The sequence below is a fragment of the Citrobacter amalonaticus genome, assembly GCF_001559075.2.
In the GTDB taxonomy this organism is placed as follows: Bacteria; Pseudomonadota; Gammaproteobacteria; order Enterobacterales; family Enterobacteriaceae; genus Citrobacter_A; species Citrobacter_A amalonaticus_F.
In genome coordinates this window covers 2,187,150-2,302,492 of the sequence record NZ_CP014015.2, presented here as the reverse complement: position 1 = coordinate 2,302,492, position 115,343 = coordinate 2,187,150, and the positions used below count along the sequence as shown (strand labels likewise).

Here is a 115,343-nt window from a genome sequence, read left to right as displayed (position 1 = left end):
CTTCACCACCGATGTAGGAAGTCACTTCGAAACCGTTAGTCAGACGAACACGGCATACTTTACGCAGTGCGGAGTTCGGTTTTTTAGGAGTGGTAGTATATACACGAGTACATACACCACGTTTTTGCGGGCATGCTTCCAGCGCAGGCACGTTGCTTTTTGCAACTTTGCGAGCGCGTGGTTTGCGTACCAGCTGGTTAACTGTTGCCATTAAATAGCTCCTGGTTTTAGCTTTTGCTTCGTAAACACGTAATAAAACGACCTCATACAATATGAGGACGCCGAATTTTAGGGCGGTGTCGAAAAGGTGTCAAGAAATATACAACGATCACACAATCACCAGGCCATCTGGCTGGCGTGCTTAACCGTAAGTCTGACGAAGTCAGTATAGTCAACCCTGACGACACTGTCTGAAATTTGACCACCCAAACCACGAGCGTCAATGTCTTCTTTCAGTGCATATACCGTTATGGGGATGTTTTGCAGGCTTTCAAGGAAGCGGCTGCCTTCTACTGCAGCGGTAATACCATCCTGGAGCAACAAAAGTTCATCGCCTTCTGCGAGCAGACGCAGGATTGCAGAGAAATCAGAGAGCCACGCGGAGCGGTGTAAAGTATGCAGCATGAAAACCTCAGAATCTCAGGATGACATCGTAGTTGCCCAGCTCGCGACGCAGCGCGTCTGGCTCCAGCGGCGTCGCCTCGACGACAAAACTGGCCCCTTCTTCGAGTCCACGCTCGCGCAGCGAGGCGGCGCATAACCAGCACTGTTCGATATCGTACAGCCCCAGCAGTTTGAAGGTCGCAATATAGTCGCGAGCCAGAATGACATCCGGCTTTTGTCCCTGAAGGATCTGAAAGACGCCATCGCCTATAAAGAAGACGCCGATCTCTTCAGTTAGCGCCGACGTCGCCAACAGCGCGTCCAGCCCTTCACGACCCGATGCGCTACCGTGCGGCATTGTGGAAAAGACAAAGGCAATACGTTTCATCAGAACTGTACCACGCGATCGCAGGTCAGTGAGGCTTGTGCCAGCGCGCCCAGTCCGCTGAGAGAAAAACCCGGCTGCAGATTGGCGGACGCCAGCCCCAGTCTGCCCGCTTCTGTTTCATCGACCACACCGCGGCGCAACGCCGCCGCCACACAAATGTTCAGCTCAACGCCATGCTGTGTATTCATTTGTTGCCAGGCCCGAACCAGATCAAATTCATCACTGGCCGGAGAGGTCAACTGGTTGGCGTTATACACCCCTTCCCGATAGAAAAAGACGCTGCTTAACGTATGACCTTCTTCAATCAGCGCCTGAGCAAACTGCAATGCGCTGCTCGCCTGCTGGGTACCATACGCCGGACCGGTAACCACAATGGCAAAACGCATTACTTATCTTGCCCCTGGAAGTCGCCGCTCTTGAACTGGCGAATATAGAGGTACACGGTGTGCTTGGAGATGTTCAGACGATCGGCAACCTGGTTGATGGCGTCCTTAATATCGAAGATACCTTTCTCATAGAGATTCAGGACGATCTGGCGGTTCTTGGCATTATTGGAGACATTACGATCGGCGTTCACCTCTTCAATGGTGAACTCCAGCGTCTGCGTCACCAGATCTTCCACGGAAGAGGCGAAGTTAACAGACGATCCCACTTCCGGGGTCTCCGGGGGAATAAAGGTATTCATGATCTGCGAGAACGGGACATCAAGGTTCATGTTAATGCACAGCAGACCAATCACGCGATGCTCGCGATTGCGAATGGCAATCGTCACTGACTTCATCAGAACGCCGCTTTTCGCACGGGTAAAGTAGCATTTGGAAACGCTGCTATCTGCACCGGTCATATCGTGCAGCATCCGTAACGCAAGGTCAGTAATCGGCGAACCGATTTTGCGTCCCGTATGTTCGCCGTTGGCAATGCGAATGGCGGAACATTTCAAATCCTGCAAAGAGTGCAATACGATTTCACAGTGGGAACCAATGAGCATCGCTAACCCGTCCACCACCGCTTCGTAGGATTTCAGAATATCAAAGTCGGTTTGATCGAAAGGACGTTGATCCAGTAAATCAAGCTCACTGGTTTCGTTGGTTAATAGCGACCTGGACATGAAAAAAAACACTCCTTTTCAGGAGCCTGTCGTTATGTTTTCAGGGCAGGCTCATTAATTTTGTGGATGATTAAATTAATACAGTGGTGGTTCCACTTTCCACTATTAATTATATCCGGCCTGCACAAAAAAAACCGCCGCTCTGTTCGGCGGCGGTTCTCAGTTTTTATTTTTTAGCGGCATCTGCTGCTTTTGCATCAGCTTCTGCTGCTGCTTCTGGCTTGTCATCCGCCTTCGGTGCTGGCTTGATATCCAGCAGTTCTACGTCGAATACCAGCGTGGAGTTAGCCGGGATCCCCGGAACGCCGGTTTTGCCGTAAGCCAGCTCCGGTGGGATAACCAACTGAATCTTCCCGCCTTTCTTAATGTTCTTCAGACCTTCAGTCCAGCCAGGGATAACACCATCCAGACGGAAAGAGAGCGGTTCGCCACGGGTGTAGGAGTTATCAAACTCTTTACCGTCGATCAGCGTACCTTTGTAGTTCACCACCACAGTGTCGCTGTCTTTCGGCGCTTCGCCGGTACCGGCTTTCTCAACTTTGTAGAGCAAGCCAGTCGAAGAGGTCTTCACATCTTTCCCTTTCGCAAACTTGGTGCGGAACGCTTTTCCTTTGGCTTCGTTGTCAGCCGCGTCTTTTTCCATCTTCGCCTGAGCGGAAGCTTTCACGCGTGCTTCAAAAGCCTGCAGAGTCTGCTCGATTTCCTGGTCAGACAGTTTGCTCTTATCAGCAAACGCATCCTGAACGCCGGCGATCAGCTGGTCTTTGTCCAGTTTGATGCCCAGTTTTTCCTGTTCTTTCAGGGAGTTTTCCATATAGCGGCCCAGCGATGCGCCCAGTGCATAAGCCGATTTCTGGTCGTCATTTTTGAACGCAGCTTTGCTGTCAGCGGCGGCGGCCGGTTTTGCGGCGTCCGCTGCGAAGGTGATCGGGGCGTGCAGAGCAACGGCCATCGTGGTCGCCAGCAGAGTGACTTTAAACAGTGATTTCATCCATATCTCCAGGGCCGGGGCATCTCACCCCATGGTTAACTTTACTATGAGAAGCGTACTATAAAGCGTTGTCGAACAAATCAACATACGGACATGCCTGATTATCGCTACTTTTGAGACTCTTTTTGTTTAAATTAGTTTCGATAAGACTGAATCAGGGCTGTGTATTCAGACAAAGTTAAGTAGAATCCGCCGCGACCAGAGACAATCGATGAGGTGAATCATGCAGGATACAACGATGGAAACCCGGCTGGCCGAGCTGGAAAGTCGGCTGGCTTTTCAGGAAATCACCATTGAAGAGCTCAACGTAACGGTAACCGCTCACGAGATGGAAATGGCCAAATTGCGCGATCATCTGCGACTGCTGACGGAAAAGCTCAAGGCGAGCCAGCCTTCCCACATCGCCTCCCAGGCCGAGGAGACACCGCCTCCTCATTATTGAGACGTAAAAAAAGCGGGTTTAACCCGCTTTTTTTGTATCCGACGGCACCAACGCTTATCGGACAGTCTCATAAATACCCAAAGGATTTCGAGTCACAGCAAGGCGGCAAGCTTGAGCAAGCCCCGGGAGCATAGAAAACTATGTGACCGGGGTTCGAAAGCGCAGCCAACGCTGCTGTGGCTTGAAAGACGACGGGTATTAGTGGCAACCGCAGCCGCCGTTGCCTTTACCACCGCCACCGCAGCAGCCTTCGCCGCCGTGCTCGTGACCGTGGTCATGGCCGTGACCGCCGCAGCAGCCGTCGTGATCGTGGTCATGGTCGTGACCGTGCGCACCGTGAACGTGGCCATGAGCCAGTTCTTCTTCGGTCGCTTCGCGGATCGCCACAACTTCAACGTTGAACTTCAGATTCTGACCCGCCAGCATGTGGTTGCCGTCAACCACAACGTGGTCGTCTTCCACTTCGGTAATTTCTACCGGTACCGGACCCTGGTCAGTTTCAGCCAGGAAACGCATACCAACCTGCAGCTCGTCAACACCCATGAAGACGTCTTTAGGAACGCGCTGCACCAGGTTTTCATCATACTGACCGTAAGCGTCGTTCGCGCCTACCGCAACATCGAATTTGTCGCCAACATCATGACCTTCCAGCGCTGTTTCCAGGCCAGAGATCAGGGAACCGTGACCATGCAGGTAGTCCAGCGGCGCACTCACCGGAGACTCATCAACCAACACACCGTCTTCTGTACGTACCTGATAGGCCAGGCTGACCACCAGGTCTTTTGCTACTTTCATGATATCTCCTGAGCGTGGGAAAATTGCTGGCGCAGATTGTAGCGGAAATCTGCACCTGTGTACCCCTTAGCTTAAAAAATCTCGGGCCATATCGCTAGTCTGGATGAAATATCCCGATCACTTGCTCTTCTTTGCGAACGTGGTCGCGGGCTTCTTTATCCGCTTCCCGCATCTGATGCCCGCACTTAACACATTCAACAATATCAATATTATTCTCGCGCCACATCGCCAGAGAATCCTGCGCCTGGCAGGAAGGGCATTTCGCCCCTGCAATAAAACGTTTACGGATTGCCATACTTATCCTCTATTCGAATTCATCCCAGCCATCCAGTTGGCGTCGTTCTTGTTGCATCTCGCGCTGGAAAATCTCCTCCAGTTCCCGTCTGGCTTCTCTGGCGCGAGAGATTTGTACCGTATCGGCATGCATCGGGATGAGTTCCCTCAGCATCCGCATATCCAGCCGGCGGAAATGCAGTTGCGCCCGCTGCGCCTGATGAGGATGCATTCCCAACGACACCAGCGTTTTGCGTCCCAACTCCAGCGCACTGGAAAAGGTCTCACGGGAAAACTGCGCGACCCCCGCCTGTAATAACTCATGCGCTTCGACGCGTCCGCGCGCTCGCGCAAGAATATGCAAATGCGGGAAATGCTGCTGGCAGATCTCCACCAGCTTCATCGTATCTTCCGGTTCATTACAGGTAATGACGATAGATTCTGCCGCCTCGGCGCCCGCGGAACGCAGCAGATCTACCTGCGTGGCATCGCCGTAATAGACCTTATAGCCATATTTACGCATCAGGTTCACCGCGCTGATGTCCCGCTCCAGCACGGTAATGCGCATCTTATTCGCCATCAGCAAACGACCGATAACCTGACCAAAACGGCCAAAGCCCACCACGATGACCTGCGGCTTATCATCCTCAACCCACGGCATTTCATCTTCTTCATCCGGGCCGTTAAGCTGGCGGGACAGCCATTTATCGATAAGCTTCATCAGCATCGGCGTGGTCATCATCGACAGCGTGACGGTCACCAGCAAAAGCGCCATCTGATCGCCCTGAAACAACCGCTGCGACGACGCGGTCGAGAACAGCACAAAAGCGAACTCTCCGCCCTGGCTCAACACGCCAGCAAACTGCATTCTTTCAGAACTGCGCAGGCCGTACAGTCGCGCCAGCAGATAAAGCACCAACGTTTTGACCGCCACCAGCACCACCACGCTTGCCACAACCCACAGCAAGTGGGTATACAGCACGCCCAGATTGAGTGACATCCCGACAGAAATAAAGAAGAGCCCCAGCAGCAGTCCTTTAAACGGATCGATCGCGGTTTCCAGCTCGTGCCGGTATTCACTTTCCGCTAACAGCACCCCGGCGATAAACGTGCCGAGCGCCATCGACAGCCCCAGCGCATCCATAAACAGTGCCGATCCCAGCACCAGCAGCAGCGTGGCGGCGGTAAACACTTCGCGCACGCCGGAGGCGGCAATAAAGCGAAACACCGGACGCAGCAGATAGCGTCCGCCAATCAGCATGCCAGCAAACGCCAGCACCTTCATGCCGATCTTCATCCAGTCAAAGTCTTCATCGGCCGAACCGGCTAACAGCGGCACCAGCGCGAGCGCCGGGATCACCGCCAGATCCTGGAACAGCAAAACCGAAAAGCCCAGTTGTCCGGATTCGCTGCGGTTCATCCCCTTTTCGCGCATCAACTGTAGCGCCATCGCGGTTGACGACATCGCGAGCCCTATCCCGCCGACAACTGCCGCCTGCCATGAGAAATCGGTCAACATCAACAGTCCGGCCAACAGCGCCGCACTCAGCAGAACCTGTGCCGCCCCGACACCAAAGATAGAACGCCGGAGCTGCCAGAGCTTCGACGGGTTCAGCTCCAGCCCGATGATAAACATCAGAAACACGACGCCGAGTTCAGAGAAGTGGAGAATCTCATCCACGTCGCTGATGAACCCCAGCCCCCACGGGCCAATGGCAATTCCCGCAAGCAAATAGCCCAACACGGCGCCAATACCCAGCCGCGATGCCAAAGGCACCGCAGCCACCGCCGCGAAGAGAAACAGCACTCCCGCAGTCAATAAATCGGAACCTTCCATCAGCGGCCTCCCACAGGAACAGGATGGGCAAGCCAGTCGCCATACGCTTTTGCATGGCTTTCCAGCTCCTGCGCGCTTTGTCGTCTGGCCCAGTAGATAATAATGGGACTCAGCCAGTGCATCCGGCACATCCCTGCCGTCAGTTCGAATGGCCGCAGTACATCGCTCATCGGATAGCGATTCAACGCGTCATAGCGATAGGCGCTCTCCGGTTCACCCGTTGTGATCACGCTCCGCCAGTACTTTCCCGCCAACTGATTTCCCCCGGGGCCGCTGGCAAAGCCACGGCTCAATACGCGGTCCAGCCACTCTTTCAGCAACGCCGGACAGCTATAGGTGTACAGCGGGTGCTGAAACACGATCACGTCATGCTCACGCAGTAGCGCCTGCTCATGCGGGATATCAATAAAAAAATCAGGATAGTGCGCGTAGAGATCGTGCACCGTAACGTTGCTGAGCTGCGTGGCCGGCTTAAGCAGTACCCGGTTAGCCACCGAGTCCTGAGATTCCGGATGGGCATACAGCAGCAAGACCTTTGCTGGCTGAGACATCATCCCCCTCCCGGTTTGTTTCTGTTTTTGTGTATAGTCGTCGTTTTGGGCTACCATTGCGGCCCGGTGCGGAAAATGGCCCACACCTTACATTATCATAATGATAAATTAACATAGTCTGAACATACGGCGCCTTATGATTGTTTTCTCCTCGTTACAAATTCGTCGCGGCGTGCGCGTCTTACTGGACAATGCCACTGCCACCATCAATCCGGGCCAGAAAGTCGGTCTGGTGGGTAAGAACGGCTGCGGGAAATCTACCCTGCTGGCATTGCTGAAAAATGAAATCAGCGCAGATGCCGGCGGTTTTACCTTTCCTGGTAGCTGGCAGTTGGCGTGGGTGAATCAGGAAACACCAGCCCTGCCCCAGCCCGCGCTGGAATATGTCATTGACGGCGACCGCGAATATCGTCAACTGGAAGCCCAGTTGCATGACGCTAACGAACGTAACGATGGACACGCCATTGCCACCGTCCACGGCAAGCTGGATGCCATCGACGCCTGGACCGTACGCTCCCGCGCTGCCAGCCTGTTGCATGGTCTCGGTTTTTCTAATGAACAACTGGAACGTCCGGTCAGCGACTTTTCCGGCGGCTGGCGTATGCGTCTCAACCTGGCCCAGGCGCTGATTTGTCGCTCCGATCTCCTCCTGCTCGATGAACCGACCAACCACCTCGATCTGGATGCGGTTATCTGGCTGGAAAAATGGCTGAAGAGCTATCAGGGCACTCTGATTCTGATCTCTCACGACCGTGACTTCCTCGATCCGGTGGTGGATAAAATCATTCATATCGAACAGCAAACGATGTTCGAGTACACCGGCAACTACAGCGCGTTTGAAATTCAGCGCGCCACGCGTCTGGCCCAACAGCAGGCAATGTATGAAAGCCAGCAGGAGCGCGTGGCGCATCTGCAAAGCTATATCGATCGCTTCCGCGCCAAAGCCACGAAAGCAAAGCAGGCGCAGAGCCGTATCAAGATGCTGGAACGCATGGAGCTGATTGCCCCGGCGCATGTCGATAACCCATTCCATTTCAGCTTCCGCGCGCCGGAGAGCCTGCCGAATCCGCTGCTGAAAATGGAGAAAGTGAGTGCCGGTTATGACGAACGCATCATCCTGGACTCCATCAAACTGAACCTGGTGCCGGGATCGCGTATTGGTCTGCTGGGACGTAACGGCGCCGGTAAATCCACGCTCATCAAACTGTTGGCGGGTGAGCTGTCCCCTGTCAGTGGTGAAATCGGCCTGGCGAAAGGCATCAAGCTCGGTTACTTCGCCCAGCACCAGCTCGAGTATTTGCGGGCGGATGAGTCGCCGTTGCAGCATCTGGCGCGACTGGCGCCACAAGAGCTGGAACAGAAGCTACGCGACTACCTGGGCGGCTTCGGCTTCCAGGGCGATAAAGTCAGTGAAGAGACGCGTCGTTTCTCCGGCGGCGAAAAAGCGCGACTGGTGCTGGCGCTGATCGTCTGGCAGCGCCCAAACCTGCTGCTGCTCGATGAACCGACTAACCACCTTGATCTCGACATGCGTCAGGCATTAACCGAAGCGCTGATTGAATTTGAAGGCGCGCTGGTGGTGGTTTCGCACGACCGCCATTTGCTGCGATCCACAACCGACGACCTGTACCTGGTGCATGACCGCAAGGTCGAGCCGTTCGATGGCGATCTGGAAGATTATCAGCAGTGGCTGAGCGATGTGCAGAAGCAGGAAAGCCAGTCTGATGAGACACCAAAAGAGAACATCAACAGCGCGCAAGCGCGTAAAGATCAGAAGCGTCGAGAAGCCGAACTGCGGACGCAAACCCAACCGCTGCGTAAAGAGATCGCCCGTCTGGAAAAAGAGATGGAGACGCTGAACGCACAGCTGGCGCAGACGGAAGAGAAGCTGGGTGACAGCGAACTTTACGACCAGAGCCGCAAAGCCGAGCTGACGGAATGCCTGCAACAGCAGGCCAGCGCTAAAGCCGGGCTGGAAGCGTGCGAAATGGCCTGGCTGGACGCGCAGGAACAGCTCGAGCAGATGCTGAGCGAGTAACGGCGATGACACACGTAATCCTTCACGACCCTGAAATGCCAAACGGCAGCAGTGACGAATTTCGCCCGATGCGCGGTATCAGTAACTGCCACCTACAGACTATGTTGCCGCGTTTGATCCGCCGAAAGGTGAATTTCGACGCCCACTGGCAGCGTCTGGAATTGCCCGACGGCGACTTTGTCGATCTGGCATGGAGTGAAGATCCGCATCAGGCGAAGCACAAGCCGCGCCTGGTGGTCTTTCATGGTCTGGAAGGCAGCCTGAACAGTCCGTACGCGCATGGGCTGATTGAGGCGGCAAAGAACCGTGGCTGGCTTGGTGTGGTGATGCACTTTCGCGGTTGCAGCGGCGAACCGAATCGCCTGAACCGCATTTATCACTCCGGTGAAACCGAAGACGGAACCTGGTTCTTAGGCTGGTTGCAGCGGGAATTTGGCCATGCGCCGACGGCCGCCGTAGGCTACTCGCTCGGCGGAAATGTGCTGGCGTGCCTGCTGGCTAAAGAAGGGAAAAACATCCCGCTTGATGCGGCGGTCATTGTCTCAGCTCCTTTTGTACTGGAAGCCTGTAGCTACCATATGGATAAAGGCTTTTCCCGTGTTTATCAGCGCTATCTGCTCAACCTGCTGAAGGCTAACGCGTCGCGCAAGCTGGCGGCCTATCCGGGCTCGTTGCCGGTGAGTCTGGCGCAGTTGAAATCCCTGCGCCGGATCCGCGAGTTTGACGATCTGATCACCGCTAAAATTCACGGCTTCGCCGACGCTATCGACTACTATCGTCAGTGCAGTGCAATGCCCTTACTCAGCGACATCGCCATTCCGACGCTGATCATCCACGCGAAAGACGACCCGTTTATGGATCATCATGTGATCCCCAAAGCGGAAGATTTGCCGCCGCAGGTGGAATATCAGTTAACCGAACATGGCGGGCACGTTGGATTTATCGGCGGGACGCTACGTCGGCCAGAAATGTGGCTGGAATCGCGTATCCCTGACTGGCTGACACCGTATCTGGAGGCCTAATCATGCAGATCCCCTGGCAGGACCTTTCCCCCGAGACGCTGGACAATCTGATCGAAAGCTTTGTGTTGCGCGAAGGTACCGATTATGGTGAACATGAACGTACCCTTGAGCAAAAAGTCGCCGACGTCAAACGCCAGTTACAGTGTGGAGAAGCGGTGCTGGTGTGGTCTGAGTTGCACGAAACCGTCAACATCATGCCGCGCAAGCAATTTCGCGAATAACCCGCACGCTATCGGCCGACTATAATAAAAAATCAATTTATTGATGGAGTTAACATGTCTGCCAAACATCCGGTGATTGCGGTAACAGGATCCAGCGGCGCGGGGACCACCACCACCAGCCTCGCGTTCCGTAAAATTTTTGCGCAGCTCAACCTGTGCGCCGCCGAGGTGGAAGGCGATAGTTTTCACCGCTATACCCGTCCAGAAATGGATATGGCGATCCGCAAAGCACGCGACGCCGGACGCCACATCAGCTATTTTGGCCCCGAAGCCAATGACTTCGGTCTGCTGGAACAGACGTTTATTGAGTACGGTCAGACGGGCAAAGGCCAGTCGCGTAAATATCTGCATACCTACGATGAAGCCGTCCCGTGGAATCAGGTGCCGGGGACGTTTACCCCGTGGCAACCCCTGCCGGAACCCACCGATGTGCTGTTCTATGAAGGCCTGCACGGCGGCGTCGTCACGCCCCAGCATGAGGTTGCAAGCCATGTTGATCTACTGGTCGGCGTGGTCCCCATCGTTAACCTGGAGTGGATCCAGAAGCTTACCCGCGATACCAGCGAACGAGGCCATTCTCGTGAAGCAGTGATGGATTCGGTGGTGCGTTCGATGGACGACTATATCAACTACATCACGCCGCAGTTCTCCCGCACCCACATCAACTTCCAGCGCGTTCCCACCGTAGATACCTCAAACCCGTTCGCGGCCAAAGGCATCCCGTCACTGGATGAGAGCTTTGTCGTGATCCATTTCCGTAATCTGGAAGGGATCGATTTCCCCTGGCTGCTGGCGATGCTGCAGGGTTCATTCATTTCCCACATCAATACATTGGTGGTACCTGGCGGCAAAATGGGGCTGGCAATGGAACTCATCATGTTGCCGCTGGTACAGCGACTGATGGAAGGCAAGAAGATCGAATAAACGATGGGAAGTGCCCGATGGCTCTACGCTTATCGGGCCTACAAATCAGGAATCTGTAGGCCGGACCAGACGCTGGCCGCCATCCAGCGACATGAAAAATTACGCCGCAATCACTTCATACGAATGGGTAATGTTGACCGCTTTTCCCAGCATCAGCGCCACAGAGCAGTACTTCTCCGCCGACAGATCGACCGCACGCGAAACAGCGGCATCCTTCAGGTCATTTCCCGTGACAATAAAGTGCAGATTGATGTGGGTGAACAGGCGTGGCGCCTCTTCGCGACGTTCCGACGTCAGTTTCACTTCGCAGTTCGTTACATCCTGACGGCCTTTTTGCAGGATAGAAACCACGTCAATTGCGCTGCAGCCGCCCGCGGCCATCAGCACCATTTCCATCGGGCTCGGCGCTTTATCGCCAGAGTTACCGTCCATCAAAATCTGGTGTCCGGAAGCCGACTCACCCAGGAAGGTTAACCCCTCAACCCATTTAACACGCGCTTGCATATTTTTTAACTCCAGTGCGTCAATTTTCCTGACAGATTACGCGTACATAACAATTCTCGCAACGGAAGGCGACCTCCGTCATGCTGAAGCGAGACACCAGGAGACACACGGCTAAAGCTATGCTAAAACAGTCAGGATGCTACAGTAATACATTGATGTACTGCATGTATGCAGAGGACTTCACATTAAAGGCTGCAGTTTGTTTTTGACAGCCTCTTCCCAGGACGCGGGAAGCACATTTTTGCAACCCCAGAGACAGCGGCATTTTTTGGCTCTGGAGACAGCTTATAACAGAGGATAATCGCGCATGGTGCTTGGCAAACCGCAAACAGACCCGACACTTGAATGGTTCTTGTCTCATTGCCACATTCATAAGTACCCGTCCAAGAGCACGCTGATTCACCAGGGTGAAAAAGCAGAAACGTTGTACTACATCGTTAAGGGCTCAGTGGCAGTGTTGATTAAGGATGAGGAAGGGAAAGAAATGATCCTTTCTTATCTGAATCAGGGTGATTTTATTGGCGAACTGGGCCTGTTTGAAGAAGGCCAGGAACGTAGCGCATGGGTTCGAGCGAAAACAGCGTGTGAAGTGGCTGAAATTTCCTACAAGAAATTCCGTCAGTTGATCCAGGTGAACCCGGATATTCTGATGCGCCTCTCTTCCCAAATGGCTCGCCGCCTGCAAGTCACTTCAGAGAAAGTCGGTAACCTGGCCTTCCTCGACGTGACCGGTCGTATCGCCCAGACTCTGCTGAATCTGGCGAAACAACCTGATGCGATGACTCACCCGGACGGTATGCAGATCAAAATCACTCGCCAGGAGATTGGTCAGATCGTTGGCTGCTCTCGCGAAACCGTTGGTCGTATTCTGAAGATGCTGGAAGATCAGAACCTGATCTCCGCTCACGGTAAAACGATCGTCGTTTACGGCACTCGTTAATCTCATCGGAAATGACGCGCTACCCGGTAGTGCGTCATTTTTGTTTTGCCAATGTGGCGCAGACTGATTTATCACCCAGAAATCAACTATGCACTACGTCAAACGCTGGTGCTCTGTTTGCCCGTGGCCGTCGGCCTGATCATCGGGCAGTTACATCTGGGCCTGCTCTTCTCTCTGGTTCCCGCCTGCTGCAACATTGCCGGGCTTGATACTCCGCACAAACGCTTTTTCAAACGCCTGATTATCGGTGCATCGCTGTTTGCCGGCTGTAGCCTGATCATGCAGCTGCTGCTGGCGCAGGCGGTGCCGTTACCCCTGATCCTGACCGGCCTGACGCTCACGCTCGGCGTCACCGCTGAATTGAGCTCCCTCCACGCGCGTTTGCTTCCGGCCTCGCTGATTGCGGCGATTTTCACACTGAGCCTCGCGGGAAATATGCCGGTCTGGGAGCCGCTGCTGATCTACGCGCTGGGCACATTATGGTATGGATTATTTAACTGGTTCTGGTTTTGGCTCTGGCGCGAACAGCCGCTGCGCGAGTCGCTGAGTCTGTTATACCGGGAACTGGCGGATTACTGCGAAGCCAAATACAGCATGTTGACCCAGCACACCGACCCGGAAAAAGCCCTGCCGCCGCTTCTGGTGCGCCAGCAGAAAGCCGTCGACCTCATCACTCAGTGCTATCAGCAGATGCACATGCTGTCGGCACATCACAATAATGACTATAAACGGATGCTGCGCGCCTTTCAGGAAGCGCTGGATCTGCAGGAACATATCTCCGTCAGTCTGCATCAGCCGGAAGAAGTGCAAAAGCTGGTCGAGCGCAGCCACGCGGAACAGGTGATTCGCTGGAATGCGCAAACGGTCGCCGCTCGCCTGCGCGTACTGGCGGATGACATTCTGTATCACCGGCTGCCGACGCGGTTCACTATGCAAAAGCAGATTGGCGCGCTGGAAAAAATTGCTCATCAGCATCCGGATAACCCCGTCGGGCAGTTCTGTTACTGGCACTTCAGCCGTATCGCCCGCGTGCTTCGCACCCAGCGCCCGTTGTACGCCCGCGATCTGATGGCCGATAAGCAGCGTCGGCTACCGCTGCTGCCGGCGTTGAAAAACTACCTCTCGCTGAAATCTCCGGCGCTACGTAGCGCCGGGCGGATCAGCGTCATGCTCAGCATCGCCAGTCTGATGGGAACCGCGCTGCATCTGCCGAAGCCTTACTGGATCCTGATGACGGTGCTGTTTGTGACGCAAAACGGTTACGGCGCCACCCGCGTGCGTATTCTGCACCGTTCAGCGGGAACGCTGGTGGGGCTGATTATCGCAGGCGTGACGCTGCACTTTCATATTCCCGAGGGATATACGCTGGCCCTGATGCTGATAATAACCCTGGTCAGTTATCTGACCATCCGCAAAAACTACGGCTGGGCGACGGTTGGATTTACCGTCACAGCGGTGTATACCCTGCAACTGCTGACACTGGACGGCGAACAGTTCATCATTCCACGATTTGTCGATACGGTAATAGGCTGCCTGATTGCGTTTGGCGGCACCGTCTGGCTGTGGCCGCAGTGGCAGAGTGGTCTGTTGCGTAAAAACGCCCATGATGCGCTGGAGGCCGATCAGGAAGCCATTCGTCTGATTCTGAGCGACGATCCGCAACCCACGCCGCTCGCCTGGCAACGTATGCGGGTCAACCAGGCGCACAATACGTTGTTCAACTCGCTCAATCAGGCGATGCAGGAACCCGGCTTTAACAGCCATTATCTGGAAGATATGAAGCTGTGGGTGACGCACAGTCAGTTTATCGTCGAACATATCAACGCCATGACCACGCTGGCGCGTGAGCATACGATGCTGACGCCGGACCTGGCGCAGCGGTATCTGCAATCGTGTGAAATAGCGCTGCAACGCTGTCAGCAGCGACTGGAGTATGACGGGCCCGGCAGCTCAGGGGATGTGAATATTCTGGAAGCGCCAGAAATGCTGTCCCACGGTCCGTTAAGTACCCTGGAACAGCATCTGCAGCGCGTTATTGGTCACCTTAACACCATGCACACCATCTCGTCTGTGGCATGGCGTCAGCGGCCGCACCACGGAATCTGGCTCAGCCGTCGCTTGCGGGATATGCGGGGTTAACACGGATTACCGGATAGCGGCATAACGCCTTATCCGGCCTGCACGGATCGTGTTATCGACACCAGGCCTGATAAGTACAGCGCCATCAGGCCTGGTGTTAACCGACAACCTTCGCAACAGCCTGTGCAAAACGCTGCATCCCTTCGTCGATATCCGCCTCTTCCACCACCAGCGATGGGGCAAAGCGCATCACGTCAGGACCGGCATTCAACACCATCACGCCAGCCTCCGCCGCCGCATAGAGGAAATCACGCGCGCGTCCTTTGTATTGTGGTTTCAGCTCGGCACCAATCAACAGGCCCATACCACGAATATCGCTGAACACGTGGTACTGCTCATCAATCTGCTGCAGATGTTGAACGAATCTCTGCCGCTTCACCTGTACGCCACCCAGCACGTCCGGCGTGTTGATGATGTCGAATGCCGCTTCCGCCACGGCGCAGGCCAGCGGGTTACCGCCGTAGGTCGAGCCATGAGAGCCGACGTGAAACGCTGAAGCAATCTCCTGCGTCGTCAATACCGCGCTCACCGGGAAGCCGCCGCCCAGCGCTTTCGCACTGGTGAGAATATCCGGCGTCACGCCATAGTGCATATAGGCAAACAGATCGCCGGTACGCCCCATCCCGCTTTGTACTTCATCAAACACCAGCAGTGCCTGATGCTGATCGCAGAGCTCGCGCAGACCTTTCAGGAACGCTGGCGTCGCGGCCAGAACGCCCCCCTCACCCTGTACCGGCTCAACCACGACAGCACAGGTATGGTCATCCATCACCGCTTTCACTGCGTGAAGATCGTTAAACGGAACGTGGACGATATCCGCCGGTTTTGGCCCGAAACCATCGGAATACTTCGGCTGACCGCCGACAGTGACGGTAAACAGCGAACGACCGTGGAACGCATTATGAAAGGCAATAATTTTGGTTTTGAACGGGCTATGGCGCACGCAGGCATAATGACGCGCCAGCTTGAACGCCGTTTCGTTGGCTTCTGTCCCGGAGTTCATGAACAGCACGCGCTCGGCAAAGGTGGCATCGATTATTTTTCGTCCCAGACGCAGTGCGGGTTCGTTGGTAAAGACGTTACTGGTATGCCAGAGCGTTTCACCCTGGGTTTTCAGGGCCGCCACCAACGCCGGATGGCAATGCCCCAGCGCGGTCACCGCAATTCCGCCCGCGAAATCAACATAGTCTTTGCCCTGCTGATCCCAGACCCGGCTGCCTTTCCCTTTTACCGGAATAAATTCCGCCGGTGCATAAATCGGCAGAATGACTTCATCGAAAGTTGCCCGGGTTACTGCCGTTTGTTCAGTTGCCATCTCATGCCCATCCAGTTATGCAAAAATGAATGTGAAAATATAATCACAAAATATGCATAAAAAATCATCGGATAGCAACCACAAATCACCGATTAAGGAAATTTGCCAGCAGCTGATGCCCCTGTTCGCTGAGAATACTTTCCGGGTGAAACTGCACGCCTTCCAGATCCCACGTCGTATGGCGGATCCCCATAATCTCCTGCGTTTCGCTCCAGGCAGTCACCTCAAAGCCGTCGGGGAGTGTGGCGGGGTCGATGACGAGCGAGTGATAGCGGGTGACGGTAAGCGGGTTAGTTAACCCCTGAAACACGCCCTGTCCCGTGTGGTGGATAGGCGACGTTTTTCCGTGCATCACTTTTTCGGCGCGTACGATCGTTGCGCCAAAAGCCTGCGCCATCGCCTGATGCCCCAGACAGACGCCCAGTATCGGCAACCGTCCGGCATAATGGCGAATCACCTCCAGCGAAATTCCGGCATCATCCGGGGTGCAGGGGCCGGGCGAGATGACGATTTTTTGCGGCTGTAGCGCATCGATCTGCGACAGCGTCAACTCATCATTGCGCTTAACCTGCACGTCAGCGCCCAGCTCACAAAAATACTGATAAAGGTTCCAAGTGAAAGAATCGTAGTTGTCGATAAGCAGGATCATGGCGGCTCCGGTCGAGGAAAACCGCGCTATTCTACTCAGTTTCCTCAGCTTCGCTTACCCCTTTACGAAATATCGCCTGCAATGCGCTAAGGTCGCCCATCGCCCCTTCCTGATTCGCCCGACTCCATTCCGCCACCGGCACATCAGCCCAGCGAAGAAGATAGCCAGCATGAATAGCCAGTTGTTCGAAGAAAATCCGCTGTGCCATGCCGCTGCCAAGACGAAACGGATGTAGCACGTTGATCTCACAGTAATAATGCGCAAGGCGGCTGACGAACTTCTCTTTCGGCAGCCCCATCAGGTAGCCCTCTTCCTCCAGATCCTGCATCAGGGCATTCCCCTCTTTTTCGATGTAAGCGAAATGACAGAAACGGGTATCACCCTGATAGATATCCACTTCACGCAGATGACCCGCCCAGTCAAAGACGTCCTGGTAAAGCTGACGATGAATCGCACACAGATGAGGCAACCCGCGCTTCGACGGGCCCAGTTCGATGGTCGCTGCACGCAATGCGGTCAGTTCGTAAGCGGCCTGCTCCAGACGCCCGATCTGGTGGATCCCCAGACGGTTACGCATCACATTCAGTCCGGGGTAGAGATACGGATCGCGGTCGTCGCCGATTTTATCGCTCATAGTGCCTCCGGAGTTCTTCCAGACGCGCCAGCGCCTCTGCGGCATTAAGCGTGACTAACGGACTTTCGACGCCCTCAAGACGGCGGCTGGCCTGAAAATTCACGTTGCGCTGCTGTTCCCAGAGCCGGGATTTTTGCCTGTCGGTGAGTTTTTTCACTGTACGCCTCCCTGATTGATCCGTGTTTGCCACAAGTATAAGCAGCAAAACGCGGTTACGCAGGGAGGATAAAACGACGCGGGCTTGCAACACCCGCGCGGGGAAGGATTACGGCAGCACTTTTGCGGAGAGGATAACCACCGGTTTTGACGGCACATTCTGGTAAGGGCCGACATCATGGGTCGGCACCTGGGAAATCTTATCGGCCACGTCCATCCCTTTCACAACTTTACCAAATACGGCATAGCCGAAGTCACGCTGGCCGTGATCGAGGAAAGCATTATCCGCCACGTTGATAAAGAACTGGCTGGTCGCGCTGTCTTTATCGGCAGTACGCGCCATCGCGATGGTGCCGCGCGTGTTACGCAGGCCGTTATCGGCTTCGTTTTTAATCGGAGGATTAGGTTTCTTCTGCTGCATCTGCTCGGTGAAGCCGCCGCCCTGGACCATAAAGCCCGGAATGACACGGTGAAACGTGGTGTTGTTATAGAAACCATTGTTCACATAATCGACAAAGTTTTGCACTGAAACAGGCGCTTTCTGGCTATTCAGTTCCAGTTCAATATTACCTGCAGAGGTTGTCAGCAAAACGTGCGGATCCCCTTTTGCTGCCAGCGCTGCGGGAGAGAGAGCAGAAAGGGCGAAAACAGCTGCAACAGCCGCCAGGGTCGATTTGAGCATGAGATTTCCTTTAGGAGAGCGGTAACAAAAGCCAGTGGTTTGATTCTAAAGAGCCTTCAGGGACAAGGCCATCCCTTTACCTAATTTTACGTACCTGAAACATATGTAACTTCATCAATACCTTAATTATTGTGATTTATATCACTTTTAAATATGTAACAGACTCTGTAATTTCCGATAAAAGTTTAAATACATCACTAAAACGCCTAAAATCCGCCCGTTCCCGGCGCCGTCAATGCGCTTTACTTCCATTTACAGGCCAGTCATGACTAACAGCAATCGTATCAAGCTCACATGGATTAGCTTTCTCTCCTACGCCCTCACCGGTGCGTTGGTTATTGTCACCGGGATGGTGATGGGAAACATCGCAGAATATTTCCAGTTGCCGGTTTCCAGTATGAGTAACACTTTCACCTTCCTGAACGCCGGTATCTTGATCTCCATTTTCCTTAATGCCTGGTTGATGGAAATTGTTCCGCTGAAAACGCAACTGCGCTTTGGCTTTATCCTGATGGTGCTGGCCGTTGCCGGTCTGATGTTCAGCCATAGTCTGGCTCTGTTCTCTGCCGCAATGTTTGTGCTGGGGCTGGTCAGCGGGATCACCATGTCGATTGGTACGTTCCTGATTACGCAGATGTATGAAGGTCGTCAGCGCGGCTCCCGTCTGCTGTTTACTGACTCCTTCTTCAGCATGGCTGGGATGGTTTTCCCGATGGTCGCCGCGTTCCTGTTGGCGCGCAGCATCGAGTGGTACTGGGTGTACGCCTGCATCGGCCTGGTCTATGTCGCTATTTTTCTTCTGACCTTCGGCTGTGAATTCCCGCCGCTGGGCAAACACGCGCCGCAAAGCGATACGCCAGTCGTGAAAGAGAAATGGGGCATCGGCGTCCTGTTTCTGTCTGTCGCTGCGCTGTGTTACATCCTCGGTCAGCTGGGCTTTATCTCCTGGGTACCCGAGTACGCGAAAGGGTTGGGGATGAGCCTGAACGATGCCGGTACGCTGGTCAGCAACTTCTGGATGTCGTACATGTTCGGGATGTGGGCCTTCAGTTTCATTCTGCGTTTCTTCGACTTACAGCGCATTCTGACCGTCCTGGCGGCACTGGCCACCGTGCTGATGTACCTGTTCATCACCGGGACGCCTGAACATATGCCGTGGTTTATTCTGGCTCTCGGCTTTTTCTCCAGCGCCATCTATACCACTATCATCACCCTGGGTTCGCAGCAGACCCGCGTAGCCTCGCCAAAACTGGTTAACTTCGTCCTGACCTGCGGCACCATCGGCACCATGCTGACGTTTGTCGTCACCGGTCCTATCGTGGCGCACAGCGGTCCTCAGGCGGCTTTGCTCACCGCGAATGGCCTGTACGCCATCGTCTTCGTCATGTGTTTTATCCTCGGTTTTGTGACCCGTCATCGCCAGCATGACGCCCCGGCAGCACAGTAACGTTATTTGCCGGATAGTGATCCTCTTTGTAGGCCGGATAAGGCGCTGCCGCCATCCGGCCTTTTCACGTTTCTCTCCCCTTCCTCGAACGATGTAGGCCAGCCAATCTTTAGTGGTAGCCTTCCTCTGCTAAAAACCCCTTGTTTTGTACGTTATTTGTACGATCGCGAAAAGTCTGATATTTCCACAACTTAAGAAAATGCTGTCAAATCAGCAATATACTCCTTAAGAGGTATATAAAGGTGAATTTGATTTGCATCAATAAGTGGGGGTGCTGAATCGTTAAGGTAGGCAGTAATAGAAAAGAAATCGAGGCAAAAATGAGCAAAGTCAGACTCGCTATTATCGGTAATGGTATGGTCGGCCATCGCTTTATTGAGGACCTTCTTGATAAATCCGACGCTGCCAATTTTGATATTACTGTTTTCTGCGAAGAACCCCGCAAGGCATATGACCGTGTGCACCTGTCATCCTACTTCTCACATCACACCGCTGAAGAACTGTCTCTGGTCCGTGAAGGATTTTACGAGAAGCACGGTGTTAACGTGCTGGTCGGCGAACGTGCGATTACCATCAACCGCCAGGAAAAAGTGATTCACTCCAGTGCGGGCCGTACGGTTTACTATGACAAGCTGATTATGGCGACCGGTTCTTATCCGTGGATCCCGCCGATTAAAGGTTCCGAAACCCAGGACTGCTTCGTTTATCGCACCATCGAAGACCTCAACGCGATTGAATCCTGCGCTCGTCGCAGCAAGCGTGGTGCGGTCGTCGGCGGCGGTCTGTTAGGTCTGGAAGCGGCAGGCGCGCTGAAAAATCTTGGCGTGGAAACCCACGTGATTGAATTCGCCCCGATGCTGATGGCCGAACAGCTTGACCATATGGGCGGCGAACAGTTGCGTCGCAAGATTGAAAGCATGGGCGTGCGCGTGCACACCAGCAAAAACACCCTGGAGATCGTTCAGCAAGGCACCGAAGCCCGTAAAACGATGCGTTTTGCCGACGGTAGCGAGCTGGAAGTGGACTTTATCGTCTTCTCCACCGGTATTCGCCCACGCGACAAACTGGCGACCCAGTGTGGTCTGGAGGTCGCGCCGCGCGGCGGGATTGTGATCAACGATGCCTGCCAGACGTCCGATCCGGATATCTACGCCATCGGCGAATGTGCCAGTTGGAACAACCGGGTGTACGGTCTGGTCGCACCGGGCTACAAAATGGCGCAGGTCGCCGTTGACCATATCCTCGAGAACGAAAACGCCTTCGAAGGCGCAGATTTAAGCGCCAAGCTGAAACTGCTGGGCGTTGACGTTGGCGGTATTGGCGACGCACATGGTCGTACGCCGGGTGCCCGTAGTTACGTTTACCTCGACGAAAGCAAAGAGGTCTACAAACGCCTTATCGTAAGCCCAGATAACAAAACCCTGCTCGGCGCGGTACTGGTGGGGGATACCAGTGATTATGGCAACCTGCTGCAACTGGTTCTGAACGCTATCGAACTGCCGGAAAACCCGGACTCGCTGATCCTGCCCGCCCATGCCGGCAGTGGTAAGCCGTCTATCGGCGTGGATAAACTGCCGGACAGCGCGCAGATTTGCTCCTGTTTCGACGTCACCAAAGGTATGCTGGTCGCCGCCATCAACAAAGGCTGCCACACCGTTGCCGCGCTGAAAGCCGAAACCAAAGCCGGTACCGGCTGCGGCGGCTGTATCCCGCTGGTTACCCAGGTGCTGAATGCCGAACTGGCGAAACAGGGTATCGAAGTGAACAACAACCTGTGCGAGCACTTTGCTTACTCGCGCCAGGAACTGTTCCACCTGATTCGTGTGGAAGGCATCAAAACTTTCGAGGAACTGCTGGCAAAACACGGTAAAGGTTATGGCTGCGAAGTGTGTAAACCGACCGTGGGCTCTCTGCTGGCCTCCTGCTGGAATGAGTACATCCTGAAACCGCAGCACACTCCGCTGCAGGATACCAACGACAACTTCCTGGCGAACATCCAGAAAGACGGGACCTACTCCGTGATCCCGCGCTCTGCTGGCGGTGAAATCACGCCGGAAGGTCTGGTTGCCGTAGGTCGTATCGCCCGTGAATTTAACCTGTACACCAAAATCACCGGTTCTCAGCGTATCGGCCTGTTCGGCGCGCAAAAAGACGACCTGCCGGAAATCTGGCGCCAACTGATTGAAGCTGGCTTCGAAACCGGTCATGCCTACGCCAAAGCGCTGCGCATGGCGAAAACCTGTGTGGGCAGCACCTGGTGCCGTTACGGCGTGGGTGACAGCGTGGGCTTCGGCGTTGAGCTGGAAAACCGCTACAAAGGCATTCGTACCCCGCACAAGATGAAGTTCGGCGTTTCCGGCTGTACCCGTGAATGTGCCGAAGCCCAGGGCAAAGACGTCGGTATCATCGCGACCGAGAAAGGCTGGAACCTGTACGTCTGCGGTAATGGCGGGATGAAGCCGCGTCATGCGGATCTACTGGCAGCGGATATCGATCGTGAAACTCTGCTCAAATATCTCGACCGTTTCATGATGTTCTACATCCGTACGGCGGACAAACTGACCCGTACCGCCCCGTGGTTAGACAACCTGGAAGGCGGCATTGAGTATCTGCGTTCCGTCATCATCGACGACAAACTGGGTCTGAACGAACATCTGGAAGAAGAGATGGCTCGTCTGCGCGAAGCCGTGGTCTGCGAGTGGACGGAAACCGTCAACACGCCGTCTGCCCAGACGCGTTTCAGACACTTCATCAACAGCGATAAACGCGATCCGAACGTCCAGGTGATGCCTGAACGTGAACAGCACCGTCCGGCCACGCCGTATGAACGCATCCCGGTCACTCTGGTGGAGGAAAACGCATGAGCCAGTGGAAAAACATCTGCCACATTGATGACATCCTGCCCGCAACCGGCGTCTGCGCGTTGTTAGGTGAGGAACAGGTCGCTATTTTTCGTCCGTATCACAGCGACCAGGTGTTTGCGATCAGCAACATCGACCCGTTCTTTGAATCCAGCGTGCTGTCCCGCGGACTGATTGCGGAACATCAGGGCGAATTGTGGGTCGCCAGCCCGTTGAAAAAACAACGCTTCCGCCTGAGCGACGGCCTGTGCATGGAGGATGAAAGTCATTCCGTGGCGCATTACGACGCGCGGGTGAAAGACGGCGTCGTGCAGTTGCGCGGTTAATGAATTTTAGGGAGGCGCAACGCCTCCCTTTTTTAACGTATTAGTAGTTCTGTTTTTTCGCAGGACTGATAAGCGTAGCGCCATCAGGCAAATTGCATCAGCGCATTGCCTGATGGCGGCATAAATGCTTATCCGGCCTACGGTTACGTTTTTATTTTTTTCATTTCAAGGATAATCATGTTCACAGATACGATTAACAAATGTGCGGCTAACGCTGCCCGCATCGCACGCCTGTCGGCAAATAATCCTCTCGGTTTTTGGGTCAGTTCTGCGATGGCCGGTGCTTACGTTGGTCTCGGTATTATCCTGATTTTCACTCTCGGTAACTTACTCGATCCGTCCGTGCGTCCACTGGTGATGGGCGCAACCTTTGGGATCGCCTTAACGCTGGTGATTATTGCTGGTTCCGAACTGTTTACCGGTCACACGATGTTCCTGACGCTTGGCGTCAAAGCGGGCACCATCAGTCAGGGGCAAATGTGGGCGATTTTGCCGCAGACCTGGTTGGGTAATCTGGTGGGTTCTGTGTTCGTCGCACTGCTGTACAGCTGGGGTGGCGGTAGCCTGCTACCGGTCGATACCAGCATCGTACACTCGGTCGCGCTGGCGAAAACCACGGCTCCGGCAACGGTACTGTTCTTCAAAGGCGCGCTGTGTAACTGGCTGGTTTGTCTGGCAATCTGGATGGCAATCCGTACCGAAGGCGCCGCGAAATTTATCGCTATCTGGTGGTGTCTGCTGGCGTTTATTGCATCCGGCTATGAGCACTCGGTTGCCAACATGACGCTGTTCGCCCTCTCCTGGTTCGGTCACCACAGCGAAGCCTATACCCTGGCGGGGATTGGTCATAACTTACTGTGGGTAACACTCGGCAATACTTTGTCCGGTGTCGTGTTCATGGGGTTAGGTTATTGGTATGCTACGCCAAAATCGGAGCGACCGGCTCCGGCAAAAATCAACCAAACTGAGGCTACAGCCAATAATTAAGGGGTAATGTCGTGGATCATTTGCCTATATTTTGTCAACTACGTGACCGCGACTGTCTGATTGTCGGCGGTGGTGATGTCGCAGAACGCAAAGCACGGTTACTGCTGGAAGCAGGCGCTCGTTTAACGGTTAATGCGCTGGCGTTTATTCCGCAGTTCACCGTATGGGCAAATGAAAACATGTTGACGCTGGTGGAAGGACCGTTTGATGAAGCCCTTCTCGATCCGTGCTGGCTGGCAATTGCCGCGACCGATGATGATGCGGTGAATCAGCGCGTCAGCGATGCCGCAGAATCCCGTCGCATCTTCTGTAACGTCGTGGATGCGCCAAAAGCCGCCAGTTTCATCATGCCCTCAATTATCGACCGTTCACCGCTAATGGTGGCGGTCTCCTCCGGCGGCACCTCACCGGTGCTGGCCCGTCTGCTGCGTGAAAAACTGGAATCCGTTTTACCTCAACATTTGGGTCAGGTTGCACACTACGCCGGGCAGCTTCGTCCCCGGGTGAAAAAACAGTTTGCCACGATGGGCGAACGTCGCCGCTTCTGGGAAAAGCTGTTTGTTAACGACAGGCTGGCGCAGTCGCTGGCGAATGCCGACCATAAAGCGGTAGAAGACACTACCGAGCAGATGCTCAGCGAGCCGTTGGATCATCGCGGTGAAGTGGTGCTGGTAGGCGCAGGGCCTGGCGATGCCGGACTTCTGACACTAAAAGGGTTGCAGCAGATCCAGCAGGCCGATGTGGTGGTCTATGACCGTCTGGTTTCTGACGATATCATGAACCTGGTGCGTCGCGACGCCGACCGCGTATTTGTGGGTAAACGCGCAGGCTACCACTGCGTTCCGCAGGAAGAAATTAACCAAATCCTGCTGCGAGAAGCGCAACAGGGCAAACGCGTCGTCCGTCTGAAAGGCGGCGATCCGTTTATCTTTGGTCGTGGCGGCGAAGAGCTGGAAACGCTGTGCTACGCTGGCATTCCATTCTCCGTGATACCGGGAATTACGGCAGCGTCCGGTTGTTCCGCCTACTCCGGCATTCCGCTGACTCACCGTGACTACGCCCAGAGCGTACGTCTGGTTACCGGACACCTGAAGACTGGCGGCGAGCTGGACTGGGAAAACCTGGCAGCAGAAAAACAGACGCTGGTGTTCTATATGGGGCTGAATCAGGCGGCCACTATCCAGCAAAAACTGATCGAATTTGGCATGCAGGCCGATATGCCGGTCGCACTGGTTGAGAATGGCACCTCGGTGAAACAGCGGGTTGTGAACGGCGAACTGGCACAACTGGGCGAACTGGCGCAACAAGTCGCCAGCCCGGCGCTGATTATTGTCGGCCGCGTGGTTGGGCTGCGTGATAAGCTAAATTGGTTCTCAAATCATTAAAGCCAGGTCGTTAATTGTGAAGGCCGGACTTATCCGGCCTTTTTATTTTCTTCCTAATAATAAGTCCGAAAATGGACTAATTGTTAATCAATACATTACAACAAGTTAAGCCTATTCCCTGTTTTCTTATTCAGGTAACTACTGACGCCAAAATAATATTCCGATATCGTTAACATGAGCAGTGGCGAATTATATTCGCTTCTTCAATCGGTAAATTATATATATATTTAACACATAGGGAATGTAGATGAATAAGTTTATTAAAATGGCACTGGTAGGTGCTGCACTGGCAACACTGACAGCATGTACCGGCCATATCGAAAACCGTGATAAGACCTGCTCTTATGATTACCTGCTGCATCCGGCTATTTCTATTTCCAAAATGATTGGCGGTTGCGGGCCAGTCGCTCCGGTAGAGAAGTAATCGTTTCAAATCCAGAATAGGCAGAGTTAAAAAACCGGGAACATTTTCCCGGTTATTTGCATTTATAGATTCAACGCTCATTCACAGGTTATCGCACTCACGCTCTCGCGCAAAATACGCAGCACGGTCTGTTCTCCACTTCGGTTGGGATTAATACGAATTGCATATTCACCCAGCGACGGATTCGCTTCGCGAAACGTCCCCGAAAGGCGATAGAACAGCGGAGGGATCTCATACTTCGACTCAGCGCCCACCGGGTATGGCAGCGCGCCTCTCTCTTGCGCCGCTTTCAGCACGCGGGCGGCAATCGGCTGGTGAAACTCCACGATCAGCACCTTCGACTGGGCATTGGCGATGACGGCCTTTTTCACCTCGGGTAGCGCACCGCTATTAAGCATCGTCAGCAACCGTTCGGAAACACCAGCCTGTACCGCATGCATCACCGGAGCGAAAACCAGGCCACGAAGCACCTCCAGCGCCTGCGCCCCCTGAATCTGGCTGCCGCCGGAATAAAGCGTCGCGCGGATTCTAGCGATAGCCTCCGCCTTGCCAACCACCGCCCCTACTCCCTCCGGGCCGAAGAGCTTAAAGCAGGAAAAAGTAGACAGCGTCGCCCCGTATTCGCAGCCGATACCGTCAACTTTCATCACCGCGTAGTTATCATCGGTTAACGTCGGTACGCCGCACCGCACGATTTCCGCCAACACCTCGGCTAACACGTAACGATCCTGCGGTTGCTGACGCGTATGCTGCACCAGCGCGGCGTCAGGACGATGCTGCGTAATCGCCTGCGTGATTGACGGGGGACAGTTGAAATCCGCCCTGACCAGGGTAATACCCATCTGCTCGACGAGCACCTGCGTTGTAGGATACACGGGCGCATCGTGAACCAACAGTCGCTGGCCGGGTTTGAGCAGCGCAGCCAGCCCGGCGCGAATAGCCCCGGTGCCTGCGCCCTGAACCAGCGCGGCGGCCTCAGCATGAAACGCCTCGGCCAGCACCTTTTCCACGCGTTGCGTTACCCGCGGCTGATTCAGCCCCGGAGCCAGTCCCATATCACCACCGGCCAGAAAATCAGCACCAGGAAAGTGGCGGCAGAGCGTGTCCACCAGCACAAACTGCTTTTGCTGCGCTTGCGCGAGCGTCAGGCTTTGCAAAGGGAACGTCTTCATGCTTTAACCTCCTCAGGCCGGAACAAACAGACCAAACCAGTAGAGAATATTCAGCACAATACCGGTGATCATCACCGCTACGACCGGGGCCGCCATCTTCTGAACCGGACGCCCTATCGATTCGTTGAGGAAGTAGATAGCTACCGCAATCGAGAAGCCGGTGTAGCCAGCCATCTTGATGGCGGCAAATATCGAGCCTACCAGCAGCGCCATTTCCATCAGCATATTCATCGCATTACGAATATTGTCCGATGCGTTACGCACAGACGGATAACGCCCCAGCCATTTGCCAATAGAGCGCAGCAGCAGCACTTCCGCTGAAATCACGATAGCGCCAAGGATTGCCGCAATCCACGGGTTGGGTGCCAGGTAGCCAACGGAGTACACGAAGGTGAAACCCGCTACCGCGTAAACGCCCGTCGCCAGCGCCGTTGTCGCAATCATCGGAACAAAACCCAGCCCGCGCATAAACTCCGCCAACGCCGCCTGGTTCACCAGCGTCTGCGACTGCTCCGGCGTAATCCCTGCCGAATACGCTTTTTCCAGCGTAAAAATTGAAACTTCGCTGCCGGCGAAAATCTTCATACTGGCGACGGCGGCAATCAACGCGCCAACTATGGCGATGTACGGCAGATTTTTAATAATCCGCGAGGTTCGCTCCTCAAAAACCGATAACCCGCTGGCATCCATCTCGTCATCGCCACGGTGGCGAATATCATGAGTAATGGCGATCGCCAGCAGCATCATCATCCCCACAAAAATCTCGATCGATTCCGGGTTCAGATGCGGGAAGTAACGCACCACCACCACGCGGGTCATCAGTACCACCACCGCCGCGATAATGCTGTGCTTCCAGCCGAACTGGTAGAAAATCGCCACCAGCGGGAAGAGTGCGAATGCGGAAACCACCGGAGAACTCAGCTCACCGAGGCTACCCAGTACATCAACCGGCAGCGCCGTGAGCAGATGGTTGACCGGCAGCAGGCAGGTCAGAATCAAAACGCCCCAGATAGCGCCCAGACCGAACGCCAGCAGGCTGTTCATCGCCAGCACACCGAGAATATCCGTCGGCAGAAACAGCAGCCAGGCGTTGAGTAAGCCGGTTTTCAGGGTAAAGGAGATCCCCACCGACGCCACAAAGCCGATACTTAGACCAAACGCGATACTTCCCGCCTCACGGCGATTCATGTATCCCTCGATCAGTTGCGGCAGAATCGGGCGGATGCCGTCATGAAAGACGGCCGCCGAGCGATGTGCCAAAAGTGACGTCATGCCGGTCAGGCAGGCCACCACCACAATCTGAATGTACAGATCCATAGTCATGCCTTTTATTTCAGATGGTTAACCAGCATCGGAATCGCATGTTCAACATGTTCGACGGAGAGACCAAAAGCTACTTTCCCTTCCGCAACCATTTTTGCGATATGTTCGTCTTTCGCCTTAATACCCGGCCTGGCGATAGTGCAGCTTTTGTTGTAGCCAATCACCGCGATGGCAATCGACAGCGCTGCGCCCGCGCCGGTGTTACAAGCGCCAATGTAGTAATCCAGCTGTCCGGATTTCACCTTCATTGCCGCGTCCATATCGTTATGAATGGAGACTTCAAAGCAGCCCGGAGCTGCGGTTTCGATGGTCTTTTTAATCTGCTCACGCTGTAAGCCAGCAACGCCAATTTTTTTCATGATTCTGTCCTTATTGGAAAAATTGTGAGGGGTTATCACGTAACATCGTGTCCACATCGGCCTGACTGAATCCTGACTGGCGCAACTGTGGGATAAAAGTGGTCAACAGATAGTCGTAGCCATTGCCGCCATTGGCTTTTAAATGCGAACGGCGGGTAATGTCCATGGAGAGCATCACGCGATTAAGCAGCCCGCGATTGCGTAGCGCGTGCAGCATGCCAATGCGTTTCTCGTCCGGGTAATAATTGTTTTTACCAATGGTATCGAACTGCACATACGCGCCGAGATCGATCATGCGTAAGATATTGTCGAGATTATCTTTCAGATCGCAGTGACCAACGGTTACGCGGGAAAGGTCGACGCCGTGCGCCTGCAGCAACGCCAACTGTTCCAGGCCCATGGTGCTAAAAGAGGTGTGGGTCGAGATGGGGCGTCCGGTTTCGATGTGCGCCCGCGCCGCGGCGATAAACACCTTCTCTTCAAGCGGCGTAATCACCCCTTCGCTGGAGCCAATTTCCGCGATAATTCCGGCCTTAAGTTCAGTGCCATCAATACCGATGACTATCTCATCGACCATCTCTTGCGCGAGCTGTTCCACGCTGCGAGCCGCGACATGTTCAGGGAAAAACGCATCCTGGTAATAGCCCGTGCAGGCCACGACGTTGATTCCGGTATCGCGCATCAGGTCGAGCATGAATTGCGGATTTCGCCCCATATAGCGGTTGGTCATCTCAATAATGTTGCTGACGCCTAACGCCCGGAGAACCTTCATCTCCTGACATATCAGATCGTACTGATCTAATCGGCAGTCGAGGTTATTCTTGAATCCGGAGAGATCGATATGCAGATGTTCGTGGACCCAGGTGTAGCCCGTCGGATCAAAATTCATAAGGTGTCTCCTGTAAGGCGCAATGCCGAGAGAAAAGAGCTGCCGTTTTGTGGCGCCGCCGCGCCGAAAAATTCACACACCGTAGCGCCAACGTCGGATAACGTCGTCCGGATACCTAATTGCGCAGGCTCCAGCCCCTGTTGATACACCAGTACCGGCACAACTTCCCGGGTATGATGGCTGTGACCAATGGTCGGATCGTTGCCGTGATCGGCCATGACCACCAGACAGTCATTTGGATCCATAGCGGCCAGAAGGCGCGAAAGATTAAGATCGACAAGCTGCAGCCGTTCGGCATACCGCGCTACGTCTTCAGCGTGCCCGGCAAGATCGGTTTCCTGAATGTTGGTACAGATAAATACCGTCGACTCAGCGTTAAATTCGTTAAGCGTGATATCCATGATCTGCTGGCTATCCACCAGGTTTTGCCAACTGCGCCCGTGCGGATTGCCAACGATGTCCGCCACTTTACCGACCAGCACGGTAGGGATTCCTGCGTCATGCAGTTTTTGCGGCACCTGTGCCTGCTCATCTACGCCAAAACCCATGTGCCTGACCTGGAAGCCGTTTTCATAGGCGCCGGAGCGTGGAGCGTTAATGCCGATAAAGCGTCCCTCTTTGGTCTCGGCTACATCCAGAATGCGCTGGCTGTCTGCCAGTTGACCGCCAAACGCGATCACGCGCCCGACCTGAACCTGCTCACGCACCACGCGGCCTATCTTTAGCACCTCATCAAACGGGATAACGGCAAGATTGGCTGTGATGTTGTAGACCTGACCTAAATCCGCTTCGAGGTTATCGCCCACCGCGATCGCATCGTTGACCCAAAGAAACGCCAGGTCGCCGCCGCGGCGTTCCACCTGCCAGCCTGCTGCTTTCAGCGCTTGCTCAACGCTATCGATGACCTCGCTAAATGGCATCCGCAGCGGAGCCTGAGGCCGTGTACCTAATATCTCCTGATGGCCCATAAAGGTATCTCCCCCTTCATGCTGCAGTTCCGCTACGCCCCAAACCGCCGATGCTGAAGGTTTCATCACGCCCGGCGCATAGCCCAGAGCGTTAATCAGCCCCAACTTTTCAAGCGTTGGCAACCGTAACTGAGGGAGTTCCCCCAGGATATGGCCACAGGTATTCGCTCCCGCATCCTGCGGCCTGACCAGCGTGACGTCTTTCATTGCGCCAACGCCAAAACTGTCGATCACCAACACTACGAATCGGGCCATTAGTCCTCCAGAATATTGCCGAGACTGTCGTAACGCGCGACGATTTCAGCCGCGCCGCGCTGAATACCCGACACCAACACCACGTCGCTACGCGTCACGAAGATCTGGGTGCGAAAACAGAAGATCACCGCGCTGCTCACCGGAAATTCACCGGCTACAGGCAAGTAGTAGTCAATACTGCTGTCGTCCACGGGTTTAAGCTTCGCGGCTATTGGGGCGTCATTTTCCGGCGTAAAGACCAGCGCGTTTTGCGCATGACCACGACGGTAATAGCCCCCGCCGTAGCAATAACTGTCCCCGCGAAACGTGTGCGAAACCTCGCTTAGCCACAGTATCGCAATGCGTTCCGGTTGGTCGCCTTTTTGGTTACAAGGAATGGTCCCGGTCAGCGCATGACCCGGCTCAGCATGGGTGACGCCATATTCCGCCAACAGGGGGAGTGACGAGCAGCTACTGGCTGACGGCGCATTAAGCTGCTCAATGGCAATCCCGGCTTCTGCCAACTGACGTCGGGCGCTCACCAACGTGTGCAGGTTAGGCGTCGGCATCGTCTGCGCTGAGTTTTCATCCCATAACAGGCAGGGAAAATGGGTTAACCCGCTCAAACGCAGGCCCGGAAGCCTGCGGATTTCATTGACCACATCTGTCAGATACCTCAGCGGAAACCCGCTTTCTTGCCCCGGATAGAGGAAATCATCCTTGTCATACACCTTCAGCATCACGTTCTGTTCACAGCCGGACTTCACCGCCGCAGCCGAGACCTCGCGCGCTTTCTCCAGCGAGAACAATGTGATGACCTCAGTGCCGTGTGCCACTGCCTCATTGACCAGCCGCGACGGGATCTGCACCAGATGTCCCTGATGCGCAATCGGTAACCCGGCACGGCGCATGACGCGGCTCTCCTTGTAATCGACAACCACGATGCCGTCATAGCCAAGCTGCAACAGTTTGTCTGCCAGCCACGGGTTACGTCCTACTTGTTTGGTCATCAGATACAGCGAGATGCCATGTTGCCTGGCGACATCCAGCAGGCGTTTGCCATTTTCAATGACCTGGTCAACATCAATGACCCAACTGTCAGGCACGATCTTCCCTTGCTGCCACAACGCGACAGCGGCCGAGATAAGTGCGGGGTTCTGGCGTTTCAATGCGTCTATAAACATTTCTCTGCCTCGGTTCTAATCCTTCAGCTAAATATTCATTTTTTTGAATATTTAGGATGCAATAAACTAATTGCCCATTGATTTCAGACGCCTTCGTTCGCCGCCATCCACAATCCGTACAAATTAGCCAACATATAGCCTTCTTCATTCGCGTGCGGCGTCACCGTGAACTCTTTCAGCAGCGCCTGATGTACCAAAAAAATAGTTGGCCAGAGATGAGATTGCGCCAGCTCCTCCAACAGCTCACCATCCAGCGCTTCAATCACTTCACCCTGGCGACTGCGCATTAACGCGCTCGCCATATGGGTCATCGCCATGGCTCCTTGCTCGCTATATACCGGCAAACGCCACTCTTCATCCAGCCGCCTGACCACCTGTAGCATGCCGCTACAAATATCCTTGTCGATAACGCCCGCCTCACACAGCAGGTTAAGCCTGTTTTCCATGTCGTTCGCCTTCACTTAATAACTGGGTTCCTGTTCACCGTTCGCCACACGCTGTTGGTGGGCAAGCAGCGCCTCTTTATTGACGACCGCCCGTAGAAGCTGTTGCATCGGATAATCCTCCGCCCGGGTCAGCACCACCGCCTCTGTGGCCTGCAGAAATCGCGGATCATTAGTTAGCGGCGTGGCTTCTAATCCCAGTACCGCCAGCTCGGCCTCTGCAACCACGTTCCAGATAACCGCATCCACATCCCCTTTCGCGATGCGCTGCAAGCTCTCGTGATAAGGCATATCGATCAATTCAACGTCACGGTCGCCAAAACAGGCCTCGGTCATGATTTTCTGATCCGCCGAACGGTTATCAAGCCCGACACGTTTTACATCTGCAGATTCGCCCTTGCGACAAATCAGCTGATGCTCGCCAACATAGGTATGCGGCCCCAGCGCCAACGTAATGCGCAATCCATCCTGGGCAAGGTAACTTTCCGCCGCCAGACGGGAAACGACTGCCATGTCATAGACGCCGTTCAGCAGGCATTCCACGCGAATATCCGCGCCACGCATGTGCGCGTAATAAAACGGGATCCCATCGAACTGCGCCTTAAGCCCACTCGCCAGCCCTTCATATAAACGGGTGTAGGGCAGCGGCATCGCACAGACCACGTTATTAATATCCACATGCTTTAGCAGCGTACGGTTATCCATCTCCACCAGATAGCTACCGTTACGCCCGCGGCGCTCAATACGGATCGCCCCGGAGGATTCCAGCGTTTTCAACGCGGCCTGGGTTAACCCTACCGATGAGTGACACTCAGCTGCCAGTTCATCAATAGTTTTCAGTCTGTTACCGCACTTCTCACCGAGCAGGTAACGGGCCAGGGTTGTCAGCACAACCCCCTCTTTCTTAATAAATGTCCGATGCATTTTATATTTTCGGTAAATTGAATATTTATATCTTCATTAAAGTGAAGATATGATGCAACGAGGAAATATGCAAACGGCGAGGCGCTTCACATTTTTTGAGGTTCACAAACGAACAGGCGAAAAAAAACCGGGCGTAACCCGGTTTCTTCAACAACGCAGAGCGCATTACGGCTTGGCAACAAAACCAATCGCTTCATAAACCGCTTTCAGCGTAGCTGATGCACGCGCACCCGCTTTTTCCGCGCCATCTTTCATCACCTGCTGCAGGAAGGCTTCGTCGTTGCGGAAACGATGATAACGTTCCTGCAACTCGGTCAGCATGCCGGAAACGGCATCAGCGACGTCGCCTTTCAGGTGACCATACATCTTGCCTTCAAACTGTTTTTCCAGTTCCGGAATGCTCTGTCCGGTCACGGCAGAGAGAATATCCAGCAGGTTAGAAACGCCCGCTTTGTTCTGCACGTCGTAGCGCACCACCGGCGGCTCTTCGGAATCTGTTACCGCACGTTTGATCTTCTTGACCACCGATTTCGGATCTTCCAGCAGACCAATCACGTTGTTGCGGTTGTCGTCTGACTTGGACATCTTTTTCGTCGGCTCCAGCAGAGACATCACGCGGGCGCCTGATTTAGGAATAAACGGCTCAGGAACTTTGAAGATGTCGCCATACAGCGCGTTGAAACGCTGAGCGATATCGCGGCTCAGTTCCAGATGCTGTTTCTGGTCTTCACCCACCGGCACCAGGTTGGTCTGATACAGCAGGATATCTGCCGCCATCAGTACCGGATAGTCAAACAGACCGGCGTTGATGTTCTCAGCGTAGCGCGCTGACTTATCTTTGAACTGGGTCATACGGCTCAGTTCGCCAAAGTAGGTGTAGCAGTTCAGCGCCCAGCTCAGTTGCGCATGTTCAGGCACATGAGACTGAACGAAAATGGTGCTTTTCTCAGGATCGATACCGCACGCGAGGTAGAGCGCCAGCGTATCCAGCGTCGCTTTACGCAGTTGCTGGGCATCCTGACGAACGGTGATAGCATGCTGGTCAACGATGCAATAGATGCAATGATAATCATCCTGCATGTTCACCCACTGACGCAGTGCACCCATGTAGTTACCAATGGTCAATTCACCTGAGGGCTGTGCGCCACTAAAAACGATGGGCTTAGTCATTTTTCGATTCCTGATTTTCACTATGCGGAAGCCCGAGAGCGGGCAGTAGTTCATTAATGCGGTCGTACATGACGTCTGGCTGGCTCAGCGCGATCGGTTCACCGTAGTTGTAGCCGTAGGTGAGGCCAACGGACGGGCAGCCAGCGGCTTTTGCCGCCTGAATATCATTACGCGAATCCCCAACGAAGAGCAATTGCTCTGGCGCAATGCCGAGCTTTCTTGCCACCAGTAGCAGCGGATCCGGATGTGGTTTTTTGTTCTGGACGTCGTCACCGCCAATAACGACGCTGAAATATTTACTGATATCCAGCGCATCGAGCAATGGCGCAACAAACGGCGTCGGCTTGTTGGTCACCAGACCGAGCGGCAGCCCTTTGGCGTGCAGTGCGCCCAGCGTATCGGCGACATCAGGGAACAGAAACGTCCCTTCTTCTGCAACATCTCCGTAGTAACGGTCAAACAGCTTACGCAGAATACGGACCTGTTCCTCGACGGGAATATCTTCATCGACCGGCGGTTTGCCCATCGTCTTACGAAGTGTGGCGCGCTCCTGACGAGACCAGGTTAACGCACGCTCCATCAATACATCAGCACCGTTACCAATCCAGGTAATGACGCGCTCTTCACCGGCAACCGGCAGCTCCAGCGCATACAGCGCCATGTCCACTGCGGCGCTCAATCCCGGCGCGCTGTCCACCAGCGTTCCGTCGAGGTCGAAGGCGACGCCCCGAATATCCTGCAATTTATCCATGAGTTACCTTTGCCAGTTCGCTGCGCATGTCATCAATGACTTTTTTGTAGTCTGGCTGATCGAAAACGGCGGAACCGGCGACAAACATGTCGGCTCCCGCAGCGGCGATTTCAGCAATGTTGCTCACCTTCACGCCGCCATCCACTTCGAGGCGAATGTCGTAACCCGACTCGTCAATGCGACGGCGGACTTCGCGCAGTTTGTCCAGCGTTTGCGGAATGAAGGACTGACCGCCAAAGCCTGGGTTAACGGACATCAACAGGATCACGTCCAGCTTGTCCATCACATAGTCCAGATAGCTCAGCGGCGTCGCCGGATTGAAGACCAGCCCTGCTTTACAGCCGTGCTCTTTAATCAGTTGCAGCGAGCGGTCAACGTGTTCGGAGGCTTCCGGGTGAAAGGTAATGATGCTGGCGCCGGCGGCGGCGAAATCCGGGATGATTCGATCGACCGGTTTCACCATCAGATGCACATCGATGGGAGCCGTAATGCCATATTTACGCAGGGATTTCAGTACCATCGGACCCATGGTCAGATTCGGTACATAGTGGTTGTCCATGACGTCAAAATGCACGACGTCACCACCGGCAGCCAGAGCTTTCGCGGTGTCCTCACCCAGGCGAGCAAAATCAGCCGACAGGATTGAGGGGGCAATCAAATACTGTTTCATCCGCTTCTCCTTGAGAATTATTTATTCGCGGGTGAAACGACTCCTGGTTTGTACAGAGCCAGCAGTTCGTCCACCTTTTTACGTGTGCCGCCGTTGCTGCTTATACTGCGCCGCACTTTGACCTGAAAATGTTCCGCCGCTTTATACCATTCGCGGGTATCCGGCGTATCATGGTTCGAAATTAACACCGGGATCTGCTTACTGACCAGCTTTTCGGCCATTTTCGCCAGATGGGCCTGCTCTTTCGGGCTGAAGCTGTTGGTATGATACGCGGTGAAATTCGCCGTTGCTGACAGCGGGGCGTAGGGCGGATCGCAATAGACAACCGAGTTCGCATCCGCTTGCTCCATGCACTCATCATATGAGAGGCAGTGGAATTCCGCATTCTGCGCTTTTTCCGCAAAGTGATACAACTCAGCTTCCGGGAAGTAAGGCTTTTTGTAACGTCCAAACGGCACGTTAAACTCACCGCGCAGATTATACCGGCACAGGCCGTTGTAACCATATCGGTTCAGATACAGGAACAGGACCGCGCGACGGAAAGGATCCTGGCTGGCGTTGAACTCTTCCCGGAACTGATAGTAGACCTCAGCCTGATTGCTTTCTGGGTTAAACAGTTCACGGGAAGCCTTCACGTACTCGTCGGTACGGGTCTTCACGATCTTATAGAGACTGATAAGATCGCTGTTGATATCGGCAAGAATATAACGAGAAAAGTCGGTGTTAAGAAACACCGACCCTGCACCCACAAAGGGTTCGACCAGGCATTCACCCTGCGGTAAATGCCGTTTGATGTCGTCAAGCAGGGGATATTTTCCCCCTGCCCACTTCAGAAAAGCGCGATTTTTTTTCATGCTGACTAACTAATTACACCTTCTCCGGCTGTGGAGAAAGCTCCGACAGCATCCTGCGCTTTAACATTATTTCAGATCGGCCTGTACCTGATGCAACGGTTTGGCCCACGGATTTTTTGCCTGCACATCGGCTGGCAGCGTGGAAACCGCGCGTTTCGCATCTTCTTTCGAGGCATACACGCCAGACACCAGAACATACCACGGTTGACCGTTACGCGTCGTCTGATACACCACATAGTTTTTCAGATTCTCTTTCTTCGCCCAACCATTCAGGTTGTCGTAGTTAGAAGAACTGCTGAGCTGCAGGGTGTAATGACTGGACGGTGCGGACTTCAGCGATCCGACGTTACCGGCGCTTTTAGCGCCAGCTGCGCTACCCGCCGTTGCCGCTGGTGCGGTCTGAGCAGGTGCTGCCGATTGTGCGGGTGCTGCTGTCTGTGCCGGCGCGGTACTGGCCGTCGCTTTCGGCGCCGTCGTGGCCGTAGGCGCTGCGGGTTCAGTCCGTTTAGGCTGAGCTGCCGGTTTCGGCGCTACAGGCGTCGTTTTCGCGGTGGTCTGTGGTTTCTTCGGTTCGATCACAACTTGCTTACGTTCCGGACGCGTGGTGGCCGGACGCTCGCTGCCAGGTACACTCGCCGTCTGGCTCGACGTACTACCATTACGCACGGGCGCAACGGTCGCCGGTTCTGTTGGCAGCGTAGAGTTCGCCACCACATTGTTCACCTGTTCCTGGCCCTGCGGTTGCGTCAGTGCATTGTTCAGATCGCCCTGCACTTCTACACGCTGTTGACCTTCTGTGGTCGCAGGCGTTTGGCCCTGCGTTGGCGTGGAAGAGATTGGCGGCAAAGAAACATCCTGCTGCGTGTTGCCCGCAGTCTGTTCAGCGGAAGTGCTTCCCGGAGCCGGTTGGGAACCGTTTGCCTGGTCAGCGGCATTGCCGGTGAGATCGATATTCTTCTCGCCAGACGCCGTTTGTTCACTTGAAGACGGGGTGGACGGCGCTTTCAGCGCGGAGCCAATACCGATGATCAGCAGCAGCAGAACCAGCACGCCCACGCCCATCATCATGTACTGGCGGGAAGCGGGTTTACCGGCGGCTTTTTTACGCTTACGCGGACGACGCTCGACGCGTTCTTCATCCACGAACTCTTCATCATCGGATTCGTAATCCTCTTCCCTCTCTTGCTCATCAAGGCGTTCTTTACGCCCGCGCGCAGGACGGCGATCGTCAGCGTCCAGATCAACATCATCAAAGTTGATCTGCGGTTCACCGCGTTCTGAAGATTGACGAGAACGACCAGTACGACGATCGCTGGGATCGGGTTTCAGCTCGTCTTCTGGTTTGAATTCATCCATTTAACACCCCACTCAAAGGCTAATGCTTACGACGTTGCAACTAACCTGAATCTAAATGGCCGATACGTGAGCCGTATCAGTCCGCCTTTCTTGTTGTTACGCCTGCTGGCAATCAGCAATAGCGTTAAGAACCACCTCATGCGACACGCCGCCGCGTACTTCACTTTTCCCTATTGCCAGCGGAAGGACTAAACGCATTTCTCCCGCCAACACTTTTTTATCACGCAACATGTGCGGCAGGTAAGCCTGCGCGGACATCTCGCGCGGTCCGTGGACCGGCAAGCCAGCACGTTTAAGTAACGTGATGATGCGCTGCGTATCTTCTGGTGCAAACTGCCCCAGGCGTTCCGACGTCCGCGCAGCCATTACCATACCTGCTGCGACCGCTTCACCATGTAACCAATTGCCATAACCCATTTCAGCTTCAATGGCATGACCGTACGTGTGCCCAAGATTCAGTAAAGCACGTAAGCCGGTTTCGCGCTCGTCTGCGGCAACAACTTCGGCTTTCAGCTCACAACAACGACGAATACACCAGGCCATTGCCGGTCCGTCCAGACGCAGTAACGCATCCAGATTCTCTTCCAGCCAGCTAAAGAATTCGCCATCAAGGATAATGCCGTACTTGATCACTTCCGCCAGACCGGACGCCAGTTCACGGGCAGGGAGCGTTTTCAGACAGTCGAGATCCACCACCACGGAGGCCGGCTGGTAAAACGCGCCGATCATGTTTTTGCCGAGGGGATGGTTTACGGCGGTTTTACCGCCAACGGAGGAGTCGACCTGCGACAAAAGCGTCGTCGGGACCTGGATGAAGCGCACGCCGCGCTGATAGCTGGCAGCGGCAAAACCGGTCAGGTCGCCAATGACGCCGCCGCCCAGTGCGACCAGCGTCGTATCACGACCATGCGGTTTTTGCAGCAAGGCGGTGAATACCGTATCCAGCACCGTCAGGCTTTTGTACTGCTCGCCGTCAGGCAGGATGACGCTATCAACGTTCACACCCGCTTGTTCAAGTACGCTGCGAATCTTATCAAGATAAAGGGGAGCCAGGGTTTCGTTGGTGACCAACATAACCTGATCGCCCGATTTCAGCGGTAAGAATGAAGCTGGTTCGTTAAACAAACCAGCCGCGATGGTGATAGGGTAACTACGTTCCCCGAGAGTGACGGTAATCCTCTCCATGACGCGACATCCACCTTAATGACTTATACCCGCTTACCGAGTGTGTATTAAGCCAGAATCAGTTGCTTTCCAGCATATGAATAATCTGGTTTGCAACGACTTTGGCGCTCTGATCATCGGTACGAATGGTTACGTCGGCAATCTCTTCATACAGCGGATTGCGTTCGTCGGCCAACGCTTCCAGAACTTCACGAGGCGGCGCTTCTACCTGCAACAGCGGACGTTTTTTATCGCGCTGCGTACGCGCAAGTTGTTTTTCGATGGTCGTTTCGAGATAGACCACGACGCCACGCGCGGAAAGACGATTACGGGTTTCACGCGATTTTACAGAGCCACCACCGGTAGCCAGCACAATACCCTGTTTTTCCGTCAATTCGTTGATGACTTTCTCTTCACGATCGCGGAAGCCGTCTTCACCTTCTACGTCGAAGACCCAGCCCACATCAGCTCCGGTTCGTTTCTCAATCTCTTGATCAGAATCGTAAAATTCCATATTGAGTTGTTGAGCTAACTGGCGCCCAATAGTGCTTTTTCCGGCACCCATAGGCCCAACCAGAAAGATATTGCGTTTCTCTGCCATTTTTTCGGTACTACTAAGACTATTCGTTAATGATAAACCCGCGTCGCAGACACTGAGCGCAGCAGGACATGAACTGAAACCTCATAAGATATTGCGAGAGTCAGACTGAAAATTATCTCAATACTCAAGCAGGTTTGGCAACTGAATAAATCATCAAACCAGATTGTAGACAACCCGAGTCGGCGTTGCCGGACGGCGATGAGAAGTACCGACTCTCAAATCGGTACTCCTTGTATGCTAAATAGCTGCGCACGTCAAATCCCTGAAACGAGTTAAGTGCAAAAACAACGGTGTTTCATGCATAAATCATTCTGTCGAGACCAATCTGGGCGTAATAAATACCACCAGCTCACGACGTTCGTTTTCTTTCCCATCGTGGCGAAAGAGTTGTCCAAACCAAGGGATATCGCCTAACAGCGGAATACTGTCCTTCCCGGTTTTATTCTTGTTTGAAAAAATGCCGCCCAGCGCCAGCGTCTCTCCGCTTTTTACCTCGACCTGCGTTTCAATTTCCTGCTTATCGATGGCCAGTACCTCGCCGTCTGCCTGTTGCAGCACCTGCCCCGGCATGTTCTGGCTAATGCGCAGCTTCAGGCGAATTCGCCCCTTCGGTAAAACCGTTGGGGTAACTTCCATCCCAAGCACGGCCTCTTTAAATTCCACCGACGTCGCGCCGCTTTCGCCGCTGGAAACCTGATAGGGGATCTCGCTCCCCTGCTTGATGCTGGCGGGCTGCAGATGAGAAGCCAGCAGTCGCGGACTGGCGATAATATCGAGCTGCTGCTGTTGCTCCAGCGCGGACAGCTCCAGATCCAGCAACCGCCCATTAATACGACCAATATTGAACCCGACACGAGTGGTGGCATTTGCGACCGAAAGATCGCTGGCTATCGTCGTCACTTGCCCCACGGCACCGGCTTTCTCGGCCTCTGCCAGCGTCCATTTCACCCCCAGCTCACGCAGGCTTTTTTCATTAATGGTGACGATATGCGCCGCCAGTTCGACCTGTTCTATCGGGAGATCCATTTGCGCCACCCACTGTTCCACCAGCGCCAGCGTCGGCGAGTTATCCCTGACCAGCAGTCGATTGGTGCGCTTATCCACCGTGAGGCTGCCTTTGGCACTCAGCAGTTTATCCCCCGCTTTCGCCAGTTCAGTGGCATCGGCGTAATGCAGGGCAATATGCCGATTCTCCAGCGGTAAGTTCGCCTGGCGTCTTGCGACTTCCGCCTCCTGTCGCGCCGCCTCTTCACTCTGCCAGCTCTCGGAATGCACATGTAAAATCGCCCCTTCCTGACGTAACACCAGTCCGGCGCTTTTCACTACCGTCTGGAGCGCCTGTTTCCACGGGACATCCGTCAGATGCAACGACACCACGCCGCTGACATCCGGCGATACCACAAGGTTTTTTCGCTCCTGTTCAGCTAGCGCCTGAAGAACCTGCGTGACGGGAACATCATCCACCACCAGCGTCACGTTCTGGGTTTTTCCGGCCTGAACCGGCTGCAGGATGGCGATCAACACCACCAGTATCCATTGCTTCATTACCCTCTCCTTGTCGTTGCCACTGCCACCGGGGCGGGTCACACTCTTTACCTGTGCTCACCGTCAGCGTCTGTGCCGTGAGTTGCACGATAGTCCAGCCGTTATCCAGAACCTCATGTTGCTCGACACGGCGCCAGTGATGCTGCCCGTCCTGAAGCAGTCCAATATTTCGTTCCCCCCGGCTCACCATCCCCTGGAACCGCCATTGCGCCAGCTCAGCACCATGGCAATGATCTTCAGGCTGGCGGAACGGATCGCGCATGCCGGTCAGCATCGACAATGAAAGAGCCACCAACACCGCGTCCCTACCCTTCATGGAGAGGCTCCAGCCTGAGCGTTAACACTCGCTCGTCGTTTTCCGCTTTCAATGAGAATCCACTCACGGACATGCCGCGCGCCGCCAGATAACCAAACAATGACACCATTGCCTCCCACGGCGCCTTCACCGCAAGTTCTCCGCCCTGCGTCGATGGGCGCCAGTACAGTAACTGCACATTCGGCACCTGAAGCGTGAGCGGTGAAAACACCGGCGTTTGCGATGCCGATGAAATCTGTGCCTCTGTCTGCGCGCCAAAGAGGTGATACAACGTTGAACTGAGCTGACGGTTTGCCACCCGTTGCTGGTTAAGCGCGTCATCATCACGCATTCCCGGTAAGAACAGAAAAAACAGCGCGATCGTACTTAGCGCGGCCACCCAACTTACCCAACAGATAATGCGGGTACGCGGCGAAAAGGCGCACCAGGCGTCAAAGAGGGCGATCATGCGCTTCTCTCCATATCACCCGGTACTGGAACTGCCAGTATCCCTGCGCATCCCGTAGGGTGGCGCCGGTATGGCTTATCTCAAACATCGGCGAGTCTCGCAGGGCGGCTTCCAGTGTGCTGAGCGCAGAAAAGGTAAGCGCTTTTCCACTGAGCTCCAGCGAGCTCTGCTGGTAGTCCATGCTGGTCAGCCAGGCCTGTGCCGGCAAACTCAACGCAAGGTTTTCCAGCGCGGGCTGCCAGCGGCGGGTCTGCTCGCGCAATCTGTCTCGTTGAATGGCTTGCTGCGCCTGACGTTGGCGCGCCTCCAGCCGGGGTTTCACTGTTGTCAGTGCCGTGGCAAGTTGCTGCTCCGCCTGCAGTAAAACCACATTTGCCTGCCCGCTCGTGGCGCGGGTGAGATATCCGAGCAGCGTTAGTACCAGCACGATCGCCGCTGATGCGCCGAATAGCCCACCCCACATACGCAGACAGGCGTTACGCCGCTGTTGTCGCCAGGGCAAAAAATTGACGGGAGGATGCATCAACGCATTTCTCCCAGCGCCAGTCCAAGCGCAACGGCGAATGCATGACCTTCCCTGGGCACGGGAGGCTGACGGATTGAAACCGCCTGCCAGGGGTCAAAATCCTCTTCTGCGCAGAGCGCCACCTCTTCGGGTCTGAGGGAAAGCCCGGCAGCCAGGTCGTGAAGATGAGCGATCTCTGCCCGCGATTTGCGCCCCCAGGCGTTGCGCGTTGCCCACAGCCACTGCGTATCATCACGCCACGCCAGGCAGGTCTGTTCCGGGGAAAGAAAAGGCAGCAGACGCTGCAATGCGCAGGCATCCGGCGTGATCGCCGTGACGTTTACACCGAGTGTTTTCGCCAGCGTTAACAGACCCGAAATCTCTTTGTCCTGCGCGGCAGTGACCGTATAGGCCGGGGCGAGCGCATCTTCGCTATAGTCAAAGCGCAGCGCCGCCGATTCCATGTCCAACTCACGTGCCATCGAACCTGTCAGCCAGGCAGTTTGTTCACGCTCGCGAAGCGACATTGAGGGGCGTGGAAAGCGCTTTTGCCGCGTCCGACTCGCAGGAAAAGAGAGGTGAATATGATGGCGTTGCGGCAGCTCGCGACTCCACGGTTGTAACACCGCAACAAGCTGTTCGGCGTCGTGGAAATGTCCGTCGTTGATGGTGTGTTGCACCAGCGGCAGACGCCACCAGCGCTGTAGATACCACCCCGACGCGCCGCGAACGACGGCAACCGCCAGGGCTTCGTGTGGCTGAATGTGTAAGCCGACTTGCCAGAATCTGAAAGCCATTGCTGATGATCTCCTTATCACCCGTCGCTCTCGCGGGTATATCAATGCGTCTGGCTTGCCTTTATACTACCGCGCGGTTGTTTATAAACTGCCCAAATGAAACTAAATGGGAAATCTCCGGTGAAGTTCGTAAAGTATTTATTGATCCTTGCAGTATGTTGCATCCTGCTGGGAGCAGGCTCGATTTATGGCCTCTATCGCTATATTGAGCCACAGTTACCTGACGTCGCGACGCTTAAAGATGTGCGTTTGCAGATCCCGATGCAGGTTTACAGCGCAGATGGCGAGCTCATTGCGCAATATGGTGAAAAACGTCGTATTCCGGTGACGCTCAATCAGATCCCGCCGGAAATGGTCAAAGCTTTTATCGCCACAGAAGACAGTCGTTTCTATGAGCACCACGGCGTTGACCCGGTGGGGATTTTCCGTGCGGCCAGCGTTGCACTGTTCTCCGGTCACGCCTCTCAGGGGGCGAGTACCATCACGCAGCAGCTCGCAAGAAATTTTTTCCTCAGTCCTGAACGCACGCTGATGCGTAAGATTAAGGAAGTGTTCCTGGCGATCCGCATTGAGCAATTGCTGAGTAAAGATGAGATCCTCGAACTCTATCTGAACAAGATCTACCTCGGTTACCGCGCTTATGGCGTCGGGGCCGCGGCGCAGGTCTATTTCGGTAAATCAGTCGACCAGTTGGATCTGGGTGAGATCGCGGTGATTGCCGGTCTGCCGAAAGCGCCATCTACCTTTAACCCGCTTTATTCGATGGACCGCGCGACCGCACGTCGTAACGTGGTGTTGTCGCGTATGCTGAGCGAAGGGTACATCACTCAGGCACAGTACGATCAGGCGCGTAATGAGCCGATTGACGCCAACTATCATGCGCCGGAAATCGCTTTCTCCGCCCCGTACCTGTCAGAAATGGTGCGTCAGGAGATGTACAACCGTTACGGCGAAAACGCCTATGAAGACGGTTACCGTATTTACACCACGATCACCCGCAAGGTGCAGCAGGCCGCGCAACAGGCGGTACGTAATAACGTGCTGGACTATGACATGCGCCACGGCTATCGCGGTCCGGCCAACGTGCTGTGGAAAGTGGGTGAAACCGCATGGGACAGTAAAAAAATCACCGATACGCTGAAAGCGCTGCCAACTTACGGACCGTTGCTGCCGGCGGTGATCACCAGTGCAAACCCGCAGGAAGCGACGGCGACTCTGGCAGATGGCACCTCGGTCTCGCTGCGGATGGAGGGCATTCGTTGGGCGCGTCCTTATCGTTCGGACACTCAGCAGGGCCCGACGCCGCGTAAAGTCACTGACGCGGTGCAGACCGGCCAGCAGATCTGGGTGCGGAAGATGGGCGAAGCCTGGTGGCTGGCGCAGGTCCCGGATGTGAACTCCGCGCTGGTCTCTATCAATCCGAAAAACGGGGCTGTGCTGGCGCTGGTCGGCGGCTTTGACTTTAACCAGAGCAAGTTCAACCGTGCTACTCAGGCGCTGCGTCAGGTCGGTTCGAACATTAAGCCGTTCCTCTACACTGCCGCGATGGACAAAGGTCTGACCCTGGCGAGCATGCTGAACGACGTCCCAATCTCTCGCTGGGATGCGGGTGCCGGTTCCGACTGGCGTCCGAAAAACTCACCACCGCAGTACGCAGGCCCGATTCGTTTACGTCAGGGGCTGGGTGAATCGAAAAACGTGGTGATGGTACGCGCCATGCGGGCAATGGGCGTGGACTACGCAGCGGAATATTTGCAGCGTTTCGGCTTCCCGGCACAAAACATCGTGCATACCGAATCCCTGGCGCTGGGCTCCGCGTCATTTACCCCGCTACAGGTGGCGCGTGGTTATGCAGTCATGTCGAACGGCGGCTTCCTGGTTGATCCGTATTTCATCAGCAAGATCGAAACGGACCAGAACGGTGTGATTTTCGAAGCGAAGCCGAAAATTGCCTGCCCGGAGTGTGATATCCCGGTGATTTACGGTGATACACAGAAATCCAACGTTCTGGAAAACAACAATGTGGAAGATGTCGCCATCTCTGGCGAGCAGCAGAATGCCGCCGTGCCAATGCCCAAACTGGAGCAGGCAAATCAGGCGTTAGTGGCACAGACCGGGGCGCAAGAGTACGCACCACATGTGATCAACACGCCACTGGCTTTCCTGATTAAGAGCGCGCTGAATACCAACATCTTCGGCGAACCCGGCTGGATGGGCACCGGCTGGCGTGCAGGTCGCGATCTGAATCGCCACGATATCGGCGGTAAAACCGGGACCACCAACAGCTCGAAAGACGCCTGGTTCTCCGGTTACGGTCCGGGGGTGGTCACCTCCGTGTGGATTGGATTTGACGATCACCGTCGTGACCTGGGGCGCACCACTGCCTCTGGCGCGATCAAAGATCAAATCTCCGGCTACGAAGGCGGCGCGAAGAGTGCGCAACCCGCGTGGGATGCTTACATGAAGGCGGTGCTGGAAGGGGTTCCTGAGGAGCCGCTGACGCCGCCACCGGGCATCGTCACGGTCAATATCGACCGCAGTACCGGACAACTGGCAAACGGCGGTAACAGCCGGGCAGAATATTTCATCGAAGGCACGCAGCCGACACAGCAGGCGGTGCATGAGGTGGGAACCACCATCACTGATGGTGGTGAAACACACGAACTGTTCTAAACAAAAAAGGCGCTGCGGCGCCTTTTTTCATTCCTACAAGAAATCCCGTTTACAGCCGCCCCTGCCCTTTCAGCCATTCGCGAACAAGGAACAACGCGCTCACGTTTCGTGCTTCGGTGAAGTCGGGGTCTTCCAGCAGATCCATCAGATGCGCCAGCGGCCAGCGCACCTGCGGCAACGGTTCGGGTTCATCGCCTTCCAGTGACTCGGGATAAAGGTCTTCCGCCACCACGATATTCATCTTGCTGGAGAAGTAAGATGGCGCCATGCTGAGTTTTTTCAAAAAAGTCAGATCGTTTGCCCCAAAACCGACCTCTTCTTTCAGTTCCCGGTTCGCCGCTTCAAACACGCTTTCACCGGGGTCAATCAACCCTTTGGAAAAGCCCAGTTCATAGGACTCCGTTCCCACCGCGTATTCACGAATCAGGATCAGATGATCGTCAACGATCGGGACAATCATTACCGCTTCACGGGTAGAGGGACGCATCCGTTCATAGACGCGACGCACGCCGTTGCTGAATTCGAGGTCCACGCTTTCAACGCTAAATAGCCGCGACTGCGCGACAGTTTCGACGTTCAGAATGGTGGGTTTTTGTAATGATTTGCTCATCGTGAGAATCTATGCCGTGAAATCAGTCGTTATTGTGCGATACGCAACACGGTTTCGGCAATGCGAATTGCCGGTTATTTACATTTATGTAACCTAATAAAAATATAATTCCTGGTTCAAATTAAAAGTCAATAGGTTGAAATAGGTCCAGGAATTTGCTGATATTCCGCTTTTGTAGGTTTTGCTATCATCAGCATTCACTGGGATGCGCTGAAAAATGCTCAAGTTCAACTCCATGCTTGCCGATAGCCAACCACGGGATCACGTTTATTGTGACAGGGTGCGACTGACCACGCCTGACAGATTAAGTAAGATGGGGAAAGCATGAGCACCATTCTGATTTTTTTAGCGGCGTTGCTGGCCTGTGCATTGCTGGCCTGGTGGCGACTTAACGTTCGTGCCAGACGGCGTAAGCTGCCATGGACGAATGCGTTCTCAGAGGCGGCAACGCGCAAACTCACGCCTGAAGAACGCAGCGCCGTTGAAAATTATCTTGATAGCCTGAGCCAAATCCAGCAGGTACCCGGTCCGACAGGCGCCAGCGCGGCCCCGGTTTCCCTGACGCTGAATGCTGAAAGCAATAGCGTCATCATTCTGACCCATTCCATCACCCGCTACGGCATCACGACGGACGATCCGAATAAGTGGCGCTACTACCTCGATTCCGTTGAAGTCCATCTGCCGCCCTTCTGGGAACAGTATATTAATGATGAAAACAGCGTTGAACTGATCCACACCGATACGCTGCCGCTGGTGATCTCGCTAAATGGTCATTCCCTGCAAGAGTATATGCAGGAAGCGCGTGGTTACGCGCTGCAACCGACCACGTCCACACAGGCGTCAATTCGCGGCGAAGAGAGCGAGCAAATTGAGCTGCTGAACATTCGTCAGGAGACGCATGAAGAGTACGCGCTTAGCCGCCCGGCCGGTTTCCGCGAAGCGTTGTTAATTGTTGCCGCCTTCCTGCTGTTCTTTTTCTGTCTGGTAACGCCGGACGTCTTTGTGCCGTGGATGGTGGGCGGAGCCGTGCTGTTGCTGGCGGCAGGATTGTGGGGCTTATTCGCTCCGCCGTCGAAAACCGCGCTACGCGAAATTCACTGCCTGCGGGGAACGCCGCGCCGCTGGGGACTGTTTGGCGAAAATGACCAGGAGCAGATTAACAATATCTCGCTGGGGATTATCGACCTGGTTTATCCGACTCACTGGCAGCCTTACATTGCGCAGGATCTCGGCCAGCAAACAGATATTGATATTTATCTCGATCGCCACGTCGTGCGTCAGGGGCGGTTTTTATCCCTGCATGACGAGGTCAAAAACTTCCCGTTGCAGCACTGGGTACGCAGCACGATCATCGCGGGTGGTTCGCTGCTGGTATTGCTCATGCTGCTGTTCTGGATCCCGCTCGATATGCCGATTAAGTTCACACTATCGTGGATGAAGGGCGCGCAAACCATCGAAGCAACCAGCGTAAAACAGCTTGAACAGTCAGGCGTGCGCGTCGGCGACACGTTGAATCTTCGCGGTACCGGCATGTGTAATATTCATGCGCAGGGCACCTGGAGCGCACAAACCAGCTCGCCGTTTATGCCGTTTGACTGCTCGCAGATCATCTGGAATGACGCCCCAGCGCTGCCGTTGCCAGAATCCGATCTGGTGAACAAAGCCACTGCGCTCTCGCAGGCCGTTAACCGCCAGTTGCACCCCAAACCGGAAGATGACTCTCGCGTCAGCGCGGCCTTGCGTTCCGCTATTCAGAAATCGGGCATGGTGCTGCTGGATGATTTTGGCGATATCGTCCTGAAAACCGCCGAACTGTGCGCAGCAGAAGATGAGTGTGTGCGCCTCAAAAATGCGCTGGTTAACCTGGGGAACAGTAAAGACTGGAACGCGCTGGTGAAACGTGCCAACGCAGGCAAACTGGACGGGGTCAATGTTCTGCTGCGTCCCGTCAGCGCCGAATCGCTCGACAATCTGGTCACCACCTCCACCGCGCCCTTTATTACCCGCGAGACCGCCCGCGCCGCCCAGTCGCTGAACAGCCCTGCCCCTGGCGGATTCCTGATCGTCAGTGATGAAGGCAGCGATCTGGTCGATCAGCCCTGGCCGACCGTATCGCTGTACGACTACCCGGCGCAGGAACAGTGGAGCGCCTTCCAGCGACTGGCGCAAATGCTGATGAACACGCCGTTTAGCGCCGAAGGGATCGTCACCAATATTTATACTGATGCCAATGGCACGCAGCACATTGGCCTGCACCGCATTCCCGATCGTTCCGGTTTGTGGCGTTATCTCGGCACCACGCTGCTGATGCTGACGATGTTAGCCTGCACACTCTATAATGGCGTGCAGGCATTCCGCCGCTATCAGCGCCATCGCACCCGCATGATGGAGATTCAGCAGTACTATGAAAGCTGTCTGAATCCGAAGCTCATCAGCGCTCCGGAAAGCCTCATCTGATAACATGTCTGCGGCGCCGGGTGTGCTACCCTGTGCCGCATCGCGTTTTCTTCTGGAGAGTTCCCATGCATATTGATATTGCCTGGCAGAACGTGGATACCGTTCTGTTAGACATGGATGGCACGCTGCTCGACCTGGCGTTTGATAACTACTTCTGGCAAAAGCTGGTGCCTGAAACCTACGGGGCGCAGAACGGGATCTCGCCACAAGAGGCGCAGGAACGCATCCGTCAGGAATATCATGCCGTGCAGCATACGCTAAACTGGTACTGTCTTGATTACTGGAGCGACCGTCTGGGTCTGGATATCTGCGCGATGACCACCGCGATGGGGCCGCGAGCCGTATTGCGTGACGATACGGTCCCCTTTTTAGATGCGCTCAAAGCCTGCGGTAAACGACGGATTTTGCTGACCAACGCGCATCCGCATAATCTGGCCGTGAAGCTGGAGCATACCGGTCTGGCCTCACACCTTGATTTATTACTTTCTACCCACACATTTGGATATCCCAAAGAGGATCAGCGGTTATGGCGCGCCGTGGCGGAAGAAACGGGAATGAGTGCAGAGAAAACGCTGTTTATCGACGATAGCGAACCTATTCTCGATGCGGCGGCGAAGTTTGGTATTCGTTATTGCCTCGGTGTAACTAACCCCGACTCTGGCATTGCGGAAAAAGAATATACGCGCCATCCGTCACTGAATGACTACCGCCGACTGATCCCCTCACTGATGTGAAGGAGACGCCATGAAAGAGAAGCCCCCGGTTGAGGTCAGACTGGATAAATGGCTATGGGCTGCGCGGTTTTATAAAACCCGCGCACTGGCCCGTGAAATGGTGGACGGCGGGAAAGTTCACTATAACGGACAGCGCAGTAAGCCGAGCAAGATCGTCGAACTGAACGCTACGCTGACGCTGCGTCAGGGCAATGATGAGCGCACCGTGGTGATCAAAGCGATTACCGAGCAGCGTCGTCCGGCCAGCGAAGCCGTCACACTGTACGAAGAGACGACGGAAAGCGTAGAGAAACGCGAAAAAATGGCGCTGGCGCGTAAGCTTAACGCTCTGACCATGCCGCACCCGGACAGGCGACCGGACAAAAAAGAACGCCGCGACCTGTTACGATTTAAACACGGCGACAGTGAATAACTGTCGCCCGCAAGAGAGATGATTATGCCGCAACATGACCAATTACACCGCTATCTGTTTGAAAACTTTGCCGTGCGCGGCGAACTGGTAACCGTATCGGAAACCCTGCAACAGATCCTCGAAAACCATACCTATCCGCAGCCGGTGAAAACCGTGCTGGCTGAGTTACTGGTCGCCACCAGTCTGCTCACGGCGACGCTGAAGTTCGCCGGTGATATCACCGTTCAGCTCCAGGGTGATGGTCCGCTGAGCCTCGCGGTGATCAACGGCAACAATAATCAGCAGATGCGCGGCGTCGCGCGTGTCCAGGGCGAGATCCCGGATGATGCAGACCTGAAAACGCTGGTCGGCAATGGTTATCTGGTCATTACCATTACCCCGGAAGAAGGCGAGCGTTATCAGGGCGTTGTCGGTCTGGAAGGCGATACTCTGGCGGCATGTCTGGAAGATTACTTCCTGCGTTCTGAGCAGTTGCCAACCCGTCTGTTCATTCGTACCGGTGATGTTGACGGGAAAGCCGCTGCCGGCGGAATGCTGCTGCAGGTGATGCCAGCCCAGGATGCGCAAGCAGATGACTTCAACCATCTGGCCACGCTGACCGAAACCATCAAAGCGGACGAGTTACTGACCCTGCCCGCTAATGAGGTGCTGTGGCGTCTGTATCATGAAGAAGAGGTCACCCTTTACGATCCGCAGGACGTTGAGTTCAAATGCACCTGCTCTCGCGAACGCTGTGCTGGCGCACTGAAAACGCTGCCGGACGAAGAGGTGGATAGCATTCTGGCGGAAGAAGGCGAAATCGATATGCATTGCGACTATTGCGGGAGTCACTACCTGTTCAATGCTATGGATATTGCCGAGATCCGTAATAACGCCTCCCCTGCCGATCCGCAGGTTCACTGATCAATATCCTGAACCGGTCGGACGACGCGAAGCGTCTCCGACCGTCTGCAATTTATTCCGCACTTTTTGCTAAAATTTTCTTTCGTGGTGAATCGATATTTTGTATGTAAGTGGTTTGTTAATTTCCAGCATGAATGCGATTACACTCACAACATTCCCGTGAAAAATACTAATCTTTAACCTTTTAGGAACATTTTCCACAACTAAAAAGTCATTCCTGCCATAATAAGCCCCGCTTCGTGACTGGAGTCACAGCGTTTTCAGTCAATCGTGATTTTGTCCAGATAAGTAAATCTATGAGCCTTGTCGCGGTTAACACCCCCAAAAAAACCTTACTATTCCAGGTAATACATATTGGCTAAGGAGCAGTGATATGCGCGTGAAACGATTAACCCCGCAAGATCTCAAGGCTTATGGTATCAGCGACGTTCAGGATATTGTTTACAACCCGAGCTATGAAACCCTTTACCAGGAAGAGCTAGACCCAAGCCTGGAAGGTTACGAGCGTGGTGTGTTGACAAACCTGGGTGCCGTTGCAGTTGATACCGGTATTTTCACCGGACGTTCGCCGAAGGATAAGTACATTGTTCGTGATGACACCACGCGTGACACGCTGTGGTGGTCCGACAAAGGAAAAGGCAAGAACGACAACAAACCGCTGTCCCAGGAAACCTGGCAGCACCTGAAAGGATTAGTCACCAAACAACTTTCCGGTAAACGTCTGTTTATCGTTGATGCGTTCTGTGGCGCAAACGCCGACACCCGCCTCTCTGTCCGCTTCATTACTGAAGTAGCGTGGCAGGCGCATTTCGTGAAGAACATGTTTATTCGCCCGAGCGATGACGAACTGGAAGGCTTTGAGCCTGACTTTATCGTGATGAACGGCGCGAAATGCACAAACCCACAGTGGAAAGAGCAGGGTCTGAACTCCGAGAACTTTGTCGCCTTCAACCTGACCGAACGTATCCAGCTGATTGGTGGTACCTGGTACGGCGGCGAAATGAAGAAAGGCATGTTCTCGGTGATGAACTACCTGCTGCCGTTGAAAGGCATTGCATCAATGCACTGTTCCGCCAACGTGGGCGAGAAAGGCGACGTTGCCGTGTTCTTCGGTCTTTCCGGCACCGGGAAAACGACTCTCTCCACCGACCCGAAACGTCGTCTGATCGGCGATGACGAGCACGGCTGGGACGACGATGGCGTGTTCAACTTTGAAGGCGGTTGCTACGCAAAAACAATCAAGCTGTCGAAAGAAGCGGAACCGGAAATCTACAACGCTATCCGCCGTGATGCGCTGTTAGAAAACGTCACCGTGCGCGACGATGGGACTATTGATTTTGACGACGGTTCGAAAACCGAGAACACTCGCGTTTCCTATCCGATCTACCACATCGAAAACATCGTTAAGCCGGTTTCCAAAGCCGGTCATGCCACGAAGGTAATCTTCCTGACCGCTGACGCTTTTGGCGTGCTGCCACCGGTTTCCCGCCTGACCGCCAACCAGACGCAGTACCACTTCCTGTCTGGCTTCACGGCTAAACTGGCAGGGACTGAGCGCGGTGTCACCGAGCCGACGCCAACCTTCTCAGCCTGCTTCGGCGCAGCATTCCTGTCGCTGCACCCGACGCAGTATGCTGAAGTGCTGGTGAAACGCATGCAGGCCGCTGGCGCGCAGGCTTACCTGGTCAACACCGGCTGGAACGGTACGGGCAAACGTATCTCTATCAAAGATACCCGCGCGATTATCGACGCCATCCTGAATGGTTCTCTGGACGATGCGGAAACCTTCAACCTGCCGATGTTTGATCTGGCGATCCCGACTGAGTTGCCAGGTGTAGATACTCGTATTCTCGACCCGCGTAATACCTACGGGTCTCCGGAGCAGTGGCAGGAAAAAGCGACTGCGCTGGCGAAACTGTTCATCGAGAACTTCGAGAAATACACCGATACGCCAGCAGGCGAAGCGCTGGTCAGCGCCGGACCGAAGCTGTAAGCCAGCAGATCGGATAAAGCAAAAATAACAAGGGAGGCATTTCGCCTCCCTTTTTTACGTCTCTTTGGTCGTCCCCTGGACGCGGGCCACAGGAACCGGTAACCAGGCGCGGATAGAAAGTCCGCCCCGCTCACTGGTACCAATTTCCAGCATACCGTTATGGTTATCGATGATTCGCTGCACGATCGCCAGCCCTAACCCGGTACCGCTGGTGCTACGCGCACTGTCGCCACGCACAAAGGGCTGGAACAGGTGTTTACGCTGTTCGGGCTTAATGCCGGGGCCGTCATCTTCCACCTGGAACCAGGTGCGATGAGGTTCCGTCCCGCTGCTGACTTTGATCCATCCGTTGCCGTAACGTGCGGCGTTAACCACCATATTAGCCACTGCCCGTTTGATAGACAGCGGGTGCATTTTCACCTGAATGCTGCCCGGCTGTAGCGCGGTCTCAATTTCACGCTCATAGCCACTTTCTGCCGCCACTACTTCGCCCAGCACGGCGTTAAGATCGGCCATCTCCATCGGCATCTCCTGCCCGGTACGCAGATAGTCGATGAACTGCTCAATGATCGCGTTGCACTCTTCGATATCTTTGTTGATGGACTCCGCCAGATAACCATCCTGCTCGCTCATCATCTCTGTCGCCAGGCGAATACGCGTCAGCGGCGTACGGAGATCGTGACTGACCCCCGCCATCAACAGCGTTCGGTCATCCGCTAACTGCTTCACCCCCGCCGCCATATGGTTGAACGCACGGGTCACCGAGCGCACCTCGGACGCGCCATACTCGCGCAGCGGTGGTGGAATAATGCCTTTCCCTACCTGCAGCGCGGCATGTTCGAGATCCACAAGGGGTCGGTTTTGTATACGAATAAACAGCCACGCCCCCCCTATCGCCAGCAACATGATGGCCAGCGTATAGCGAAACAGCGGGGAGAAATCGCCCTGATGAATTTCCGTTAACGGCACGCGCACCCAGATATTGGGCGACAGCCAGGTTTTCAGCCAGACAACCGGTGAACTTTTGTTGACCTCAACGCGCACTTCCGTCGGCCCGCCCAGCTGCTGCGCCATCTGATGGCTTAAAAATTCATAGTGTTGCGCCCAACGCAGTCCCGCCTCTTCGGCGGCTTCATTGGAGTAGAGAGAAATCCCCAGCTCACGGTAAATTTCCCGGCGAAAAGCGGGAGGCACCACCAGTTGCGTGCCGTCCTCCAGTTGCAGTTTATCGGTCATCAGCATACGCACTTCGTAGGCCAGGACCTTATTAAACTGCTGGAGACTCGGCAGAATCGCAAAGTTCAGCACCACCAGATAGGTCGTCACCAGGCTGACAAACAGCAGGGTGACGATGAGCAACAGCGTGCGGGCAAATGAACTTCGTGGCGAGAAGCGCATTCGCCTCATGCTTTAGAACCGTCCGGCACGAAAACGTAGCCCAGGCCCCACACGGTCTGGATATAACGCGGATGAGCGGGATCCTCTTCGACCATACGACGCAGACGAGAAATCTGTACGTCGATGGAACGTTCCATTGCAGAATACTCACGGCCACGCGCCAGGTTCATCAGTTTGTCACGGGACAGCGGCTCACGCGGGTGGCTCACCAGCGCTTTCAGTACCGCAAATTCACCACTGGTGAGCGGCATCGGCTCGTCTTCGCGGAACATTTCGCGGGTTCCCAGGTTCAGCTTGAACTTACCAAAGGCAATGACCGCTTCTTCCTGAGAAGGCGCGCCAGGCAGTTCGTTCGCCTGACGACGCAGCACCGCGCGAATACGCGCCAGCAGTTCGCGTGGGTTAAACGGTTTCGGGATATAGTCATCGGCGCCGATTTCCAGCCCGACAATGCGGTCAACTTCTTCCCCTTTCGCCGTGACCATGATGATCGGCATCGGGTTACTCTGGCTGCGCAGACGGCGGCAAATAGACAGTCCATCTTCACCCGGCAGCATCAGATCCAGTACCATAAGGTGGAAAGATTCGCGGGTTAGCAGACGATCCATTTGCTCGGCGTTAGCGACGCTTCGAACCTGGAAGCCCTGCTCGGTCAGATAACGCTCCAGCAGCGCGCGCAGGCGCATGTCGTCATCGACCACCAGAATTTTATAGTTCTCTTGCATTGTTTGTACTCCCAAAGGTTCGCAACAATTGAAGGTATGTATTCTTAAAAAAGCTTACGTTCGCCACCAGCGAATTCTGGTATGAATTCCAGGCTAAATTGTTACAAAGCATATTTAACAGCAGCTTAAGTATACAATGAAACGCGCAGCACATTATTTATTCTGTTAGCAGGGTGACGTAATACGAATTGTGCGCTTCGTCACAGACTTAAAGGTAATCAACAAGATGAAAACGCCTCTGATCACCCGGGAAGGGTACGAAAAACTCAAAAGCGAGCTCAATTACCTCTGGCGTGAAGAACGCCCGGAAGTCACCAAGAAGGTGACCTGGGCGGCGAGTCTGGGTGACCGCAGCGAGAATGCCGACTACCAGTATAATAAAAAGCGGCTACGTGAGATCGACCGACGCGTCCGCTACCTGACCAAATGCCTGGAGAATTTGAAGATCGTCGATTACTCCCCGCAGCAGGAAGGCAAAGTGTTTTTCGGCGCCTGGGTCGAGATCGAAAATGACGATGGCGACACCCGTCGCTTTCGGATTGTCGGCTACGATGAAATTTTCGGCCGCAAAGATTACATCTCCATCGACTCGCCGATGGCGCGCGCGCTGCTGAAAAAAGAGGTCGGCGATCTCGCGGTGGTCAACACGCCTGGCGGGGAAGCAAGCTGGTACGTGAATGCGATCGAATACGTAAAATGAGCAGGAACAATCCGAAGCCCCGCGCTATGGCTGGCGTTTTTGCCCATCAATCCGTATAACTGTTCCCTGATTTTTTACTCAGTAGATGAAGCCAATCCATGATGAATGATTCTTTCTGCCGCATTATTGCGGGTGAAATTCAGGCCCGGGCCGACCAGGTCACCGCTGCCGTTCGCCTGCTTGACGAAGGGAACACCGTGCCGTTTATCGCACGTTACCGTAAGGAAATCACCGGCGGCCTGGATGATACGCAACTGCGTAATCTGGAGACCCGACTGGGCTATTTGCGTGAACTGGAAGAGCGCCGTCAGGCCATTCTCAAGTCCATTTCCGAGCAAGGCAAACTGACCGATGATCTGGCTAATGCCATCAACGGCACGTTAAGTAAGACCGAACTCGAAGACCTTTACCTCCCGTATAAACCCAAACGCCGCACCCGCGGACAGATAGCGATTGAAGCCGGTCTGGAGCCACTGGCCGACCTGTTGTGGAACGACCCGTCACACGATCCGGACACCGAAGCGGCGAAATATATCGATGCAGAGAAAGGGGTTGCCGACAGCAAAGCCGCGCTTGATGGTGCACGCTATATCCTGATGGAACGCTTTGCCGAAGACGCTGCGCTGCTGGCGAAGGTACGTGATTATCTGTGGAAAAATGCTCATCTGGTTGCCAGCGTAGTCAACGGCAAAGAAGAGGAAGGCGCAAAATTCCGCGACTATTTCGATCATCACGAGCCGATCGCCTCCGTGCCTTCTCACCGTGCGCTGGCGATGTTCCGTGGCCGGAATGAAGGCGTGTTGCAGCTTTCGCTGAATGCCGATCCGCAGTTCGATGAGCCGCCGAAAGAGAGCCACTGCGAGCAAATCATTATGGATCACCTCGGCCTGCGTCTGAACAACGCACCGGCAGACAGCTGGCGCAAAGGCGTGGTGAGCTGGACGTGGCGTATCAAGGTGCTGATGCACCTCGAAACCGAACTGATGGGGACCGTCCGCGAGCGCGCGGAAGACGAAGCGATCAACGTATTCGCCCGCAACCTGCACGACCTGCTGATGGCGGCACCGGCGGGTCTGCGCGCCACCATGGGTCTCGATCCGGGTCTGCGTACCGGGGTAAAAGTCGCCGTGGTGGATGGCACCGGTAAGCTGGTCGCCACCGATACCATCTATCCTCACACCGGTCAGGCGGCGAAAGCTGCCGTAGTGGTGGCTGCGCTGTGTGAAAAGTACAATGTGGAACTGGTGGCGATTGGTAACGGCACCGCCTCGCGTGAAACCGAACGCTTCTTCCTCGACGTACAGAAACAGTTCCCGAAAGTGACGGCGCAAAAAGTGATTGTCAGCGAAGCCGGAGCGTCAGTCTATTCCGCGTCAGAACTGGCGGCCCAGGAGTTCCCGGATCTCGACGTTTCACTGCGCGGCGCGGTCTCCATTGCGCGCCGTCTGCAGGATCCGCTCGCTGAGCTGGTGAAAATCGATCCGAAATCGATCGGCGTCGGTCAGTATCAGCATGACGTCAGCCAGACACAGTTAGCCCGTAAGCTGGATGCGGTGGTGGAAGACTGTGTGAACGCCGTCGGCGTTGATTTGAACACGGCATCGGTTCCGCTGTTAACCCGTGTAGCCGGTCTGACCCGCATGATGGCGCAGAATATCGTGGCCTGGCGCGATGAGAACGGGCAGTTCCAGAATCGTCAGCAACTGCTGAAAGTCAGCCGTCTGGGGCCGAAAGCCTTCGAACAGTGCGCAGGCTTCCTGCGTATTAACCACGGTGATAACCCGCTGGATGCTTCCACCGTTCACCCGGAAGCCTATCCGGTCGTGGAACGTATTCTGGCGGTAACCCAACAGGCGCTGAAAGACCTGATGGGCAACAGCAGCGAACTGCGCAATCTGAAAGCCGTCGATTTCACCGACGACAAGTTTGGTGTCCCGACCGTCAGCGACATCATCAAAGAGCTGGAGAAACCGGGTCGCGATCCGCGTCCGGAGTTCAAAACCGCGCAGTTTGCCGATGGCGTTGAAACCATGAACGATCTGCTGCCGGGGATGATTCTCGAGGGCGCCGTCACCAACGTCACCAACTTTGGCGCGTTTGTGGATATCGGCGTTCACCAGGATGGACTGGTCCACATCTCATCGCTGTCGAACAAGTTTGTCGACGATCCACACACGGTGGTGAAAGCAGGTGACATCGTGAAGGTGAAAGTGCTGGAAGTTGACCTACAGCGTAAGCGTATTGCCCTGACAATGCGCCTGGACGAACAGCCGGGTGAAACCAATGCCCGTCGCGGCGGCGGCAATGACCGTCCGGCAGCGAAAGCGGCAAAACCACGTACTCGTGAAGCGCAACCCGCCGGCAACAGCGCGATGATGGATGCGCTGGCGGCAGCAATGGGTAAAAAACGTTAAGTTTGGATCATGTGCCGGATGGCGGCGGAATCGCCCTATCCGGCCCGTTAACGCATTCATCTTCTCCATCACGTTATATTTATCACGCCATTAACAGATGAAACCTTAATTAAACATTAACAACGTTAATTTATTAAGAATTCAAATCATTTTACCTGCTGGTTATTATTTTTGAGCCATATCAAAAATGACGCAGATTATTATTCAAACCAACATTCCGTCACATTTAATCGGTTGAAGATAAAAACCATTCTCATTATCATTGTATTGTAGAATATTTAGTCTTTCCTTCGTTGGCTAATCATCTGGTCTCATGCCGCGCCCCTTTGCCCCATGAGGTAAACATCCAGTTAGCGAGAAATAAGTAGGCTCTTATGCAATTTACTCCAGATACTGCGTGGAAAATTACCGGTTTTGCCCGTGAAATAAGTCCTGCATACCGTCAGAAACTGCTTTCCCTCGGCATGCTCCCGGGTTCCTCATTTAACGTGGTGCGCGTCGCCCCCTTAGGCGATCCTGTTCATATTGAAACGCGTCGCGTTAGTCTGGTATTGCGTAAAAAAGACCTGGCATTATTAGAAGTGGAAGCGGTTTCCTGTTAATACAGTGAGTCAATAACGATGAAAAAATTAACCATTGGTTTAATTGGTAATCCAAATTCCGGCAAGACGACCCTATTTAACCAACTGACCGGTGCGCGCCAGCGCGTAGGCAACTGGGCCGGGGTCACCGTAGAACGTAAAGAGGGACAATTCACGACCACGGATCATCAGGTCACGCTGGTCGATCTGCCCGGCACGTATTCGCTCACTACCATCTCTTCGCAAACCTCTCTGGATGAGCAGATTGCCTGCCACTATATTCTGAGCGGCGACGCCGACCTGTTAATTAACGTGGTAGATGCCTCAAATCTTGAGCGTAACCTCTATCTGACGCTGCAACTGCTTGAGCTGGGCATTCCGTGCATTGTCGCGCTCAACATGCTCGACATTGCGGAAAAACAGAAAATCCGTATTGATATCGACGCCCTTTCAACCCGCCTTGGCTGCCCGGTCGTCCCGCTGGTTTCCACTCGTGGACGCGGTATCGAAGCGCTGAAGCTGGCGATTGACCGCCACAGCAAGAATGAAAACGTCGAACTGGTGCATTACGCCCAGCCGCTGCTGCGTGAGGCCGATAAACTGGCAAACGCAATGGCAAAAGAAATGCCGGTACAACAACGCCGCTGGCTCGGCCTGCAAATGCTGGAAGGGGATATCTACAGCCGGGCATACGCTGGTGACGCCGCTGCGCAGCTGGAGATTTCACTGGCGCATCTGAGCGACGAGATGGACGATCCGGCACTGCATATCGCCGATGCGCGTTACCAGTGCATTGCGGCGATCTGCGACGTGGTGAGCAACACCCTGACGGCAGAGCCCAGCCGCTTTACAACAGCGGTGGATAAAATCATCCTCAACCGTTTTCTCGGTCTGCCGATCTTCCTGTTTGTGATGTACCTGATGTTCCTGCTCGCCATTAACATTGGCGGCGCGCTGGCCCCGATTTTTGATGCTGGCTCTGTGGCGATCTTTATTCACGGTATCCAGTGGATCGGCTATACCCTTAACTTCCCGGACTGGCTGACCATCTTCCTCGCACAAGGGCTTGGCGGCGGGATTAACACTGTTCTGCCGCTGGTTCCGCAGATCGGCATGATGTACCTGTTCCTCTCGTTCCTCGAAGACTCCGGTTACATGGCGCGCGCAGCGTTTGTGATGGACCGTCTGATGCAGGCGCTGGGACTGCCGGGCAAATCATTCGTCCCGCTGATTGTCGGCTTTGGCTGCAACGTACCGTCGGTGATGGGGGCCCGTACCCTGGATGCGCCACGCGAGCGTCTGATGACCATCATGATGGCACCGTTCATGTCCTGTGGGGCGCGACTGGCGATTTTCGCCGTGTTTGCTGCGGCTTTCTTCGGGCAGAACGGCGCGCTGGCGGTGTTCTCCCTGTATGTGCTGGGCATTGTGATGGCAGTACTGACCGGTCTGATGCTCAAACACACGATCATGCGTGGCGAAGCCTCTCCGTTTGTTATGGAGCTTCCGGTTTATCACGTCCCGCATATCAAGAGCCTGATCATCCAGACCTGGCAGCGGCTGAAAGGATTTGTGCTGCGCGCCGGTAAAGTGATCGTCATTGTCAGCATCTTCCTGAGCGCGTTTAACAGCTTTTCGCTCAGCGGCAAGATTGTCGATAACATCAACGATTCGGCGCTGGCCTCCGTCAGTCGCGTCATCACCCCCATCTTCAAACCGATTGGCGTTCACGAAGACAACTGGCAGGCAACGGTCGGGCTGTTCACGGGCGCGATGGCGAAAGAAGTAGTGGTTGGTACGCTCAACACGCTCTATACCGCAGAAAACATTCAGGATGAGGAATTTAATCCGGCTGAATTTCATCTTGGCGATGAGTTGCTGAGCGCGCTGGATGAAACCTGGCAGAGCCTGAAAGACACCTTCAGCCTGAGCGTACTGGCGAACCCTATTGAAGCCAGCAAAGGCGACGGAGAAATGGCGACCGGCGCTATGGGCGTCATGGATGCGAAATTTGGCAGCGCGGCGGCTGCCTACAGTTACCTGATTTTCGTCCTGCTGTACGTTCCGTGCATCTCGGTAATGGGGGCAATTGCCCGTGAATCGAGCCGCGGCTGGATGGGCTTCTCCATTCTGTGGGGCCTGAACATTGCCTACTCGTTGTCAACCCTGTTCTACCAGGTTGCCAGCTACAGTGAGCATCCACGCTACAGTCTGGTCTGCATCCTGGCCGTGATCCTGTTTAACGTTGTGGTGCTGGGACTGCTACGTCGGGCGCGTAGCCGGGTGGATGTCAATCTGCTGGCCACGCGGAAAAACGCCAGCGACTGCTGCGCCAGTACAACCACCGGCGATTGCCACTAAGGTGTCACGATGGCTTCGCTAATCCAGGTTCGCGATTTACTGGCCCTGCGGGGGCGCATGGAGGCCGCGCAAATTAGCCATACATTGCATACGCCGCAGCCGATGATCGACGCCATGCTCAATCAACTGGAAATGATGGGTAAAGCCATGCGAATTCAGGAAGAGCCTGACGGCTGTCTCTCCGGAAGCTGCAAAAGTTGCCCGGAAGGCAAAGCCTGCCTGCGTGAATGGTGGGCGTTACGCTAGGTTGATACCGGATGGTGGGATAAACGCCGCCATCCGGTATTTTGCGTGCCCGGTTCCACAACACTCAATCACTTTCTGCAAGGCCACGATTTCCTCCCGCCCTCTTCGCACCGTTAACAACAGGGAGATGCTTTCCCGCCTCCTGCCCGCTAAAGTCACGCCATCTTTTATTCCGGTGAGGGATCGCCATGAGTACAGCCTCCAGCGCGACACCGCATGGCACTCCTCGAACTGGTGCAAAAGCATATCCGCAAGCGGGATCTACTGGGGTTAGTGGAAAAACTGGCGACCCTGCTTATTACAGGACACGCTAATGACAACCAACTAAAAGCTCTGTTTAATTATCTGTTGCAGGCGGGCGACACCGATCGCTTTCGCGATTTTATTCATGGCATGGCCGACCGATTACCCAAGCACAAGGAGAGATTGATGACTATCGCCGAAAGATTACGTCAGGAAGGGCATCACCGTGGTCTTCAGGAGGGCCATGTCAGTGGATTACAGGAAGGACTGGAAAGGGGTAAGGAAGAGGGGATGGAAAAGGGTTTGCAGCAGGGTAAACGTGAGGAAGCACTGCGCATCGCCGCCAGCATGCTGGCTGACGGCATTGACCGCCAGACCATCCTCAGAATCACCGGGCTTACCGCCGATGACGTCATCACGCTAAACCATTAATCTCAGGCCCGGAAGGTTCTTTCCCCTTCCCGGGCGCTTCTTTTCGCGTTACAGCCTCTGCTTCAGCGCCACCAGCGCCTGACAAAACGCATCAGGATGCGAAATAAACGGGGCATGCGCCGCCCTGGCAAAGATCAGCGATTCGCTCTCTGGCCATAGTGCATCAAGCAGTGGCACCACCTTGCGGGGAACCAACCCGTCCAGATAGCCATACAAACGCAGGAACGGTAATGTTAACGATGACAGTGACTCACGCAGATCAACCGTCCTGAGGATCTCCAGCCCACCGTTAAGCACATCTACCGGCGGCATCGGCAGCGCCAGCACGGTTTTCTTCAGCGCGCGGGCATCCTGACGCGCTGTTTCCGTCCCCATCGTTTGCAATGCCAGAAAGCGCTCCACCGTCCGCTGGAAGTCTTCGCTGAGCTGCTGTTGGAATCCCGCCAGGACATCTGGCTTAATCCCCGGCCATGCGTCATGTGCGCTGAAACAGGGTGATGACGCCACGGTTACCAGCGCCTGAACGCGTTCGGGATGGGTTAATGCCACCTGACTTGCTACCAATCCGCCAAGACTCCAGCCGAGCCAGATAGCGTTCTCTGGCGCCTGTTGCAACACGCGCTCCGCCATTTCCTCAAGTGCCATAGCCCCAAAACCCTGGCTGCGACCAAAGCCTGGTAAATCGACCAGATGCAGCGTGAAATGCGAGCTCAGTTCCTCGCTAATGCAATTCCACACTTCGGCGTTAAGTCCCCATCCGTGCAGCAGCACAAGATGACAATTTCCCTCTCCACGGGTCTGCCACCAGATGTCATTCATCAGTTACTGTTCTCTTTTCGCCAACAAGGATGAACCTATGCTAACAGTACCGGGATTATGCTGGCTATGCCGAATGCCGCTGACGCTGAGTCGTTGGGGGATCTGTTCTGTCTGCGAACGCGCTACGCGTCGGCACGTATCGCTCTGTCCACGATGCGGACTCCCCTCCGCGCATCCCACAATGGCCTGCGGTCGCTGCCTGCAAAAACCGCCGCCCTGGCAGCGACTGATTGCCGTCAGCGATTATGCCCCGCCGCTCAGCACGCTTATTCATCAACTTAAGTTTTCCCGGCGCAGCGACATCGCCCCCGCGCTGTCGCGCGTTTTGCTGCTGGAGGTGTTGCAGGCACATCGTCAGACCGGACTGACCCTGCCGGACAGGCTGATTAGCGTTCCTCTCTGGCAGCGCCGCCATTGGCGCAGAGGGTTTAATCAGAGCGATCTGTTATGCCAGTCGCTGTCCCGTTGGCTGCGCTGTCCCTGGGACAGTCGAAGCGTTACGCGCATTCGCCCTACCGCCACTCAGCACCATCTCAGCGCCCGATTGCGCAAGCGTAACCTGAAAAATGCCTTTCGCCTTGAATTGCCGGTAAAGGGACTCCATATGGTTGTTGTGGATGATGTCATCACGACCGGGAGTACCGTCGCGGAGATCGCGCAGTTGCTTTTACGCAACGGCGCGGCGACTGTCCAGGTATGGTGCCTGTGTCGAACCTTGTAGAGCCTCGATGATGGGCGTATTATAACCAACTAAAATAGTCAACTATTAGGCCATTACTATGATCCGTATTTCCGATGCTGCTCAAGCGCACTTTGCCAAACTGCTGGCAAATCAGGAAGAAGGGACACAAATCCGTGTATTTGTGATTAATCCCGGTACGCCTAACGCTGAATGTGGCGTTTCTTATTGTCCGCCGGACGCCGTGGAAGCAACCGACACCGCCCTGAAATTTGACCTGCTGACCGCTTATGTTGATGAGCTGAGCGCGCCCTATCTGGAAGACGCTGAGATCGATTTCGTGACCGATCAACTGGGTTCCCAACTGACGCTGAAAGCGCCGAACGCGAAAATGCGTAAAGTGGCTGACGATGCGCCGCTGATGGAGCGCGTGGAGTATATGCTCCAGTCGCAAATCAACCCGCAGCTTGCCGGTCACGGTGGTCGTGTCTCTCTGATGGAGATCACCGACGAAGGCTACGCCATTCTGCAGTTTGGCGGCGGTTGTAACGGCTGTTCCATGGTCGATGTAACCCTGAAAGAAGGGATCGAGAAGCAGCTGCTGAACGAGTTCCCGGAACTGAAAGGCGTTCGCGACCTGACCGAACACCAGCGCGGCGAACACTCCTACTACTAAGTTCGCTGCTCGAGTAATGCCCGATGGCGTTTGCGCTTATCGGGCACACCGCCCCCTCTTTGCGTCTTCTGCAACATCCTCTTCGATAATTTGACCTGCCTCGCATAATTTAAATTTTGCCTGCCGGGGTGATTCTCAATCACCCTATGTTACCCGTATCATTCATATGGGCACCAAACACACACATCACATCCGACTAAACTAGATAGTTTTAAGGGTAATCCGTCGAGGTGCCGTTACGTCTCTGTTCCCGGTTGGGACAAACGTAGTTTGTCGTCAAAACGTTGACGTTACCCATAACAAATTGAAAGGCCAGGTAAATCATGCCATTAGTCATCGTTGCTATCGGTGTAATTTTGTTATTACTCCTGATGATCCGCTTCAAAATGAACGGCTTCATCGCCCTCGTCCTGGTGGCGCTTGCGGTTGGATTGATGCAAGGAATGCCGCTGGATAAAGTCATTGGTTCCATCAAAGCTGGCGTCGGCGGCACCCTGGGAAGTCTTGCCCTGATCATGGGCTTTGGCGCCATGCTCGGCAAAATGCTGGCAGACTGCGGGGGTGCGCAACGTATCGCCACCACGCTGATTGCGAAATTTGGTAAAAAACACATTCAGTGGGCCGTGGTATTAACCGGTTTCACCGTCGGTTTTGCTCTGTTCTATGAAGTGGGCTTTGTGCTGATGCTGCCGCTGGTGTTCACCATTGCCGCCGCGGCTAACATCCCGCTGCTGTATGTCGGTGTTCCAATGGCTGCGGCGCTCTCCGTAACGCACGGCTTCCTGCCGCCGCACCCGGGCCCGACCGCTATCGCCACCATTTTCCATGCTGACATGGGTAAAACCCTGCTGTTCGGTACGATTCTGGCAATCCCGACCGTCATTCTGGCGGGTCCGGTCTTCGCTCGCTGCCTGAAAGGCATTGATAAGCCGATCCCGGAAGGTCTGTACAGCGCAAAAACCTTCACGGAAGAAGAGATGCCGAGCTTTGGCGTCAGCGTCTGGACCTCACTGGTTCCGGTGGTGCTGATGGCGATGCGCGCCATTGCAGAGATGATCCTGCCCAAAGGCCATGCCTTCCTGCCTGTTGCCGAGTTCTTTGGTGATCCGGTGATGGCAACCCTGATTGCAGTACTGATCGCCCTGTTCACCTTCGGTCTGAACCGTGGCCGTTCAATGGATCAGATTAACGATACGCTGACCTCTTCCATCAAAATTATCGCGATGATGCTGTTGATCATCGGCGGTGGCGGTGCGTTCAAGCAGGTGTTGGTCGACAGCGGCGTGGACAAATACATTGCGTCCATGATGCACGAAACCAATATCTCTCCGCTGCTGATGGCATGGTCGATCGCCGCCGTTCTGCGTATCGCGCTGGGTTCTGCTACCGTTGCCGCTATTACGGCGGGTGGGATTGTCGCTCCGCTGATCGCGACCACCGGCGTCAGCCCTGAGCTGATGGTTATCGCCGTCGGTTCCGGTAGCGTCATCTTCTCTCACGTGAACGATCCGGGCTTCTGGCTGTTCAAAGAGTACTTTAACCTGACCATCGGCGAGACCATCAAGTCCTGGTCAATGCTGGAAACCATTATCTCTGTCTGCGGCCTGATTGGCTGTCTGCTACTGGGAACGGTGGTTTAATGCGAAAAAAGAACCCGCCAGCTGGCGGGTTCTTTATTTTCACGTCTTCTTCGCTGCCGCTTTTCGCCGCTTATCCAGATCCTTAATCAGCTTGTTCACCCTTTCATCGGCAAACATCGCTTCAAGGGTCGTGGAGAGCTTACGACGCCAGTTTTTATACTGTGAACTGGTCCCCGGAATGTTGACCGGTTCCGCCATATCCAGCCAGTCTTCCGGCTGTAATCCTAATAACGCACTGTTGCTGTCGGCGATATAACGCTGCATCGCGCGATTAAGCGTCGGCGTCATCGCCATCAGCGAGGCCTTATGCCCGGCACGTTTTGGCAGGCAACCGTACTTGTGCAGCGCATCTAATAGCCCCTGTTTCGCCCGTTCACGATCCTGATACAGTCCGCGCAAGACCACTTCATCAGGATACAGTCCCAGCGCTTTGCCGAGCGTCAGGTCGCCGCTGTCCCAATAGCCTTTGAGCGTAGGAAGATCATGCGTCGTCGCGACAGCCATTGATTGTTCCGGATACGCTTTCGGCGCACGGTAGTTTTTCTCATGGTCGTTCTCGAAATAGAGTACTTTGTAAGAGTACACGCCGCTGGTTCGCAGCTTGCCGACAATCTCCACCGGAACGGTCCCCAGGTCTTCACCAATCACCATGCAATGATGACGCTGACTTTCCAGCGCCAGAATCGACAACAGGTCATCGACCGGATAGTGAACATAGGCGCCGTGGTCGGCGGTTTCACCGTAGGGGATCCACCACAAACGCAGCATCGACATGACATGATCGATACGCAGCGCGCCGCAGTTTTGCATATTCGCCCGCAGGAGTTCGATAAACGGCTCGTAGGCGCGCGCCGTAATGATATGCGGATCCATCGGCGGCAGGCCCCAGTTCTGTCCAAGCGGGCCGAGGATATCCGGCGGTGCGCCAACAGAGGCTTTCAGGCAATACAGCTCGCGATCGCACCAGGTTTCCGACCCACCTTCCGCCACGCCCACCGCCAGATCGCGATACAGGCCAATTGGCATCGTAAAGCCCTGACTGGTCTCCCAGCAGGCGGCAAACTGGGTATATGCCAGCCACTGCAGCCAGAGCCAGAAATCCACCTCATCACGATGTTCATGACAGAATGTTTTCACCGCGGATGAATCGATCGACTGGTAAGCTTTTGGCCAGACTGGCCAACCCCAGCGCAGTTCGTCCTCTTTCACCTGATGGGCATGCAGCGCATCAAACGCCGCCTGCCAGTACAGACTATCGCCTTCCTGAGCCACGAACGCCCGGAACGCCGCCATCTGTTCATCGTCGCGCGCGGCAAATCCTTTCCACGCCATGCGCAGCGCCGTCATTTTCAGCGCGGTAACGGTGGTATAATCAACCCATTCTGCGTCGCGCGCCTGTTGCAGCGCCTTTTGCGTGGCGGGCTTCTGCCACCAGGCCTGCGCCTCTTTACTCAGGCGAAAATCATCTACCGCGTTCACGTCGATATAAATGACGTTCAGCCAGCGGCGCGAAGACGGGCTGTATGGGCTGGCGCTCTCCGGGTTTGCCGGATAGAGCGCGTGGATCGGGTTGAGGCCGATAAACGCGCCCCCACGTTTCGCCACATCCACCAGCATCGATTTCAGATCGCCAAAGTCACCAATCCCCCAGTTACGCGCTGAACGCAGCGTATACAGCTGCACGCAGGCGCCCCAGAGTTTCTGCCCATTCAGCAGCGCCTGCGGCTCGTAGCAGCGTTTTGGCGCTACGATGATGCGGCAATGGTGGCGCTGTTCATCCTGCGTCAGGGTCAACGTGTGATAACCCAGCGGCAGCTTTGTCGGCAGAGTAAAGGATTTTCCGCCGGTGGCGTGCCCCTTAAACTGCGCCCCCTCTTCGGTGGTCAACAGCCAGTTGAATTCACCGTGTCCCTCTACCGCCAGCGACATCTTTTTGCCTGCGGTGTAGACCATCACATTCGGCACCGCCGTGACCGCCACCTTTGCGGCGGCAGCGGTACGGTGCATAGCATCCAACAAACGTCGCTTGGTTTCGGCACCAATTGACTGCGGCTTGCCGTGGGCATTGATATAATCGGGACTGATCCCCGCCGCCAGCGCGGCATTATCCAGACGTTTGTTATCCATCGCGCTTCCTTAGCGTTTCGCCTGCCAGATTCGGGTCTGATAATCGCGAATGGAGCGATCCGAGCTGAACATGCCGCAGCGCGCGGAGTTCAGGATCGCCGCACGCGTCCAGGCCTCCTGGTCACGATACAACACATCCACCTGTTTCTGCGCCTCAACGTAGGCCGCAAAGTCCGCCATCACCAGATACGGATCGCCACCCTGTTTGCCTATGCTGTGCAGCATCTGATCAAAAGCATGCTTATCGCCTGCGCTTAACTTCCCGCTCTCCAGCTCTTTCAGCACGGCATCGAGCACTTTATCCTTTTTGCGCCATTTCAGCGGATCGTAGCCTTTGGCTTTCAGCGCCTTCACCTGTTCCACGGTATGGCCAAAGATAAAGATATTCTCGTCACCCACTTTCTCGGCGATTTCCACGTTCGCGCCGTCCAGGGTGCCGACCGTCAGTGCGCCGTTTAACGCCAGCTTCATGTTGCCGGTTCCGGAAGCCTCTTTCCCCGCCGTGGAGATCTGCTCGGAGATATCCGCCGCCGGAATCAGCATTTCTGCCGCTGACACGCAGTAATCCGGCAGGAACACCACTTTCAGCTTGTCGCCAACCTTCGGGTCGTTGTTGATGGTTTCCGCCACCTTGTTAATGGCAAAGATGATGTTTTTCGCCAGGTAGTAACCCGGTGCCGCCTTCGCGCCAAACAGGAACACGCGCGGTACGCGGTCTGCCTGCGGGTTTTCGCGAATCTCTTTATACAACGCCAGGATATGCAGCAGGTTCAGGTGCTGACGTTTGTATTCGTGCAGACGCTTAATCTGAATATCGAAAATCGCCTGCGGGTTAATCTCAATTCCGGTACGAACCTTCACAAACTCAGCCAGGCGCACCTTATTTGCCTGCTTGATATCACGCCAGGTCTTGCGGAATTTGGCATCGTCGGCGTACTTCTCAAGGTTGATCAACCGATCGAGATCGTTCGCCCACTCTTTCTTCAGCGTTTTATCAAACAATGCGGCCAGTTCCGGGTTGCACTGCTTGATCCAGCGACGCGGCGTGATGCCATTGGTCACGTTATGGAACTTGTTCGGCCACAGTTGGTGATATTCCGGGAACAGATCTTTCACCACCAGGTCGGAGTGCAGCGCGGCAACGCCGTTAACCGCAAAGCCACTGACCACACACATGTTCGCCATGCGCACCTGTTTGTCGTGAACCACCGCCAGCTTTGCCCAAACCTGCTTGTCGCCAGGCCAGGTTTTATCGACCAGCGTCTTAAAGCGATCGTTAATCTCTTTGATGAGCTGCATATGACGCGGCAGTAGCGCTTTCACCAGCTTCTCATCCCAGCACTCCAGCGCTTCAGGCATCAGGGTATGGTTGGTATAGGCGAAGGTTTTACTGGTGATCGCCCAGGCGTCGTCCCAGCTCATCTGATGCTCGTCAAGCAGCACACGCAGCAGTTCCGGAATCGCAATTGTCGGATGGGTATCGTTCAGTTGAATGACTTCGTAATCCGCCAGCTCATGCAGTTTGCGGCCAGCCAGATGATGACGACGCAGAATATCGGCCACTGAACAGGCGCACTGGAAGTATTGCTGCATCAGACGCAGCTTCTTACCCGCCGTGTGGTTGTCGTTCGGGTAAAGCACTTTGGTCAGTTTATCGGCGTCAATCCCCTGCTGTTCTGCACGCAGGAAATCGCCGTCATTAAATTTGGTCAGGTTAAACGGATGAGCATGCGTGGCCTGCCACAGACGCAGCGGTTGCGCCACGCCGTTACGGTAGCCCAGCACCGGCAGATCCCACGCCTGCCCGGTAATCACAAAGCCGGGTTCCCAGTGACCGTCTTTTGTCACCTTACCGCCAATCCCTACCTGCACGTCAAGCTGCTCGTTATGACGGAACCACGGGTAGCTACCACGATGCCAGTCATCCGGCGCTTCCCTTTGCTGACCGTCGGCAAAGGACTGACGGAACAGACCGTACTGATAATTCAGACCATAACCGGTGGCAGATTGCCCCACGGTCGCCATTGAGTCCAGGAAGCAGGCGGCAAGACGACCTAATCCGCCGTTGCCCAACGCCGGGTCGGTCTCTTCTTCCAGCAGATCGGTCAGGTTGATGCTGTGCGCTTTCAGCGCATCACTCACTGCCTGATACCAGCCCAGGTTAAGCAGGTTATTCCCCGTAAGACGACCAATCAGGAACTCCATAGAGATGTAGTTCACATGGCGCTGATTTTTCGCCGGTTTCGCCACAGGTTGTGCACTGAGGAGTTCCGCCAGCGCGCCGCTGACGGCGTGCCACCATTGACGGGACGTCATCTCGTGAGCTGACAGTAAACCGAAACGCTGCCACTGACGTGTCAGGGCTGCCTGAAATTGCTCTTGATTGAAGGTAGGCTGTGACATAGGAATTCCGGGTCCTTTGGTAAAAAACAACGTTATCGCTAGTTTGCCAGGCTCAATGTTGACCTTCCTCATCCCACTCTGGATTAGGCGGGGAGGAGTAGTGGGGATGAGCGTAAAAGTGTGATCGCCGCCACTTAAAGGTAGCGTACAGGATGAGGATTGGTGGCAAATTCACCACGCTGAAGACAAGGGTAGCGCCGGACAATGACAAAAATTCAGAAGGCACTCATCAGGTATATGTTAATTGAGAAACCGTTTCTAACCTGAAATATCAAAAGGCGGTCGGAATAATCGCATTGAAATTAAGTTTCTGTCACGTTAGAGGGCCAGTTTCGCTAATAAAAGCAAAGACCATCGGGATAAAATGGCCATATTTCACACTGTAGAATTTCCCCGCCAACCCAGTCAGTTTGCGCCTTGCGCGTGATTGAAAGCGGTTTCTGTCATAGTTATAAAGATTTGTGACAGAGTGCAAATTCAGAAACACAAAACGGCCTCTTAACTTGCAATAAGGTGCTTTCTGGCCGACCTTATATCTATTAATTACGAAGCGCAAAAAAAATCGCAGTCCCCCATTTTCCACAGTGAAGTGTTAACTATGTTGATTCCGTCTAAACTAAGTCGTCCGGTTCGACTCGACCATACGGTGGTTCGTGAGCGCCTGTTGGCTAAACTTTCCGGCGCGAACAATTACAGACTGGCCCTGATCACAAGTCCTGCAGGTTATGGGAAGACGACGCTCATTTCACAATGGGCCGCCGGAAAAAGTGAACTCGGCTGGTACTCACTGGATGAGGGCGACAACCAGCAGGAGCGTTTTGCCAGCTATCTGATTGCCGCAGTACAGCAGGCCACCAACGGTCATTGCGCCACCAGCGAAGTGATGGTGCAAAAACGGCAGTATGTCAGCCTGACCTCGCTTTTCGCGCAGCTCTTTATTGAACTGGCGGAATGGCATCGCCCGCTGTATCTGGTCATCGACGATTACCATCTGATCACCAATCCGGTGATTCATGAGTCCATGCGCTTCTTCCTGCGTCACCAGCCTGAAAATCTCACGCTGGTGGTGCTGTCGCGTAACCTACCGCAGCTCGGAATTGCCAATCTGCGCGTGCGCGACCAGCTTCTGGAGATAGGCAGTCAGCAACTGGCCTTTAATCACCAGGAAGCCAAACAGTTTTTTGACCGCCGCTTGTCCTCCCCCATCGAAGCTGCCGAAAGCAGTCGGATGTGTGACGATGTGGCGGGCTGGGCGACCGCATTGCAGCTCATCGCCCTTTCTGCGCGGCAAAACAACCACTCTGCTCATCAGTCGGCTCGCCGTCTGGCGGGAATTAACGCCAGCCATCTCTCGGATTATCTGGTCGATGAAGTGCTGGACAGCGTCGATGTCAGCACCCGTCTCTTCCTGCTGAAAAGTGCGGTTTTACGTTCGATGAACGATGCGCTGATTGTGCGTGTGACCGGCGAAGAAAACGGTCAGATGCGACTGGAAGAGATCGAGCGGCAGGGACTTTTCCTGCAGCGGATGGATGATACTGGCGAGTGGTTCAGCTATCACCCGCTGTTTGGCAGCTTCCTGCGTCAGCGCTGTCAGTGGGAACTGGCGACCGAGTTACCCGATATCCATCGTGCCGCCGCAGAGAGCTGGATGGCACAGGGATTTCCCAGCGAAGCCATCCACCATGCACTGGCGGCGGGTGATGCGCATATGCTGCGCGATATTTTGCTTAACCACGCATGGGGATTGTTCAACCACAGCGAACTGGCGCTACTGGAAGAGTCGTTAAAAGCGCTGCCGTGGGAAAGCCTGCTGGAGAACCCGCGTCTGGTGCTGTTGCAGGCCTGGCTGATGCAGAGCCAGCATCGCTACAGCGAAGTAAACACCCTGCTGGCCCGTGCTGAACAAGAGATTCAGGGCGTGATGGACAGCACGCTGCACGCCGAGTTTAACGCGCTCCGCGCTCAGGTGGCAATCAACGACGGGAATCCCGATGAAGCCGAACATCTGGCAAAACTGGCGCTGGATGAATTGCCCATTGCCTTGTATTACAGCCGTATTGTGGCGACCTCGGTACACGGCGAAGTGCTGCACTGTAAGGGCGATCTCTCTCGCTCCTTAACGCTGATGCAGCAGACCGAACAGATGGCGCGTCATCATGATGTCTGGCACTACGCGCTCTGGAGCTTGATCCAGCAGAGTGAAATCCTCTTTGCCCAGGGATTCTTGCAGGCCGCCTGGGAAACCCAGGAGAAAGCGTTCCAGTTGATTAAAGATCAGCATCTGGAACAGTTGCCCATGCATGAATTTCTGGTGCGCATTCGTGCCCAACTGCTATGGGCGTGGGCACGACTGGACGAATCAGAAGCTTCTGCACGTAGCGGTATCGAAGTACTCTCAGCCTTTCAGCCGCAGCAGCAGCTACAGTGCCTGGCGTTGCTGGTACAGTGCTCGCTGGCCCGTGGCGATCTGGACAATGCCCGTAGCCATCTCAACCGCCTGGAAAATCTGCTGGGCAACGGTCACTACCATAGCGACTGGATCTCAAACGCCGATAAAGTTCGGGTAATCTACTGGCAAATGGTCGGCGATAAAAAGTCGGCCGCCAACTGGCTGCGCCAGACGCCGAAACCGGAGTTTGCCAATAACCACTTCCTGCAAGGCCAGTGGCGTAATATCGCCAGAGCGCAAATTCTGCTGGGCGAATTTGAACCTGCTGAAATCGTACTCGAAGAGCTGAATGAAAATGCGCGCAGCCTGCGCCTGATGAGCGATCTGAACCGTAACCTGCTGCTGCTCAACCAACTTTACTGGCAGGCCGGGCGCAAAAATGACGCGCAGCGCGTGCTGCTTGATGCCCTGCAATTAGCCAACCGCACCGGATTCATCAGCCATTTCGTGATTGAAGGCGAGTCGATGGCGCAACAGCTACGCCAGCTTATTCAACTGAATACGCTGCCGGAACTGGACCAGCACCGCGCGCAGCGCATTCTGCGTGAGATCAACCAACATCACCGCCACAAGTACGCCCACTTTGACGAAGGCTTTGTTGAACGTCTGCTGAACCACCCGGAGGTCCCGGAGCTGATCCGCACCAGCCCGCTGACGCAGCGCGAATGGCAGGTGCTGGGGCTAATCTACTCCGGCTACAGCAACGAGCAAATCGCTGGCGAACTGGCGGTGGCGGCGACCACCATCAAGACGCATATCCGCAATTTGTATCAGAAACTGGGCGTGGCGCACCGTCAGGATGCGGTACAACACGCACAGCGGCTGCTGAAAATGATGGGTTATGGCGTGTAATGTTGCCCGGTTGCACCCACGCTGACCGGGCGGTCTCTTCATTAACGGTTTAGCACAGTTCCAGTTGAATATGGTTATCGGTAATCACCTGGAGTACGCCCGCCGGCGGCAGAACGTCGGTATATACCGCATCCACCAGGCTGATACTGCCCATATTCACCATCGCATTACGGCCAAACTTCGAATGATCCACCACTAACATAACGTGGCGGGAATTCTCGATAATCGCGCGCTTGGTGCGCACCTCATGATAGTCGAACTCCAGCAGCGAGCCGTCGCTGTCGATGCCGCTGATCCCCAGAATGCCGAAATCCAGACGGAACTGGGAAATAAAGTCGAGCGTCGCTTCACCAATGATGCCGCCGTCACGGCTGCGAAGTTCGCCGCCCGCAAGAATAATGCGAAAATCTTCTTTTACCATCAGCGTGTTCGCCACGTTGAGGTTGTTGGTCACGATACGCAAATTGCTGTGGCTGAGCAGCGCGTGCGCCACGGCCTCTGGCGTGGTCCCGATATCAATAAACAGCGTTGAACCGTTGGGGATCTGCGTGGCGACCTTGCGCGCAATGCGCTCTTTTTCCGCCGTCTGCGTGGCTTTACGATCGTGCCACGGCGTGTTGACCGAACTGGACGGCAGCGCCGCCCCGCCGTGATGGCGCAGAATCATGTTTTGATCGGCCAGGTCGTTGAGATCCCGGCGAATCGTTTGTGGGCTGACGGAGAAATGCTCCACCAACTCTTCAGTACTGACGTATCCCTGTTTTTTTACCAGCTCAATGATTGCATCATGTCGTTGTGTTTGTTTCATTGTTATTCCCTGGAACTATGTTCGTTTTCGCGCATTTATCGTATCCGCGAACGCCATTGCCAACCCAACTGCCAGCCCGGCGATATGTGCGCCATTGGCCATCGACATCCCAAACAAATCAAACCATCCGGCGACGATCCAAATCAGCGCGAAAATAATCAACCCCCGCTGCAGGTAGATCCCACTTTGCGGATCGCGCTCGCCACGCAGCCAGACGTAGCCCATCAGCGCATAAACGACGCCGGAAAGCCCGCCGAACCACGGGCCGCTAAACTTATGCTGTACATATCCGCTCAGCAGGGCGCTGATGACCGTAATCACAATCAGTTTGCCGCTGCCTAAACGTTTTTCAACCGCACCGCCAAGATACCACCACCACAGCAGGTTGAAGAGGATATGCATCAGCGAAAAGTGCATGAAGGCGTGAGTGAAGTAGCGCCAGACGTCAAACTGTAATGACGGGTCAAACGGCCAGGCCAGCCACACCATCACGGTTTGATCGCCAACGATATTCATGACGATAAACACCAGAATGCAGGCCGCCATAATCAGCCAGGTGACCGGGCCGGCACGCTCACGCAGTGTGGCAATAAACGGGAAGCGGCGATAATGAAGTCCACTGCCGGTATGACCGGACTGCCAGCTGGCCGCGAGATAGCGCGGATCGCCGGGATTCTCCAGAAAACGCGCCAGCTCCGCATGCACACGTTCGGCCTGCGTTTCATCCGCCAGCCAGACATCGCTTTGATGATGTTGTTGAATGGTCAGGATAACGCCCTGCGTCGCCATGTAATCAACAAAGGCCTGCGCCACGCGGGGGTTAGCAAAAGAGGTAATCATCAACATGGTTGCTGTCGCTTAATCCATACAAAAGAGGACAGTATATATACCCTTCTTATTTCAAGCTGCATCTTTGTTGGCTACAAAGACGAACCGTATGTCACTTCTGCAGGGAAATGGCGATGCCAGGCGTCAAATCCGCCGTCTACGCTGTAGACCGCGTCATAGCCTTGCTGGAGCAAATATTGCGCCGCGCCTTTGCTGCTGTTGCCGTGGTAGCACATGACTATAACCGCCGTATCGAAATCATGATCGCGCATAAACGAGCCCAGCGTGTCGTTCGTCAGGTGAAATGCCTGGGGAGCATGACCCATCGCAAAACTTTGTGGATCGCGAATATCCACCAGTACCGCCGCGCCCTGATGCAGCTTCTGGTGCGCTTCTTCAACATTAATACATTCAAACTGATCCATACATTCTCTTCTTTATATCGTGCAGGTGAAACGTTTTCGGCATTTTACCCGTTAGTGTACGTCCCCATGGGAGTGAAACGCCATAATGTTATATGTATCACTGTAAATTGTTTATTCGATGTTACCAATGACACGTTTCTTTGCTATTATGCTCGATAACGAACATTTATGAGCTATAACGAAAGTGCAAGAGGGCAGCATGGAAACCAAAGATCTGATTGTGATAGGGGGAGGCATCAACGGTGCCGGTATCGCGGCAGATGCCGCTGGACGCGGTTTATCCGTGCTGATGCTGGAAGCGCAAGATCTTGCGTGTGCGACCTCCTCTGCCAGTTCTAAACTCATCCACGGTGGCTTGCGCTACCTGGAACACTACGAATTCCGGCTGGTGAGCGAAGCGCTGGCTGAACGCGAAGTGCTGCTGAAAATGGCACCGCATATCGCTTTCCCGATGCGCTTTCGTCTGCCGCATCGCCCGCACCTGCGTCCGGCATGGATGATTCGCATTGGTCTGTTTATGTACGATCATTTGGGCAAACGCACCAGCCTGCCGGGTTCTGCCGGTTTGCGTTTTGGCGCAGAGTCTGTACTGAAACCGGAAATTGTGCGCGGTTTCGAATATTCCGATTGCTGGGTAGACGATGCGCGTCTGGTACTGGCCAATGCCCAGATGGTGGTGCGTAAAGGGGGGGAAGTGCTAACCCGTACTCGCGCAACCTCTGCGCGTCGCGAAAACGGTCTGTGGATCGTCGAAGCCGAAGATATCGATACCGGTAAGACATTCACCTGGCAGGCGCGTGGGCTGGTCAACGCCACGGGTCCGTGGGTAAAAGAATTTTTCGACGAAGGCATGCATCTGCCTTCGCCATACGGTATTCGCCTGATCAAAGGCAGCCACATCGTGGTGCCGCGCGTCCATACCCAGAAACAGGCTTATATCCTGCAAAACGAAGATAAACGCATTGTGTTTGTTATTCCGTGGATGGATGAATTCTCAATCATCGGCACCACCGACGTCGAATACAAAGGCGACCCAAAAGCGGTAAAAATCGACGAAAGCGAAATCAATTACCTGTTGAAAGTGTACAACGCGCACTTCAAGAAACAGCTTGGTCGCGACGATATCGTCTGGACCTATTCTGGTGTGCGTCCGCTTTGCGACGACGAGTCGGATTCACCGCAGGCCATCACCCGCGATTACACGCTGGATATTCATGATGAAAACGGTAAAGCGCCGCTGCTTTCTGTCTTCGGCGGTAAGTTAACCACCTACCGTAAGCTCGCCGAGCACGCGATGGAGAAACTGTCGTCGTACTATCAGGGCATTGGTCCGGCATGGACCAAAGACTGCGTGCTGCCAGGCGGTGAAATCGGTGGCGATCGCGAAGACTACGCGGCGAAACTGCGCCGTCGCTATCCGTTCCTGACAGAATCGCTGGCGCGCCACTATTCGCGCACCTACGGCAGCAACACGGAGTGGATTCTGGGTGAAGCCACGACGATCGCTGACCTGGGCGAAGACTTCGGCCATGAATTCTACGAAGCAGAGCTGAAATATCTGGTAGATCACGAATGGGTTCGCCGCGCGGACGATGCGCTGTGGCGTCGTACGAAAGAAGGCATGTGGCTCAACGCCGAACAGCAGTCCCGCATGACCCAGTGGCTGGCGGAGTACGTCGAGAAACATCAGCTTTCACTGGCGTCTTAAATAATATTACGCCCGATAGACACGCGCTACCGGGCGTTTTATTACTTTCAGAGTGACTTCATTTTCCGTTTCCGCGCTTGTCCAAGCGCATCTGCAGTTCGTAATGCAGCAAGTACCGCTTCAGGCGTAATTTCGCAGGGTTCATTATGCATCGTTTCTCCCACCTGACAGGCTGCCTGTGCCACTGCCAGTAGCTCTTTATCGTTGACGTCAGCCAGACCAATATCTGCCAGCGTTATCGGTAGCCCCACGTCCTCACAGAACTGATAGACCTCTTCGACAAGTTCAGGCGCCCTGTCGGTTAACACCAGCATTGCCAACGTACCAAAGGCCACTTTTTCACCATGCCAGTACTGATGTGTTGCGGGAAGTACGGTTAAACCATTATGAATAGCATGCGCTGCCGCCAGTCCTCCACTTTCAAAACCGAGCCCGGATAACAGCGTATTGGCTTCAATCACATGTTCCAGCGCTGGCGTAACCTGGTGCTGCTCACAGGCCAGCTTTGCCATACGACCGTAGCGAATCAATGTGTTGTAACAGAAACGGGCCAGCTCAAAAGCCGTCATAGGGCCTGGACGGGATGTCATATTCCCGGCCCCTTTTATCCGACAATCCTCGGCTTCAAACCATGTCGCCAACGCATCCCCCATTCCGGAGATTAAGAAACGCACTGGCGCGGCGGCAATAATGGCGCTGTCCACCAACACCAACGTGGGATTACGGGGGATCATCAGATAGCGTTTGAATTGACCTTCCTGTGTATAGATGACGACTAATGAGCTGCAGGGGCATCCGTTGAGGCAAGCGTGGGAACGACGGCAATAGGAAGACGCAAGCTTGCCCCTGTCGCTTTGGCGGTATCTAATGTTTTTCCACCGCCCATACCCACAATAACATCCGCCCCGACTTGCTGCGCACGCGCAGAAATTCTGGCGATCTCTTCATCACTGCATTCGCTATTGAAAACCTCAATTTCAAAATCAAGCACGCCGTGAAGTGCCGACGCGAGCGTATCCTGATATCTCTCGTAAACCACAGGATCTTGTAAAATAAGCGCTTTATGCCCTAAAGAGGCGAGTTCCTGAGGCAGATGCGTTGTCAATGCGCCCTTTCCCTGAACATAGCGAGACGGAAATATTGCCGTTGTGACCATTCAAATTCTCCTTACCAGTAAAGTTCAATATACAGAACATAGATTCTATATAGGGAATTTATTGCAAGATCCTCGACGTACACAACTCACAAATCAGTAGAAAGCGTCATCCTGTGAAGAGTGACACACTTTTGATGCTTCCCCGGAAAACTGGCCTGCTTTTAGCAATGAAACGTGATTCTGCGGTTTTTGCAGCAGGATATGAAGCAAATCACAAAACATAACCTTGCTGAGAATATGGAATTGACGCTCAAAATTTATCCCCTCATAGTATTTGTATACAGAACAATAGTTCTATATACAGAACAAATTACTTCTACTATTAAGGGATGCGCTAATGAGCATTGAACTCGATAAACCGACTACGCGAGGACGCTGGCTACATATCATTCCAGCCACCATCCTCGTTTATATCGTGGCTTACATGGACAGGACGAACATCGCGATTGGGATTGCGGGAGGGATGGAAGAAGACCTGGGGATGACCGCCTCGTTTGCTGGTCTGGTCGCCGGTATTTTCTTTATTGGTTATATCTTTTTGCAAATCCCCGGAGGTCAAATTGCAGAACGATTCAGCGCCAAGAAATTAATCGCCTGGACCATCGTCGCATGGGGCGGCTTCGCGCTGCTGACCGGTTTTGTCCAGACACCGACCCAGTTGCTGATTATCCGCTTTATCCTTGGCGTCGCGGAGGGTGCAGTCTATCCCGCAATCCTCGCACTGATTGGTCACTGGTTTCCCAATGAAGAACGCGCAAGGGCGATTGCCTATTTCCAGATGAACCTTGCCGTAGCGTCGATCATCACCGGCCCACTTTCCGGTTGGCTGATTGAAACCTATGGCTGGCGAGAAATGTTCGTCATCGAGGGTTTACTCTCACTCGGCCTGCTGTTCGTCTGGTTGCCTTTGGTTTCTGACCATCCTCACCAGGCCAAATGGCTGGATCCTAAAGAGCGCGCCTGGATCGAACAGAAATTGCAGGCCGATCGCGCGCTGACGATCGGGGGTGAGGTAAGCAGCATCCGCAATGTTCTGCGCAGCATTAACTTGTGGAAGCTGATCGGCATCTACTTCTTCGTGCAGGTCGGTTTCTACGGCTTCGCCCTCTGGATGCCAAACCTGATTAAACACCTGACCGGCAGCGGAATGACTATCGTCGGCTTGCTGACGGCGGCACCGTACATTTTGTGCATCGTCGGTCAGTACTACATTGCCAAATGGTGCGACAAAACCATGAATCGCCGCCTCTACACGGCAATTCCGTTGCTGGGCTTTGCCGCCTGTCTCGCACTCTCCCTGCTGTTGAAAGATAACGTCTGGCTGGCGTACGGCATGATGGTCATCTGCGGCTTCTTCCTGCAGGCCTATGCGGGGCCGTTCTGGACATTACCACCATTACTCTTCGCTCCCAACGTGCTGGGCGGCGTACGCGGCACCATCAACGCATTAGGCAACATCGGCGGCTTTATTGGCCCTTATCTGGTGGGCTTGTTAACCGTCACGTTCTCACAAACGGCGGGGATGACGGTGCTGGTGGCCGCACTCCTCATCGCCGTCGCGCTGCTGTTCAGTTTACCTTCGGTGACTGCCCGTCCTGCAGGCAGTAGCAACCCTCATCATGCATCGGCGCCTGAGACGTCGCTCAAACAAGAAGGAATCGCCAAATGAGTCAGAAATGCCAACACGCCCGTGACCTGTGGTCACAACTGGACGCCCTGCGTCTGGGGATGAATTACACCAAAGAAGATGTCAATAAACTGCAGGTTCTGGTGGATGATTGCTACGGCGAAAGTCATCCCGGCAGCTTTCATCTTAATCATCTGGGCGATGAAGCCGTCTTAGGCATTCACGAAAGCGGCGGTCGTGCCGTTCGTCACCACGTGACCGATATTTGTGATGGTTGGGGTCAGGGTCATGACGGGATGAACTATATCTTAGCCTCCCGCGAGGCTATCGCGAACATGGTCGAAATTCATGCCTCCGTCGTGCCATACGATGCCGGTATCTTGATCTCCAGTTGTGATAAATCGATCCCGGCGCATCTGATCGCCGCTGCGCGCCTGAATCTACCGATGCTGCATATCCCCGGCGGCTCTATGCGTCCGGCGCCGAATATGAGCACGTCCGATCTCGGTGGCATTACCGCCAAACTCAAGAAAGGCGAGATCGGCATCCAGCAGGTGGAGGCCATGCAGCAGTGCGGTTGTCCGACGGCAGGCGCTTGCCAGTTTATGGGCACCGCCAGCACGATGCAGTGCATGTCTGAAGCGCTGGGCCTTGCCTTACCGGGAAGCGCGTTACTGCCCTCCACACTGGCGGAAATTCGTCGCATCGCGCGGAGCGCCGGTCATCAGGCGCTATATCTGGCAGAGAAAAATATCACGACGCATAAGATTCTCACGCCTGCCGCGTTTGAAAACGCCATTAAGGTCCATGCCGCCATCGGAGGCAGCACCAACGCCATGATCCATCTCCCGGCGATCGCCCATGAGCTGGGTTGGGAACTGAAACCTGAACTGTTTGACCAGATAAACAATGAGATCCCTTACCTCACCAATATTCAACCCAGCGGCCAGTATGTGACAGAAATGATGTGGTTCGCGGGCGGCGTGCCGATGGTGCAATGGTATCTTCGCGACTATCTGGATCTGGATGTCCTGACGGTGACTGGCCGGACGCTGGGTGAAAACCTGGAGATGCTCCATCAGTCCGGTTTCTTTACCCGCAACCACGGTTATCTGAGTAATTATCGGGTCAGCCCGGAAGAGGTGATTCGTAAGCCGGAAAACGCCACCAAGAAAGGGTCGATTGCCGTTCTAAAAGGCAATATCGCACCAGAAGGCGCAGTCATTAAATATGCCGCCTGCGCGCCAGATATGCACCACCATACCGGCCCTGCGCGCGTCTTCAATTCGGAAGAAGATGCCCAGCAAGCCATTATTCATAACCACATCGAACCGGGTGATGTCATTTTTATCCGCTACGAAGGGGCTAAAGGATCGGGAGCACCGGAAATGCTCATGACCACAGACGCGATTGTTTACGACAAACGACTTGATGGCAAAGTCGCCCTGATTACCGATGGTCGTTTCTCCGGCGCGACCAGCGGCCCTTGCGTCGGCCATGTTTCACCGGAAGCCGCTGATGGCGGTCCCATTGCGCTTGTCGAAGACGGCGACCTCATCGAAATGGACGTTAAAGGGCGCAAGCTCAACATTGTTGGCATTCACGGGGAGTACAAAACAGAAGAAGAAATTCAGCACTGTCTTGAACGCCGTCGGACAAACTGGACAAAACCGGATTATTCAAACCGACGCGGCGTCTTTAAGCAATTTACGACCAACGCAACCTCATTAATGGCGGGAGCCTGGATTAAATAACGTCCCTGGTGGGCGGCATTATCGCCAGCCCACCTGCTTTTAAGGATAAACTCATTATGCAAACAGAAAAATTCAACGGTGTCTTTCCGCCTGTTCCGACCATTGTTAATGCCCAGGGGAAATTAGATAAGAAAGGGATGGCGACCTTACTTGACCATCTTATTGCGAACGAGGTTAACGGTGTATTATTGCTTGGCAGCGGCGGTGAGTTCTGCCATATGACAAAAGAGCAGCGTCTGGAAGCCGCTGAGTTTTGTGTTCAACATATCAATCATCGAATTCCCGTGCTGTTAGGGATCAGCAGCACCAGCACGCAAGACGTCATTGATTACGGTCGACATGCTGACAGTCTGGAAGTCGATGCCGTCCTGGTTCTCAATCCTTATTATGCACGGCTGACTGATGATTATATTTATCACCATTTCAAAACTGTCGCCGAAAGTATCAAAACACCGGTTATTCTCTATAACTTTCCGGCGCTTACCGGCCAGGATCTCAGCATTGATTTAATTACCCGGCTGGCACATGACATTCCCAATATCATCGGTATAAAAGATACCGTGGATAACATTAGCCATATTCGCGAAATCATCAATACTGTACGACCGGTTCGCCCTGACTTTGTTATTTTCTCGGGTTACGATGAATATATGATGGACACGTTGATCATGGGGGGAAATGGCGGGATCCCTGCGACCGCTAACTTTGCTCCGCAGTTAACCTGTGGAATTTATCGTGCCTGGTGCGAAAAAGAGTATGAGACGCTGTTTCGCCTGCAACGCCGACTGTCTGCGTTATCAACCATTTACAGTCTGGATACGCCTTTCTTCGGGATCATCAAAAAAGCCATCCAACTCAGCGGCATTGATATCCCGGTTGAGGTTATGCCGCCAGTGCAACCGGCAAGCGAGGCGCATATCGCCAGCCTGAAAAAGGTTTTACAGCGCGCCGGGTTGTAACCCTCATCAGCGGGCTTAGCGCCCGCCTTTTCTTTGTGCAGCGAAAAGACTAGCGCAACATCGACGACAGACGACGACTGGCATCCATCATCTGCATGGCAAGCGCTTCTCGTTTATCATCCGGGATCTGGAACGCGACGCCCGACACGCTCAAGGCCGCCACTACCTTCCCTTCGGCATTAAATATGGGCACAGCGATGCAACGAACGCCTAAAGAATCTTCTTCGTTATCATAACCCCAGCCGCGCTGACGGATCCCGGCCAATTCCTGCTTCAGGATATTCACATCGGTAATTGTCGTTTCGGTATAGCGCGTCAGAACCTGATCGGGCGGCAGCAACTCATCCAGCTCTTCCGGATTAAGCCAGGCAATCAACACTTTCCCCAGACCCGAACTATGCAGCGAAAGGCGCTTGCCCTCCCAACTGCGGATCACAATTGCCTGTGGGCTTTCCAGCTTGAGAAGATAAATAGGAGAGTCGCCTTCAAGCACGCCAAGATGACAGGTTAAACCCGTCGCATTGCGAATTTCTTCCAGGACGGGCAGCGCTATTTTTTTAATATCGTACTGTTCTGCGGCTTTATTCCCTAATTCGTAGAGACGTAGCCCCAGATAATATTTGTCTTTTTCCTGACGCAATAAGCCATGCGCAACCATGCCCGTCAGTAAAGAGGAGGTACTGCTTTTTGCGATTCCCGAATTTTGATGAATTTGCGTGAACGTCGCGCCATCGCATTCCATCAGATAAGCGAAGACGCGCATAATTTTGTCGAGGGCGGGAATCGATGTTGTGATTTTTTTCATAACTTTATCAATTAATTATAATTAATTCCTCGGACACTATACACCAGCAGACGGTTGTTATTCCATATCAATGCGCAATCACCGCGCACAAAAAAGGAGCCCGAAGGCTCCTTTTTTAACATGACGACTTACAACCGCACCGGATCAATATGCCAGATGTGGTCAGCATACTCCTTGATGGTCCTGTCAGAGGAGAAGTAGCCCATGTTGGCGATATTGAGCATCGCTTTGGCGGTCCACTCTTCCGGACGGCCATACAACTCATCCACCTTGTCCTGACAATCGACATAGCTGCGATAGTCCGCCAGCACCTGATAGTGATCGCCGAAGTTGATCAGTGAATCCACCAGATCACGATAACGCCCAGGCTCTTCCGGACTGAACATGCCGCTGCCGATTTGTGTCAGCACCTGATGCAGTTCCTCATCTTTATCGTAATATTCACGCGGTTTATAGCCCTGCCTGCGCAGTTCTTCGACCTCTTCCGCCGTGTTACCAAAAATAAAGATGTTCTCTTCGCCAACGTGTTCCAGCATCTCCACATTCGCCCCGTCCAGCGTACCGATAGTCAACGCGCCGTTGAGTGCGAACTTCATGTTACTGGTGCCGGAGGCTTCCGTCCCTGCCAGCGAAATCTGCTCAGACAGATCCGCCGCCGGAATGATCAGCTGCGCCAGGCTCACGCTGTAGTTGGGGATAAACACGATCTTCAGCTTATCGCCAATCTGTGGATCGTTATTGATGACCTTCGCAACGTCATTAATCAAGTGAATGATGTGCTTCGCCATGTAATAGGCCGATGCGGCCTTACCGGCAAAAATATTCACCCGCGGCACCCACTGCGCATCCGGATTGGCCTTGATGCGGTTGTAGCGCGTAATCACGTGCAGCACATTCATTAACTGACGCTTGTACTCATGAATGCGCTTGATCTGGACATCAAACAGCGCTTTCGGATTCACCACCACATTGAGTTGCTGCGCGATATAGTTTGCCAGCCGCTTTTTGTTTTCCAGCTTCGCCTGACGTACCGCATGATTGACCAACGGGAAATCGCAGTGCTGTTCGAGTTCATGCAGTTGGCTCAGATCGGTACGCCATGTGCGACCAATATTCTCATCCAGAACACCGGAAAGCGACGGGTTCGCCAGCGCCAGCCAGCGACGCGGCGTCACACCATTCGTCACGTTGCAGAAACGGGTCGGGAAAATGGTCGCAAAATCCGCGAACAGCGACTGAACCATCAGGTTAGAGTGCAATTCGGAAACGCCATTCACCTTATGACTCACGACGACCGCCAGCCACGCCATACGTACACGGCGACCGTTTGACTCGTCAATGATCGACGCGCGTCCCAGCAGACCGGTATCGTTCGGATACTGCTCCTGCAACGTTTTCAGGAAGTAGTCGTTAATTTCAAAGATGATCTGCAGGTGGCGCGGCAGGATTTTACCCAGCATATCCACCGGCCAGGTTTCCAGCGCTTCGCTCATCAGCGTGTGGTTCGTGTAGGAAAAGACCTGGCAGCACACTTCAAACGCGTCGTCCCAAGTGAACTGATGTTCATCGATCAGCAGGCGCATCAGCTCCGGGATCGACAGCACCGGGTGCGTGTCATTCAGGTGAATGGCAATCTTATCCGCGAGGTTGTCGTAGGTTTTGTGCAACTGATAGTGACGACTCAGGATATCCTGCACCGTCGAGGAGACCAGGAAATACTCCTGACGCAGACGCAGTTCGCGCCCGGAGTAGGTGGAGTCATCCGGATACAGCACGCGCGACACGTTCTCGGAGTGGTTTTTATCTTCCACAGCGGCGAAGTAATCGCCCTGATTGAATTTACCGAGGTTGATTTCGCTGCTGGCCTGCGCATTCCACAGACGCAGCGTATTGGTGGCGTCAGTATCATAACCTGGGATAATCTGATCGTACGCGACCGCGAGGATCTCTTCGGTTTCAATCCAGCGCGTTTTCTTGCCTTCCTGCTGAATACGGCCGCCAAAACGGACTTTGTAACGCGTGTTATGGCGTTTAAATTCCCACGGGTTACCGTATTCCAGCCAGTAATCGGGAGACTCTTTCTGTCGCCCATCGACGATGTTCTGCTTGAACATCCCGTAGTCGTAGCGGATACCATAGCCGCGCCCCGGCAACCCTAAGGTTGCCAGCGAATCCAGGAAACAGGCAGCCAGCCGCCCGAGACCGCCGTTACCGAGACCTGGGTCGTTTTCTTCATCGATGAGTTCTTCAAGATCTAAGCCCATCGCCTCCAGCGCGCCCTGGACATCGTCATAAATCCCCAACGATAGCAGCGCATTGGAAAGGGTACGTCCAATCAGGAACTCCATCGACAGGTAATAAACCTGGCGGGTTTCCTGTGACAGTTGGGCACGGTTAGAACGCAGCCAGCGCTCCACAAGACGATCGCGCACCGCAAACAGCGTCGCGTTCAGCCATTCATGCTTATTGGCAATAACCGGGTCTTTACCAATCGTGAACATCAGCTTGTAAGCGATAGAGTGCTTAAGTGCTTCTACGCTCAGCGTCGGCGATGCATAGGTAAATGGAGCATTCATAATGATGATTCCTGAATATCTATTTCAAGCGATAGTAAAGCTCGCGGTATGACTTCGCCGCGACTTGCCAGCTAAAATCCATCGCCATCGCTTGCCGTTGCACAAACCGCCAGAGCGAAGGTCGAGACCACAGCACGAAAGCGCGCCGGATAGCCCGCAGCAGGGACCAGGCGTTGCTGTCCTCAAACACAAACCCGCTGGCGATGCCGTCGGCAAGGTTTTCCAGCGAACTGTCGGACACCGTATCTGCCAGTCCACCGGTACGTCGTACCAGCGGCAGCGTGCCGTACTTCAGCCCGTAGAGCTGCGTTAATCCACACGGCTCAAAGCGGCTCGGCACCAGAATGACGTCCGCGCCGCCCATGATGCGGTGCGAAAACGCTTCATGATAGCCAATCTGCACGCCGACCTGGCCTGGGTATTCGGCGGCAGCGGCAAGGAAGCCTTCCTGCAACACCGGATCGCCCGCCCCCAGCAGCGCCAGTTGTCCACCTTGCTCCAGCAGACCCGGCAGCGCCTCCAGCACCAGGTCCAGCCCTTTCTGGCTGGTCAGGCGACTGACGACGGCAAACAGCGGAACCTTATCATTCACCTTCAGTCCCATCGCGATCTGCAACTGGCGCTTGTTTTCCGCCTTCTCTTCCAGCGAATCACGCGTATAGCGCGACGCCAGCAACAGATCCGTCTCCGGGCTCCAGATTTTCTCATCCACCCCATTCAGAACACCAGAAAGACGCCCTTCACGATGGCGCTGTTGCAGCAGCCCTTCCATACCGTAGGCAAACTGCGGCTCGGTGATCTCCCGCGCGTAGGTTGGGCTGACCGCCGTGATATGGTCGGCGTAGTACAGACCGGCCTTCAGGAATGAAATCTGACCGTTAAACTCCAGACCATGCATGTTAAAGAACGACCATGGCAGTTGGATGTCATTCATGTGTTGTGCATAAAACATGCCCTGATACGCCAGGTTGTGCACAGTAAACACCGATTTTGCCGGACGTCCGCGCGCGGCCAGATACGCAGGCGCCAGGCCAGCATGCCAGTCGTGCGCATGCACCACATCCGGGCGCCAGAATGGATCAAGCCCACAGGCCATTTCACAGCCTACCCATCCCAGCAGTGCAAAACGCAGCACGTTATCGGTGTAGGCAAACAGGTTCGTATCGTGATACGGACTCCCTGGACGATCGTAGAGATGCGGGGCATCAATCAGGTAAATCCCCACACCGTTGTAATGACCAAACAGCAGGCTAATCCTGCCCGCGAACGTGTCGCGGCGGGTGACCACTTGCGCATCCGTGATGCCTCGACGAATGTCGGGAAACGCGGGCAGCAGAACGCGGGCATCCACACCATCCGCGATTTGCGCTGCCGGCAACGCGCCAATCACATCTGCCAGACCCCCTGTTTTCAACAGGGGAAACATCTCCGAACATACATGTAAAACCTGCATTCTCACTCCTGTTTGACCTGCAGTTTGCGCAGCATTTCGCGCGTCACCAGCACAATGCCTTCCTCAGAACGGTAGAAGCGACGGGCATCTTCTTCCGCATTTTCGCCAATCACCATGCCTTCAGGGATAACGCAGGCGCGATCGATAATGCAGCGGCGCAAGCGACATGAGCGGCCAACCCAGACTTCAGGTAACAACACTGCCGAATCAATATTACAGAATGAATTCACCCGCACGCGCGGGAACAGAACGGACTGCACCACCACTGAACCCGAAATAATACAACCGCCGGAAACCAGCGAGTTCAGCGTCATGCCGTGACTACCCGAACGGTCCTGCACAAATTTCGCCGGCGGCAACGATTCCATGTGGGTGCGAATCGGCCAGTTCTGATCGTACATATCCAGCTCCGGAGTCACGGATGCCAGATCGAGGTTCGCTTTCCAGTACGCTTCCAGCGTTCCGACATCACGCCAGTACGGCTCAGACTCTGGATCCGACTGAACGCAGGACAACGGGAAGGGATGTGCATAAGCCATGCCAGCTTTGGTGACTGTCGGAATGATATCTTTGCCGAAGTCATGACTTGAGCCGTCGTCGCCGTCATCCTTTTCCAGCAACTCATAGAGGTAATCGGCATCAAAAATGTAGATCCCCATGCTGGCGAGGGATTTTGTGGCATCGCCTGGCATCGCGGGTGGGTTCGCCGGTTTTTCAACGAACTCAATGATCTTCTCGTTTTCATCGACCGCCATCACGCCAAACGCGCTGGCCTCTTCGATAGGCACCGGCATACAGGCCACGGTGCAGCGCGCGCCTTTCTCGACGTGGTCGATCAGCATGCGCGAATAATCTTGCTTATAGATATGGTCACCCGCCAGGATCACCACATATTCCGCCTTATAGCGACGGATGATATCGAGGTTTTGCGTCACCGCGTCTGCCGTGCCGCGATACCAGTTTTCGCCCTGCATTCTTTGCTGGGCAGGCAGCAAATCGACGAACTCATTCATCTCCTCGCTGAAGAATGACCAACCACGCTGAATATGCTGTACCAGAGTGTGAGACTGATATTGCGTGATGACGCCAATACGGCGGATCCCGGAGTTAATACAGTTGGATAACGCAAAATCGATAATACGAAACTTACCACCAAAGTGAACGGCCGGTTTTGCACGTTTGTTGGTTAAATCCTTCAGACGAGTGCCTCGTCCTCCCGCCAGAATCAGGGCAACCGATTTCAACGGCAACTGGCGCGCCAACATTAAACGGTCATTCTTATCTAAACTCACCATGACTAACTCCTTTTTGATCATCTCTGGAACACACACAGTCCGTGCGCAGGTCCCGGCCAGACAGCCGTAATTACCGGATTATCCTCTCCGGCAAACGGGGGAACAGCGCGCCATTCCCCTTCAGGTAAAACAATTTCAGCGGTATCAAGCGCGGCATTGATGGCAATAAGAAAACGGTCCGACAGCAGGATTTGCATCTGCATTGACCCGTATTGCCATTCATCCGCACTCAGTGGTTGTGCGTAGCGATTAAGCCAGCGCACGTTGCCATCGCCCTCTTCCCACCAATGGTCTCCCACCAGCGCCGGGATTTGCTGACGCAATTTGATTAATGCGGCGGTAAAATCGATTAATCCCCCGCTCGCCTGCGACCAGTCCAGCCAGGTCAACGCGTTGTCCTGGCAGTAGGCGTTGTTGTTGCCATGCTGACTGTGTCCGTGTTCATCACCGGCCAGCAACATGGGCGTTCCCTGAGAAAGTAAAAGCGTCGTCAGCAACGCATGAATGCTGTCGCGGCGACGTTCGACGACCTCCAGAGTGCCGCCTAATCCTTCTTTACCATGATTATTGCTATGGTTATTGTCGGTTCCGTCCCGATTTTCCTCTCCGTTTGCCTCATTGTGTTTCTGATTGAAACAAACGCAGTCTCTGAGCGTAAAACCGTCATGTGCGGTGACCAGATTGACGGAAGCGGAAGGGCTGCGCCCATCACGCTTAAACACGTCGCTGGAGGCCGCAAAGCGCCCCGCAAACTCGCCGAGCGACACATTGCGCTGTAGCCAGAAGCGGCGTGACGCATCGCGAAAATGATCGTTCCACTCCGCGAACGGCGCGGGGAAATTCCCCACCTGATACCCACCGGCCCCGATATCCCATGGTTCAGCGATAAGCTTAACGCCGGACAGCACCGGACACTGTTTGATGGCGGTGAACAGCGGCGCATCCTGGCGAAACGCCGGCGTGCGCCCCATCACCGGTGCCAGGTCAAAACGAAACCCATCGACGTGGCAGGTTTCAACCCAGTAGCGCAGGCATTCAAGGGCATATTCCACCACGCCAGGATGGCTGAGATTGAGCGTGTTACCGCAACCGGTCCAGTTGTGATAATCACCGTCCTCTCTGATCCAATAATAGCTACGGTTGTCGATTCCGCGCAGGGAGATGAGCGGACCGTCCAGATCCAGCTCAGCGCTGTGGTTGAGCACTATATCGAGAATGACCTCAATGCCTGCTTTGTGCAGCGCCTTAACGGCATCGCGAAATTCATCCAGCGCCGTCTCTGGCGAGCAGGCATAGGCTGGATGCAGCGCAAACAACGCGACGGGGTTGTAGCCCCAATAGTTCGACAACCCCAGCCGTTGTAAACGCGGTTCACTGGCGAAATGCACGACGGGCAGCAATTCCAGCGCGGTAATCCCCAAATGCTTCAGGTAGTTGATCATCACCGGATGACCGAGCGCGTTGTACGTGCCGCGAATCTCCTCCGGGATCTCCGGATGCAGGTACGTTAACCCTTTGACATGCGCTTCATAGATGACGGTATTGCCCCACGGCGTGCGCGGCGGGGCATCGTCTTCCCAGTCATAGCGATCGGCTGTCACCACGCACTTCGGCGCAATGGCGGCGTTATCGCGATGATCCGGCTGGTCATAACCCGCATGCATCAGCGGGTCATCTTTCAGGTCGCCCTCTACGCGACGCGCGCAGGGATCAATCAGCAGCTTAGCCGGATTAAACCAGTGACCCTGCGCTGGCTGCCACGGCCCATGTACACGGTAGCCATAACGCAGACCGGGACGGGCGTCGGCCAGATAGCCGTGCCAGACATCTCCGGTGCGCGCTGGCAGGTCGTAGCGCTGCTCATTGCCCGACGCGTCAAACACACACAGCTCAACGCGCTCGGCATGAGCGGAAAAGAGCGTGAAATTCACGCCATGTCCGTCATACGTTGCGCCATGCGGTGTGGCGTTGCCGGCAACCAATTGCGTCATTCCGCCTCCCGAACCAGCCAGATTGTCGACAGCGGTGGCAGCGTCAGACTCAGGGATTGCGGGCGTCCGTGGCTGGAAATCTCATCGGTATGGACCGCCCCACCGTTCCCGGCATTGCTGCCGTGGTAGTGCATCGAGTCGGTATTGAGAATTTCACGCCATTTGCCCGGCTGATTGACGCCAAAGCGGTAACCGTGACGCGGCACCGGCGTGAAGTTACTGACGACGATAATTTCATTCCCGACCTTATCGCGACGGACAAACGCCAGTACTGACCGTTCGTTGTCATCCACCACCAGCCATTCGAAGCCGTAGGAATCAAAGTCGAGTTCATGCAACGCTTTGTGATGACGATAGGTCAGGTTGAGGTCACGCACCAGGCGCTGCACGCCGTGGTGCCAGTTGTCACCGCCCTCAAGCAGGTGCCAGTCGAGGCTGGCATCGTGATTCCACTCACGCCCCTGAGCGAATTCGTTGCCCATGAACAGCAGTTTTTTACCCGGGAAAGCCCACATCCAGCCGTAATAGGCGCGCAGGTTGGCAAATTTTTGCCACGCATCGCCAGGCATACGGTCGAGAATCGATTTCTTACCGTGCACCACTTCATCGTGCGACAGCGGCAGAACAAAGTTTTCGGTGTAGTTGTAGAGCATGCCGAACGTCAGCTTATCATGATGATATTGACGAAAAATCGGATCCAGCTTCATGTAGTCGAGAGTGTCGTGCATCCAGCCGAGGTTCCACTTGTACCAGAAACCCAGACCGCCCATATCCTGGGGACGAGAGACGCCGGCAAAATCCGTCGACTCTTCCGCCATGCTCACCGCCCCCGGCACCTGTTCACCGAGAATGCGGTTGGTGTTACGTAAAAATTCAATCGCTTCCAGGTTTTCGCGACCGCCGAATTCATTCGGGATCCACTCGCCCTCTTTGCGACTGTAATCGCGATAAATCATCGACGCCACGGCATCCACGCGCAGGGCGTCAATACCAAAGCGTTCAATCCAGTACAGGGCGTTGCCCACCAGATAGTTACTGACTTCACGACGACCATAGTTATAGATCAGCGTGTTCCAGTCCTGGTGATACCCTTCGCGCGGGTCGCTATGCTCGTACAGTTTGGTGCCATCGAACTCCGCGAGAGCAAAATCATCCGACGGAAAGTGGCCCGGCACCCAGTCAAGGATCACGTTCAGACCCGCCTGATGCGCAGCGTTCACGAAATAACGGAAATCATCGCGCGTGCCAAAACGACGCGTTGGCGCATAAAGACCGGTAGGCTGATAACCCCAACTGCCGTCAAACGGATGCTCATTCACCGGCAGCAGTTCGAGATGGGTAAAGCCCATCCATTTCACGTATGGGATGAGCTGGTCAGCCAGCTCGCGATAGCTCAGCCAGAAGTTGTTGTCGGTATGGCGACGCCACGAGCCAAGATGCACTTCATAGATGGAGATTGGCGCGTCAAACTGGTTCGCTTTTTTGCGTGCCTCGGTCTGTTCCACTTTTTCGGGCAGACCGCAAATGAGCGAGGCCGTTTCCGGACGCATCTGTGCTTCAAAGGCGTAAGGGTCGGCTTTAACCCGCAGGTTGCCGTTGGCGTCGATCATCTCATATTTGTAGAGCTGACCGTGCTGTGCGCCGGGGATAAACAGTTCCCAGATGCCGCTTTCTTTGCGCAGACGCATCGGGTGACGACGACCATCCCAGAAGTTAAATTGTCCGACAACTGAAACACGACGGGCGTTCGGCGCCCAGACGGAGAAACGGGTTCCCGTGACGCCATCCATGGTGTCCGCATGCGCACCCAGGGTTTCATAGGGACGCAAATGGGTGCCTTCCGACAGCAGCCAGGCATCCATATCCTGAATCAGAGGACCAAAACGGTAGGGATCATCAATCAGATTTTGCTGGCCGTGCCAGACAACGGCGAGCTGGTAGCGAAAAGGATTTTTACGACGAGGTAATACACCGCTGAAAAAACCGCGTGAGTCGAGGCAGTCCAGTTTGCCGACTTTGCGCCCGGTTTTAGGTTCGATCACCCACACTTCAGTGGCATCAGGTAAAAGCGCGCGGACTTCAAGTCCGGCTGGGGTTTGGTGCATACCGAGTACGGAAAAAGGATCCGCAAAATGACCGGCAATTAGCGCATTAATCACGTCTCTATCGATACGATCGGACATGGTTTTCATCCTGTTTTTTGGTGTCACTCCTCCAACTGATGTTTGATATCAGTCAGCGACACTTTTTTTGACCTGAACGGCGCAGCACAATTGTGCATCCTCTCTGCCCCGTCCTACCTTCAGGTAAAGCCCTGATACCGCGATCAGGACACCCTTAAAGAATAGCCAACACTTTCATTAACTCCTGCATAAAGATAATACATCTGCGTTTACTCCTTTTTTACGCATAAAAAGGGGTGACTCAGCACCCCTTGAAATAACAATCGCTGTTACGCCAGATGGCGCAACATGCGGCGTAGCGGCTCTGCCGCCCCCCATAGCAGCTGGTCGCCCACCGTAAAGGCTGACAGGAACTCCGGCCCCATATTCAGCTTACGCAGACGGCCAACTGGCGTGGTCAACGTACCGGTAACGGCCGCTGGGGTTAACTCACGCATGGTGATATCCCGATCGTTTGGTACCACTTTCGCCCACGGATTGTGAGCCGCCAGCAGTTCTTCTACGGTCGGAATGGAAACGTCTTTTTTCAGTTTGATGGTGAATGCCTGGCTGTGGCAGCGCAGCGCGCCAACACGCACACACAGGCCATCTACCGGGATGACGGACGCGGTGTCGAGGATCTTGTTGGTTTCCGCCTGGCCTTTCCACTCTTCGCGGCTCTGGCCGTTATCAAGCTGTTTGTCGATCCACGGAATCAGGCTGCCCGCCAGCGGGACGCCAAAGTTATCCACCGGCAGTTCGCCGCTACGGGTCAGTTGGGTGACTTTGCGTTCAATATCGAGAATGGCGGAAGAAGGGGTTGCCAGTTCATCAGCGACGTAGTTATGCAACTGACCCATCTGGTTGAGCAGTTCGCGCATATGACGCGCGCCACCACCGGAGGCCGCCTGGTAGGTCGCGACCGACACCCAGTCCACTAGGTCATGGGCAAACAGACCGCCCAGCGACATCAGCATCAGACTGACGGTACAGTTACCGCCGACGAAGGTTTTAATCCCGTTGTTCAGGCCTCGGGTGATGACATCCTGGTTAACCGGGTCGAGAATAATGATCGCGTCATCTTTCATGCGCAGCGAAGAGGCCGCATCAATCCAGTAACCCTGCCATCCGCTTTCACGAAGCTTTGGATAGATTTCGTTGGTATAATCGCCGCCCTGACAGGTCACAATGATATCGAGCGCTTTTAGCGCGTCCAGATCAAAGGCGTCCTGAAGTGTGCCGGTCGAGGTACCGCCGAACGTCGGCGCAGCCTGCCCAAGCTGGGAAGTTGAAAAGAAAACAGGGCGAATGGCGTCGAAGTCGCGCTCTTCAACCATGCGTTGCATGAGAACAGAGCCGACCATACCGCGCCAGCCGATAAAACCAACATTTTTCATAGCGTTTTTTTCCTGCAAAGATGTGTGCTGTGTATGCTGACCAGTGTCCTACTGGCTCATCCTTCACCATACAAAAAGCAGCCAAAGTCGCAAGTGAATTTAATCAATGATAGCGATGCCATCAGAAATGCGACTTATCCCGCTGCTTAAGCGAGCAGAAAGTCCGAGGCAATTATCAGGGAATTTGAGTTATGAATGAAATCATTTCTGCAGCCGTTTTATTGATCCTGATTATGGATCCGCTCGGTAACTTGCCCATTTTCATGTCCGTACTGAAACATACCGAACCAAAGCGGCGTCGGGCGATCATGGTGCGCGAGCTGTTCATTGCGCTGTTGCTGATGCTAATTTTTCTTTTTGCGGGCGAGAAAATTCTCGCATTTCTGAATTTGCGAGCCGAAACGGTTTCAATATCCGGGGGCATTATCCTGTTCCTGATCGCCATCAAGATGATCTTCCCCAGCGCCACCGGAAACAGTGCCGGTCTTCCGGCAGGCGAAGAACCTTTTATTGTTCCGCTGGCGATCCCGTTAGTTGCCGGTCCAACGATTCTGGCCACGCTGATGCTGTTATCGCATCAGTATCCGAATCAAATGGGCCACCTGGTGATTGCCCTGCTGCTGGCCTGGGGCGGTACGTTTGTGATTCTGCTGCAGTCGTCGCTGTTTCTGCGTCTGCTGGGTGAGAAAGGGGTGAACGCGCTGGAACGCCTGATGGGATTGATTCTGGTGATGATGGCAACCCAGATGTTCCTGGACGGTATTCGGATGTGGATGAAGGGATAAAACAACAAAGCCGGGCGATTGCCCGGCTTTGTGTCACCTGTAAGTCGGATAAGGCGTTTACGCCGCCATCCGGCAATCTGCCCGGTATTGCCGGATGGCGCTATGCTTATCCGGCCTACATTTTTTTCAGCTAAGCAGTGAAAACGCCACCATCCCCACCATCGCGCCCACGGTGCCGAGGATGGTTTCCATCATCGTCCAGGTCTTCAGCGTTTGTGCTTCTGTCGCACCGGTGAATTTCCCGAACAGCCAGAAACCGGCATCGTTCACGTGACTGACGACGATCGAACCGCCCGCGATACAGATAGACAACGCCGCCATCTGCGCCCCGGAAAAGTTCAGTTGTTCAATTACCGGCATCACCAGACCCACCGCCGTTAAGCAGGCTACGGTCGCGGAGCCCTGAATGATACGCACCGCTGCCGCCAGCACGAAGCAGGTAATGGCAATCGGCAAGCCCATCCCGGTCAGCGCTTCACCCAGCGCCGGACCCACGCCAGAATCCACCAGCACCTGCTTGAAGACACCACCAGCACCAATCACCAACAGGATGATCCCCGCCGGTTGCAGCGCGTGACCGCAGATCTCCATGACCTTATCTTTCGGCATCCCCTGACGCATCGCCAGGCCGTAAATCGCCACCAGACAAGCCACCAGAATCGCGGTGAACGGATGACCAACAAATTCAAACCACTGGTAAGCCGTGGAACCAACCGGTACAAATCGTGCGGCGATGGTTTTCAGCCCCACCAGCACCAGCGGCAACAGGATCAGCGACAGGCTGAAGCCAAAGGACGGCATTTTGCCCTCGCCCAGGTGCGGTTCGGTAATATCGTCAGGAATATTCAGCTCAACGTAGCGGCTGATAAAATTGCCCCACAGCGGCCCGGCAATAATCATCCCTGGAATGGCGGCACACAGACCAATCAGAATCATCCAGCCAAAGTCGGCGTGCATCTGAGAAGCGAGCAGCATTGGCGCAGGCCCCGGCAGCAGAAATGCGGCGGCCGCCGCCACGCCCGCAAACAGCGGGATCACCAACTTCACCAGGTTCGTACCGGTATGACGCGCCATCGAGAACGCGACGCTAATCAGCAGAACAATTGCCACTTCAAAGAACAGCGGCAGGGCGCAAATCAGTCCCGCCAGCCCAATCGCATAGTGCGCGCGACTGTGGCCGAAGGATTTCAGCATCTTGACCGCAATCTGATCGACCGCGCCCGTTTCATGCAAAATCTTGCCGAACATAGCCCCCAGAGCGACCACAATCGCCAGGAAGCCAAGCGTACCGCCCATCCCTTTTTCCATTGTCGCCGCGATTTTATCGAGCGGCATACCGGAAAAGAGACCGGCACCAATAGACACCACCATCAAAGCAACGAAGGCGTGCATACGCGCCTTCATCACTAAAAACAACAGCAGCAGAACAGAGCCTACTGCTGTTAAAACAAGCGTTAATGTACTCAAAACTTACTGCCTTTTATTAATGACCTCGATGGTGCTGGCAACAACACCTTCCAGTGGCTGATCGATATCCACCACCAGTACGTCGTTTTCGTCAGCACCCGGTTCTTGCAGGGTTTCAAACTGCGTCACCAGCATCTGGGTTTTGAAGAAATGGCCTTTACGCGCCTTCAGACGGCTTTCGATCACGTCGAAATCGCCTTTCAGGTAGATGAAAGAGAGGTTCGGGTTACCGTCACGCAGCAGGTCACGGTAGTGTTTTTTCAGTGCGGAACAGACGATCAGCGAAACCTTGTTGGTACGCTGCATCGCAAACGCGGCGTCATTCAGCGCCTGCAACCACGGCTTACGGTCGTCATCATTGAGCGGCTCACCGGAGGCCATTTTCTCAATGTTGCGACGCGGATGGAGAAAATCGCCATCAAGAAACGCGGCATGCAGTTGATGCGCCACTTCGCTGGCGACAGCGGATTTGCCGCTGCCCGATACGCCCATCAGAACGTAAATGTGGTGATCATGGTTAGTCGTGCTCAAAGTGGTGCCCCCACAGTACAAGAATCAGGAATTGTTACGGGTAACTGTTATCGGTAACATTGTCCAGCCTGACTAAAACAGAAGCAATATCCAAACGTGCGAGAAGTGAATAAGTGTGAGCTACTTCAAATTTGTCGGGTTAAATAGATCCACCTGGTGACAAGGTGAAACCTAAATCTAACATTTTTGGCGTGACGCTCTCGCCACGAATACGCGCCAGCAGACGTTCTGCGCCAATGCTGCCCATACGCTCACGCGGCGTCAGCACGCTGGCCAGACGCGGTTCCATCACCTGACCGATATCATGGCCGTGGAAACCGGCAATCGCCATATCGTCCGGGATCCTCAACCCTAAACGCTGGCATTCAAAGGCCGCGCCCACTGCCAGGTCATCGTTGGTGCAGAAAATACCGTCCAGTTGCGGGTATTCACGACGCGCCTGACGGATAAGCTCAATCCCCGAGGAGTAAGAAGAAGACTGCTCCACCATCACACTGTAGGGCAACAGACCGGCATCCAGCATCGCCTGTTCGTAACCCTTCTGTTTGATGATAGTACGTTCGTCGAGACGTGCCCCCAGATAGGCGATATGCCGATGCCCGCGTGCAATAATCGCGGCGGTCATTTGACGTGCGGCTTCAAAGTTGTCAAAACCGACGGCGATATCGAGGCAGGGCGACTGACTGTCCATCAGTTCAACCACCGGAATCCCCGCCACTTCGATCATTTTCAACGTGCGCGGCGTGTGGGTACGTTCAGTCAGGATCAGACCATCGATGTTCCAGGAGAGCATCGACTCCAGACGCTCCTGTTCCATCTCCGGCTTATAGCCGTAGTGCGCCAGCATGGTTTGATAACCATGCGCATCCGTCACGGTCTCAATACCGCGTAAGACTTCGGCAAAAACCTGGTTGGTTAACGACGGCAGCAAAACGCCAATGGCCCGGCTGGTGGCGTTGGAGAGGATATCAGGTGCGCGATTGGGAATATAACCCAGTTCATCAAGTGCAGCAGCGATCTTGCCCCGCAATGCAACGGAGACTTGCTCCGGATTACGCAAAAAACGGCTGACCGTCATTTTGGTCACGCCAACACGGTCAGCTACATCCTGAAGTACGGGTCTTTTCTTCTTCATCGTCCTGAGAAATCGTAAGTGAGAGATTTGCTCAGTTTATCACGGACAAAGCACAACCTTCCCCGTTTAAAGGGAAGGTTGCGTAATTATTTATACCGGAGGCAAATCAAACAGCAGGATTTCGCTATCACTGTCAGCATGAATTGACAGCGCCTGCTCATCCCAAATCGCCAGACCGTCGCTGGTGGTGGCTTTAGTGCCGTTAATGCTCACCTCACCTTTTACCACCTGGATCCAGACGCGACGTTCAGCAGCAATCTGGTGTACTGACTGCTCACCTTTCACCAGCGCCCAACGATACAGTTCCATATCCTGGTACACTTTCAGCGAACCGTCGCGAGCGTCCGGTGACAGCACCAGCTGTTTGCCCTGCGCGGCGTCGAAACGGCGCTGCTCGTAACGCGGCGTGATGCCGGTTTTTTCCGGAATGATCCAGATCTGATACAGACGCAGACGATCCGTTTTGCTCGGGTTGTACTCAGAGTGACGGATCCCGGTTCCCGCGCTCATAATCTGGAATTCACCTGCCGGCACCTGCTCTTTATTGCCCATGCTGTCCTGGTGTTCTACTGCGCCTTCCAGCACGTAGGTCAGGATTTCCATGTCTTTATGCGGGTGGGTACCGAAACCCTGGCCGGCATCAATCACGTCGTCGTTAATCACGCGCAGTGCCGAGAAACCCATAAAGTTGGGATCGTAGTAGTCAGCAAAAGAGAAGGTATGCCAGGAATCCAGCCAGCCATGATTCGCATGGCCACGGTCGTTTGCTTTGCGTAAGTAGATCATTGTGTTCACCCCCAGATGTTTTCGATGGAGTAAGTGTGGACCGAATCCATCATCAATCATAGAGGGTGAAAATTGACTCCTCTGTTCAAAAATTATGAACAATTTAGGAGGAGTCAATCCGGCTTATCGGGCAAGGGTGATCGTGGCCGGAGAAGCCTGTTCGAATGCCCGTTCGAGGAGTTCAAGATTGGTCAGAATGTCAGATTCCTTGACGTAATTTGGCGCACCCGTGGTGAGAGTGTCATACAGCGCGTCATAGACACGGCCGTAGTCGCCCGTTTCCGGTTTGACCTCTTCTTTCACCGTCACCCCGTCGTCGTTGACGTACTCCAGCACGCCAACGGAATCATCCGCTGCAAAGCCCGGTTCGCCCGGCATGATGTTGGCCTTCAGGCTGGTTTCCTGCTGGTCAATGCCGTATTTGATAAACGAACCTTTGGTGCCGTGCACGATAAACTTCGGATAGTCAATTTTCACCAGATGGCTGGTTTTGACGATGGCCTTTAAATCGCCATAAAACAGTTGCGCTTCAAAGGTGTCGTCCGGATTGGCCTTATTACGCAGGCTGCGGATATCGTACGCCACATGGTCCGGACGACCGAACAGCGAGATAACCTGATCCATGGTGTGTACGCCCAGACCATAAAACGCGCCATCCTGCGGTAAACCTGGTTGAGTTTCCGCGACCGGGCGGTAGTAATCGAAGTGGCTTTCCACTTCCACAATCTCACCCAGCTTGCCGCTTTCAATCGCCTTTTTGGCGGTCAGGAAGCAGGAGTCGAAGCGACGGTTCTGATACGGCGTCACCGTCAACCCTTTGCTCTGCGCCAGTTCAAACAGCACCTTCGCTTCAATCATTGTCGGGGTGAATGGTTTCTCCACCAGCACGTTCTTTCCGGCCTCCAGCGCCCGTTTCGCGTAGTCAAAGTGGCTGTCGGCGTGGGTACAGATGACAACCAGCTTCACCTTAGGATCATTGAGCACGTCATCGAGATCGCTGGTGAAATGGATGTGTGAGTAGGCAGGCGCCTGCTCTTCCGGCTTCGCACGACGGCGAAAGATATGGGCCACATGCCAGGTGTCTTTACGGTGAAGTACATACGGGAGATGGTAGCGAGTCGCGCTCTTGCCGAATCCAATAAATGCGCAATGTAAGGTCATGATGCTGTCCTTTCAGAAGGTGATGACTTACACCATAGCGCAAAGCGGAGAGAGACAAAATGTGGGACGTCCCTGGAGAAGGGGATGCCAATGCAGACCGATCGGCCGTCGGCGTCGCAGTCAGTTTGTTCACGGCAAGCGCGCAGGGCCCGGAGCGTACTTAATGTACGTGAGGAGCACGAGCCCTTCCCGGGGACAAAATGACAAGTAAGCCAGGCTGAAAAAAAACCAAAAAAAAAGCCAGCACCCGGCTGGCTAAAGTAATACTGGAAGCAATGTGAGCAATGTCGTGCTTTCAGGTTCTCCGCAAGGGTCTTCCTGAACGCAGAGCAATAATAATCATTCTCATTCGCAGTTGTCCAGCGATTTTTACAAAAAAATGCGGTTGACGACATTTTTAATCTCAGCGACTGTAAAGGCTCAATGAACCCTGAAGGAGATCAGGAATGAGTGAGATCGTGATACGCCACGCTGAAACTAAAGATTACGACGCGATTCGTCAGATCCATGCCCAGCCGGAGGTGTATCACAACACGCTACAGGTTCCTCATCCTTCCCGCGAGATGTGGCAGGCGCGACTCGGCGAACAGCCTGGCATCAAACAACTTGTCGCCTGCATTGATGATCGCGTTGTCGGACATTTGTGCATTGCGGTCGTTCAGCGTCCGCGTCGCAGTCACGTCGCCGATTTTGGTATTTGTGTCGATGCGCAATGGCAAAACCGCGGGGTCGCCAGCGCATTAATGCGTACCATGATCGACATGTGCGACAACTGGCTGCGCGTTGAGCGCATCGAATTAACGGTGTTTGTCGATAACGCCCCCGCCGTAGCCGTGTATCAAAAGTATGGATTTGAGATTGAAGGTACCGGCAAAAAATACGGCCTGCGTAACGGCGAGTACGTCGATGCCTATTTTATGGCGCGGATGAAGTGACAAATTGCCCGGTGGCGCTACGCTTACCGGGCCTACAGCTGCGCAAACGTAGGCCGGGTAAGGCGAAGCCGCCACCCGGCAACAAAATCAATAACCTGCCGTTAAATCGTCCACTGTGCGTGGGTCTGATGCGCCGTACAGCGCGCCGTCCGGCCCGACCATAATGCTCTGCGTGCTACCCATCGCCTCTTTTAGCGCAACCTTCTGCCCTTTTTGCTCAAGCAGTTTGAGGGTATCCGGGCTAAAGCCTTTCTCCACACGCAGCTCATCCGGCAGCCACTGATGATGGAAACGCGGCGCGTTGGTCGCTTCCGCCACATTCATCCCGAAATCGATGCTGTTGACCACCATTTGCAGCACGGTCGTGATAATACGACTCCCGCCCGGACTGCCCGTAACCAGCCAGGTTTTACCGTCTTTCACCACAATGGTGGGCGACATTGACGACAGCGGGCGTTTCTTCGGTCCAACGGCGTTGGCATCGCCCCCCACCAGACCATAGACGTTTGGCACGCCCGGTTTGGCTGAGAAGTCATCCATCTCGTTATTCATCAGAATGCCGGTGTTACCCGCCACAATGCCGGTCCCGAAGGTGGTGTTGAGGGTATAAGTGACCGCCACGGCGTTGCCGTCTTTATCCACCACCGAGAAGTGAGTGGTCTGGTTACTCTCGTATGGCGCCAGTTTACCTGGACGAATTTCGCTGGAGGGTTTCGCCTTGTTGATATCGATCCGCTCAGCAATCGATTTGGCGTAATCTTTGTTGGTCAGCGCCTGCCACGGCACCTTCACAAAATCCGGGTCGCCCAGGTATTCTGAGCGATCGGCGTAGGCCTGTTTCTCCGCTTCCGCCATCACCTGCATGGCGTCCGCACTGCCGAAGCCGTATTTCTTCATGTCGAAGTTTTCAAGGATATTCAGGATTTGTACGATGTGGATCCCGCCAGAGGACGGCGGCGGCATGGAGAAGACCTGATATCCGCGATAGTCACCGCTAATCGGCGTGCGCTCTACCGCCTGATAGCCCGCCAAATCTTCTTTGGTCATCAACCCGCCATTTTTCTGCATTTCCTGCGCGATCTGGTCGGCAATCGACCCTTTATAGAAGGCATCTGGTCCCTTTTCCGCAATCAGCTCCAGGCTTTTCGCCAGATTTTTTTGTACCAGCTTGTCGCCCTTTTTCAGCGGTTCACCATCCTTCCAGAAAATAGCTTTGCTGTTTTCGTGGTTCGGCAACACTTCACTGCCGTAGGTTTTCAGATCGTCCGCCAGCGCATCGTTAACCACAAAGCCCTCTTCCGCCAGTTTGATCGCCGGACGCACCACCTTGTTGAGCGGCAGGGTGCCATATTTTTCCAGCGCCAGAGAGAACCCGGCCACGGTGCCCGGCGTGCCGGACGCCAGATGGGAGGTCAGCGATTTTTTACTGTCCGGATTGCCCTGGTCGTCGAGGAACATATCGCGCGTGGCGTGAGCGGGCGCCATTTCGCGAAAATCGATCGCCGTGGTCTTTCCGTCTTTGGTGCGCAGCAACATAAAGCCGCCGCCGCCCAGATTACCGGCCTGCGGATGCGTCACCGCCAGCGCATACCCTACGGCGACCGCAGCATCCACGGCGTTCCCGCCCTGTTTGAGAATATCCACACCAACCTTTGTGGCCATGGCATCGACCGAGGCCACCATCCCCTGCTTCGCGCGAACGGGATGGAACACATCCTCTTCCACCCCATACGATACCGGAGGGGGTGGAGGGGGAGCAGCAAGTACGCTGAAACAGCTTCCTGAGAGCAGAGCAGCAAGGGCTACCCGGCGTAAGAACGTCGGTTTTATCATCGTGATTCTCCAAAGATGCGGGGTCAGCCCCCCACTAAGCCTGGTGCATAACTCTGAAATGATCCTCGTTTCGCCGGGAAAGGGGTAAACTTAAGAGATACCTCAGTGGAGGAAAGATGATGAAACGATACTTAATTTTGACAGCGCTACTGCCGTTTGCCTGTCTCGCACAGCCGATTAACACGCTGAACAATCCGAACCAGCCGGGTTATCAGATCCCCAGCCAGCAGCGGATGCAAACGCAGATGCAGACGCAGCAAATCCAGCAGAAAGGGATGCTGAATCAGCAGTTAAAAACGCAGACGCAGCTTCAGCAGCAAAATCTGCAAACGCAGATGAACAACAATCAACAGCGGATCCAACAGGGTCAGGTACGCGAACAACCGTTACCCAATACCAACGGCGGAATGTTGAGCGGCAATACGCGCCTGGAGAGCGGCCAGCAGCACATGCTACCGCCGCGTCAGAATGGCGATATGCTTAATCCGCAGCAGTAAAGTCCGGACCAATCACATCAATTGCATCGGTACAGATGCAATCCACGCCCCAGCGTAGCAGTTCCGCCGCACGCTGGGGTTTGTTGACGGTGTACACCAGAATATGTAATCCCGCCGCTTTCAACTGCCTGACCCGCGCTTCATCCAGTAGCCTGTGATTCAGGTGAATCGACACGCACGCCAGGCGAGTGGTCAGCTCGCGCCAGTCATCACGCCACTCGTCGAGCAGTAGCCCGCGCGGCAGTTCAGGCACTGCCGCTTGTGCGGCTTCCAGCGCATCAATTTCAAATGATGACAGCAGCGGCGCCGCCATCCCCTGCCACAGATCGCGTGCGGCGAGGGCTATCGCTTTCCCCGTCAGCGGTCCGGTTCCGGTAGTCGGTTTAATTTCGATATTGGCCATCAGGCCATGCTGGCGGCAACGCACTGCCACCTGCGAGAGCAGCGGCAGCGGTTCGCCTTTAAACTCGCCGCTGTACCAGCCACCGGCATCCACCCGCAGCAAATCCTGCCAGTTGAGCTCTCCCGCCATGCCCCAGCCGTTGCTGGTGCGCTCAAGGTTATCGTCGTGCAGCAGGAAAATTTCCCCGTCCTTCGACAGCTTTGCGTCGAACTCAATCATGGTGTGCCCGTAATGCGCGCCGACGTCGATCGCCGCCAGCGTGTTTTCCGGCGCCAATTTACCGCCGCCACGATGGGCGACGATGTGGGGATACGGCCAGTGACTCATACACGTTGTCCTGTTTCACCATCAAAAAGGTGCAAATGATTTTCCGGCAGATGTAACCACAGCGTGCTGCCTGCCTTTGGGCGTTCCTGATGGGCCAGACGCACCACCAGTTTCTGATCGCCCCAGCGACCGTGCGCCAGATTATCGGCACCCAGCATCTCCAGCGTGTCCATTACCAGCGGCACACCGCCCTCCGCCTGGGAGCTTAGCGCAATATGTTCCGGGCGGATACCCAGCGTCATTTTTCGCCCGGCGTAGCCACGATAGTACCAATTGATGGGCAGCGCCATGCCGCTTTCCAGTTCGAAGTGCGTACCCGCATGGCTGATACGACCTTCCAGCAGGTTCATCGCCGGACTGCCGATAAAGCTCGCCACAAAGCGGCTGGCCGGTTTTTCATAGACCTCTACCGGCGTGCCAATCTGCTCGGCAATACCTTTGTTCATCACCATCACGCGCTGGGCGAGCGTCATCGCTTCGACCTGATCGTGGGTTACGTATAGCGAGGTAGTTTTCAGACGACGGTGCAGATGCTGGAGCTCCAGACGCATCTGCACGCGTAGTTTGGCATCAAGGTTCGACAGCGGCTCATCAAACAGGAACACCGCAGGGTCACGCACAATGGCGCGCCCCATCGCCACGCGCTGGCGCTGACCGCCGGAAAGTTCACGCGGACGGCGTTTGAGCAGACCGTCCAGTTCGAGAATACGCGCCGCTTCTTTCACCCGCTGTTCGATGTGGCCCTTGCCCATCCCACGGATTTTCAGCCCCCACGCCATGTTCTCTTCCACGCTCATATGCGGGTAGAGCGCATAGTTCTGGAAGACCATCGCGATCCCGCGATCTTTTGGCTCCATTTCAGTCACGCGCTGGCGGTCGATCCAGATATCGCCGCTCGTAACGCGCTCCAGCCCGGCCACCATCCGCAGAAGCGTTGATTTCCCACAGCCGGACGGGCCGACCATCACAATGAACTCACCGTCCGCCACGTCCAGCGTCAGCGGTTGAATCACCTGGGTTTTGCCATCCCAGCTTTTAGTTACTGCCTGTAATTTTAAACCTGCCATCGCGGTATCCTACTTCTCACTGTCTACTAAACCACGCACAAACGCCCGCTGCATGGCTAAAACGATAATGACCGGGGGGATGAGGGTCAGCAGCATTGCCGCCATCACCTGATTCCACAAGGTGGTGCCTTCGCCGGTGGCAATCATGCCTTTGATCCCCGCTACGGCAGTCCCCAGATTGACATCGGTAATAATCAGCAACGGCCACAGATACTGGTTCCAGCCGTAGATAAAGGTGATGACGAACAGCGCCGCCAGATTGGTTTTCGACAACGGCAGCACGATGTCGCGGAAAAAGCGCATCGGCGAGGCGCCGTCAATGCGTGCCGCTTCAATCAGCTCATCCGGCAGGGTCATAAAGAACTGACGGAACAGAAAGGTGGCGGTCGCCGATGCCATCAGCGGCAGCGTCAATCCTGCATAACTGTCGAGCATTCTCAGGTTGGCGATCACTTCCACCGTCGGGAAGATACGCACTTCAACCGGCAGCATCAGGGTGATAAAAATCATCCAGAAAAACAGATTACGCAGCGGAAAACGAAACCAGACGATGGCAAAGGCGGAAAGCATTGAGACCGCGATTTTACCCACCGTAATACCAAACGCCATGATGAAGCTGTTGAGCATCATCAGCCAGAACGGCGCGCTGTTCACACCGACGCCGTTGACCCAGATGTTTTTCATGTTTTCCAGCAGATGCGTACCGGGGATAAGCGTCATCGGCGTTTCAAACACCGCGTTGTTGTCCAGCGTCGCCGCGACAAACGCGACGTACAGCGGGAACAAAATCACGACAATCCCCAGAATCAGCATGGTGTGGCTGAATATCGTCAGCCCGCGACGGTTCTCAATCATTGGTAACGCACCTTACTTTCCACATAGCGGAACTGCACCACCGTCAGAATGATGACGAGGAACATCAGTACCACCGACTGCGCGGCGGACGCAGAGAGATCCAGTCCGGCAAACCCTTCGCGATAGATCTTATAAATCAGCGTCGTGGTGGCCTGTACCGGACCGCCGGCGGTCGCGGCATCGATCACCGGGAACGTGTCGAAGAAGGCGTAGACCAGATTGACCACCAGCAGGAAGAAACTCACCGGCGCAATCAAGGGTAACGCCAGCCTGAAGAAGCGGCGGACAGGCCCTGCGCCATCGATCGCGGCGGCTTCAACCAGCGAACGTGGGATCGATTGCAATGCGGCAAAGAAGAAAAGGAAGTTGTAACTAATCTGCTTCCAGACGGAAGCAAAAACCACCAGGAACATCGCCTGTCCGCTGTTCTGCGCGTGGTTCCAGTCATAACCAAACTGCTCAAGGAAGTGGGTAATCAACCCGCGTCCTGGGTTAAACAGGAAAATCCACAACACGGCGGCCACCGCAGGCGCCACGGCATAGGGCAGTAGCATCAGCGTCTGATACAAACGACTGCCGCGCACCACGTAATCCACCAGCGCGGCGAAGAACAACGACACCAGCAGGCCGCTGAAGGTCACCAGCGCACTGAATTTGATCGTCGTCCAGAAAGCGTCGAGATAGTAGCTGTCATGAAACAGCGTGACGAAATTGTCCAGCCCCACGAACTGACTGGACAGCCCAAACGGATCGACGCTTTGTAGTGAATACCAGAGCGCTTCGCCCGCAGGCCAGATGAAGAAAATGACGGTGATCGCCAGCTGTGGTGCGACCAGCAAATAAGGCAGCCAACGCGAGCGAAACACCGGACGAGATGATGACATTGAGATAGTTGTCCTGAACTGTGCCGGGTGACGGCTGCCGCCTTACCCGGCCTACAGGAGATACCCCGTAGGCCGGATAAGCGCAGCGCCATCCGGCATTTCCATCATTTAGACTTCGTCGACTGCTCAAAGCGGCGCAGCAACTGATTACCTCGCTCAACAGCGGCATCCAGCGCCTGCTGCGGGGTTTTCTTGCCGGTCCACACGCTTTCCAGTTCTTCATCAACGATGGTACGAATCTGCGGCATATTGCCCAGACGCAGCCCTTTGGTGAACGGCAATGGCGGCTTGTTCAGCATCTGGCGGGTCGCAATATCCGCACCAGGGTTCTTGTCATAGAAGCCCTGCTCACGAGTCAGGTCGTAAGCCGCTTTGGTGATCGGCAGATAACCGGTCTTCTGATGCCATTCGGCCGCATTTTCCGGTTTTGCCAGGAAGTCGAGGAACTCGGCAACGCCTTTGTAGGTGTCGCTGTCTTTGCCCTGCATTACCCACAGGCTCGCGCCGCCGATGATGGCGTTCTGCGGTGCGCCTTTGGCGTCCGCATCGTAAGGCATCATGCCGACGCCATAGTTGAATTTGGCGTAGTGACGGATATCCGCAAGCGAACCGGAAGAGGCGGTAGTGATAGCGCAATCGCCGTTATAGAACTTCTCGGTGGATTCGTCTTTACGACCGAAGTAGCTGAAATCGCCCTTCTTGTTCAGTGCTTCCAGCAGCGCGATGTGTTTTACCTGCTCTGGCTTGTTGAACTCCAGCACCGCATCAGTACCGTCGAAGCCATTGTTCTGGGTCGCCACCGGCAAACCGTGCCAGGCACTGAAGTTTTCAATCTGGATCCAACCCTGCCAGCCGCTGGCGTAGCCACACTTCATCCCCGCGGCTTTCAGCTTCGCGGTGTAGTCCGCCAGATCCTGCCAGGTTTTCGGCGGCTGCTCCGGATCTAAGCCCGCTTTTTTGAAGGCGTCTTTGTTGTAGTACAGCACCGGAGTGGAACTGTTAAACGGCTGAGACAGCAGATGCCCGGTTTTCGAATCGGTGTAGTAACCGGAAACGGTCGGTACAAACTGCGATTCGTCGAAGTTGATGCCCGCATCCTTGAACACTTCGTAAACCGGTTTGATCGCTTTCGAGGCCATCATCGTCGCGGTACCGACTTCATAAACCTGCAGCAGTGCCGGTGCATTTCCGGTACGGAACGCGGCGATACCGGCGCTCAGGCTCTGCTCGTAGTTACCTTTGTACACCGGCACAATCTTGTAATCCGGGTGGGTGTCGTTGAAACGTTGCGCCAGGGAGTCAACTTCTTTACCCAACTCCCCTTCCATGGAATGCCAGAACGGAATGGTGGTAACGGCCATTGCGTTCGTCGCAAAAGCCAGACCAACCGCCAGACCCAAAGCTGTGTGTCGTAACGATGTCATTGTCATCATCTCTCTTATTGTGCCGGATGCGCGAAATCACGCGTTTTATGCTCGCGAGGTAACATGACATGCGCGAATGACAGAAAGATAACCGTTAGATGACGAAGCGGTGACAGCCAGGCTTCAGGTGAATGACGTTTCGGTGGCAAGAAAACAGAAAAAAGCCGGGTGGCGGCTTCGCCTTACCCGGCCTGGTCGATCCTGTAGGCCCGGTAAGCGTATGCGCCACCGGGCGATACAAACGGCCTGGTCTTGTAGGCCTGATAAGACGCAATGCGTCGTCATCAGGCATCACAGACCGTTTAACCGCCTAAATAGGCGCTACGCACCGCTTCGTTGGCCAGAAGCCGCGCGCCGGTATCCTCGAGAACGACATGGCCGTTCTCCAGCACGTAACCGCGATCGGCCAGCTTCAGCGCCTGATTGGCGTTCTGCTCAACCAGGAAGATGGTCATTCCCTGTTCGCGCAGCTGTTCGATAGTGTCGAAGATCTGCTGGATAATAATCGGCGCCAGCCCCAGAGATGGCTCATCAAGCAGCAGCAGGCGCGGCTCGCTCATCAGCGCACGGCCAATCGCCAGCATCTGCTGTTCACCGCCGGACATGGTGCCCGCACGCTGAATACGACGCTCATGCAGACGCGGGAACAATTCGTATACCCACTTGATGCGTTCCTGAAACTGATCGCGCTCGGCAAAAAAACCGCCCATCGCCAGATTCTCTTCCACCGTCATGCGGGAAAACACGCGACGCCCTTCCGGAACGATCGCCACCGCTTCACGCATGATTTTCGCTGTTTGCCAGTCGGTAATGTCTTTGTCATCAAACACAATCCGACCGCTGGTTGCTCGCGGATCGCCGCACAGCGTGCCGAGCAGCGTGGTTTTTCCCGCGCCGTTGGCACCAATCAAGGTCACAATCTCTCCCTGATTAATGTGCAGGCTCACCTCGTGCAGCGCCTGAATTTTGCCGTAGTGGGCACTGACTTTGTCAAAGGACAACATGACTTTTTCCATCTTATGCCTCACCAAGGTATGCACGGATCACGTCCGGGTTATTACGAATCTGTTCCGGCGTCCCGTTCGCCAGCGGCGTGCCCTGGTTCACCACGTAAATACGGTCGGAAATCCCCATCACCAGCTTCATATCGTGCTCAATCAGCAGAATGGTGGTGTTGTGATGGTTGCGCAGTTCGGCAATCAGTTCGTCCAGCTCTTTGGTCTCTTTCGGGTTAAGACCCGCAGCTGGTTCATCCAGCATCAAAATTTCTGGCTGCGTCACCATACAGCGGGCGATCTCCAGACGGCGCTGGTCGCCATAAGCCAGGTTGCTGGCCTGACGGTTCGCATGTTCCAGCAACCCGATACGCTCAAGCCAGGTGGCCGCACGATCCAGCGCTTCGCTCTGCGCCCGACGAAACGCCGGGGTTTTCAGCAGACCGGAAAACACGCCTGTTTTCAGTTGCTGATGCTGCGCCACCAGCAGGTTTTCAATCACCGTCATTTCACGAAACAGACGCACGTGCTGGAAGGTTCGCACCACGCCCATCCGGGCAATTTGTTGCCCCGGCAGCCCTTCAAGGTGCTGATCGCGAAGCTTAATGGTGCCGCCCGTCGGCTTATAAAAACCGGTCAGGCAGTTAAACACCGTGGTCTTACCGGCACCGTTCGGCCCAATCAGCGATACAATTTCTTGCGGATGCAGCTCCAGTTCAACGTTGTTCACCGCCAACAGACCGCCGAAGCGCATCATCAGGCCGTTAACCGATAATAATGGCTGACTCATGCCTGCTCTCCTTTCGCTTCCCCGTTTTTCAGCTTCAACTGTGGACGGGTCATCGGCAGCAAGCCCTGCGGACGCCAGATCATCATCAGTACCATCAAACCACCCAGCATTAACATGCTGTATTCGTTGAAATCACGCATCAGTTCACGCGACACCACCAACAGAATAGCCGCGAGGATCACTGCAAACTGTGAGCCCATCCCGCCGAGCACCACAATCGCCAGCACAAACGCCGATTCGGCAAAGGTGAACGATTCAGGGCTGACAAACCCCTGACGCGCCGCGAACAGCGTACCGGCGAAACCGGCAAACGCGGCGCTGATGGTAAAGGCGGTCAGCTTGATGCGCGTCGGACTCAGGCCCAGCGAGCGACAGGCGATCTCATCTTCACGCAGCGCTTCCCACGCTCGTCCCAGCGGCATGCGCAGCAGGCGGTTAATCACAAACAGGCTCAACACCACCAGCAGCAGCGCGACCAGGTAGAGGAAAATCACACGATCGGACGGATCGTATTTCACATTAAAGAAGTTGCTGAAGGTATCCCAACCGCCTTCACGTGCACTGCGGCTGAACTCAAGACCGAACAACGTCGGTTTCGGGATCTGACTGATGCCGTTCGGACCGCCGGTGATTTCCGTATTGTTGAGCAGCAGAATACGGACGATCTCACCGAAGCCCAACGTCACAATCGCCAGGTAGTCGCCGCGCAGACGCAGCACCGGGAAGCCCAGCAGGAAGCCCGCGGCTGCCGAAACCAGTCCTGCCAGCGGCAGACAGGTCCAGAAGCCGAGACCGTAATAGTGGTTCAGCAGCGCGAAGGTATATGCGCCAATCGCGTAGAAGCCGCCGTAGCCCAGTACCAACAGGCCGGAGAGCCCGACGACGACGTTCAGCCCCAGGCCGAGAATGATATAAATCATGGTCAGCGTGGCGATATCCACCGTGCCGCGCGAAACCATAAACGGCCACGCCACGGCAATCACCAGCAGCGCAATCAGGAACAACTTCTGCTTCACGGTTGAGCCATCAATCGCTGGCAGAATAAACTTCGGCCCGGAGATGCTCTTCAGGCTCTTCTGGAAGATGGGGCGCAGCATCTGGAAGAAAAAGACCACGGCCGTGCCGATAAACACCCACTGCCAGCGGATGTCGGTAGCGGTATCCACCACCAGTTTGGTGCCATCCAGCTGTAGCTGAACGCCCATAAAGACGCCCGCCAGAACGAAGAACATCGCGGCAGAGAACAGCGCCATTGCAAAATGCATCGGTTTCATACTTTCTCTACCTCCGGACGACCCAGAATCCCGGTCGGCATCACCAGCAGTACCAGAATCAGCAGGGCGAACGACACCACGTCTTTGTATTCCGTACTCAGATAAGCAGAAGAAAGCGCTTCCGCGACGCCCAGAATCAGGCCGCCAATCATCGCGCCTGGGATGCTGCCGATCCCGCCAAGAACCGCTGCGGTAAAGGCTTTCATCCCGGCCATAAAGCCGATATAAGGGTTAATCACCCCGTAGAATTGCCCGAGCAGCACACCGGCCACTGCCGCCATTGCTGCGCCAATCACAAAGGTCAGCGCAATCACGCGGTCCGTGTTGATCCCGAGCAGGCTGGCCATTTTCAGGTCTTCCGCGCAGGCGCGGCAGGCGCGACCCATGCGGGAATAACGGATAAAAATGGTCAGCGCCAGCATCGCCAGGAAGGTCACAACCCAGATGACCAGTTGCATGGTGGTGATCGAGGCGGAGAAGTTTTCGCTGGCTCCCACCACCCATTGCCCGTTGAACAGGCTGGGCAGCGCCACGTCGCGCGAACCTTCCGTCAGGCTGACGTAGTTTTGCAGGAAGATAGACATCCCAATCGCGGAGATAAGCGCAATCAGACGTTTGGAACTTCGGACGGGCCGATAGGCCACCCGCTCAATGCTCCAGCCGTAGGCGCTGGCAATGATGATCGCCCCAATGAATCCGGCAGCCACCAGCAACCAACTGGTATCAATCCCCATCATCATGAGTGCTGCGATAATCATAAAAGAGACATAGCTACTGATCATGTACACCTCGCCATGGGCGAAGTTGATCATGCCGATAATGCCGTACACCATGGTGTAACCGATAGCGATCAGCGCGTAGGTGCTTCCCAGCGTGACGCCGTTAAACATCTGCTGCAAAAAGTACAGGAACTGCTCGGACATAAAATAACCTTTTAAACCCGACAAACCGGGATGTTGAACCCACTCTACATAATTCGAGTTGCAGAAAGGCGGCAAGTTTGCCCATCCCCGGGAGCGTACACAGAGTACGTGACCGGGGTGGGTGAACGCAGCCAACGCATCTGCGGCTCGAAGTATGACGAGTGGTTGCCTTATTTGGCGGCCGTGGATGACCCATCGGCGTGCCACTGGAAGACACCAAATTCAAATCCCTTTAGATCGCCTTTTTCATCCCATTTCAGCGGCCCAATGACGGTATCAGCACCGTTTGCTTTTAAATCTTTCACCAGATCCAGCGGCGCTTTGCTGCCAGAACGGTCCATTGCCGTTGCCAGTGACTGCGCAGCAGCGTAGGTGATCCACACATACGGACCCGTGGGATCTTTTTTATCGGCTTTCAGCGCATCAACAATCGCTTTGTTGGCCGGATCCTGGTCATAGCGTTTTGGCATGGTGACCAGCATGCCTTCGGCCGCCTCACCCGCGATGTTCGACAGCGACGCATTGCCCACGCCTTCCGGCCCCATGAACGTAGTTTTCAGCCCGACGGAGCGCGCCTGGCGCAGCATCTGCCCCATTTCCGGGTAGTAGCCGCCGTAGTACACAAAGTCGATGTTCTCTTTTTTCAGGCGCGCGAGCAGCGCGGAGAAATCTTTCTCGCCTGCTGTGATGCCATCAAAGAAGACGATATTGGCGTTTGCCGCTTTCAGCGTGTCCTGAACGGAGCGCGCCAGTCCTTCACCGTACTGCTGTTTGTCGTGAATGATGGCGATGCGCTGCGGTTTTACCTGCTCGAGAATGTATTTTGCCGCGGTCGGTCCCTGGGAAGAGTCCAGTCCGGCGGTACGCATGATGTGCGCGTAGCCGCGCTGCGTCAGTTCCGGGTTAGTCGCACCAGGCGAGATCATCAGAATGCCTTCGTCTTCGTAAATATCCGACGCAGGCTGAGTAGAAGAAGAGCAGAGGTGACCAATCACATACTGAATACCGTCGTTGACGATTTTGTTCGCCACCGCCACGGCCTGTTTGGGATCGCAGGCGTCGTCATATTCCACACCCACCAGCTTGTCGCCTTTGATGCCGCCTTTCGCGTTGATGTCTTTAATGGCCTGACGTGCGCCGTTAAATTCCATGTCGCCCCACTGAGCCACCGGACCCGACATCGCGCCGACAACAGCAACTTTAATATCCTCTGCCATTGCCGCCTGTGACATCGCCAGTGCAATCACCCCTGCGATGACCGTTTTCGCATTCCGTTTCATTTACTGAATCCCCATTCGTGATGTACTTATTTTGTATTTATATGGTTAAAAAGCAGACTGTGCTTTATTTGTACTACACTATTTTTACCAGTCTGATTAATGGTTTAGCGCAGTATTTTTCGCAAATACAGATTAAAATCTCTATTTTTCAGGCTATTAAGAACAGATAATATTCTGCTTTTCATCATAGATAAACAAAAAAAAGCACACTTGTCAGCATAAAATAACGGGACAATAAGCCGAATAAAACACTGCCTTCCAGGGTATTATCCTGCCTGTTTTTCATTCTCTGATGTTTCGAACTGAGGTTCTGACCGTCATAAAATTAATCACCTGCCAAATGATTTAAAAAAGAGAAAGCGTCCGGATGAATTATTTCGGTACACTTGCACTCTCTTTTGTGATTTGGACATGCTGTCGATGAAGCTGACCATCATTCGTTTAGAACACTTTAGCGATCAGGATCTGATCGACCTGGGCAAAATCTGGCCGGAGTATTCCGCCGCCTCTTTAAGCGTAGATGAAACGCACCGGATCTACGCGGCACGATTTAATGAGCGGTTGTTAGGTGCCGTAAGGGTCACTCTGAGCGGCACTCAGGGCGCGCTGGATTCACTGCGCATCCGTGACGTCACGCGGCGTCGGGGGGTGGGAAAATATCTGGTGGAAGAGGTGATCCATGATAATCCGGACGTCTCCTCCTGGTGGATGGCGGATGTCGGCGTGGAAGACCGGGGCGTCATGGCGGCGTTTATGCAGGTACTGGGTTTCACCGCACAGCAAAACGGCTGGGAAAAGCGTTAGCGACACGCGTCCTCATGTTCCCCTCTCACAGGAAAGCCCATCAATGGACTTTCCTCGCTTAACGCGGATTCAGACAATCTCATCAGGGTGACGACTTACCCCTCCGTGATGGATGAGGTAAGATTCACCATGCCTCTAATTGCGCAGAGAATCATCAAATTTGCGCTCTCATCAACTACTGTCATGGAATGAGCATATGGAAATGTACATCGGGCTGGCCGTCGCCGCCGTCGTGATCCTCTGGGCCATCTTCACCTATAACCGCTTTATCTCGCTGCGTCGTTTTAAAGACGAAGCGTGGAGCGGCATTGCCGTACAACTCAAGCGCCGTCACGATCTGGCCCCCAATCTGCTCAGCGTGGTCAAACGTTATGCCCAGCACGAAAAAGAGCTACTGG

The 115,343-nt window shown here is 54.7% G+C and carries 106 protein-coding genes and 2 pseudogenes (2 of these 108 cut by a window edge); 39 read left to right on the top strand and 69 right to left on the bottom strand.

The genetic code is table 11. The features are described from left to right. The 6 genes from rpsL to fkpA form a co-directional block, all read right to left on the bottom strand. Nucleotides 1–211 carry the 5' portion of a 30S ribosomal protein S12 gene (gene rpsL, locus AL479_RS11045; RefSeq protein ID WP_000246815.1) on the bottom strand. It extends 164 nt beyond the left edge of the window, so the window shows 211 of its 375 coding nt (coding positions 1–211); its start codon is at nucleotides 209–211; the stop codon falls past the left edge of the window. Between the two features lie 125 nt (nucleotides 212–336). After that, nucleotides 337–624: a sulfurtransferase complex subunit TusB gene (gene tusB / locus AL479_RS11040; RefSeq protein ID WP_061076117.1), complete on the bottom strand. Its 288-nt coding sequence runs from the start codon at nucleotides 622–624 to the stop codon at nucleotides 337–339. Between the two features lie 7 nt (nucleotides 625–631). Then, nucleotides 632–991 (bottom strand): sulfurtransferase complex subunit TusC, encoded by a 360-nt coding sequence (gene tusC, locus AL479_RS11035; RefSeq protein WP_061076116.1) that lies wholly within the window; start codon nucleotides 989–991, stop codon nucleotides 632–634. Beyond that, nucleotides 991–1,377: a sulfurtransferase complex subunit TusD gene (gene tusD / locus AL479_RS11030; RefSeq protein WP_061076115.1), complete on the bottom strand. Its 387-nt coding sequence runs from the start codon at nucleotides 1,375–1,377 to the stop codon at nucleotides 991–993. The genes tusC and tusD overlap by 1 nt, the downstream gene beginning before the upstream one ends. Continuing rightward, nucleotides 1,377–2,099 (bottom strand): helix-turn-helix transcriptional regulator, encoded by a 723-nt coding sequence (locus tag AL479_RS11025; RefSeq protein ID WP_042286247.1) that lies wholly within the window; start codon nucleotides 2,097–2,099, stop codon nucleotides 1,377–1,379. The genes tusD and AL479_RS11025 overlap by 1 nt, the downstream gene beginning before the upstream one ends. Nucleotides 2,100–2,265: 166 nt before the next feature. Next, nucleotides 2,266–3,090, bottom strand: coding sequence for an FKBP-type peptidyl-prolyl cis-trans isomerase (gene fkpA, locus AL479_RS11020; RefSeq protein WP_061076114.1), 825 nt, complete (start codon nucleotides 3,088–3,090; stop codon nucleotides 2,266–2,268). 223 nt (nucleotides 3,091–3,313) lie between these two features. Between fkpA and AL479_RS11015 the strand changes: the two genes are divergently transcribed. Then, on the top strand, nucleotides 3,314–3,532 hold the full coding sequence (locus AL479_RS11015; RefSeq protein WP_042998387.1) for a protein SlyX: 219 nt from the start codon (nucleotides 3,314–3,316) through the stop codon (nucleotides 3,530–3,532). A gap of 198 nt (nucleotides 3,533–3,730) precedes the next feature. On the opposite strand, the gene slyD is transcribed toward AL479_RS11015, so the two are convergent. The 4 genes from slyD to kefG form a co-directional block, all read right to left on the bottom strand. Next, entirely contained in the window at nucleotides 3,731–4,327 is a 597-nt protein-coding gene (gene slyD, locus AL479_RS11010) for a peptidylprolyl isomerase (RefSeq protein ID WP_042322804.1), read from the bottom strand. A 94-nt stretch (nucleotides 4,328–4,421) separates the two neighbouring features. Then, entirely contained in the window at nucleotides 4,422–4,622 is a 201-nt protein-coding gene (locus tag AL479_RS11005; RefSeq protein WP_042322806.1) for a YheV family putative zinc ribbon protein, read from the bottom strand. Between the two features lie 9 nt (nucleotides 4,623–4,631). Beyond that, on the bottom strand, nucleotides 4,632–6,437 hold the full coding sequence (kefB, locus tag AL479_RS11000; protein WP_061076113.1) for a glutathione-regulated potassium-efflux system protein KefB: 1,806 nt from the start codon (nucleotides 6,435–6,437) through the stop codon (nucleotides 4,632–4,634). Next, nucleotides 6,437–6,988 carry a glutathione-regulated potassium-efflux system ancillary protein KefG gene (gene kefG / locus AL479_RS10995; protein WP_042322810.1) on the bottom strand — a complete coding sequence of 184 codons (552 nt, stop codon included), beginning with the start codon at nucleotides 6,986–6,988 and terminating at the stop codon, nucleotides 6,437–6,439. The genes kefB and kefG overlap by 1 nt, the downstream gene beginning before the upstream one ends. Before the next feature lie 136 nt (nucleotides 6,989–7,124). On the opposite strand from kefG, the gene AL479_RS10985 reads away from it, so the two are divergent. Genes AL479_RS10985 through AL479_RS10970 form a run of 4 tightly spaced genes read left to right on the top strand, consistent with a single transcriptional unit; the run spans nucleotide 7,125 to nucleotide 11,193 of the window. Beyond that, nucleotides 7,125–9,026, top strand: a complete 1,902-nt coding sequence (locus AL479_RS10985) for an ABC transporter ATP-binding protein (protein ID WP_061076112.1) — start codon at nucleotides 7,125–7,127, stop codon at nucleotides 9,024–9,026. Nucleotides 9,027–9,031: 5 nt separating this feature from the next. After that, nucleotides 9,032–10,048, top strand: a complete 1,017-nt coding sequence (locus tag AL479_RS10980; RefSeq protein ID WP_081093657.1) for a hydrolase — start codon at nucleotides 9,032–9,034, stop codon at nucleotides 10,046–10,048. Between the two features lie 2 nt (nucleotides 10,049–10,050). Further along, a complete protein-coding gene (locus AL479_RS10975; RefSeq protein ID WP_042998391.1) occupies nucleotides 10,051–10,269 on the top strand; it encodes a YheU family protein in 219 nt (72 codons plus the stop codon). A 54-nt stretch (nucleotides 10,270–10,323) separates the two neighbouring features. After that, the gene (locus tag AL479_RS10970) at nucleotides 10,324–11,193 is read left to right on the top strand and encodes a phosphoribulokinase (RefSeq protein ID WP_061076111.1); all 870 of its coding nucleotides are present in this window, start codon (nucleotides 10,324–10,326) and stop codon (nucleotides 11,191–11,193) included. Between the two features lie 99 nt (nucleotides 11,194–11,292). Here AL479_RS10970 and AL479_RS10965 read toward each other — a convergent pair whose 3' ends face one another. Further along, the gene (locus tag AL479_RS10965) at nucleotides 11,293–11,697 is read right to left on the bottom strand and encodes an OsmC family protein (RefSeq protein ID WP_042998393.1); all 405 of its coding nucleotides are present in this window, start codon (nucleotides 11,695–11,697) and stop codon (nucleotides 11,293–11,295) included. 307 nt (nucleotides 11,698–12,004) lie between these two features. Between AL479_RS10965 and crp the strand changes: the two genes are divergently transcribed. Beyond that, nucleotides 12,005–12,637: a cAMP-activated global transcriptional regulator CRP gene (gene crp, locus AL479_RS10950; protein WP_000242758.1), complete on the top strand. Its 633-nt coding sequence runs from the start codon at nucleotides 12,005–12,007 to the stop codon at nucleotides 12,635–12,637. Nucleotides 12,638–12,688: 51 nt separating this feature from the next. Further along, the gene (locus AL479_RS10945; RefSeq protein WP_061076110.1) at nucleotides 12,689–14,776 is read left to right on the top strand and encodes a YccS/YhfK family putative transporter; all 2,088 of its coding nucleotides are present in this window, start codon (nucleotides 12,689–12,691) and stop codon (nucleotides 14,774–14,776) included. A gap of 97 nt (nucleotides 14,777–14,873) precedes the next feature. Here the strand turns inward: AL479_RS10945 and argD are convergent, their stop codons facing one another. The 5 genes from argD to ppiA form a co-directional block, all read right to left on the bottom strand. Then, on the bottom strand, nucleotides 14,874–16,091 hold the full coding sequence (gene argD, locus AL479_RS10940) for a bifunctional acetylornithine/succinyldiaminopimelate transaminase (protein WP_061076109.1): 1,218 nt from the start codon (nucleotides 16,089–16,091) through the stop codon (nucleotides 14,874–14,876). An 85-nt stretch (nucleotides 16,092–16,176) separates the two neighbouring features. After that, on the bottom strand, nucleotides 16,177–16,740 hold the full coding sequence (gene pabA, locus AL479_RS10935; protein WP_061076108.1) for an aminodeoxychorismate synthase component 2: 564 nt from the start codon (nucleotides 16,738–16,740) through the stop codon (nucleotides 16,177–16,179). 31 nt (nucleotides 16,741–16,771) lie between these two features. Beyond that, on the bottom strand, nucleotides 16,772–17,374 hold the full coding sequence (locus AL479_RS10930) for a putative adenosine monophosphate-protein transferase Fic (RefSeq protein WP_061076107.1): 603 nt from the start codon (nucleotides 17,372–17,374) through the stop codon (nucleotides 16,772–16,774). Further along, nucleotides 17,364–17,531 (bottom strand): YhfG family protein, encoded by a 168-nt coding sequence (locus tag AL479_RS10925; RefSeq protein WP_044253468.1) that lies wholly within the window; start codon nucleotides 17,529–17,531, stop codon nucleotides 17,364–17,366. Before AL479_RS10925 ends, AL479_RS10930 begins: the two co-directional genes overlap by 11 nt. A gap of 108 nt (nucleotides 17,532–17,639) precedes the next feature. Then, a complete protein-coding gene (ppiA, locus tag AL479_RS10920) occupies nucleotides 17,640–18,212 on the bottom strand; it encodes a peptidylprolyl isomerase A (RefSeq protein ID WP_042322832.1) in 573 nt (190 codons plus the stop codon). A 265-nt stretch (nucleotides 18,213–18,477) separates the two neighbouring features. Between ppiA and tsgA the strand changes: the two genes are divergently transcribed. The 6 genes from tsgA to AL479_RS10890 all read left to right on the top strand — a co-directional run bounded on the left by tsgA (nucleotide 18,478) and on the right by AL479_RS10890 (nucleotide 25,642). Beyond that, a complete protein-coding gene (gene tsgA / locus AL479_RS10915; RefSeq protein ID WP_061076106.1) occupies nucleotides 18,478–19,659 on the top strand; it encodes an MFS transporter TsgA in 1,182 nt (393 codons plus the stop codon). A 320-nt stretch (nucleotides 19,660–19,979) separates the two neighbouring features. Next, on the top strand, nucleotides 19,980–22,523 hold the full coding sequence (gene nirB, locus AL479_RS10910; protein ID WP_061076105.1) for an NADPH-nitrite reductase large subunit: 2,544 nt from the start codon (nucleotides 19,980–19,982) through the stop codon (nucleotides 22,521–22,523). After that, a complete protein-coding gene (gene nirD / locus AL479_RS10905; RefSeq protein WP_061076104.1) occupies nucleotides 22,520–22,846 on the top strand; it encodes a nitrite reductase small subunit NirD in 327 nt (108 codons plus the stop codon). Before nirB ends, nirD begins: the two co-directional genes overlap by 4 nt. A 177-nt stretch (nucleotides 22,847–23,023) precedes the next feature. Beyond that, nucleotides 23,024–23,833: a nitrite transporter NirC gene (gene nirC, locus AL479_RS10900; protein ID WP_042998404.1), complete on the top strand. Its 810-nt coding sequence runs from the start codon at nucleotides 23,024–23,026 to the stop codon at nucleotides 23,831–23,833. An 11-nt stretch (nucleotides 23,834–23,844) separates the two neighbouring features. Then, on the top strand, nucleotides 23,845–25,218 hold the full coding sequence (cysG, locus tag AL479_RS10895; RefSeq protein WP_061076103.1) for a siroheme synthase CysG: 1,374 nt from the start codon (nucleotides 23,845–23,847) through the stop codon (nucleotides 25,216–25,218). Between the two features lie 247 nt (nucleotides 25,219–25,465). Then, complete coding sequence (locus AL479_RS10890; RefSeq protein ID WP_061076102.1) at nucleotides 25,466–25,642, top strand: YhfL family protein; 177 nt, start codon at nucleotides 25,466–25,468, stop codon at nucleotides 25,640–25,642. Nucleotides 25,643–25,719: 77 nt separating this feature from the next. Here the strand turns inward: AL479_RS10890 and AL479_RS10885 are convergent, their stop codons facing one another. From AL479_RS10885 to AL479_RS10785, 20 genes are all read right to left on the bottom strand, one after another. After that, complete coding sequence (locus AL479_RS10885; protein WP_061076101.1) at nucleotides 25,720–26,814, bottom strand: aminotransferase class I/II-fold pyridoxal phosphate-dependent enzyme; 1,095 nt, start codon at nucleotides 26,812–26,814, stop codon at nucleotides 25,720–25,722. A 12-nt stretch (nucleotides 26,815–26,826) separates the two neighbouring features. Beyond that, nucleotides 26,827–28,131, bottom strand: coding sequence for a YhfT family protein (locus tag AL479_RS10880; protein WP_061076100.1), 1,305 nt, complete (start codon nucleotides 28,129–28,131; stop codon nucleotides 26,827–26,829). An 11-nt stretch (nucleotides 28,132–28,142) separates the two neighbouring features. Further along, nucleotides 28,143–28,496, bottom strand: coding sequence for a DUF2620 domain-containing protein (locus AL479_RS10875; protein WP_061076099.1), 354 nt, complete (start codon nucleotides 28,494–28,496; stop codon nucleotides 28,143–28,145). 10 nt (nucleotides 28,497–28,506) lie between these two features. Beyond that, entirely contained in the window at nucleotides 28,507–29,385 is an 879-nt protein-coding gene (locus tag AL479_RS10870; protein ID WP_061076098.1) for a phosphotriesterase-related protein, read from the bottom strand. Next, nucleotides 29,382–30,608 (bottom strand): phosphopentomutase, encoded by a 1,227-nt coding sequence (locus AL479_RS10865; protein ID WP_061076097.1) that lies wholly within the window; start codon nucleotides 30,606–30,608, stop codon nucleotides 29,382–29,384. The genes AL479_RS10870 and AL479_RS10865 overlap by 4 nt, the downstream gene beginning before the upstream one ends. Beyond that, entirely contained in the window at nucleotides 30,608–31,771 is a 1,164-nt protein-coding gene (locus AL479_RS10860; RefSeq protein WP_061076096.1) for a YhfX family PLP-dependent enzyme, read from the bottom strand. Before AL479_RS10860 ends, AL479_RS10865 begins: the two co-directional genes overlap by 1 nt. A gap of 83 nt (nucleotides 31,772–31,854) precedes the next feature. Next, nucleotides 31,855–32,217: a hypothetical protein gene (locus tag AL479_RS10855; RefSeq protein WP_061076095.1), complete on the bottom strand. Its 363-nt coding sequence runs from the start codon at nucleotides 32,215–32,217 to the stop codon at nucleotides 31,855–31,857. 15 nt (nucleotides 32,218–32,232) lie between these two features. Beyond that, nucleotides 32,233–33,138 (bottom strand): GntR family transcriptional regulator YhfZ, encoded by a 906-nt coding sequence (yhfZ, locus tag AL479_RS10850; RefSeq protein ID WP_061076094.1) that lies wholly within the window; start codon nucleotides 33,136–33,138, stop codon nucleotides 32,233–32,235. 165 nt (nucleotides 33,139–33,303) lie between these two features. Further along, nucleotides 33,304–34,308 (bottom strand): tryptophan--tRNA ligase, encoded by a 1,005-nt coding sequence (gene trpS, locus AL479_RS10845; protein WP_061076093.1) that lies wholly within the window; start codon nucleotides 34,306–34,308, stop codon nucleotides 33,304–33,306. After that, nucleotides 34,301–35,059, bottom strand: a complete 759-nt coding sequence (gene gph, locus AL479_RS10840) for a phosphoglycolate phosphatase (RefSeq protein ID WP_061076092.1) — start codon at nucleotides 35,057–35,059, stop codon at nucleotides 34,301–34,303. Before gph ends, trpS begins: the two co-directional genes overlap by 8 nt. After that, nucleotides 35,052–35,729, bottom strand: a complete 678-nt coding sequence (gene rpe, locus AL479_RS10835; RefSeq protein ID WP_061076091.1) for a ribulose-phosphate 3-epimerase — start codon at nucleotides 35,727–35,729, stop codon at nucleotides 35,052–35,054. The genes gph and rpe overlap by 8 nt, the downstream gene beginning before the upstream one ends. 17 nt (nucleotides 35,730–35,746) lie before the next feature. Next, complete coding sequence (gene dam / locus AL479_RS10830; protein ID WP_061076090.1) at nucleotides 35,747–36,583, bottom strand: adenine-specific DNA-methyltransferase; 837 nt, start codon at nucleotides 36,581–36,583, stop codon at nucleotides 35,747–35,749. A 66-nt stretch (nucleotides 36,584–36,649) separates the two neighbouring features. After that, nucleotides 36,650–37,939, bottom strand: coding sequence for a cell division protein DamX (gene damX, locus AL479_RS10825; protein WP_061076089.1), 1,290 nt, complete (start codon nucleotides 37,937–37,939; stop codon nucleotides 36,650–36,652). Between the two features lie 96 nt (nucleotides 37,940–38,035). Then, on the bottom strand, nucleotides 38,036–39,124 hold the full coding sequence (aroB, locus tag AL479_RS10820) for a 3-dehydroquinate synthase (protein WP_042998412.1): 1,089 nt from the start codon (nucleotides 39,122–39,124) through the stop codon (nucleotides 38,036–38,038). Between the two features lie 58 nt (nucleotides 39,125–39,182). After that, nucleotides 39,183–39,704, bottom strand: a complete 522-nt coding sequence (gene aroK, locus AL479_RS10815; protein ID WP_042322869.1) for a shikimate kinase AroK — start codon at nucleotides 39,702–39,704, stop codon at nucleotides 39,183–39,185. Between the two features lie 306 nt (nucleotides 39,705–40,010). After that, a complete protein-coding gene (hofQ, locus tag AL479_RS10805; RefSeq protein WP_061076088.1) occupies nucleotides 40,011–41,249 on the bottom strand; it encodes a DNA uptake porin HofQ in 1,239 nt (412 codons plus the stop codon). Further along, nucleotides 41,161–41,565, bottom strand: coding sequence for a HofP DNA utilization family protein (locus AL479_RS10800; protein ID WP_105291748.1), 405 nt, complete (start codon nucleotides 41,563–41,565; stop codon nucleotides 41,161–41,163). The genes hofQ and AL479_RS10800 overlap by 89 nt, the downstream gene beginning before the upstream one ends. Continuing rightward, nucleotides 41,555–42,013, bottom strand: a complete 459-nt coding sequence (locus AL479_RS10795; protein WP_061076087.1) for a hypothetical protein — start codon at nucleotides 42,011–42,013, stop codon at nucleotides 41,555–41,557. The genes AL479_RS10800 and AL479_RS10795 overlap by 11 nt, the downstream gene beginning before the upstream one ends. Next, on the bottom strand, nucleotides 41,997–42,536 hold the full coding sequence (locus tag AL479_RS10790) for a PilN domain-containing protein (RefSeq protein WP_061076086.1): 540 nt from the start codon (nucleotides 42,534–42,536) through the stop codon (nucleotides 41,997–41,999). Before AL479_RS10790 ends, AL479_RS10795 begins: the two co-directional genes overlap by 17 nt. Beyond that, on the bottom strand, nucleotides 42,536–43,315 hold the full coding sequence (locus tag AL479_RS10785) for a hypothetical protein (protein ID WP_061076085.1): 780 nt from the start codon (nucleotides 43,313–43,315) through the stop codon (nucleotides 42,536–42,538). Before AL479_RS10785 ends, AL479_RS10790 begins: the two co-directional genes overlap by 1 nt. A 120-nt stretch (nucleotides 43,316–43,435) precedes the next feature. Between AL479_RS10785 and mrcA the strand changes: the two genes are divergently transcribed. Continuing rightward, nucleotides 43,436–45,988, top strand: a complete 2,553-nt coding sequence (mrcA, locus tag AL479_RS10780; protein WP_192478915.1) for a peptidoglycan glycosyltransferase/peptidoglycan DD-transpeptidase MrcA — start codon at nucleotides 43,436–43,438, stop codon at nucleotides 45,986–45,988. A 49-nt stretch (nucleotides 45,989–46,037) separates the two neighbouring features. Here mrcA and nudE read toward each other — a convergent pair whose 3' ends face one another. Next, nucleotides 46,038–46,598 (bottom strand): ADP compounds hydrolase NudE, encoded by a 561-nt coding sequence (gene nudE, locus AL479_RS10775; protein ID WP_061076084.1) that lies wholly within the window; start codon nucleotides 46,596–46,598, stop codon nucleotides 46,038–46,040. 324 nt (nucleotides 46,599–46,922) lie between these two features. On the opposite strand from nudE, the gene igaA reads away from it, so the two are divergent. From igaA to pckA, 5 genes are all read left to right on the top strand, one after another. Beyond that, nucleotides 46,923–49,055, top strand: coding sequence for an intracellular growth attenuator protein IgaA (gene igaA, locus AL479_RS10770; RefSeq protein WP_061076083.1), 2,133 nt, complete (start codon nucleotides 46,923–46,925; stop codon nucleotides 49,053–49,055). 65 nt (nucleotides 49,056–49,120) lie between these two features. After that, nucleotides 49,121–49,789 carry a GMP/IMP nucleotidase gene (gene yrfG, locus AL479_RS10765; protein ID WP_061076082.1) on the top strand — a complete coding sequence of 223 codons (669 nt, stop codon included), beginning with the start codon at nucleotides 49,121–49,123 and terminating at the stop codon, nucleotides 49,787–49,789. 10 nt (nucleotides 49,790–49,799) lie between these two features. Continuing rightward, on the top strand, nucleotides 49,800–50,201 hold the full coding sequence (gene hslR, locus AL479_RS10760) for a ribosome-associated heat shock protein Hsp15 (protein WP_105291746.1): 402 nt from the start codon (nucleotides 49,800–49,802) through the stop codon (nucleotides 50,199–50,201). Between the two features lie 24 nt (nucleotides 50,202–50,225). Further along, nucleotides 50,226–51,104: an Hsp33 family molecular chaperone HslO gene (gene hslO / locus AL479_RS10755; RefSeq protein WP_061076080.1), complete on the top strand. Its 879-nt coding sequence runs from the start codon at nucleotides 50,226–50,228 to the stop codon at nucleotides 51,102–51,104. A gap of 373 nt (nucleotides 51,105–51,477) precedes the next feature. Continuing rightward, nucleotides 51,478–53,097 (top strand): phosphoenolpyruvate carboxykinase (ATP), encoded by a 1,620-nt coding sequence (gene pckA / locus AL479_RS10750; RefSeq protein WP_061076079.1) that lies wholly within the window; start codon nucleotides 51,478–51,480, stop codon nucleotides 53,095–53,097. Between the two features lie 54 nt (nucleotides 53,098–53,151). Here the strand turns inward: pckA and envZ are convergent, their stop codons facing one another. Then, complete coding sequence (envZ, locus tag AL479_RS10745) at nucleotides 53,152–54,504, bottom strand: two-component system sensor histidine kinase EnvZ (RefSeq protein ID WP_061076078.1); 1,353 nt, start codon at nucleotides 54,502–54,504, stop codon at nucleotides 53,152–53,154. Then, complete coding sequence (gene ompR, locus AL479_RS10740) at nucleotides 54,501–55,220, bottom strand: two-component system response regulator OmpR (RefSeq protein ID WP_001157751.1); 720 nt, start codon at nucleotides 55,218–55,220, stop codon at nucleotides 54,501–54,503. Before ompR ends, envZ begins: the two co-directional genes overlap by 4 nt. A 226-nt stretch (nucleotides 55,221–55,446) precedes the next feature. Here ompR and greB point away from each other — a divergent pair, with 226 nt between their 5' ends. The 6 genes and pseudogenes from greB to AL479_RS10705 all read left to right on the top strand — a co-directional run. Next, a complete protein-coding gene (gene greB, locus AL479_RS10735; protein ID WP_061076077.1) occupies nucleotides 55,447–55,920 on the top strand; it encodes a transcription elongation factor GreB in 474 nt (157 codons plus the stop codon). Between the two features lie 98 nt (nucleotides 55,921–56,018). After that, nucleotides 56,019–58,334 carry a Tex family protein gene (locus AL479_RS10730; protein WP_061076076.1) on the top strand — a complete coding sequence of 772 codons (2,316 nt, stop codon included), beginning with the start codon at nucleotides 56,019–56,021 and terminating at the stop codon, nucleotides 58,332–58,334. Between the two features lie 374 nt (nucleotides 58,335–58,708). Further along, nucleotides 58,709–58,936: a ferrous iron transporter A gene (gene feoA, locus AL479_RS10720; RefSeq protein ID WP_012908346.1), complete on the top strand. Its 228-nt coding sequence runs from the start codon at nucleotides 58,709–58,711 to the stop codon at nucleotides 58,934–58,936. Nucleotides 58,937–58,954: 18 nt separating this feature from the next. Beyond that, complete coding sequence (gene feoB / locus AL479_RS10715; RefSeq protein ID WP_061076075.1) at nucleotides 58,955–61,276, top strand: Fe(2+) transporter permease subunit FeoB; 2,322 nt, start codon at nucleotides 58,955–58,957, stop codon at nucleotides 61,274–61,276. 9 nt (nucleotides 61,277–61,285) lie between these two features. After that, nucleotides 61,286–61,522 (top strand): [Fe-S]-dependent transcriptional repressor FeoC, encoded by a 237-nt coding sequence (feoC, locus tag AL479_RS10710; protein WP_061076074.1) that lies wholly within the window; start codon nucleotides 61,286–61,288, stop codon nucleotides 61,520–61,522. A gap of 213 nt (nucleotides 61,523–61,735) precedes the next feature. Then, nucleotides 61,736–62,197: pseudogene (locus tag AL479_RS10705) on the top strand (Rpn family recombination-promoting nuclease/putative transposase); the annotation flags it as partial. 48 nt (nucleotides 62,198–62,245) lie between these two features. Here AL479_RS10705 and bioH read toward each other — a convergent pair. Further along, nucleotides 62,246–63,016 (bottom strand): pimeloyl-ACP methyl ester esterase BioH, encoded by a 771-nt coding sequence (gene bioH / locus AL479_RS10700; RefSeq protein WP_061076073.1) that lies wholly within the window; start codon nucleotides 63,014–63,016, stop codon nucleotides 62,246–62,248. Nucleotides 63,017–63,053: 37 nt separating this feature from the next. Here bioH and gntX point away from each other — a divergent pair, with 37 nt between their 5' ends. The 3 genes from gntX (at nucleotide 63,054) to gntT (ending at nucleotide 66,011) form a co-directional block, all read left to right on the top strand. Continuing rightward, on the top strand, nucleotides 63,054–63,737 hold the full coding sequence (gntX, locus tag AL479_RS10695; RefSeq protein ID WP_061076072.1) for a DNA utilization protein GntX: 684 nt from the start codon (nucleotides 63,054–63,056) through the stop codon (nucleotides 63,735–63,737). 58 nt (nucleotides 63,738–63,795) lie between these two features. Further along, the gene (gene nfuA / locus AL479_RS10690; RefSeq protein WP_042998432.1) at nucleotides 63,796–64,371 is read left to right on the top strand and encodes a Fe-S biogenesis protein NfuA; all 576 of its coding nucleotides are present in this window, start codon (nucleotides 63,796–63,798) and stop codon (nucleotides 64,369–64,371) included. Nucleotides 64,372–64,694: 323 nt separating this feature from the next. Beyond that, nucleotides 64,695–66,011, top strand: coding sequence for a gluconate transporter (gntT, locus tag AL479_RS10685; RefSeq protein WP_042998433.1), 1,317 nt, complete (start codon nucleotides 64,695–64,697; stop codon nucleotides 66,009–66,011). 39 nt (nucleotides 66,012–66,050) lie between these two features. On the opposite strand, the gene malQ is transcribed toward gntT, so the two are convergent. After that, nucleotides 66,051–68,138 carry a 4-alpha-glucanotransferase gene (gene malQ, locus AL479_RS10680; RefSeq protein WP_061076071.1) on the bottom strand — a complete coding sequence of 696 codons (2,088 nt, stop codon included), beginning with the start codon at nucleotides 68,136–68,138 and terminating at the stop codon, nucleotides 66,051–66,053. Between the two features lie 9 nt (nucleotides 68,139–68,147). Next, nucleotides 68,148–70,541, bottom strand: a complete 2,394-nt coding sequence (malP, locus tag AL479_RS10675; RefSeq protein ID WP_061076070.1) for a maltodextrin phosphorylase — start codon at nucleotides 70,539–70,541, stop codon at nucleotides 68,148–68,150. A 598-nt stretch (nucleotides 70,542–71,139) separates the two neighbouring features. On the opposite strand from malP, the gene malT reads away from it, so the two are divergent. Next, nucleotides 71,140–73,845 carry an HTH-type transcriptional regulator MalT gene (gene malT / locus AL479_RS10670; RefSeq protein WP_061076069.1) on the top strand — a complete coding sequence of 902 codons (2,706 nt, stop codon included), beginning with the start codon at nucleotides 71,140–71,142 and terminating at the stop codon, nucleotides 73,843–73,845. A 49-nt stretch (nucleotides 73,846–73,894) separates the two neighbouring features. Here the strand turns inward: malT and AL479_RS10665 are convergent, their stop codons facing one another. From AL479_RS10665 to glpE, 3 genes are all read right to left on the bottom strand, one after another. Continuing rightward, on the bottom strand, nucleotides 73,895–74,653 hold the full coding sequence (locus AL479_RS10665; RefSeq protein WP_061076068.1) for a DeoR/GlpR family transcriptional regulator: 759 nt from the start codon (nucleotides 74,651–74,653) through the stop codon (nucleotides 73,895–73,897). 15 nt (nucleotides 74,654–74,668) lie between these two features. Continuing rightward, nucleotides 74,669–75,499, bottom strand: coding sequence for a rhomboid family intramembrane serine protease GlpG (gene glpG, locus AL479_RS10660; protein WP_061076067.1), 831 nt, complete (start codon nucleotides 75,497–75,499; stop codon nucleotides 74,669–74,671). Between the two features lie 74 nt (nucleotides 75,500–75,573). After that, nucleotides 75,574–75,906 carry a thiosulfate sulfurtransferase GlpE gene (glpE, locus tag AL479_RS10655; RefSeq protein WP_061076066.1) on the bottom strand — a complete coding sequence of 111 codons (333 nt, stop codon included), beginning with the start codon at nucleotides 75,904–75,906 and terminating at the stop codon, nucleotides 75,574–75,576. A gap of 199 nt (nucleotides 75,907–76,105) precedes the next feature. Between glpE and glpD the strand changes: the two genes are divergently transcribed. Continuing rightward, on the top strand, nucleotides 76,106–77,614 hold the full coding sequence (gene glpD / locus AL479_RS10650) for a glycerol-3-phosphate dehydrogenase (protein ID WP_061076065.1): 1,509 nt from the start codon (nucleotides 76,106–76,108) through the stop codon (nucleotides 77,612–77,614). 47 nt (nucleotides 77,615–77,661) lie between these two features. Here glpD and AL479_RS10645 read toward each other — a convergent pair. After that, nucleotides 77,662–78,770, bottom strand: a pseudogene (locus AL479_RS10645) (glycerol dehydrogenase). Nucleotides 78,771–79,107: 337 nt separating this feature from the next. On the opposite strand from AL479_RS10645, the gene AL479_RS10640 reads away from it, so the two are divergent. The 3 genes from AL479_RS10640 to AL479_RS10630 are packed head-to-tail and all read left to right on the top strand — an operon-like array spanning nucleotide 79,108 to nucleotide 83,110. Then, nucleotides 79,108–80,439 (top strand): MFS transporter, encoded by a 1,332-nt coding sequence (locus AL479_RS10640; protein ID WP_061076064.1) that lies wholly within the window; start codon nucleotides 79,108–79,110, stop codon nucleotides 80,437–80,439. Further along, nucleotides 80,436–82,151, top strand: coding sequence for a dihydroxy-acid dehydratase (gene ilvD / locus AL479_RS10635; protein WP_061076063.1), 1,716 nt, complete (start codon nucleotides 80,436–80,438; stop codon nucleotides 82,149–82,151). The genes AL479_RS10640 and ilvD overlap by 4 nt, the downstream gene beginning before the upstream one ends. Nucleotides 82,152–82,204: 53 nt before the next feature. Beyond that, nucleotides 82,205–83,110, top strand: a complete 906-nt coding sequence (locus tag AL479_RS10630; protein WP_061077962.1) for a dihydrodipicolinate synthase family protein — start codon at nucleotides 82,205–82,207, stop codon at nucleotides 83,108–83,110. A gap of 49 nt (nucleotides 83,111–83,159) precedes the next feature. Here AL479_RS10630 and AL479_RS10625 read toward each other — a convergent pair whose 3' ends face one another. The 7 genes from AL479_RS10625 to asd all read right to left on the bottom strand — a co-directional run bounded on the left by AL479_RS10625 (nucleotide 83,160) and on the right by asd (nucleotide 94,789). Continuing rightward, nucleotides 83,160–83,915 (bottom strand): IclR family transcriptional regulator, encoded by a 756-nt coding sequence (locus tag AL479_RS10625; RefSeq protein ID WP_061076062.1) that lies wholly within the window; start codon nucleotides 83,913–83,915, stop codon nucleotides 83,160–83,162. Nucleotides 83,916–84,043: 128 nt separating this feature from the next. After that, on the bottom strand, nucleotides 84,044–86,491 hold the full coding sequence (gene glgP / locus AL479_RS10620; protein WP_061076061.1) for a glycogen phosphorylase: 2,448 nt from the start codon (nucleotides 86,489–86,491) through the stop codon (nucleotides 84,044–84,046). Between the two features lie 19 nt (nucleotides 86,492–86,510). Further along, on the bottom strand, nucleotides 86,511–87,944 hold the full coding sequence (glgA, locus tag AL479_RS10615) for a glycogen synthase GlgA (protein ID WP_061076060.1): 1,434 nt from the start codon (nucleotides 87,942–87,944) through the stop codon (nucleotides 86,511–86,513). Nucleotides 87,945–87,946: 2 nt separating this feature from the next. Continuing rightward, the gene (glgC, locus tag AL479_RS10610; RefSeq protein ID WP_061076059.1) at nucleotides 87,947–89,239 is read right to left on the bottom strand and encodes a glucose-1-phosphate adenylyltransferase; all 1,293 of its coding nucleotides are present in this window, start codon (nucleotides 89,237–89,239) and stop codon (nucleotides 87,947–87,949) included. A 17-nt stretch (nucleotides 89,240–89,256) separates the two neighbouring features. Next, a complete protein-coding gene (gene glgX / locus AL479_RS10605) occupies nucleotides 89,257–91,230 on the bottom strand; it encodes a glycogen debranching protein GlgX (protein WP_061076058.1) in 1,974 nt (657 codons plus the stop codon). Next, a complete protein-coding gene (gene glgB, locus AL479_RS10600; protein ID WP_061076057.1) occupies nucleotides 91,227–93,413 on the bottom strand; it encodes a 1,4-alpha-glucan branching enzyme in 2,187 nt (728 codons plus the stop codon). The genes glgX and glgB overlap by 4 nt, the downstream gene beginning before the upstream one ends. Nucleotides 93,414–93,682: 269 nt before the next feature. After that, on the bottom strand, nucleotides 93,683–94,789 hold the full coding sequence (gene asd, locus AL479_RS10595; RefSeq protein WP_061076056.1) for an aspartate-semialdehyde dehydrogenase: 1,107 nt from the start codon (nucleotides 94,787–94,789) through the stop codon (nucleotides 93,683–93,685). 191 nt (nucleotides 94,790–94,980) lie between these two features. Here asd and yhgN point away from each other — a divergent pair, with 191 nt between their 5' ends. Together yhgN and AL479_RS23935 are read left to right on the top strand one after the other, a co-directional pair. Then, the gene (gene yhgN, locus AL479_RS10590) at nucleotides 94,981–95,574 is read left to right on the top strand and encodes an NAAT family transporter YhgN (RefSeq protein WP_042998459.1); all 594 of its coding nucleotides are present in this window, start codon (nucleotides 94,981–94,983) and stop codon (nucleotides 95,572–95,574) included. Continuing rightward, a complete protein-coding gene (locus AL479_RS23935) occupies nucleotides 95,559–95,708 on the top strand; it encodes a hypothetical protein (protein ID WP_187394399.1) in 150 nt (49 codons plus the stop codon). The genes yhgN and AL479_RS23935 overlap by 16 nt, the downstream gene beginning before the upstream one ends. On the opposite strand, the gene gntU is transcribed toward AL479_RS23935, so the two are convergent. The 5 genes from gntU to AL479_RS10565 all read right to left on the bottom strand — a co-directional run bounded on the left by gntU (nucleotide 95,701) and on the right by AL479_RS10565 (nucleotide 100,654). Continuing rightward, on the bottom strand, nucleotides 95,701–97,041 hold the full coding sequence (gene gntU / locus AL479_RS10585; RefSeq protein WP_044263856.1) for a gluconate transporter: 1,341 nt from the start codon (nucleotides 97,039–97,041) through the stop codon (nucleotides 95,701–95,703). The genes AL479_RS23935 and gntU overlap by 8 nt on opposite strands. 3 nt (nucleotides 97,042–97,044) lie before the next feature. Then, nucleotides 97,045–97,572 carry a gluconokinase gene (gntK, locus tag AL479_RS10580; protein ID WP_042322982.1) on the bottom strand — a complete coding sequence of 176 codons (528 nt, stop codon included), beginning with the start codon at nucleotides 97,570–97,572 and terminating at the stop codon, nucleotides 97,045–97,047. 139 nt (nucleotides 97,573–97,711) lie between these two features. Beyond that, on the bottom strand, nucleotides 97,712–98,707 hold the full coding sequence (gene gntR / locus AL479_RS10575) for a gluconate operon transcriptional repressor GntR (protein WP_042998462.1): 996 nt from the start codon (nucleotides 98,705–98,707) through the stop codon (nucleotides 97,712–97,714). Nucleotides 98,708–98,797: 90 nt separating this feature from the next. Further along, nucleotides 98,798–99,493 (bottom strand): pirin family protein, encoded by a 696-nt coding sequence (locus AL479_RS10570; protein ID WP_044253806.1) that lies wholly within the window; start codon nucleotides 99,491–99,493, stop codon nucleotides 98,798–98,800. 123 nt (nucleotides 99,494–99,616) lie between these two features. Beyond that, the gene (locus AL479_RS10565; RefSeq protein ID WP_061076055.1) at nucleotides 99,617–100,654 is read right to left on the bottom strand and encodes an oxidoreductase; all 1,038 of its coding nucleotides are present in this window, start codon (nucleotides 100,652–100,654) and stop codon (nucleotides 99,617–99,619) included. A gap of 446 nt (nucleotides 100,655–101,100) precedes the next feature. Between AL479_RS10565 and yhhY the strand changes: the two genes are divergently transcribed. Next, on the top strand, nucleotides 101,101–101,589 hold the full coding sequence (yhhY, locus tag AL479_RS10555; protein ID WP_061076054.1) for an N-acetyltransferase: 489 nt from the start codon (nucleotides 101,101–101,103) through the stop codon (nucleotides 101,587–101,589). Nucleotides 101,590–101,676: 87 nt separating this feature from the next. Here yhhY and ggt read toward each other — a convergent pair whose 3' ends face one another. Beyond that, nucleotides 101,677–103,422: a gamma-glutamyltransferase gene (ggt, locus tag AL479_RS10550; RefSeq protein ID WP_061076053.1), complete on the bottom strand. Its 1,746-nt coding sequence runs from the start codon at nucleotides 103,420–103,422 to the stop codon at nucleotides 101,677–101,679. 119 nt (nucleotides 103,423–103,541) lie between these two features. On the opposite strand from ggt, the gene AL479_RS10545 reads away from it, so the two are divergent. After that, complete coding sequence (locus tag AL479_RS10545; RefSeq protein ID WP_061076052.1) at nucleotides 103,542–103,919, top strand: DUF2756 family protein; 378 nt, start codon at nucleotides 103,542–103,544, stop codon at nucleotides 103,917–103,919. Here the strand turns inward: AL479_RS10545 and ugpQ are convergent. The 10 genes from ugpQ to livK all read right to left on the bottom strand — a co-directional run bounded on the left by ugpQ (nucleotide 103,903) and on the right by livK (nucleotide 114,141). Next, nucleotides 103,903–104,649: a glycerophosphodiester phosphodiesterase gene (gene ugpQ / locus AL479_RS10540; protein ID WP_061076051.1), complete on the bottom strand. Its 747-nt coding sequence runs from the start codon at nucleotides 104,647–104,649 to the stop codon at nucleotides 103,903–103,905. The two genes, AL479_RS10545 and ugpQ, sit on opposite strands and share 17 nt — an antisense overlap. After that, nucleotides 104,646–105,716 carry a sn-glycerol-3-phosphate import ATP-binding protein UgpC gene (locus AL479_RS10535; RefSeq protein ID WP_061076050.1) on the bottom strand — a complete coding sequence of 357 codons (1,071 nt, stop codon included), beginning with the start codon at nucleotides 105,714–105,716 and terminating at the stop codon, nucleotides 104,646–104,648. Before AL479_RS10535 ends, ugpQ begins: the two co-directional genes overlap by 4 nt. Nucleotides 105,717–105,725: 9 nt before the next feature. Next, on the bottom strand, nucleotides 105,726–106,571 hold the full coding sequence (gene ugpE, locus AL479_RS10530) for a sn-glycerol-3-phosphate ABC transporter permease UgpE (protein ID WP_061076049.1): 846 nt from the start codon (nucleotides 106,569–106,571) through the stop codon (nucleotides 105,726–105,728). Further along, complete coding sequence (ugpA, locus tag AL479_RS10525; RefSeq protein ID WP_061076048.1) at nucleotides 106,568–107,455, bottom strand: sn-glycerol-3-phosphate ABC transporter permease UgpA; 888 nt, start codon at nucleotides 107,453–107,455, stop codon at nucleotides 106,568–106,570. The genes ugpE and ugpA overlap by 4 nt, the downstream gene beginning before the upstream one ends. A 104-nt stretch (nucleotides 107,456–107,559) precedes the next feature. Further along, nucleotides 107,560–108,879: a sn-glycerol-3-phosphate ABC transporter substrate-binding protein UgpB gene (ugpB, locus tag AL479_RS10520; RefSeq protein WP_061076047.1), complete on the bottom strand. Its 1,320-nt coding sequence runs from the start codon at nucleotides 108,877–108,879 to the stop codon at nucleotides 107,560–107,562. A gap of 302 nt (nucleotides 108,880–109,181) precedes the next feature. Next, on the bottom strand, nucleotides 109,182–109,895 hold the full coding sequence (livF, locus tag AL479_RS10515; RefSeq protein ID WP_061076046.1) for a high-affinity branched-chain amino acid ABC transporter ATP-binding protein LivF: 714 nt from the start codon (nucleotides 109,893–109,895) through the stop codon (nucleotides 109,182–109,184). 1 nt (nucleotide 109,896) lies between these two features. After that, nucleotides 109,897–110,664 carry a high-affinity branched-chain amino acid ABC transporter ATP-binding protein LivG gene (livG, locus tag AL479_RS10510; RefSeq protein WP_042998472.1) on the bottom strand — a complete coding sequence of 256 codons (768 nt, stop codon included), beginning with the start codon at nucleotides 110,662–110,664 and terminating at the stop codon, nucleotides 109,897–109,899. Next, nucleotides 110,661–111,938: a branched chain amino acid ABC transporter permease LivM gene (gene livM / locus AL479_RS10505; RefSeq protein ID WP_061076045.1), complete on the bottom strand. Its 1,278-nt coding sequence runs from the start codon at nucleotides 111,936–111,938 to the stop codon at nucleotides 110,661–110,663. The genes livG and livM overlap by 4 nt, the downstream gene beginning before the upstream one ends. Then, nucleotides 111,935–112,861: a high-affinity branched-chain amino acid ABC transporter permease LivH gene (gene livH / locus AL479_RS10500; RefSeq protein WP_061076044.1), complete on the bottom strand. Its 927-nt coding sequence runs from the start codon at nucleotides 112,859–112,861 to the stop codon at nucleotides 111,935–111,937. The genes livM and livH overlap by 4 nt, the downstream gene beginning before the upstream one ends. A 170-nt stretch (nucleotides 112,862–113,031) precedes the next feature. After that, nucleotides 113,032–114,141, bottom strand: coding sequence for a high-affinity branched-chain amino acid ABC transporter substrate-binding protein LivK (gene livK / locus AL479_RS10495; RefSeq protein WP_061076043.1), 1,110 nt, complete (start codon nucleotides 114,139–114,141; stop codon nucleotides 113,032–113,034). A 420-nt stretch (nucleotides 114,142–114,561) separates the two neighbouring features. Here livK and panM point away from each other — a divergent pair, with 420 nt between their 5' ends. Both panM and AL479_RS10485 read left to right on the top strand, forming a co-directional pair. Further along, on the top strand, nucleotides 114,562–114,945 hold the full coding sequence (panM, locus tag AL479_RS10490) for an aspartate 1-decarboxylase autocleavage activator PanM (RefSeq protein ID WP_061077961.1): 384 nt from the start codon (nucleotides 114,562–114,564) through the stop codon (nucleotides 114,943–114,945). Nucleotides 114,946–115,141: 196 nt separating this feature from the next. Further along, nucleotides 115,142–115,343, top strand: partial view of a LemA family protein gene (locus tag AL479_RS10485; RefSeq protein ID WP_061076042.1) — the 5' portion only. The gene runs 341 nt beyond the window's last position; the window shows 202 of its 543 coding nt (coding positions 1–202); its start codon is at nucleotides 115,142–115,144; its stop codon lies off the right edge, out of view.

Bases quoted from the DNA above. Each gene is read 5' to 3' on its own strand.
- tusB (WP_061076117.1), bottom strand. From the start codon at position 624: ATGCTGCATACTTTACACCGCTCCGCGTGGCTCTCTGATTTCTCTGCA.
- tusC (WP_061076116.1), bottom strand. From the start codon at position 991: ATGAAACGTATTGCCTTTGTCTTTTCCACAATGCCGCACGGTAGCGCA.
- tusD (WP_061076115.1), bottom strand. From the start codon at position 1,377: ATGCGTTTTGCCATTGTGGTTACCGGTCCGGCGTATGGTACCCAGCAG.
- AL479_RS11025 (WP_042286247.1), bottom strand. From the start codon at position 2,099: ATGTCCAGGTCGCTATTAACCAACGAAACCAGTGAGCTTGATTTACTG.
- fkpA (WP_061076114.1), bottom strand. From the start codon at position 3,090: ATGAAATCACTGTTTAAAGTCACTCTGCTGGCGACCACGATGGCCGTT.
- AL479_RS11015 (WP_042998387.1), top strand. From the start codon at position 3,314: ATGCAGGATACAACGATGGAAACCCGGCTGGCCGAGCTGGAAAGTCGG.
- slyD (WP_042322804.1), bottom strand. From the start codon at position 4,327: ATGAAAGTAGCAAAAGACCTGGTGGTCAGCCTGGCCTATCAGGTACGT.
- AL479_RS11005 (WP_042322806.1), bottom strand. From the start codon at position 4,622: ATGGCAATCCGTAAACGTTTTATTGCAGGGGCGAAATGCCCTTCCTGC.
- kefB (WP_061076113.1), bottom strand. From the start codon at position 6,437: ATGGAAGGTTCCGATTTATTGACTGCGGGAGTGCTGTTTCTCTTCGCG.
- kefG (WP_042322810.1), bottom strand. From the start codon at position 6,988: ATGTCTCAGCCAGCAAAGGTCTTGCTGCTGTATGCCCATCCGGAATCT.
- AL479_RS10985 (WP_061076112.1), top strand. From the start codon at position 7,125: ATGATTGTTTTCTCCTCGTTACAAATTCGTCGCGGCGTGCGCGTCTTA.
- AL479_RS10980 (WP_081093657.1), top strand. From the start codon at position 9,032: ATGACACACGTAATCCTTCACGACCCTGAAATGCCAAACGGCAGCAGT.
- AL479_RS10975 (WP_042998391.1), top strand. From the start codon at position 10,051: ATGCAGATCCCCTGGCAGGACCTTTCCCCCGAGACGCTGGACAATCTG.
- AL479_RS10970 (WP_061076111.1), top strand. From the start codon at position 10,324: ATGTCTGCCAAACATCCGGTGATTGCGGTAACAGGATCCAGCGGCGCG.
- AL479_RS10965 (WP_042998393.1), bottom strand. From the start codon at position 11,697: ATGCAAGCGCGTGTTAAATGGGTTGAGGGGTTAACCTTCCTGGGTGAG.
- crp (WP_000242758.1), top strand. From the start codon at position 12,005: ATGGTGCTTGGCAAACCGCAAACAGACCCGACACTTGAATGGTTCTTG.
- AL479_RS10945 (WP_061076110.1), top strand. From the start codon at position 12,689: ATGTGGCGCAGACTGATTTATCACCCAGAAATCAACTATGCACTACGT.
- argD (WP_061076109.1), bottom strand. From the start codon at position 16,091: ATGGCAACTGAACAAACGGCAGTAACCCGGGCAACTTTCGATGAAGTC.
- pabA (WP_061076108.1), bottom strand. From the start codon at position 16,740: ATGATCCTGCTTATCGACAACTACGATTCTTTCACTTGGAACCTTTAT.
- AL479_RS10930 (WP_061076107.1), bottom strand. From the start codon at position 17,374: ATGAGCGATAAAATCGGCGACGACCGCGATCCGTATCTCTACCCCGGA.
- ppiA (WP_042322832.1), bottom strand. From the start codon at position 18,212: ATGCTCAAATCGACCCTGGCGGCTGTTGCAGCTGTTTTCGCCCTTTCT.
- tsgA (WP_061076106.1), top strand. From the start codon at position 18,478: ATGACTAACAGCAATCGTATCAAGCTCACATGGATTAGCTTTCTCTCC.
- nirB (WP_061076105.1), top strand. From the start codon at position 19,980: ATGAGCAAAGTCAGACTCGCTATTATCGGTAATGGTATGGTCGGCCAT.
- nirD (WP_061076104.1), top strand. From the start codon at position 22,520: ATGAGCCAGTGGAAAAACATCTGCCACATTGATGACATCCTGCCCGCA.
- nirC (WP_042998404.1), top strand. From the start codon at position 23,024: ATGTTCACAGATACGATTAACAAATGTGCGGCTAACGCTGCCCGCATC.
- AL479_RS10890 (WP_061076102.1), top strand. From the start codon at position 25,466: ATGAATAAGTTTATTAAAATGGCACTGGTAGGTGCTGCACTGGCAACA.
- AL479_RS10885 (WP_061076101.1), bottom strand. From the start codon at position 26,814: ATGAAGACGTTCCCTTTGCAAAGCCTGACGCTCGCGCAAGCGCAGCAA.
- AL479_RS10880 (WP_061076100.1), bottom strand. From the start codon at position 28,131: ATGGATCTGTACATTCAGATTGTGGTGGTGGCCTGCCTGACCGGCATG.
- AL479_RS10875 (WP_061076099.1), bottom strand. From the start codon at position 28,496: ATGAAAAAAATTGGCGTTGCTGGCTTACAGCGTGAGCAGATTAAAAAG.
- AL479_RS10870 (WP_061076098.1), bottom strand. From the start codon at position 29,385: ATGAATTTTGATCCGACGGGCTACACCTGGGTCCACGAACATCTGCAT.
- AL479_RS10865 (WP_061076097.1), bottom strand. From the start codon at position 30,608: ATGGCCCGATTCGTAGTGTTGGTGATCGACAGTTTTGGCGTTGGCGCA.
- AL479_RS10860 (WP_061076096.1), bottom strand. From the start codon at position 31,771: ATGTTTATAGACGCATTGAAACGCCAGAACCCCGCACTTATCTCGGCC.
- AL479_RS10855 (WP_061076095.1), bottom strand. From the start codon at position 32,217: ATGGAAAACAGGCTTAACCTGCTGTGTGAGGCGGGCGTTATCGACAAG.
- yhfZ (WP_061076094.1), bottom strand. From the start codon at position 33,138: ATGCATCGGACATTTATTAAGAAAGAGGGGGTTGTGCTGACAACCCTG.
- trpS (WP_061076093.1), bottom strand. From the start codon at position 34,308: ATGACTAAGCCCATCGTTTTTAGTGGCGCACAGCCCTCAGGTGAATTG.
- gph (WP_061076092.1), bottom strand. From the start codon at position 35,059: ATGGATAAATTGCAGGATATTCGGGGCGTCGCCTTCGACCTCGACGGA.
- rpe (WP_061076091.1), bottom strand. From the start codon at position 35,729: ATGAAACAGTATTTGATTGCCCCCTCAATCCTGTCGGCTGATTTTGCT.
- dam (WP_061076090.1), bottom strand. From the start codon at position 36,583: ATGAAAAAAAATCGCGCTTTTCTGAAGTGGGCAGGGGGAAAATATCCC.
- damX (WP_061076089.1), bottom strand. From the start codon at position 37,939: ATGGATGAATTCAAACCAGAAGACGAGCTGAAACCCGATCCCAGCGAT.
- aroB (WP_042998412.1), bottom strand. From the start codon at position 39,124: ATGGAGAGGATTACCGTCACTCTCGGGGAACGTAGTTACCCTATCACC.
- aroK (WP_042322869.1), bottom strand. From the start codon at position 39,704: ATGGCAGAGAAACGCAATATCTTTCTGGTTGGGCCTATGGGTGCCGGA.
- hofQ (WP_061076088.1), bottom strand. From the start codon at position 41,249: ATGAAGCAATGGATACTGGTGGTGTTGATCGCCATCCTGCAGCCGGTT.
- AL479_RS10800 (WP_105291748.1), bottom strand. From the start codon at position 41,565: ATGAAGGGTAGGGACGCGGTGTTGGTGGCTCTTTCATTGTCGATGCTG.
- AL479_RS10795 (WP_061076087.1), bottom strand. From the start codon at position 42,013: ATGATCGCCCTCTTTGACGCCTGGTGCGCCTTTTCGCCGCGTACCCGC.
- AL479_RS10790 (WP_061076086.1), bottom strand. From the start codon at position 42,536: ATGCATCCTCCCGTCAATTTTTTGCCCTGGCGACAACAGCGGCGTAAC.
- AL479_RS10785 (WP_061076085.1), bottom strand. From the start codon at position 43,315: ATGGCTTTCAGATTCTGGCAAGTCGGCTTACACATTCAGCCACACGAA.
- nudE (WP_061076084.1), bottom strand. From the start codon at position 46,598: ATGAGCAAATCATTACAAAAACCCACCATTCTGAACGTCGAAACTGTC.
- igaA (WP_061076083.1), top strand. From the start codon at position 46,923: ATGAGCACCATTCTGATTTTTTTAGCGGCGTTGCTGGCCTGTGCATTG.
- yrfG (WP_061076082.1), top strand. From the start codon at position 49,121: ATGCATATTGATATTGCCTGGCAGAACGTGGATACCGTTCTGTTAGAC.
- hslR (WP_105291746.1), top strand. From the start codon at position 49,800: ATGAAAGAGAAGCCCCCGGTTGAGGTCAGACTGGATAAATGGCTATGG.
- hslO (WP_061076080.1), top strand. From the start codon at position 50,226: ATGCCGCAACATGACCAATTACACCGCTATCTGTTTGAAAACTTTGCC.
- pckA (WP_061076079.1), top strand. From the start codon at position 51,478: ATGCGCGTGAAACGATTAACCCCGCAAGATCTCAAGGCTTATGGTATC.
- envZ (WP_061076078.1), bottom strand. From the start codon at position 54,504: ATGAGGCGAATGCGCTTCTCGCCACGAAGTTCATTTGCCCGCACGCTG.
- ompR (WP_001157751.1), bottom strand. From the start codon at position 55,220: ATGCAAGAGAACTATAAAATTCTGGTGGTCGATGACGACATGCGCCTG.
- greB (WP_061076077.1), top strand. From the start codon at position 55,447: ATGAAAACGCCTCTGATCACCCGGGAAGGGTACGAAAAACTCAAAAGC.
- AL479_RS10730 (WP_061076076.1), top strand. From the start codon at position 56,019: ATGATGAATGATTCTTTCTGCCGCATTATTGCGGGTGAAATTCAGGCC.
- feoA (WP_012908346.1), top strand. From the start codon at position 58,709: ATGCAATTTACTCCAGATACTGCGTGGAAAATTACCGGTTTTGCCCGT.
- feoB (WP_061076075.1), top strand. From the start codon at position 58,955: ATGAAAAAATTAACCATTGGTTTAATTGGTAATCCAAATTCCGGCAAG.
- feoC (WP_061076074.1), top strand. From the start codon at position 61,286: ATGGCTTCGCTAATCCAGGTTCGCGATTTACTGGCCCTGCGGGGGCGC.
- bioH (WP_061076073.1), bottom strand. From the start codon at position 63,016: ATGAATGACATCTGGTGGCAGACCCGTGGAGAGGGAAATTGTCATCTT.
- gntX (WP_061076072.1), top strand. From the start codon at position 63,054: ATGCTAACAGTACCGGGATTATGCTGGCTATGCCGAATGCCGCTGACG.
- nfuA (WP_042998432.1), top strand. From the start codon at position 63,796: ATGATCCGTATTTCCGATGCTGCTCAAGCGCACTTTGCCAAACTGCTG.
- gntT (WP_042998433.1), top strand. From the start codon at position 64,695: ATGCCATTAGTCATCGTTGCTATCGGTGTAATTTTGTTATTACTCCTG.
- malQ (WP_061076071.1), bottom strand. From the start codon at position 68,138: ATGGATAACAAACGTCTGGATAATGCCGCGCTGGCGGCGGGGATCAGT.
- malP (WP_061076070.1), bottom strand. From the start codon at position 70,541: ATGTCACAGCCTACCTTCAATCAAGAGCAATTTCAGGCAGCCCTGACA.
- malT (WP_061076069.1), top strand. From the start codon at position 71,140: ATGTTGATTCCGTCTAAACTAAGTCGTCCGGTTCGACTCGACCATACG.
- AL479_RS10665 (WP_061076068.1), bottom strand. From the start codon at position 74,653: ATGAAACAAACACAACGACATGATGCAATCATTGAGCTGGTAAAAAAA.
- glpG (WP_061076067.1), bottom strand. From the start codon at position 75,499: ATGTTGATGATTACCTCTTTTGCTAACCCCCGCGTGGCGCAGGCCTTT.
- glpE (WP_061076066.1), bottom strand. From the start codon at position 75,906: ATGGATCAGTTTGAATGTATTAATGTTGAAGAAGCGCACCAGAAGCTG.
- glpD (WP_061076065.1), top strand. From the start codon at position 76,106: ATGGAAACCAAAGATCTGATTGTGATAGGGGGAGGCATCAACGGTGCC.
- AL479_RS10640 (WP_061076064.1), top strand. From the start codon at position 79,108: ATGAGCATTGAACTCGATAAACCGACTACGCGAGGACGCTGGCTACAT.
- ilvD (WP_061076063.1), top strand. From the start codon at position 80,436: ATGAGTCAGAAATGCCAACACGCCCGTGACCTGTGGTCACAACTGGAC.
- AL479_RS10625 (WP_061076062.1), bottom strand. From the start codon at position 83,915: ATGAAAAAAATCACAACATCGATTCCCGCCCTCGACAAAATTATGCGC.
- glgP (WP_061076061.1), bottom strand. From the start codon at position 86,491: ATGAATGCTCCATTTACCTATGCATCGCCGACGCTGAGCGTAGAAGCA.
- glgA (WP_061076060.1), bottom strand. From the start codon at position 87,944: ATGCAGGTTTTACATGTATGTTCGGAGATGTTTCCCCTGTTGAAAACA.
- glgC (WP_061076059.1), bottom strand. From the start codon at position 89,239: ATGGTGAGTTTAGATAAGAATGACCGTTTAATGTTGGCGCGCCAGTTG.
- glgX (WP_061076058.1), bottom strand. From the start codon at position 91,230: ATGACGCAATTGGTTGCCGGCAACGCCACACCGCATGGCGCAACGTAT.
- glgB (WP_061076057.1), bottom strand. From the start codon at position 93,413: ATGTCCGATCGTATCGATAGAGACGTGATTAATGCGCTAATTGCCGGT.
- asd (WP_061076056.1), bottom strand. From the start codon at position 94,789: ATGAAAAATGTTGGTTTTATCGGCTGGCGCGGTATGGTCGGCTCTGTT.
- yhgN (WP_042998459.1), top strand. From the start codon at position 94,981: ATGAATGAAATCATTTCTGCAGCCGTTTTATTGATCCTGATTATGGAT.
- gntR (WP_042998462.1), bottom strand. From the start codon at position 98,707: ATGAAGAAGAAAAGACCCGTACTTCAGGATGTAGCTGACCGTGTTGGC.
- AL479_RS10570 (WP_044253806.1), bottom strand. From the start codon at position 99,493: ATGATCTACTTACGCAAAGCAAACGACCGTGGCCATGCGAATCATGGC.
- AL479_RS10565 (WP_061076055.1), bottom strand. From the start codon at position 100,654: ATGACCTTACATTGCGCATTTATTGGATTCGGCAAGAGCGCGACTCGC.
- yhhY (WP_061076054.1), top strand. From the start codon at position 101,101: ATGAGTGAGATCGTGATACGCCACGCTGAAACTAAAGATTACGACGCG.
- ggt (WP_061076053.1), bottom strand. From the start codon at position 103,422: ATGATAAAACCGACGTTCTTACGCCGGGTAGCCCTTGCTGCTCTGCTC.
- AL479_RS10545 (WP_061076052.1), top strand. From the start codon at position 103,542: ATGAAACGATACTTAATTTTGACAGCGCTACTGCCGTTTGCCTGTCTC.
- ugpQ (WP_061076051.1), bottom strand. From the start codon at position 104,649: ATGAGTCACTGGCCGTATCCCCACATCGTCGCCCATCGTGGCGGCGGT.
- AL479_RS10535 (WP_061076050.1), bottom strand. From the start codon at position 105,716: ATGGCAGGTTTAAAATTACAGGCAGTAACTAAAAGCTGGGATGGCAAA.
- ugpE (WP_061076049.1), bottom strand. From the start codon at position 106,571: ATGATTGAGAACCGTCGCGGGCTGACGATATTCAGCCACACCATGCTG.
- ugpA (WP_061076048.1), bottom strand. From the start codon at position 107,455: ATGTCATCATCTCGTCCGGTGTTTCGCTCGCGTTGGCTGCCTTATTTG.
- ugpB (WP_061076047.1), bottom strand. From the start codon at position 108,879: ATGACATCGTTACGACACACAGCTTTGGGTCTGGCGGTTGGTCTGGCT.
- livF (WP_061076046.1), bottom strand. From the start codon at position 109,895: ATGGAAAAAGTCATGTTGTCCTTTGACAAAGTCAGTGCCCACTACGGC.
- livG (WP_042998472.1), bottom strand. From the start codon at position 110,664: ATGAGTCAGCCATTATTATCGGTTAACGGCCTGATGATGCGCTTCGGC.
- livM (WP_061076045.1), bottom strand. From the start codon at position 111,938: ATGAAACCGATGCATTTTGCAATGGCGCTGTTCTCTGCCGCGATGTTC.
- livH (WP_061076044.1), bottom strand. From the start codon at position 112,861: ATGTCCGAGCAGTTCCTGTACTTTTTGCAGCAGATGTTTAACGGCGTC.
- livK (WP_061076043.1), bottom strand. From the start codon at position 114,141: ATGAAACGGAATGCGAAAACGGTCATCGCAGGGGTGATTGCACTGGCG.
- panM (WP_061077961.1), top strand. From the start codon at position 114,562: ATGAAGCTGACCATCATTCGTTTAGAACACTTTAGCGATCAGGATCTG.